At 57.7% G+C, this 115,343-nt stretch carries 99 protein-coding genes, 3 tRNA genes and 2 pseudogenes; 61 read left to right on the forward strand and 43 right to left on the reverse strand.

Translation table 11 applies throughout. From position 1 onward, the window contains the following. Positions 1-191: 191 nt before the first annotated feature. Complete coding sequence (gene adhE / locus G5171_RS11995) at positions 192-2,858, reverse strand: bifunctional acetaldehyde-CoA/alcohol dehydrogenase (protein ID WP_337072781.1); 2,667 nt, start codon at positions 2,856-2,858, stop codon at positions 192-194. Positions 2,859-3,698: 840 nt separating this feature from the next. Here adhE and G5171_RS12000 point away from each other — a divergent pair. From G5171_RS12000 to G5171_RS12030, 7 genes are all read left to right on the forward strand, one after another. Next, positions 3,699-4,334: a YchE family NAAT transporter gene (locus G5171_RS12000; RefSeq protein ID WP_005337678.1), complete on the forward strand. Its 636-nt coding sequence runs from the start codon at positions 3,699-3,701 to the stop codon at positions 4,332-4,334. Between the two features lie 279 nt (positions 4,335-4,613). Further along, positions 4,614-6,233 carry an ABC transporter substrate-binding protein gene (locus tag G5171_RS12005; RefSeq protein WP_421260229.1) on the forward strand — a complete coding sequence of 540 codons (1,620 nt, stop codon included), beginning with the start codon at positions 4,614-4,616 and terminating at the stop codon, positions 6,231-6,233. A gap of 98 nt (positions 6,234-6,331) precedes the next feature. After that, positions 6,332-7,252, forward strand: coding sequence for an oligopeptide ABC transporter permease OppB (oppB, locus tag G5171_RS12010; RefSeq protein WP_069555437.1), 921 nt, complete (start codon positions 6,332-6,334; stop codon positions 7,250-7,252). Positions 7,253-7,266: 14 nt separating this feature from the next. Beyond that, positions 7,267-8,178: an oligopeptide ABC transporter permease OppC gene (gene oppC, locus G5171_RS12015; RefSeq protein ID WP_005337670.1), complete on the forward strand. Its 912-nt coding sequence runs from the start codon at positions 7,267-7,269 to the stop codon at positions 8,176-8,178. A gap of 54 nt (positions 8,179-8,232) precedes the next feature. Next, positions 8,233-9,213, forward strand: coding sequence for an ABC transporter ATP-binding protein (locus tag G5171_RS12020; protein ID WP_005337668.1), 981 nt, complete (start codon positions 8,233-8,235; stop codon positions 9,211-9,213). Beyond that, positions 9,214-10,209, forward strand: coding sequence for a murein tripeptide/oligopeptide ABC transporter ATP binding protein OppF (gene oppF, locus G5171_RS12025; protein ID WP_005337666.1), 996 nt, complete (start codon positions 9,214-9,216; stop codon positions 10,207-10,209). A 302-nt stretch (positions 10,210-10,511) separates the two neighbouring features. Further along, positions 10,512-11,456: a TerC family protein gene (locus G5171_RS12030; protein WP_421260230.1), complete on the forward strand. Its 945-nt coding sequence runs from the start codon at positions 10,512-10,514 to the stop codon at positions 11,454-11,456. Between the two features lie 64 nt (positions 11,457-11,520). Here the strand turns inward: G5171_RS12030 and alr are convergent, their stop codons facing one another. Next, on the reverse strand, positions 11,521-12,747 hold the full coding sequence (gene alr / locus G5171_RS12035; RefSeq protein WP_103422279.1) for an alanine racemase: 1,227 nt from the start codon (positions 12,745-12,747) through the stop codon (positions 11,521-11,523). 173 nt (positions 12,748-12,920) lie between these two features. Here alr and G5171_RS12040 point away from each other — a divergent pair, with 173 nt between their 5' ends. Then, on the forward strand, positions 12,921-13,370 hold the full coding sequence (locus G5171_RS12040; RefSeq protein ID WP_421231252.1) for a methyltransferase family protein: 450 nt from the start codon (positions 12,921-12,923) through the stop codon (positions 13,368-13,370). Positions 13,371-13,447: 77 nt separating this feature from the next. On the opposite strand, the gene tapW is transcribed toward G5171_RS12040, so the two are convergent. Together tapW and G5171_RS12050 are read right to left on the reverse strand one after the other, a co-directional pair. Beyond that, positions 13,448-14,587 carry a type IVa pilus ATPase TapW gene (tapW, locus tag G5171_RS12045; RefSeq protein WP_421260231.1) on the reverse strand — a complete coding sequence of 380 codons (1,140 nt, stop codon included), beginning with the start codon at positions 14,585-14,587 and terminating at the stop codon, positions 13,448-13,450. Positions 14,588-14,645: 58 nt separating this feature from the next. Beyond that, positions 14,646-15,002: a DMT family protein gene (locus G5171_RS12050; RefSeq protein ID WP_005337656.1), complete on the reverse strand. Its 357-nt coding sequence runs from the start codon at positions 15,000-15,002 to the stop codon at positions 14,646-14,648. Positions 15,003-15,114: 112 nt separating this feature from the next. Between G5171_RS12050 and G5171_RS12055 the strand changes: the two genes are divergently transcribed. The 3 genes from G5171_RS12055 (at position 15,115) to G5171_RS12065 (ending at position 17,801) form a co-directional block, all read left to right on the forward strand. Further along, positions 15,115-15,846 carry a substrate-binding periplasmic protein gene (locus G5171_RS12055; RefSeq protein ID WP_021230624.1) on the forward strand — a complete coding sequence of 244 codons (732 nt, stop codon included), beginning with the start codon at positions 15,115-15,117 and terminating at the stop codon, positions 15,844-15,846. A 96-nt stretch (positions 15,847-15,942) separates the two neighbouring features. Beyond that, positions 15,943-16,950 (forward strand): vitamin B12 ABC transporter permease BtuC, encoded by a 1,008-nt coding sequence (gene btuC, locus G5171_RS12060; protein ID WP_421260232.1) that lies wholly within the window; start codon positions 15,943-15,945, stop codon positions 16,948-16,950. Positions 16,951-17,003: 53 nt separating this feature from the next. Continuing rightward, positions 17,004-17,801 (forward strand): ATP-binding cassette domain-containing protein, encoded by a 798-nt coding sequence (locus G5171_RS12065; RefSeq protein WP_421260291.1) that lies wholly within the window; start codon positions 17,004-17,006, stop codon positions 17,799-17,801. Between the two features lie 116 nt (positions 17,802-17,917). On the opposite strand, the gene G5171_RS12070 is transcribed toward G5171_RS12065, so the two are convergent. Beyond that, a complete protein-coding gene (locus G5171_RS12070; RefSeq protein WP_204477408.1) occupies positions 17,918-18,979 on the reverse strand; it encodes a 3-deoxy-7-phosphoheptulonate synthase in 1,062 nt (353 codons plus the stop codon). A gap of 144 nt (positions 18,980-19,123) precedes the next feature. On the opposite strand from G5171_RS12070, the gene G5171_RS12075 reads away from it, so the two are divergent. Continuing rightward, positions 19,124-19,504: a diacylglycerol kinase gene (locus G5171_RS12075; RefSeq protein WP_005337641.1), complete on the forward strand. Its 381-nt coding sequence runs from the start codon at positions 19,124-19,126 to the stop codon at positions 19,502-19,504. Positions 19,505-19,585: 81 nt separating this feature from the next. On the opposite strand, the gene serA is transcribed toward G5171_RS12075, so the two are convergent. The 4 genes from serA to G5171_RS12095 all read right to left on the reverse strand — a co-directional run bounded on the left by serA (position 19,586) and on the right by G5171_RS12095 (position 24,101). Next, on the reverse strand, positions 19,586-20,818 hold the full coding sequence (gene serA, locus G5171_RS12080) for a phosphoglycerate dehydrogenase (RefSeq protein WP_005337639.1): 1,233 nt from the start codon (positions 20,816-20,818) through the stop codon (positions 19,586-19,588). Positions 20,819-21,142: 324 nt separating this feature from the next. Beyond that, the gene (rpiA, locus tag G5171_RS12085) at positions 21,143-21,796 is read right to left on the reverse strand and encodes a ribose-5-phosphate isomerase RpiA (RefSeq protein ID WP_005353106.1); all 654 of its coding nucleotides are present in this window, start codon (positions 21,794-21,796) and stop codon (positions 21,143-21,145) included. A gap of 161 nt (positions 21,797-21,957) precedes the next feature. After that, a complete protein-coding gene (locus tag G5171_RS12090) occupies positions 21,958-22,554 on the reverse strand; it encodes a 5-formyltetrahydrofolate cyclo-ligase (protein WP_421260233.1) in 597 nt (198 codons plus the stop codon). Positions 22,555-22,766: 212 nt separating this feature from the next. Further along, positions 22,767-24,101, reverse strand: coding sequence for a Na+/H+ antiporter NhaC family protein (locus G5171_RS12095; RefSeq protein ID WP_042083870.1), 1,335 nt, complete (start codon positions 24,099-24,101; stop codon positions 22,767-22,769). Positions 24,102-24,434: 333 nt separating this feature from the next. On the opposite strand from G5171_RS12095, the gene dapB reads away from it, so the two are divergent. Beyond that, on the forward strand, positions 24,435-25,247 hold the full coding sequence (dapB, locus tag G5171_RS12100) for a 4-hydroxy-tetrahydrodipicolinate reductase (protein WP_005347132.1): 813 nt from the start codon (positions 24,435-24,437) through the stop codon (positions 25,245-25,247). 357 nt (positions 25,248-25,604) lie between these two features. Here dapB and G5171_RS12105 read toward each other — a convergent pair whose 3' ends face one another. Next, positions 25,605-25,847: a hypothetical protein gene (locus G5171_RS12105; protein WP_421243882.1), complete on the reverse strand. Its 243-nt coding sequence runs from the start codon at positions 25,845-25,847 to the stop codon at positions 25,605-25,607. Positions 25,848-25,914: 67 nt separating this feature from the next. On the opposite strand from G5171_RS12105, the gene carA reads away from it, so the two are divergent. Next, positions 25,915-27,051: a glutamine-hydrolyzing carbamoyl-phosphate synthase small subunit gene (gene carA, locus G5171_RS12110; RefSeq protein WP_216978446.1), complete on the forward strand. Its 1,137-nt coding sequence runs from the start codon at positions 25,915-25,917 to the stop codon at positions 27,049-27,051. Between the two features lie 20 nt (positions 27,052-27,071). Further along, on the forward strand, positions 27,072-30,296 hold the full coding sequence (gene carB / locus G5171_RS12115; protein WP_421250390.1) for a carbamoyl-phosphate synthase large subunit: 3,225 nt from the start codon (positions 27,072-27,074) through the stop codon (positions 30,294-30,296). Positions 30,297-30,420: 124 nt separating this feature from the next. Here the strand turns inward: carB and G5171_RS12120 are convergent, their stop codons facing one another. Then, a complete protein-coding gene (locus G5171_RS12120; protein WP_421260292.1) occupies positions 30,421-31,455 on the reverse strand; it encodes a sterol desaturase family protein in 1,035 nt (344 codons plus the stop codon). Positions 31,456-31,712: 257 nt separating this feature from the next. Between G5171_RS12120 and G5171_RS12125 the strand changes: the two genes are divergently transcribed. Then, positions 31,713-32,894: a DUF1615 domain-containing protein gene (locus G5171_RS12125; protein WP_421250389.1), complete on the forward strand. Its 1,182-nt coding sequence runs from the start codon at positions 31,713-31,715 to the stop codon at positions 32,892-32,894. Positions 32,895-32,957: 63 nt separating this feature from the next. On the opposite strand, the gene G5171_RS12130 is transcribed toward G5171_RS12125, so the two are convergent. Next, positions 32,958-33,800 carry an NERD domain-containing protein gene (locus G5171_RS12130; RefSeq protein ID WP_421250388.1) on the reverse strand — a complete coding sequence of 281 codons (843 nt, stop codon included), beginning with the start codon at positions 33,798-33,800 and terminating at the stop codon, positions 32,958-32,960. A gap of 23 nt (positions 33,801-33,823) precedes the next feature. Then, complete coding sequence (locus tag G5171_RS12135) at positions 33,824-34,531, reverse strand: phospholipase D family protein (protein ID WP_421260234.1); 708 nt, start codon at positions 34,529-34,531, stop codon at positions 33,824-33,826. 481 nt (positions 34,532-35,012) lie between these two features. Here G5171_RS12135 and katG point away from each other — a divergent pair, with 481 nt between their 5' ends. Further along, positions 35,013-37,199 (forward strand): catalase/peroxidase HPI, encoded by a 2,187-nt coding sequence (gene katG / locus G5171_RS12140; protein ID WP_421250387.1) that lies wholly within the window; start codon positions 35,013-35,015, stop codon positions 37,197-37,199. 106 nt (positions 37,200-37,305) lie between these two features. Here the strand turns inward: katG and G5171_RS12145 are convergent, their stop codons facing one another. Then, positions 37,306-38,223, reverse strand: a complete 918-nt coding sequence (locus tag G5171_RS12145; RefSeq protein WP_421171955.1) for an autotransporter domain-containing protein — start codon at positions 38,221-38,223, stop codon at positions 37,306-37,308. 291 nt (positions 38,224-38,514) lie between these two features. Here G5171_RS12145 and G5171_RS12150 point away from each other — a divergent pair, with 291 nt between their 5' ends. After that, positions 38,515-40,488, forward strand: a complete 1,974-nt coding sequence (locus G5171_RS12150) for a methyl-accepting chemotaxis protein (protein ID WP_421250386.1) — start codon at positions 38,515-38,517, stop codon at positions 40,486-40,488. Between the two features lie 68 nt (positions 40,489-40,556). Continuing rightward, positions 40,557-41,432, forward strand: coding sequence for a flagellar protein MotY (locus G5171_RS12155; RefSeq protein WP_005337611.1), 876 nt, complete (start codon positions 40,557-40,559; stop codon positions 41,430-41,432). Between the two features lie 84 nt (positions 41,433-41,516). On the opposite strand, the gene gloA is transcribed toward G5171_RS12155, so the two are convergent. The 9 genes from gloA to G5171_RS12200 form a co-directional block, all read right to left on the reverse strand. Next, positions 41,517-41,930 carry a lactoylglutathione lyase gene (gene gloA, locus G5171_RS12160; protein WP_005337610.1) on the reverse strand — a complete coding sequence of 138 codons (414 nt, stop codon included), beginning with the start codon at positions 41,928-41,930 and terminating at the stop codon, positions 41,517-41,519. A gap of 171 nt (positions 41,931-42,101) precedes the next feature. After that, positions 42,102-42,743 carry an endonuclease III gene (nth, locus tag G5171_RS12165; RefSeq protein WP_421260235.1) on the reverse strand — a complete coding sequence of 214 codons (642 nt, stop codon included), beginning with the start codon at positions 42,741-42,743 and terminating at the stop codon, positions 42,102-42,104. Positions 42,744-42,756: 13 nt separating this feature from the next. After that, positions 42,757-43,518 carry an electron transport complex subunit E gene (locus G5171_RS12170; protein WP_005350792.1) on the reverse strand — a complete coding sequence of 254 codons (762 nt, stop codon included), beginning with the start codon at positions 43,516-43,518 and terminating at the stop codon, positions 42,757-42,759. A gap of 15 nt (positions 43,519-43,533) precedes the next feature. Further along, the gene (rsxG, locus tag G5171_RS12175; RefSeq protein ID WP_005359614.1) at positions 43,534-44,166 is read right to left on the reverse strand and encodes an electron transport complex subunit RsxG; all 633 of its coding nucleotides are present in this window, start codon (positions 44,164-44,166) and stop codon (positions 43,534-43,536) included. A gap of 43 nt (positions 44,167-44,209) precedes the next feature. After that, positions 44,210-45,262, reverse strand: coding sequence for an electron transport complex subunit RsxD (gene rsxD / locus G5171_RS12180; protein WP_005337606.1), 1,053 nt, complete (start codon positions 45,260-45,262; stop codon positions 44,210-44,212). A gap of 11 nt (positions 45,263-45,273) precedes the next feature. Next, a complete protein-coding gene (rsxC, locus tag G5171_RS12185; protein WP_421260236.1) occupies positions 45,274-48,168 on the reverse strand; it encodes an electron transport complex subunit RsxC in 2,895 nt (964 codons plus the stop codon). A gap of 14 nt (positions 48,169-48,182) precedes the next feature. Continuing rightward, the gene (gene rsxB, locus G5171_RS12190; RefSeq protein WP_139493998.1) at positions 48,183-48,761 is read right to left on the reverse strand and encodes an electron transport complex subunit RsxB; all 579 of its coding nucleotides are present in this window, start codon (positions 48,759-48,761) and stop codon (positions 48,183-48,185) included. Between the two features lie 2 nt (positions 48,762-48,763). Continuing rightward, positions 48,764-49,345, reverse strand: a complete 582-nt coding sequence (gene rsxA, locus G5171_RS12195) for an electron transport complex subunit RsxA (protein WP_005337600.1) — start codon at positions 49,343-49,345, stop codon at positions 48,764-48,766. Positions 49,346-49,526: 181 nt separating this feature from the next. Then, positions 49,527-52,670, reverse strand: a complete 3,144-nt coding sequence (locus G5171_RS12200; protein WP_421260293.1) for a DUF3427 domain-containing protein — start codon at positions 52,668-52,670, stop codon at positions 49,527-49,529. Between the two features lie 214 nt (positions 52,671-52,884). Between G5171_RS12200 and G5171_RS12205 the strand changes: the two genes are divergently transcribed. Continuing rightward, positions 52,885-53,148 carry a hypothetical protein gene (locus G5171_RS12205; RefSeq protein WP_042056561.1) on the forward strand — a complete coding sequence of 88 codons (264 nt, stop codon included), beginning with the start codon at positions 52,885-52,887 and terminating at the stop codon, positions 53,146-53,148. A gap of 204 nt (positions 53,149-53,352) precedes the next feature. After that, positions 53,353-53,721 carry a VOC family protein gene (locus G5171_RS12210; RefSeq protein ID WP_127005825.1) on the forward strand — a complete coding sequence of 123 codons (369 nt, stop codon included), beginning with the start codon at positions 53,353-53,355 and terminating at the stop codon, positions 53,719-53,721. Between the two features lie 123 nt (positions 53,722-53,844). Here G5171_RS12210 and G5171_RS12215 read toward each other — a convergent pair whose 3' ends face one another. Further along, the gene (locus G5171_RS12215) at positions 53,845-55,425 is read right to left on the reverse strand and encodes an alpha/beta hydrolase (protein WP_421260237.1); all 1,581 of its coding nucleotides are present in this window, start codon (positions 55,423-55,425) and stop codon (positions 53,845-53,847) included. Positions 55,426-55,609: 184 nt separating this feature from the next. Further along, on the reverse strand, positions 55,610-56,956 hold the full coding sequence (gdhA, locus tag G5171_RS12220; RefSeq protein WP_421250380.1) for an NADP-specific glutamate dehydrogenase: 1,347 nt from the start codon (positions 56,954-56,956) through the stop codon (positions 55,610-55,612). Positions 56,957-57,528: 572 nt separating this feature from the next. Here gdhA and rluF point away from each other — a divergent pair. Then, complete coding sequence (gene rluF, locus G5171_RS12225) at positions 57,529-58,545, forward strand: 23S rRNA pseudouridine(2604) synthase RluF (protein ID WP_421250379.1); 1,017 nt, start codon at positions 57,529-57,531, stop codon at positions 58,543-58,545. Between the two features lie 67 nt (positions 58,546-58,612). On the opposite strand, the gene G5171_RS12230 is transcribed toward rluF, so the two are convergent. Both G5171_RS12230 and G5171_RS12235 read right to left on the reverse strand, forming a co-directional pair. Beyond that, positions 58,613-59,887, reverse strand: coding sequence for a cyanate transporter (locus G5171_RS12230; RefSeq protein WP_421260238.1), 1,275 nt, complete (start codon positions 59,885-59,887; stop codon positions 58,613-58,615). Further along, positions 59,880-60,410, reverse strand: a complete 531-nt coding sequence (locus tag G5171_RS12235; RefSeq protein ID WP_421260239.1) for a nucleoside deaminase — start codon at positions 60,408-60,410, stop codon at positions 59,880-59,882. Before G5171_RS12235 ends, G5171_RS12230 begins: the two co-directional genes overlap by 8 nt. 109 nt (positions 60,411-60,519) lie before the next feature. Between G5171_RS12235 and G5171_RS12240 the strand changes: the two genes are divergently transcribed. After that, positions 60,520-61,362: a LysR family transcriptional regulator gene (locus G5171_RS12240; RefSeq protein WP_421250376.1), complete on the forward strand. Its 843-nt coding sequence runs from the start codon at positions 60,520-60,522 to the stop codon at positions 61,360-61,362. A 47-nt stretch (positions 61,363-61,409) separates the two neighbouring features. Here the strand turns inward: G5171_RS12240 and rsmS are convergent, their stop codons facing one another. The 3 genes from rsmS to G5171_RS12255 all read right to left on the reverse strand — a co-directional run bounded on the left by rsmS (position 61,410) and on the right by G5171_RS12255 (position 62,453). Then, positions 61,410-61,565 carry a pleiotropic regulatory protein RsmS gene (gene rsmS, locus G5171_RS12245; RefSeq protein WP_076493688.1) on the reverse strand — a complete coding sequence of 52 codons (156 nt, stop codon included), beginning with the start codon at positions 61,563-61,565 and terminating at the stop codon, positions 61,410-61,412. A 94-nt stretch (positions 61,566-61,659) separates the two neighbouring features. Next, positions 61,660-62,130: an acyl-CoA thioesterase gene (locus tag G5171_RS12250; protein ID WP_227342392.1), complete on the reverse strand. Its 471-nt coding sequence runs from the start codon at positions 62,128-62,130 to the stop codon at positions 61,660-61,662. A gap of 20 nt (positions 62,131-62,150) precedes the next feature. After that, positions 62,151-62,453: a hypothetical protein gene (locus tag G5171_RS12255; RefSeq protein WP_227342393.1), complete on the reverse strand. Its 303-nt coding sequence runs from the start codon at positions 62,451-62,453 to the stop codon at positions 62,151-62,153. Positions 62,454-62,594: 141 nt separating this feature from the next. On the opposite strand from G5171_RS12255, the gene G5171_RS12260 reads away from it, so the two are divergent. The 4 genes from G5171_RS12260 to metC all read left to right on the forward strand — a co-directional run bounded on the left by G5171_RS12260 (position 62,595) and on the right by metC (position 66,839). Next, positions 62,595-63,233, forward strand: coding sequence for a tellurite resistance TerB family protein (locus tag G5171_RS12260; RefSeq protein WP_139690650.1), 639 nt, complete (start codon positions 62,595-62,597; stop codon positions 63,231-63,233). Between the two features lie 154 nt (positions 63,234-63,387). Next, positions 63,388-63,846, forward strand: coding sequence for a GNAT family N-acetyltransferase (locus G5171_RS12265; RefSeq protein WP_421250375.1), 459 nt, complete (start codon positions 63,388-63,390; stop codon positions 63,844-63,846). A gap of 494 nt (positions 63,847-64,340) precedes the next feature. Continuing rightward, positions 64,341-65,582 carry a dicarboxylate/amino acid:cation symporter gene (locus G5171_RS12270; protein ID WP_421260240.1) on the forward strand — a complete coding sequence of 414 codons (1,242 nt, stop codon included), beginning with the start codon at positions 64,341-64,343 and terminating at the stop codon, positions 65,580-65,582. A gap of 57 nt (positions 65,583-65,639) precedes the next feature. Continuing rightward, on the forward strand, positions 65,640-66,839 hold the full coding sequence (gene metC / locus G5171_RS12275) for a cystathionine beta-lyase (RefSeq protein ID WP_421250373.1): 1,200 nt from the start codon (positions 65,640-65,642) through the stop codon (positions 66,837-66,839). 109 nt (positions 66,840-66,948) lie between these two features. Here the strand turns inward: metC and G5171_RS12280 are convergent, their stop codons facing one another. Continuing rightward, on the reverse strand, positions 66,949-67,884 hold the full coding sequence (locus G5171_RS12280; protein WP_421250372.1) for a LysR family transcriptional regulator: 936 nt from the start codon (positions 67,882-67,884) through the stop codon (positions 66,949-66,951). Positions 67,885-68,411: 527 nt separating this feature from the next. Between G5171_RS12280 and G5171_RS12285 the strand changes: the two are divergent. Next, a pseudogene (locus G5171_RS12285) lies at positions 68,412-69,329 on the forward strand (IS5 family transposase). A 77-nt stretch (positions 69,330-69,406) separates the two neighbouring features. After that, positions 69,407-69,493, forward strand: a pseudogene (locus tag G5171_RS12290) (GNAT family N-acetyltransferase); the annotation flags it as partial. A gap of 93 nt (positions 69,494-69,586) precedes the next feature. Here the strand turns inward: G5171_RS12290 and G5171_RS12295 are convergent. Continuing rightward, positions 69,587-71,002, reverse strand: coding sequence for a PLP-dependent aminotransferase family protein (locus G5171_RS12295; RefSeq protein ID WP_421250371.1), 1,416 nt, complete (start codon positions 71,000-71,002; stop codon positions 69,587-69,589). Between the two features lie 122 nt (positions 71,003-71,124). On the opposite strand from G5171_RS12295, the gene G5171_RS12300 reads away from it, so the two are divergent. The 8 genes from G5171_RS12300 (at position 71,125) to G5171_RS12335 (ending at position 77,601) form a co-directional block, all read left to right on the forward strand. After that, on the forward strand, positions 71,125-72,696 hold the full coding sequence (locus G5171_RS12300; RefSeq protein ID WP_421171885.1) for a cytochrome ubiquinol oxidase subunit I: 1,572 nt from the start codon (positions 71,125-71,127) through the stop codon (positions 72,694-72,696). After that, positions 72,696-73,835, forward strand: coding sequence for a cytochrome d ubiquinol oxidase subunit II (cydB, locus tag G5171_RS12305; RefSeq protein WP_421250370.1), 1,140 nt, complete (start codon positions 72,696-72,698; stop codon positions 73,833-73,835). Before G5171_RS12300 ends, cydB begins: the two co-directional genes overlap by 1 nt. 16 nt (positions 73,836-73,851) lie before the next feature. Continuing rightward, complete coding sequence (cydX, locus tag G5171_RS12310; RefSeq protein ID WP_005337572.1) at positions 73,852-73,962, forward strand: cytochrome bd-I oxidase subunit CydX; 111 nt, start codon at positions 73,852-73,854, stop codon at positions 73,960-73,962. Between the two features lie 120 nt (positions 73,963-74,082). Then, positions 74,083-75,042 (forward strand): MBL fold metallo-hydrolase, encoded by a 960-nt coding sequence (locus tag G5171_RS12315; RefSeq protein WP_421250369.1) that lies wholly within the window; start codon positions 74,083-74,085, stop codon positions 75,040-75,042. Then, positions 75,035-75,364 (forward strand): hypothetical protein, encoded by a 330-nt coding sequence (locus G5171_RS12320; protein ID WP_128815724.1) that lies wholly within the window; start codon positions 75,035-75,037, stop codon positions 75,362-75,364. The genes G5171_RS12315 and G5171_RS12320 overlap by 8 nt, the downstream gene beginning before the upstream one ends. After that, on the forward strand, positions 75,352-76,209 hold the full coding sequence (locus tag G5171_RS12325) for a DUF692 domain-containing protein (protein WP_421260241.1): 858 nt from the start codon (positions 75,352-75,354) through the stop codon (positions 76,207-76,209). Before G5171_RS12320 ends, G5171_RS12325 begins: the two co-directional genes overlap by 13 nt. Beyond that, a complete protein-coding gene (locus G5171_RS12330; RefSeq protein WP_421260242.1) occupies positions 76,202-76,996 on the forward strand; it encodes a putative DNA-binding domain-containing protein in 795 nt (264 codons plus the stop codon). The genes G5171_RS12325 and G5171_RS12330 overlap by 8 nt, the downstream gene beginning before the upstream one ends. After that, a complete protein-coding gene (locus G5171_RS12335; protein WP_421260243.1) occupies positions 76,993-77,601 on the forward strand; it encodes a DoxX family protein in 609 nt (202 codons plus the stop codon). The genes G5171_RS12330 and G5171_RS12335 overlap by 4 nt, the downstream gene beginning before the upstream one ends. Positions 77,602-77,701: 100 nt before the next feature. Here G5171_RS12335 and G5171_RS12340 read toward each other — a convergent pair whose 3' ends face one another. Both G5171_RS12340 and G5171_RS12345 read right to left on the reverse strand, forming a co-directional pair. Beyond that, positions 77,702-78,373 carry an NAD(P)H-dependent oxidoreductase gene (locus G5171_RS12340; RefSeq protein ID WP_005359664.1) on the reverse strand — a complete coding sequence of 224 codons (672 nt, stop codon included), beginning with the start codon at positions 78,371-78,373 and terminating at the stop codon, positions 77,702-77,704. 155 nt (positions 78,374-78,528) lie between these two features. Beyond that, positions 78,529-79,707 (reverse strand): MFS transporter, encoded by a 1,179-nt coding sequence (locus G5171_RS12345; RefSeq protein WP_202005913.1) that lies wholly within the window; start codon positions 79,705-79,707, stop codon positions 78,529-78,531. Positions 79,708-79,933: 226 nt separating this feature from the next. On the opposite strand from G5171_RS12345, the gene G5171_RS12350 reads away from it, so the two are divergent. After that, positions 79,934-81,904 (forward strand): TonB-dependent receptor domain-containing protein, encoded by a 1,971-nt coding sequence (locus G5171_RS12350; protein WP_421250364.1) that lies wholly within the window; start codon positions 79,934-79,936, stop codon positions 81,902-81,904. Beyond that, on the forward strand, positions 81,894-83,402 hold the full coding sequence (locus G5171_RS12355; RefSeq protein WP_421250363.1) for an AbgT family transporter: 1,509 nt from the start codon (positions 81,894-81,896) through the stop codon (positions 83,400-83,402). Before G5171_RS12350 ends, G5171_RS12355 begins: the two co-directional genes overlap by 11 nt. Before the next feature lie 113 nt (positions 83,403-83,515). On the opposite strand, the gene G5171_RS12360 is transcribed toward G5171_RS12355, so the two are convergent. Continuing rightward, on the reverse strand, positions 83,516-83,899 hold the full coding sequence (locus G5171_RS12360) for a DUF6404 family protein (protein ID WP_421250362.1): 384 nt from the start codon (positions 83,897-83,899) through the stop codon (positions 83,516-83,518). 193 nt (positions 83,900-84,092) lie between these two features. On the opposite strand from G5171_RS12360, the gene G5171_RS12365 reads away from it, so the two are divergent. Then, entirely contained in the window at positions 84,093-84,995 is a 903-nt protein-coding gene (locus G5171_RS12365) for a LysR substrate-binding domain-containing protein (protein ID WP_421250361.1), read from the forward strand. Positions 84,996-85,166: 171 nt separating this feature from the next. Here G5171_RS12365 and G5171_RS12370 read toward each other — a convergent pair whose 3' ends face one another. From G5171_RS12370 to G5171_RS12385, 4 genes are all read right to left on the reverse strand, one after another. Further along, the gene (locus G5171_RS12370) at positions 85,167-85,400 is read right to left on the reverse strand and encodes a hypothetical protein (RefSeq protein WP_421250360.1); all 234 of its coding nucleotides are present in this window, start codon (positions 85,398-85,400) and stop codon (positions 85,167-85,169) included. A gap of 193 nt (positions 85,401-85,593) precedes the next feature. Beyond that, positions 85,594-87,570 (reverse strand): methyl-accepting chemotaxis protein, encoded by a 1,977-nt coding sequence (locus G5171_RS12375; RefSeq protein ID WP_421250359.1) that lies wholly within the window; start codon positions 87,568-87,570, stop codon positions 85,594-85,596. A 225-nt stretch (positions 87,571-87,795) separates the two neighbouring features. Then, the gene (gene glpK, locus G5171_RS12380; protein ID WP_005337546.1) at positions 87,796-89,298 is read right to left on the reverse strand and encodes a glycerol kinase GlpK; all 1,503 of its coding nucleotides are present in this window, start codon (positions 89,296-89,298) and stop codon (positions 87,796-87,798) included. Between the two features lie 54 nt (positions 89,299-89,352). Continuing rightward, complete coding sequence (locus G5171_RS12385) at positions 89,353-90,201, reverse strand: MIP/aquaporin family protein (RefSeq protein WP_005350866.1); 849 nt, start codon at positions 90,199-90,201, stop codon at positions 89,353-89,355. A gap of 491 nt (positions 90,202-90,692) precedes the next feature. On the opposite strand from G5171_RS12385, the gene glpT reads away from it, so the two are divergent. The 9 genes from glpT to G5171_RS12430 all read left to right on the forward strand — a co-directional run bounded on the left by glpT (position 90,693) and on the right by G5171_RS12430 (position 100,602). Then, complete coding sequence (gene glpT / locus G5171_RS12390; protein WP_005337540.1) at positions 90,693-92,051, forward strand: glycerol-3-phosphate transporter; 1,359 nt, start codon at positions 90,693-90,695, stop codon at positions 92,049-92,051. Positions 92,052-92,153: 102 nt separating this feature from the next. Continuing rightward, the gene (locus tag G5171_RS12395) at positions 92,154-92,912 is read left to right on the forward strand and encodes a DeoR/GlpR family transcriptional regulator (protein WP_005337538.1); all 759 of its coding nucleotides are present in this window, start codon (positions 92,154-92,156) and stop codon (positions 92,910-92,912) included. Positions 92,913-93,229: 317 nt separating this feature from the next. Further along, the gene (gene glpD, locus G5171_RS12400; RefSeq protein WP_421260244.1) at positions 93,230-94,717 is read left to right on the forward strand and encodes a glycerol-3-phosphate dehydrogenase; all 1,488 of its coding nucleotides are present in this window, start codon (positions 93,230-93,232) and stop codon (positions 94,715-94,717) included. Positions 94,718-94,821: 104 nt separating this feature from the next. Beyond that, complete coding sequence (gene glpQ, locus G5171_RS12405) at positions 94,822-95,910, forward strand: glycerophosphodiester phosphodiesterase (protein WP_005337531.1); 1,089 nt, start codon at positions 94,822-94,824, stop codon at positions 95,908-95,910. Positions 95,911-96,128: 218 nt separating this feature from the next. Next, positions 96,129-96,611: a serine protease inhibitor ecotin gene (gene eco / locus G5171_RS12410; protein WP_005337529.1), complete on the forward strand. Its 483-nt coding sequence runs from the start codon at positions 96,129-96,131 to the stop codon at positions 96,609-96,611. A 298-nt stretch (positions 96,612-96,909) separates the two neighbouring features. Next, complete coding sequence (locus tag G5171_RS12415; protein ID WP_005350885.1) at positions 96,910-97,281, forward strand: DUF413 domain-containing protein; 372 nt, start codon at positions 96,910-96,912, stop codon at positions 97,279-97,281. After that, on the forward strand, positions 97,281-98,153 hold the full coding sequence (gene hdfR, locus G5171_RS12420) for an HTH-type transcriptional regulator HdfR (protein WP_040067774.1): 873 nt from the start codon (positions 97,281-97,283) through the stop codon (positions 98,151-98,153). Before G5171_RS12415 ends, hdfR begins: the two co-directional genes overlap by 1 nt. Positions 98,154-98,324: 171 nt before the next feature. Beyond that, positions 98,325-99,266: a hypothetical protein gene (locus G5171_RS12425; protein WP_421260245.1), complete on the forward strand. Its 942-nt coding sequence runs from the start codon at positions 98,325-98,327 to the stop codon at positions 99,264-99,266. A gap of 145 nt (positions 99,267-99,411) precedes the next feature. Continuing rightward, on the forward strand, positions 99,412-100,602 hold the full coding sequence (locus G5171_RS12430) for an amino acid aminotransferase (RefSeq protein ID WP_182937729.1): 1,191 nt from the start codon (positions 99,412-99,414) through the stop codon (positions 100,600-100,602). 126 nt (positions 100,603-100,728) lie between these two features. On the opposite strand, the gene G5171_RS12435 is transcribed toward G5171_RS12430, so the two are convergent. Next, positions 100,729-101,232 (reverse strand): DUF2062 domain-containing protein, encoded by a 504-nt coding sequence (locus G5171_RS12435; RefSeq protein WP_335819671.1) that lies wholly within the window; start codon positions 101,230-101,232, stop codon positions 100,729-100,731. Continuing rightward, a complete protein-coding gene (locus G5171_RS12440) occupies positions 101,226-101,744 on the reverse strand; it encodes a DUF2062 domain-containing protein (RefSeq protein ID WP_005350890.1) in 519 nt (172 codons plus the stop codon). The genes G5171_RS12435 and G5171_RS12440 overlap by 7 nt, the downstream gene beginning before the upstream one ends. 27 nt (positions 101,745-101,771) lie before the next feature. Between G5171_RS12440 and G5171_RS12445 the strand changes: the two genes are divergently transcribed. The 11 genes from G5171_RS12445 to G5171_RS12495 all read left to right on the forward strand — a co-directional run bounded on the left by G5171_RS12445 (position 101,772) and on the right by G5171_RS12495 (position 111,978). Next, positions 101,772-103,973, forward strand: a complete 2,202-nt coding sequence (locus G5171_RS12445; RefSeq protein WP_421250358.1) for a DNA internalization-related competence protein ComEC/Rec2 — start codon at positions 101,772-101,774, stop codon at positions 103,971-103,973. Between the two features lie 104 nt (positions 103,974-104,077). After that, positions 104,078-105,841 (forward strand): lipid A ABC transporter ATP-binding protein/permease MsbA, encoded by a 1,764-nt coding sequence (gene msbA, locus G5171_RS12450; protein WP_075115539.1) that lies wholly within the window; start codon positions 104,078-104,080, stop codon positions 105,839-105,841. After that, positions 105,841-106,836, forward strand: a complete 996-nt coding sequence (lpxK, locus tag G5171_RS12455) for a tetraacyldisaccharide 4'-kinase (protein ID WP_421250356.1) — start codon at positions 105,841-105,843, stop codon at positions 106,834-106,836. Before msbA ends, lpxK begins: the two co-directional genes overlap by 1 nt. Positions 106,837-106,957: 121 nt before the next feature. Continuing rightward, entirely contained in the window at positions 106,958-107,146 is a 189-nt protein-coding gene (locus G5171_RS12460; protein ID WP_005347033.1) for a Trm112 family protein, read from the forward strand. Then, entirely contained in the window at positions 107,143-107,892 is a 750-nt protein-coding gene (gene kdsB, locus G5171_RS12465; RefSeq protein ID WP_201906360.1) for a 3-deoxy-manno-octulosonate cytidylyltransferase, read from the forward strand. Before G5171_RS12460 ends, kdsB begins: the two co-directional genes overlap by 4 nt. A 212-nt stretch (positions 107,893-108,104) precedes the next feature. Beyond that, positions 108,105-108,749 carry a UvrY/SirA/GacA family response regulator transcription factor gene (gene uvrY / locus G5171_RS12470; protein ID WP_005337448.1) on the forward strand — a complete coding sequence of 215 codons (645 nt, stop codon included), beginning with the start codon at positions 108,105-108,107 and terminating at the stop codon, positions 108,747-108,749. A 127-nt stretch (positions 108,750-108,876) separates the two neighbouring features. Further along, positions 108,877-110,730 carry an excinuclease ABC subunit UvrC gene (uvrC, locus tag G5171_RS12475; protein ID WP_421260246.1) on the forward strand — a complete coding sequence of 618 codons (1,854 nt, stop codon included), beginning with the start codon at positions 108,877-108,879 and terminating at the stop codon, positions 110,728-110,730. Between the two features lie 199 nt (positions 110,731-110,929). Further along, positions 110,930-111,484 (forward strand): CDP-diacylglycerol--glycerol-3-phosphate 3-phosphatidyltransferase, encoded by a 555-nt coding sequence (gene pgsA, locus G5171_RS12480; RefSeq protein WP_041234310.1) that lies wholly within the window; start codon positions 110,930-110,932, stop codon positions 111,482-111,484. 181 nt (positions 111,485-111,665) lie between these two features. After that, positions 111,666-111,741, forward strand: a tRNA-Gly gene (locus G5171_RS12485). 35 nt (positions 111,742-111,776) lie between these two features. Continuing rightward, a tRNA-Cys gene (locus G5171_RS12490) sits at positions 111,777-111,850 on the forward strand. 41 nt (positions 111,851-111,891) lie between these two features. Continuing rightward, a tRNA-Leu gene (locus G5171_RS12495) sits at positions 111,892-111,978 on the forward strand. Between the two features lie 719 nt (positions 111,979-112,697). Here G5171_RS12495 and G5171_RS12500 read toward each other — a convergent pair. Beyond that, positions 112,698-113,108 carry a hypothetical protein gene (locus tag G5171_RS12500; protein WP_421260247.1) on the reverse strand — a complete coding sequence of 137 codons (411 nt, stop codon included), beginning with the start codon at positions 113,106-113,108 and terminating at the stop codon, positions 112,698-112,700. Positions 113,109-113,539: 431 nt separating this feature from the next. Continuing rightward, positions 113,540-114,601, reverse strand: coding sequence for a type VI secretion system PAAR protein (locus G5171_RS12505; RefSeq protein WP_421260248.1), 1,062 nt, complete (start codon positions 114,599-114,601; stop codon positions 113,540-113,542). 193 nt (positions 114,602-114,794) lie between these two features. Between G5171_RS12505 and G5171_RS12510 the strand changes: the two genes are divergently transcribed. Next, positions 114,795-115,337, forward strand: a complete 543-nt coding sequence (locus tag G5171_RS12510) for a hypothetical protein (protein ID WP_421260249.1) — start codon at positions 114,795-114,797, stop codon at positions 115,335-115,337. The last annotated feature ends 6 nt before the right edge of the window (positions 115,338-115,343 follow it).

Genomic DNA, 115,343 nt, shown 5'->3' on the forward strand with positions numbered 1-115,343 from the left:
TTGGTTGGTTGGTTGGTTGGTTGGTTGGTTGGTTGGTTGGTTGGTTGGTTGGTTGGTTGGTTGGTTGGTTGGTTGGTCCGGAAGATAGGTGCTGCACTAGCGCAATCGGTTGGAGAGAGGAGAGCAGTGAATAAGTGGCAGATAAAAAAAAGCCCGCGCACTGCGCGGGCTTGTTATTTCAGGACTGATTATCAGGCCTTGGATTTCTTCTTGCCTTCAACCTTGGCTTCAACCGGGGCAGCAGTTACCGGAACGGCTTCGGTGAACGGACGACCGTAGTAGGAGTCCAGCAGAACCTGCTTCAGCTCGCTGATCAGCGGGTAGCGCGGGTTGGCGCCGGTGCACTGGTCATCGAAAGCTTCGATAGCCAGCTGGTCAACCTTGGCCAGGAAGTCAGCTTCAGTCACGCCAGCTTCGCGGATAGAGGCCGGGATACCCAGGGTCGCCTTCAGCTCGTCCAGCCAGGTCAGCAGCTTCTCGATCTTGGCGGCGGTGCGGTCACCGGCAGCAGTCAGACCCAGGTGGTCAGCGACTTCGGCGTAACGACGACGAGCCTGCGGACGGTCGTACTGGGAGAACGCAGTCTGCTTGGTCGGGTTGTCGTTCGCGTTGTAGCGGATGACGTTGCTGATCAGCAGGGCGTTAGCCAGACCGTGCGGAATGTGGAACTCGGCACCCAGTTTGTGAGCCATGGAGTGGCACACACCCAGGAAGGCGTTGGCGAACGCGATACCGGCGATAGTGGCAGCATTGTGCACCTTCTCGCGAGCGATCGGGTCGTTGGCACCGTTCTGGTAGCTGGACGGCAGATACTCTTTCAGCATTTTCAGGGCTTGCAGCGCCTGGCCGTCGGAGTACTCGTTAGCCAGTACGGAAACATAGGCTTCCATGGCGTGAGTCACGGCATCGATACCACCGAATGCACACAGGGACTTCGGCATACCCATGACCAGGTTGGCATCAACGATGGCCATGTTCGGGGTCAGCTCGTAGTCAGCCAGCGGATACTTCTGACCAGACACTTCATCGGTTACTACCGCAAACGGAGTGACTTCAGAGCCGGTACCGGAAGTGGTGGTGATACAGACCAGTTCGGCCTTCACGCCCATTTTCGGGAACTTGTAGATACGCTTGCGGATGTCCATGAAGCGCATGGCCAGATCTTCGAACGCAGTGTTCGGGTGCTCGTACATTACCCACATGATCTTGGCCGCATCCATCGGTGAACCACCGCCCAGCGCCAGGATAACGTCCGGTTTGAAGGAGTTGGCCATCTCGGCACCCTTGCGAACCACAGCCAGGGTCGGGTCAGCTTCTACTTCGTAGAACACTTCCACTTCCATATTCTGTGCTTTCAGCAGGCTGACCAGTTCATCGGCGTAGCCGTTGTTGAACAGGAAGCGGTCAGTTACGACCATGGCACGCTTTTTACCTTCCAGGTCGCTCAGAGCGATCGGCAGGGAACCACGACGGAAGTAGATGGATTTCGGAAGTTTGTGCCACAGCATGTTTTCTGCCCGTTTTGCGACTGTCTTCTTGTTGATCAGGTGCTTCGGACCCACGTTTTCGGAGATGGAGTTACCGCTCCAGGAGCCGCAACCCAGGGTCAGGGACGGAGCCATTGCGAAGTTGTACAGGTCACCGATACCGCCTTGGGTAGACGGAGTGTTGATCAGGATACGCGCGGTCTTCATCTTGTCGCCGAAGTACTTGATGCGGTCAGCGTTGCGGTCCTGGTCGGTGTACAGACCTGAGGTGTGGCCGATGCCACCGATGTTGACCATGTCACAGGCCATATCAACGGCGTTTTCGAAGCTGCTTGCACGGAACATACCGAGCAGCGGGGACAATTTCTCGTGAGCAAACTCATCTTCTGCACACAGCTTGACGCCTTCACCGATCAGGATCTTGGTATCAGCCGGTACAGTCACGCCTGCCATCTCGGCAATCTTGGTGGCTGGCTGGCCAACAATGTTGGCGTTCAGGGCACCGTTGATCAGGATGACTTTACGTACCTTGTCAGCATCTTCTTTGGAGAGCACGTGGCCCTTGTGGGATGCAAAGCGCTCTTTAACCTGGTCGTAGATGGCATCAACAACGATGACCGCCTGCTCGGAAGCACAGACCACGCCGTTATCGAAAGTCTTGGACATCAGGATGGAGGCAACGGCACGCTTCACGTCGGCAGTTTCGTCGATAACGATAGGTACGTTACCGGCACCCACACCGATAGCAGGCTTACCGGAGGAGTAGGCTGCTTTCACCATGCCCGGGCCACCGGTGGCCAGGATCAGGTTGATGTCTTCGTGCTTCATCAGGGCGTTGGAGAGCTCAACAGACGGTTGGTCGATCCAGCCGATGATGTCTTTCGGCGCACCGGCGGCAACAGCTGCATCCAGTACCAGCTTGGCAGCGGTATTGGTGGAGTTCTTGGCGCGGGGGTGCGGGGAGAAGATGATGGCGTTGCGGGTCTTGAGCGCGATCATGGATTTGAAGATCGCAGTGGAGGTCGGGTTGGTGGTCGGAACGATACCACAGATGATACCTACCGGCTCGGCGATGGTGATGGTACCCATCTGATCATCTTCGCTCAGAATGCCGCAGGTTTTCTCGTCTTTGTACTTGTTGTAGATGTATTCGGAGGCGAAGTGGTTCTTGATAACCTTGTCTTCGATGATACCCATACCGGATTCTTCCACGGCCATCTGGGCCAGGGGGATACGGGCGTTGTTGGCGGCCAGGGCGGCGGCACGGAAGATCTTGTCTACCTGCTCTTGAGAGAAGCTGGCGAATTCACGCTGTGCTTCCTTAACGCGGGCGACCAGTGCATCCAGTTCAGCCAAATTGGTTACTGCCATGTTTATCTCCTGATTATTTGAAAACTGTTTAGTAAGACGTTGGCAATGCCCGGCAATTATAGTCGCCCTGTCAAGACGGTATGGTTGCAACACGGTTTTTACATGCCTTACTAAATCGCTTTCTGAGTCGATTATAGAGCGGGGCCGACTCAGAAAAACTTGATCTGGATCATGTGTAACAAAAGAACAAAAGAAATTTTCTTTCACAATCCTTGTTTGACCGATGTTATCGAAATGTACACCAAAGGGAAAGGTAAGAGGCCTGTTAATGCAGGGCAATAAACCACATTTATCAAGCGGTTAATTATTCATCTTCATCTGGTTGCAGCACCAATTTGGCGCTATTAGTTAGTAAATATGAGTAGATAGGTTTCAAAATCATCGGCAAACGCGCTTTATTTCTGCATTTGTTGCGAGAATGATTGTTGTTTTAATCCATGACTAATCCGCTTTATTCCCCGAGGACGCCATTTCTGCCCGCTTTCCCGGTTTTTGCATTGTGGCTCTCTTGCCGAGTCAGTGAAGTGATGCATAGCCTGAAATAGTGGAAAGGCAAAGCTTGGATTCTCTCGAGTCGCTTGGTCATTCGGTCAGTCACCGTCGGACTCTCTGGTCATGATTAAGTAGACTTGCACTCACTTTTCTAACGCGTGTCGGGCGGTAGAAAGGGCTTTTGGCATCGGTTTATGCCAGTTAGCGTGGATGCATTAGATGAACTAACTAAAAAACCCTCAAAATGGTGAGATTATTTGATTGGTGCCCGCTCTGGCTATGATGTAAATTTACGCACGAAATTAATGGACTGGCCCGCTGGGCCCGAAACTCTATTGGAAGGCGCCTATGGCAGCAATTGACGTCTCGTTGTATCTGAAGTTTTTTGTCGGTTTGTTCGCAATTATCAACCCGCTTGGTCTGCTGCCAGTCTTTGTCAGCCTGACCAGCCACCATACCCAGGCCGAGCGGATGAAAACCAACACCACCGCCAATATCGCGGTGATGGTGATCTTGCTGGTCTCCATGTATATGGGGCAACTGATCCTCGATGGGTTTGGTATTTCGCTGGCGTCGTTCCGGATCGCCGGTGGGTCGCTGATTACCCTGATTGCCTGGTCAATGCTGCAGGGCAAGCTGGGCGAGGTGAAGCACAACAAACAGGAGAAGGGTGAACTGGCGGTGCGCGAGTCTATCGCCGTGGTTCCGCTGGCACTTCCATTGATGGCAGGCCCCGGTGCCATTTCCTCGGTGATTGTCTATGCCAGCCAGAGCCACTGGCAGCAACTGCTTGGCATGTCAGTGGTTGTCGTGGTCTTCTCCTTCTGCTCCTGGCTTATCTTCCGCGCCGCACCGCTGCTGTTCAAGATCATGGGTAACACCGGTATCAACGTGGTGACCCGTATCATGGGCCTTATCATGATGTCGCTGGGTATCGAGATCATGGTGGCCGGTATCAAGGGCGTTTTCCCCAGTCTGATGTGAGCCAGCTCCACTTTATGAAAGCCGGTCCTCGTGACCGGCTTTTTATTGGTTGCTTTTTACCCTGTCTTTTCTAGAATCGGTCGTTTGTGTGAAAAATGAGCGAGTTGCTGGTGTTTTAATACTGAAAAAACGCACATTAGCTGATTTTTTAACCAGGAAATGACAGTTACCCTAACAATATCTGTTGCATTATCAGAATTGGCAGGGAATTATGCTGGGAGCGGGTTTTATCACCGTCACTTTAAAAAACGCATGGAATGTTCTTGTTGGAGTAGGGAAATGACTCATAAAAAAACAATGATTAACACATTGCTGGTGGCTGCACTGTTTGGTGGCGTCAATGTGGCTCAGGCTGCCGATGTCCCGGCGGGAACCAAGCTGGCGGATGTCCAGCAGTTGGTAAAAGGCAACGGTTCCGAGCCTGCGACCTTGGACCCACAGAAAGTTGAAGGAACGCCTGAGTCTGCAATTTTGCGCGACCTGTTTGAAGGTCTCGTGACATCCGGTTCGAAAGGGGAAGTTGTTCCTGGTGTCGCAGAGTCTTGGGAAACCAAGGATAACAAGCACTACGTCTTCCACCTGCGCAAAGATGCCAAGTGGTCCAACGGTGAACCGGTCACCGCACATGACTTTGTATATGCTTTCCAACGTGCAGTTGACCCCAAGACAGCTTCTCCATACTCCTGGTACCTGGAGATGCCAACTATTGCCAATGCTACAGAGATCATTGCTGGCAAGAAGCCGGCTGATACGCTGGGTGTGAAGGCGACCGACGACTACACCTTCGAAGTTCAGCTCGAGAAGGCCATCCCTTATTTCGTAACCATGCTCTCTCATACCACCACTTATCCGGTACCGAAGAAGGTGATCGAGAAGTATGGTGAAAAATGGACCCAGCCGGGCAATATGGTAGGTAATGGTGCCTACGTATTGAAGGAGTGGGTTGTTAATGAGCGAATTGGTTTGGAGCGTAATAAAAACTATTGGAATGATGCGAAAACGGTGATCAACAAGGTTACCTATCTTCCGATCCAGTCCACCAACGCGGAGCTAAATCGCTTTTTAGCTGGTGAGATCGACATGACATGGAATGTGCCGATCGAACGCTTTAAGCAGTTGAAGAAAGATTATCCCGCGGATCTGAAGGTTGAAGGTCTGGTTTCTACTTATTACTACCAGTTCAACATCAAGAAAAAGCCGTTTGATGACGTGCGAGTGCGAACTGCTCTCTCTTATGCGGTCAATCGTGACGTGATTGCAGATAAAGTCATGGGACAAGGGCAAAAACCCGCATATGGGTTGACGCCTGACTATGTTGATGGTTTTAAACCGGTTGCTCCGGAGTGGTCAAAAATGACCCAGGCTGAACGTGACGCCAAGGCCAAGGCGCTGCTTGAAGAGGCAGGTTTCGATGCCAGCAAGCCGCTGAAGTTCGAGCTGCTCTACAACACCGATGACAACCACAAGAAAGTAGCTGTGGCCGTTGCCTCCATGTGGAAAAAACTGGGTGCAGAGGTCAGCTTGGTGAACCAGGAGTGGAAAACTTACCTCGAAACCAAGAAGCAGGGACAGTTTGACGTGGGTCGTGCCGGCTGGAGCGCCGACTACAATGAAGCCTCATCCATGCTGGATCTGATGCAGACCACTCACGGCAACAACGATGGCAAGTACTCCAATCCGGTGTTTGACAAGTTGATGACCGATTCTCGTGATCAGGTTGATGCGGACGCTCGCAACAAGCTCTATGTCCAGGCGGAAGAGATCCTGGCCAAGGACATGCCGATCATCCCGATATACCAATATGTTCAACCTCGGATGGTCAAAGCTTATGTTGGGGGTTACCCAAGCAACCCGCTGGATAACCTCTACAGCAAAGATATGTACATCATTGCTCACTGATTTAAAGCAACAAGTCGCATAACAAGCAGGGCCCGCCAGACGGCGGGCCTTTATTACAACCGCGACCCTTTGGAAGCAGTACAGGACAGGAAATGTCTATGTTGAAATTCATTTTTAAACGGCTATTGGAAGCGATCCCGACTCTGCTGGTCTTGATCACCGTCTCTTTCTTCATGATGCGTTTCGCTCCGGGTAACCCCTTTACCAGCGAACGTTCACTCCCTCCCGAAGTAATGGCCAACATCGAAGCCAAATACGGCCTCGACAAGCCGATCGGCATGCAATATCTCACTTACCTGGGCAACCTGGTACAGGGTGATTTGGGGCCCTCTTTCAAATACAAGGATTTCACCGTCAATGATTTGGTGAGTCAGGCGTTGCCTGTCTCCGCCAAGATCGGGACCACGGCCTTCTTCTTCGCCGTGTTGCTGGGGGTCACCTTCGGCACCATAGCGGCACTGAAACAGAACACCATTATCGACTATCTGCTGATGTCGTCGGCCATGGCCGGGGTGGTGATCCCGGGCTTTGTGCTGGCGCCCTTGCTGGTGCTGTTTTTCAGTATTCATCTGGGCTGGTTCCCTGCCGGTGGCTGGCAAGGTGGTGGCATCCAGTTTATGGTGCTGCCTGTGTTCGGCATGATGATGTACTACATCTCCGCTATCTCGCGGATCATGCGGGGCAGCATGATCGAGACCATGAACTCCAACTTTATCCGTACCGCCCGTGCCAAGGGCTTGCCGCTGCGCCACATCATCCTGAAACACGCGCTGCGTCCGGCCATGCTGCCGGTGGTCTCCTATCTGGGCCCGGCCTTTGTCGGCATCATCACAGGTTCCGTGGTGATCGAGACCATCTTCGGCCTGCCGGGGATCGGTCAGCTGTTCGTCAACGGTGCCCTTAACCGTGATTACTCCATGGTGCTCGGTCTGACCATTCTGGTCGGCGCCCTTACCATCACCTTTAACGCTGTGGTCGATATTCTCTACGCCTTTATCGATCCCAAGATCCGTTACTAATTCGGGAGTTCATCATGGTTGTTTCAACTGAAAAACGGGATGCCGTCGAGGCGTTCGCGCAAAAAGTGGAAGTGGTGGAGGGGCGCTCTCTGTGGAAGGATGCCCGTCGCCGTTTCCTGCGCAACAAGGCTGCCCTGACCAGCCTGATCATTCTGACCATCATCGGTCTGGCGGTCATCTTTGGCCCCCATTTGTCCCAATACACCTTTGACGATCCGGACTGGGGCGCCATGCAGTCGCCGCCGGATATGGAAGCGGGTCACTACTTCGGAACCGACAGTCTGGGGCGCGATCTGTTCGTGCGCACCCTGCTGGGTGGCCGTATCTCCCTGATGGTCGGCATCATGGGCGCCATGGTGGCGGTCATCATCGGCACCCTTTATGGCGCGGCATCCGGCTTTATCGGTGGTCGGGTCGACAGCCTGATGATGCGGGTACTGGAGATCCTCAACGCTTTCCCGTTCATGTTCTTTGTCATCATGCTGGTCACCTTCTTTGGCCGCAATCTGGCACTCATCTTTATCGCCATCGGGGCGGTGAGCTGGCTCGACATGGCGCGTATCGTGCGGGGCCAGACTCTCAGCCTCAAGAGCAAGGAGTTTATCGAGGCGGCTCACGTCTGTGGCGTCTCCAAGTGGAAGATCATCACCCGTCACATCGTACCGAACGTACTCGGTATCGTGGCCGTTTACGCCACCTTGCTGGTGCCGGGCATGATCATGTTTGAATCCTTCCTGAGTTTCCTGGGCCTTGGGGTTCAGGAACCGATGACCAGCTGGGGTGCCCTGCTGGATGAAGGCTCCAAGTCGATGGAAGTGGCCATCTGGCAACTGCTGTTCCCCGCCTGCTTTATGGTGGTGACCCTGTTTTGCTTCAACTTCCTCGGGGATGGTCTGCGTGACGCCCTCGATCCGAAAGATCGTTAATCGAGCATCGGATCGACAGGAAAGCATCACGAAAGATCGATAAGGAGTTTTTATATGAAGTTACTGGATGTGAAAGATCTGCGGGTCGAGTTCAAGACCCCGGACGGCAATGTGGTGGCGGTCAACGACCTCAACTTTTCTCTCTCTGCGGGTGAAACCCTGGGGATCGTCGGCGAGTCCGGCTCCGGCAAATCCCAGACGGCCTTTGCCATCATGGGGCTGCTGGCCAAAAACGGCATTATTACCGGTTCCGCCAAGTTTCAGGGTGAGGAGATCCTCAACCTGCCGGAGTCCAAGCTCAACAAGATCCGCTCCGAGAAGATCGCCATGATCTTCCAGGACCCAATGACCTCGCTCAACCCCTACATGAAGGTGCAGGATCAGCTGATGGAAGTGCTGATGCTGCACAAAGGGGTGAGCAAGGCGGAAGCGTTCGAAGAGTCGGTACGGATGCTTGATGCGGTGAAGATCCCCGAAGCACGCAAGCGGATGGGGATGTATCCCCACGAGTTTTCCGGCGGCATGCGCCAGCGGGTGATGATCGCCATGGCGCTGCTCTGCCGGCCGCAACTGCTGATCGCCGACGAACCGACTACCGCACTCGACGTGACCGTACAGGCCCAGATCATGACTCTGATGAACGAGCTCAAGCGCGAGTTCAACACCGCCATCATCATGATCACCCATGACCTTGGCGTGGTCGCCGGTATCTGCAACAAGGTGCTGGTGATGTATGCCGGTCGTACCATGGAGTACGGCAAGGTAGACGATATCTTCTATCGCCCGAGCCACCCCTACACCGAAGGCCTGCTGCGCGCCATTCCCCGCCTCGATACCGAAGGGGAAGTGCTGCCCACCATCCCGGGCAATCCGCCCAACTTGCTGCGTCTGCCCACCGGTTGCCCCTTCCAGGAGCGTTGCCACCGGGTCAGCGAGATTTGCGGCCAGCAGTCACCGATCCTGACCCCGTTCAACGATGGTCGGGAGCGTGCTTGCCACTGGGTTTCGGATGCCATGAACAAGGGGGCCAACTAAATGGGTGCCGACAAAAAATTGCTGTTGGAAGTGTCTGATCTCAAGGTCCACTTCAGTATCAAGAGTGGCAAGGCGTGGCCCTGGGCCAAACCGTCCGATCTCAAGGCGGTCGATGGCGTGACCTTGCGTCTCTATGAGGGTGAAACCCTCGGTGTGGTGGGGGAGTCCGGTTGCGGCAAATCGACCTTTGCCCGCGCCATCATCGGTCTGGTACCGGCCACCGATGGCAAGGTGGTGTGGCTGGGTGACGATCTCACCAAGCTCGATCAGAATGCCCTGCGCGAGAAGCGTAAAGAGATCCAGATGATCTTCCAGGACCCGCTGGCTTCTCTGAACCCGCGCATGACCATCGGCGACATCATCGCCGAGCCGCTCATCACCTTCTATCCCAACCTGCCACGGGAAGAGGTGAAAGAGAAGGTGCGCGCCATGATGAGCAAGGTGGGGTTGTTGCCCAACCTGGTCAACCGCTATCCGCACGAGTTCTCCGGTGGCCAGTGCCAGCGGATCGGGATTGCCCGGGCGCTGATCCTCGAGCCCAAGATGATCATCTGCGACGAGCCGGTGTCGGCGCTCGACGTCTCCATTCAGGCGCAGGTGGTTAACCTGCTCAAATCCCTGCAAAAGGAGATGGGGCTGTCGCTTATCTTCATCGCCCACGACCTGTCGGTGGTCAAGCATATCTCCGATCGGGTGCTGGTGATGTATCTGGGCAACGCCGTTGAGCTGGGGACTCGCAAGGAGATCTTCGCCAACCCGTTGCACCCCTATACCAAGGCGCTGATGTCAGCGGTGCCGATCCCGGACCCTGAGCTGGAGCGCAACAAGGTGATCCAGATCCTGGAGGGCGACTTGCCCTCACCGATGAACCCGCCGTCCGGTTGCGTGTTCCGCACCCGCTGCCCGGTGGCTGGCCCCGAGTGCGCCAAGACCCGTCCTGTGCTTGAGGGGAACTTTGATCACGCGGTCTCCTGCCTCAAGGTCGACCCGCTCTGATGGGGATGTGTTGAACCTGTTTGCGGGGCTCCTTGATGGGGCCCCGATTTATTTCTGGCGGTAGTGAAGATGCCTCTTGGCGTTATCTTTTACCGCTGCTACTATCCGCGCAACAAGGGGAGTAACTTCTCGCCGGTTTGTCGTCATTACGGTGCACCCATTTCCTGCAGTGCACCCGGCAGCCGGGCAGTCGATGCAAATCAGCTGTAAGTGAGACCTTGCCGAGAGGCAAGGTGTATCTGCTCCAAACGCAAACCCACGCCTCTCGGTCGTGGGTTTTGTCGTTTTTGGGAGAAGTGAACATGGGTGAATGGTGGATGTGGACCGGTTTCTTCAGCATAGTGCTGGTCCTGTTATGGATAGACATACGCTTTGTCGGTGGCGGCAAGTCACACAAGGTATCTCTCAAAGAGGCGGGCGTCTGGTCCCTCATATGGATCAGTGTTGCCCTGCTCTTCAACCTGGCTATCTGGCTCTGGCTGGATCACAGCGCGGGCCGTGAAATCGCCAACCAGAAGGGGTTGGAGTTCCTCACCGGCTACCTCATCGAGAAAGCGCTGGCAGTGGACAACGTCTTCGTCTGGCTGATGCTGTTCGGCTACTTTGCCATTCCGGCCGAGCTACAGCGCCGGGTGCTGCTCTACGGGGTACTGGGTGCCATCGTGATGCGTGCCGGTATGGTGTTCGCGGGCAGCTGGCTCATCGAGCAGTTCCACTGGATCCTCTACCTGTTCGGCGCTTTCTTGCTGCTGACCGGTGCCAAAATGCTGTGGGCGGCCGACAAGGAGCCGGATCTCGCCAATAACCCGCTGCTGGGCTGGATGCGCCGTCGCTTCAAGGTGACCGAGACGCTGGAGGGGGAGAAGTTTTTCGTCTGGCGTGACGGTGTGCGCTATGCCACCCCGCTGCTGCTCATTCTGGTGCTGGTGGAGGTGAGCGATCTCATCTTCGCGGTGGACAGTATCCCGGCCATCTTCGCGGTGACCACGGATCCCTTCATCGTGCTGACCTCCAACATCTTCGCCATCATGGGTCTGCGTGCCATGTACTTCCTGCTGGCGGGTGTGGCTGATCGCTTCGCCCTGCTCAAATACGGTCTGGCGCTGATCCTGATGTTTATCGGGGTCAAGATGCTGCTGCTGGATATCTTCAAGATCCCGACCGGCATAGCACTGTGCGTAGTCGCGTTGATCCTGCTGGCATCCATGGGGCTGAGTCTGTTTGTGACCCGTAAAAAGGCCGCTTAAACGCAACATTATTTAATACCAAACAACAAGGGCTCCCGCGGGAGCCCTTTTTCATATCGCGTGATCAGCGTTTGATCTTTTTGGGGTTGGTGTAGCCCCAGATGGTGTACATGTCCGCCAGCAGGGCGCCGTTGTACTCCTCCAGATCCGCCTGTTTCACTTCGGCGTCACCCTGACGGCCAAACAGCACCACCTCGTCACCGGGTTTCACACCCTTCAGGTCGGTCACGTCCACCATGATGGTGTTCATGGAGGTCTTGCCGACCACCGGTACCTTCTGACCCTGGATCAGCACATAGGCTTTGTTGCTGAGGGCGCGGCGATAGCCATCGGAGTAGCCCAGCGGCAGGTTGGCGAGCCAGGAGTCACGCTTGAGAGTAAAGGTGCGGTCATAACCGACGGTGTTGCCCGCGGCATAGTGGTTGACCGAGGCGACCTGGGTCTTGAATGCCATCACCCGCTTGTACTCGGTGTGGGAGGGGATGGAGTCACCGTAGAGCAGGCCGCCCGGGCGCACCATGTCGAAGTAGGCGTCCGGCACGGCCAGGGTGGCGAAGGAGTTGGCGGCGTGGATGGTGATCTTGCTGCGATCCAGCTTGCCCGCTTCCAGTAGCCACTGGGAGTCCAGTTTGAACTGGGCCAGCCCCATCTTGACGTCCTCTTTCTCCTCAACCGGGAAGTGGGTCATGATGCCGACCGGGGTGATCCCCTTTAGCTTGAGCATGGCCAGCGCATCCTGCTTGGCATCGGCCAGACGCAGGTCGATGCCGTTGCGGCTCATGCCGGCGGAGTTGAGCGCGATATGCACCGGAATGGTGGTGTGGTGGCGCTGGGCGATATCGGCGATACCCTGGGCACTGACCAGACTGCCGATCAGCTCCTCCATCTTGTAGGGCAGGGCCTGCTCTACTTCATCCGGGGTGGCAGCACGCACCCGCATCAGACGGCCGGTAAAGCCCTTCTCGCGGGCGACGCGCGCCTCTTCGTTGCTGGCGATGCCGATGCAGGGGATATTGGCCTTGACCACGGAGGGGACCAGCAGGTCGATGCCATGACCATAAGCGTCGGCCTTCATGATGGCGCAGATCTGCGGGCCTTTGTCACCGAGACGATCCTTGAGGGTCTGGATATTGTGTTCAAAGGCGCCCAGATCCACTTCCAACCAGGCGTTGCTGGCGGTTTGCTCCTGGCCGTTTCGATGATCCGTCGCAAGGGGCAGATAGGGAGCCGCAACGGCTTGGCCCGCGAGCAGGCCGAAGATCAGGGTAGCCAGCAGAGTTTTCTTGTGCATGGTGATTCCTTTTTGTTGTTCGCGTTGGATAGTTTGGACGGGGTCGGCCACATTGGTGGTGGTTTAACCACAACTTGTTGTTATTATTATGATCTTTGTCACTCTCAACAGGTGCTGACTGGTTGGGAGTCTACCGCAACACGGGTTCGGCCGACACTCGTCAGGGGAAGAAAATGGTCAATCTTGAGTTACGTTTTCCACCACCGCTGATCTTCCTGCTCTGTGCAGGGGCCATGTGGTGGCTAAGAGGGGAGAGCCAGCCCGGTATCTGGGCAATGACGCTGATGGCTGTGCTGGTCGTGGCGGGGGCCATCATGGGCTTTGGGGCCCTGCAACGGTTTCGTCACCACCAGACCACGGTCAGCCCCACCAAACCGCAGCACACCAGCCGTCTGGTGACCTGTGGCGTCTATCGTGTCAGCCGCAATCCCATGTATCTGGGCTTGCTCTGCTGGCTGGCCGCCTGGGGCTGTTATCTCGGCGGGATGTGGGTCTGGGTTGGGCCAATCGTGCTGGTGGCCTGGTTAACTCGCTTTCAGATCATGCCGGAGGAGCGGCTGCTAAGCGCCCGCTTTGGTGACGAGTATGTGGCGTATTGCCAGCGCGTTCGCCGTTGGTGTTAAGTGGTCTGGAAGACACTTTGCGAAAGTGTGAGAGGGAGATAATGCCCCCGTGCCTGTTGAGGCACGGGAGGGAGCGATCAGAAGAGATCGTCCTTTTCATCCTTTGTTGGCTCCAGACTCCAGCCGGTGGCATCACTGCTGCTGGCTATCTGTCCCTTCTCCTTCCACAGCTTGATCTTGAGGCGCAGGTTGTTGGCCGAATCGGCGTTCTTCACCGCCTCTTCTTCCTCAATTACCCCTTCCACCACCAGATCAAACAGGGCACTGTCGAAGGTGACCATGCCGAGGGCTTTGGACTTTTCCATCACCTCTTTGAGGCCGCCAAATTCGCCGCGCTTGATCATGTCGCGGATGGTGTGGGTGCCGAGCATGATCTCCACTGCGGCCCGGCGGCCGCCATCGGTGGTTTTCACTAGACGCTGGGAGACAAAGGCCTTGAGGTTGTTGCCCAGATCGTTGAGCAGTTGTGGACGGCGCTCCTCGGGGAAGAAGTTGATGATTCGATCCAGCGCCTGGTTGGCGTTGTTGGCGTGCAGGGTGGAGATGGCAAGGTGGCCGGTTTCGGAGAAGGCCAGCGCATGCTCCATGGTCTCGCGATCGCGGATCTCGCCGATAAGAATGACGTCCGGCGCCTGACGCAGGGTGTTTTTCAGCGCAGCGTGGAAGCTGCGGGTGTCCACGCCCACTTCCCGCTGATTGATGATGCTCTTGCGGTGACGATGAACGAACTCCACCGGATCCTCGATGGTGATGATGTGGCCGCCGCTGTTGCGGTTGCGATGGTCGATAAGCGCTGCCAGCGAGGTAGATTTACCCGAGCCGGTACCGCCGACAAACAGCACCAGACCGCGTTTCTCCATGATGGTGTCGAGCAGCACAGGCGGGAGTTTGAGATCTTCAAAGCGGGGGATTTCGGTCTTGATGTTGCGGGCCACCAGAGAGACTTCGTTGCGCTGCTTGAAGATGTTGACCCGAAAGCGGCCGATCTGGGGCAGGGAGATGGCGAGGTTCATCTCCAGATCCTTCTCGAACTGCTGCTTCTGCTCGCCATCCATGATCTCGGCGGCGATCCGCGCCACTTCACCCGGCTCCAGCGGCGTTTCGTTGAGGGGGCGCAGGCCGCCGTTAAATTTGGCGCAGGGGGGCGCGCCGGTCGACAGATAGAGGTCTGAGCCATCCTGCTTGGCCAGGATCTGTAACATGTCTCGCAATTCCATTTTTTTGCCTCGTCGATCAATGAGATGCCATGAGCGGGATGATATTGAGTGTACAGCCTCAGGCGCCGGTCAGTTTCTCGCGAAAGACAAAAAAGACCGCACCGAGAATGCAGAGCCCTGCCCAGAGATAGTCCCATTTCAGATCTTCTTTGAGATAGAAGATAGAGAAGGGGACGAATACGGTGAGTGTGATCACTTCTTGCAGGATTTTAAGTTGGCCCACGCTCATCACCGTATGGCCGATGCGGTTGGCGGGCACTTGCAGCAGGTATTCGAACAGGGCGATACCCCAGCTCACCAGGGCGGCAATGATCCAGGGTTTATGGTTCATGCTCTTGAGGTGAGCGTACCAGGCGAAGGTCATAAAGACGTTGCTGCAGAGCAGCAGACCGATACTGGTGAAAATCGGGTTCATAGGGTTCTCCTTGAAAATCCGGCGCATTTTATCCCTGAACCACGGGTTTTCATACGTGGTGCGGGAGGGTATTTTTAACCAACAGGATAAGCCGTGCGAGGTATGCGACGGGATGGGCAAGTTATGCGGGATTGTGTTGTTACTGTTATTTGCCATGCCGGTGCGTGCGGCCCCGACGCTGACGGTGGCCACCGATCTGTGGCCGCCATTTCGCATCCTGCAAGCGGATGGCCGGTTGCAGGGGCTCGACATGGACATCCTGCGCCGGTTGCAACAGGCGAGCGGCATTGAGTTGCAGGTACGACGGATGCCGTGGGGCAGGGCGCTCAAGCAGATGCAGACCGGTCAGGTCGATCTGATGATTGGCCTCGCCTATACCGCCGAGCGGGCGCAGTTTATCGACTATCTGCAGCCTGCCTACTACCAGTGCTGGCCCGCGTTTTATGGTCAGCCGGTCAATGTGGCCCGGATCCACCAATACCGCGATCTGCAGGGGGTGAAGGTGGGCTATGTGCTCAACTCCGCCTACTTTGAGCCCTTCAACAGTGACAGCCGCCTCGACAAGCACGGAGTACCCACCGAAGATCAGCTGCTGCGCATGGTGCAGCGCGGTCACCTGCCGCTGATGATTGGCACCGACTGTCAGGTGGACTATGCCCTGAGTCAGGGAAATGCCAGCCGGATAGGCAAGGCGGACTACCGTCCCGCCACGCCGGTGACCCTCTATCTGGGGATGAGCAAGCACTCACCTCACCAGTCGCTGCGCCAGCCCTTGCTGGTGGCGCTGCAAAATCTGGTGGCCAGCGGCGAGATAAGCGTGATGGCCAAGCGTTACCAGCCTTGACCTTGGGTGGCAAGCCACTGTTATCATGCCCTTTTCCTGCTTCTCCCCGGCGCTGTGACAGGGCTGGGGGGAAGCCTTGTTATTCGGGGATCATCCTTGTACCTCTCCCTTATCGCCCGCCAGCAGCGCTGGCAGCGGCGCTGGCTCTGTGGCCTGACGCTGCTGACCCTGCTGCTGTTTCTCTTCTCCCTCGTCTGGGGCGAGTTTGTGCTGCAGCCCTGGCAGCCCCTTGGCGATCTCGAACAGCGCATCTTGCTGGAGCTGCGCCTGCCGCGCGCCTTGCTGGCCCTCTTGGCTGGCGCCGCGCTTGCTTGTGGTGGCGCCGTATTGCAGGTGATGCTGCACAATCCGGTGGCGGAGCCCGGGCTGCTTGGTGTCTCAAGCGGGGCAGGACTGGCTGCCATGGTAGCGATGGCGGTAGCCAAATCCCTCGGTGTCTATCTGCCAGGCTGGGGGCTGTCACTGGCGGCCTTCGGTGGCGCCCTGCTGGTGACCATGCTGCTCATTCGGCTGGCTCGCCGGGCGCGTCTCGGCCATGCCCGCTTGCTACTGTTTGGGGTGGCTATCGGTATTCTCACCAATGCCGCCATGACCTGGCTGATGTACTTTGCCGACGACGGCTCCTTGCGTGAATTCATGTTCTGGATGATGGGCAGCCTCTCTTACGGCAGCCAGCAGTTTGCCTGGTGGTGGCTGGTGCTGCCGCTCACCCTGGGCTGGCTCTGCTGGCAGGGCAAGGCGCTGCAACAGTTGCTGCTGGGGGAGACCCAGGCCCGCCTGATGGGGATGGATGTCGACAGGATGCGAGTACGGCTGGTGCTGGCGGTCTGTCTGCTGACCGGGGTGGCGGTATCCCTGTGCGGGGTGATCGGTTTTGTCGGGCTGGTGGTGCCCCATCTGCTGCGGCTCTGTGGCGGTAGCGATCAGCGTTTCCTGCTGCCTGCGTCGGCGCTCGGTGGCGGGGCCCTGCTGCTGGCAGCCGATCTGGTTGCTCGATCCACCCTGAGCGCGGGGGAGTTGCCTATCGGGGTCATCACCGCCTCGGTGGGGGCGCCGCTCTTTATCTATCTGCTATTGAGGCAAACTGCTGATGGTTCTGCATGATTTGGTCGGGGCGCGCAGTCACCTTATTTACCCGTTGTTGAGGCAAGATGCCGATGTCGCCCGCTGATCACATGCCGGTTTCTTCTGGTGCTACTGCGCCGCTGCTGGAGTCGCGCGAGCTCGCCATTGCCGGACGGCTCTCTCCCCTCAATATCCGTTGGCATGGCGGCCAGTTGGTGGCGCTGCTTGGCCCCAATGGCAGTGGCAAGTCGACCCTGCTCGGGGCGCTGGCGGGGATTTTACCCGCCGATGGCACAGTGCTGCTGGGGGGGGAAGTGCTTACTGACCTGAGTTGGCCCGAGCTTGCCAAGCAGCGTGCCATGCTACCCCAGCGTCAGCCCCAGCTGTTTCATATTCCGGTGTTTCAGGTGTTGAGCCTGGGGTTCGATGAGGCGGTTGCGCCCGCCAGACAGAATGAGGCGATAAACGCACTGTGCGAGGCATTGGAGCTGGAAGCCTTGCTGGCTCGTGACTTCAGCCGGTTGTCGGGGGGCGAGCAGCAGCGGGTGCTGATTGCCCGCACCCTGCTGCAGGTGTGGCCGAGCCTCAATCCGACCGGCAAGGTGCTGCTGCTGGACGAGCCGCTGGCGGGGCTCGACCTGCATCATCAGCTGGCGCTATTACGGCTGCTGAAAAAGCTGGCCGGGCAGGGATTGCTGGTGGTACTTGCCATCCACGATATCAATCTGGCTATCGACTGGGCCGACCGCATTCTCTGCCTGCAAGGGGGCGCTGTGGTGCGCGAAGGGGGTGTCGAGCTGGTGGATGAGGCACTGCTGGCGCAGGTATTCCAGATCAGCACCGATCGCATCGAAGCGGCAGGCCGGGTGTGGTTTATGCCCAGTTTATAAGTAGGGTGTATAGGAAAGAGCGCGCATGTAGGGTCGATTAGCGAAGCGTAATCGGCCGATAGCAAGAAGAAGGGGCCAGTATCAAAAATACCGGCCCCTTTGGTTTTATTCGCAGTTCAAGCCTGTTTGCTCAGGCGCACCTGCGCCGCCTCTGCCAGCATCGCCAGCAGGGTTTCGGTATCGTTCCACGATAGACAAGCATCTGTGATGCTCTGGCCAAAGGTGGCGGCGCAGCCGTTCTCCACATCCTGACGCCCTTCCACCAGGAAGCTTTCTGCCATGATGCCGGCGATGCCGGTACGGCCGCGGCGCAGCTGATCGCAGATATCTTGCGCCACCAGCAGTTGACGACGGTGATCCTTCATGCTGTTGCCGTGGCTGAAATCGACTACCAGACGCTCCGGCAGGCCCACATCGGCCAGCGCTTCACACGCTTCATCGACACTGGCGGTGTCGTAGTTGGGGCGGTGGCCACCGCGCAGGATCACATGACCAAAGGGGTTACCGGCGGTGCGGTAGATGGTCATCTTGCCGTCCTTGTCCGGCGAATAGAAGATGTGGCTGTGACGGGCGGCGCGCACCGCATCGATGGCGATGCGGGTATTGCCGTCGGTGCCGTTCTTGAAGCCGACCGGGCAGGATAGGGCCGAAGCCATCTCGCGGTGTACCTGGGATTCGGTGGTACGTGCGCCGATGGCGCCCCAGGTGATGAGGTCGGCAATATACTGGCCGGTCACCATATCGAGGAACTCGGTGGCGGTGGGCATGCCGATCTCGTTGATGTCGACCAGCAGTTTGCGTGCCAGTTTCAGCCCTTCGTTGACATCGAAACTGCCATCGAGGCGCGGATCGTTGATGAGCCCTTTCCAGCCGACGATGGTGCGCGGCTTCTCGAAGTAGGTGCGCATCACGATGCAGAGGCTCTCTTTATACTGCTCGCGCAGAGCATTGAGACGCAGGGCATACTCGCGAGCAGCAGCGGGATCATGGATGGAACAGGGGCCGACGATGACCAGCAGGCGCTGATCGTCTCCAGCCAGAATGGCTTCCACTTCGCGACGGGCATCCAGCAGATTCTGGGCAATGGTATCGGTGATCGGAAACGCGTGTGCGAGCTCGCTCGGAGTGATCAGTGACTCCAGGCGACGGGTGCGCAATTCATCTGTGTGAATGGACATACAACTCAAGTCTCGAGTGGGTGGTGTCAGCCGCAAGGGGCGAAAAAGCAAAGAGATAAAATAAAGCAAAAGTCCCCTGATTGAAACCTTGGGGGGCTCTGATAGGATGTGAGGCCAAAATCGATTCCAAATGAGGTAGATAGCGTGGCAAAGCCAGGGGCAACCGGGGTCACCCGCATCATCAACGCAACCGGTTACAGCATGAAGGGGCTCAAGTCAGCCTGGATTAACGAGGCGGCGTTTCGGCAGGAGCTGATGCTGATCCTGCTGCTGATGCCGCTGGCCTTCTGGCTGGGGGATTCTCTCAACCAGATCCTGCTGCTTATCGTCATCAGCTGGCTGGTGGTGATCGTCGAGATCCTCAACTCCGCCATTGAAGCTGTAGTAGACAGGGTTGGCTCCGAGCATCACGAGCTCTCCGGTCGTGCCAAGGATCTGGGCTCCGCCGCCGTCTTTATTGCGCTGGCCCTGAACGCTCTGGTATGGGGCGCGCTGGTAGGCCGCAATCTGTTGGGGTGGTGGTAAGCCACCATGCTGTTTTGAGGTTCTGCTTCATAAAAAAGCCCGTCATCACGACGGGCTTTTTGCTGCGCAGATAAGGGTCTATCAGTGGAGGATGCGGGCGCGGATGGTGCCGTTGATCTCCTTGAGCTTGGCGAGCGCCTTCTCGCTGTGCTCGGTCTCCACGTCGATCACCACGTAACCGATATGGCTGCTGGTCTGCAGGTATTGACCGGCGATGTTGATCCCCTCTTCGGCGAAGATCTGGTTGATCTGGTTCATCACACCCGGCTGGTTGCGGTGAATGTGCAGCAGGCGGCTGGAGCCCTTGTGGCCCGGCAGCGACACTTCCGGGAAGTTGACGGCGGAGAGGGTGGAGCCGTTGTCGGAGTATTTGACCAGCTTGTTGGCCACTTCCAGCCCGATGTTCTCCTGCGCTTCATGGGTGGTGCCACCGATGTGCGGGGTCAGGATGACGTTTTCAAGCCCACGCAGCGGGCTTTGGAACTCTTCGTCATTGGACTTGGGCTCGACCGGGAAGACGTCGATGGCAGCGCCGGCGATATGCCCGCTCTTGATGACGTCAGCCAGCGCATCGATATCCACCACTGTACCGCGGGCGGCGTTGATGAAGATGGCGCCCGGTTTCATCATCCGCAGCTGCTCGGCACCGATCATGTTCTTGGTGGAGGCGGTCTCCGGCACATGCAGGCTGATGACGTCAGACATATTGAGCAGCTCGACCATGCTTGGCACCTGAATGGCGTTACCCAGCGAGAGCTTGTTCTCGATATCGTAGTAATAAACCTTCATGCCGATGCTCTCGGCGATGATGCCAAGCTGGGTACCGATGTGGCCGTAGCCGATGATGCCGAGCTTCTTGCCGCGCGCTTCCACCGAGCGGTTGGCCAGTTTTTCCCACACGCCGCGATGGCACTTGGCGTTTTTCTCGGGGATGCCGCGCAGCAGCAGCAGGATCTCGCCCAGTACCAGCTCGGCGACCGAGCGGGTGTTGGAGAAGGGGGCGTTGAAGACCGGAATACCGCGGATCTGGGCCGCTTCCAGCTCGACCTGGTTGGTACCGATGCAGAAGCAGCCGATGGCGACCAGCTTGTTGGCGGCGTCGAGGACTTTCTCGGTGATCTGGGTGCGGGAGCGCAGCCCGATGAAATGGACGTCGCGGATCTGCTCGATCAGCTCCTCTTCGGAGAGCGAGGTCTTGAGATACTCCACACTGGTGTAACCTGCGGCACGAAAGGTCTCTACGGTGTTGGGATGAACCCCCTCCAGCAGCAGAACCTTGATTTTATCCTTGTCCAACGAAAACTTGGCAGTCATGACGATCCCTCTGTATGTGCAAACGTAAGTGCAGATTTGGTGTGCGAAGAAAACCGTAAAGTAGCAAAAACGTTTGGGAGAGGGAATATTTGTGACGAAAGTCAAATTCTTTGAAGTTATCAACGAATGTTGTAAACACCCGCATGCAACTTGTTGAGGGATAAATAAAAACGGCGCCATCAGGCGCCGTCATTTATTCACAGTGCAATGTTTGGGTCATATCCCATCCCGGGGCTCAATCAACGCCGCTGTTGCGTCAGGGCTGGCACAATGGCGTTGGCGGGCGAGGGAGGATGCCGCTGCACTGTGTTACCGGTGTCGGGATTACTGGGTAATCACGCCGTCCGGCGTACCGATCAGGACAACATCGGCGCCGCGGGCGGCGAACAGGCCGTTGGTGACCACGCCAACGATGGCGTTCAGTCGTACTTCCAGCGCCTTGGCGTCGGTAATGGCCATGCCTTTCACATCCAGAATGTGGTTGCCGTTGTCGGTGACCACGCCTTCACGCCACACCGGGTTGCCACCCAGTTTGCGAATTTCGCGGGCCACGTATTCGCGGGCCATCGGGATCACTTCCACCGGCAGCGGGAACTGGCCCAGCACGTCGACGGTCTTGGTGTTGTCGATGATGCAGATGAACTTGTCAGCGACGGCGGCAACGATCTTCTCGCGGGTCAGGGCTGCGCCACCGCCCTTGATCATGTCGCGGGTTGCGTTGATCTCGTCGGCGCCATCCACATAGACGGAGAGGGCGTCGATCTCGTTGAGATCATATACGGTGATGCCGAAGCCCTTGAGGCGCTCGGTAGAGGCCACGGAGCTGGATACCGCCCCCTTGATCTCGTCCTTCATGGTCGCCAGCGCGTCGATAAAGTGGTTGACGGTAGAGCCGGTGCCCACCCCGACGATGGTGCCGGGAACCACATACTTGAGCGCAGCCCAACCGGCCGCCTTCTTCATTTCATCTTGAGTCATGATCGTTCCTTAAGAAAAAAGCGGGCGCATTATATCCAACCCGGTACCCCGTCGCGACCTTGTTGCTCACGTTCCGGGGCAAAAAGAGGGACTTTGTAAATCGTTTGCCTGTTTATTCTGCGTTTGCGCGCACAAAGCAGGGGCTGCCTGCCAAAAACAGCCTATTCAAAGCGCCAGCAGTGGCTTGGGGTGATGATCTGGGGCAGCGGCACATCCCACTCCTCTTGCGGGACCGCATCCACCTGCTGGCAGTCGTGGGCAATGCCGAGCGGCTTGGGCCCCAGCTTGTGCTCATGCCAGATGGCGAGAGTGCGATCGTAGTAGCCGCCCCCCATGCCAAGACGATTACCCTGAGCATCGAAGGCGACCAGCGGGGTGCAGATAAGATCGAGCGTGCTGTGGGGCACCACCTGCAGGATATCCAGCTCCGGCTCTTCGATGCCGTAGCGGTTGCGTACCATGGGGCTGGTGGCGGTATAGCGCAAAAAGAGCAAGTGACCCGGGGTAAAGGGGTGGAGCACCGGCAGGTAAACCTCTTTGTGCTGGGCCCACAGCCAATGGATGGTGGGCAAGGGGTTGATCTCCCCGTCATTGGCCAGATAGAGGGCAATGCGTTTGGCGGCGAGGATCTCGGGGTGTTGCTTGAACTGGGCCAGCAGCTGTTGGGCCGCCAATTGCTGCTCGACCGGACTCAGATTTTTGCGGCGTTGACGAACCAGTTGGCGCAGGGATTGACGTTCGGGTTGGGACTCATGCATGGGGAACCTCTGGTATAGCTGCGCATCGATGGCTTGAATGCGCTCTACCTTAGCACATTCACTCTTGACGTTAAGGGGGACAGGGGAACTCCCGCCCCGGACGGCTGATGCCCGGGACGGTGGGGTAAATGCTGGCGGATCCGATAGTGAGTCAACAAGGGCCAGGGTGTGGCCCCTGTTGACGGCATGTCGGCGCGTCAGCCTCTGGTCTGTTACTTGTCAGCCTTGCCGCGCATCTGGTGCTTCACGAACACGGCAATCAGTGCCGCTACCGCGAGTGCCATCGGGTAGAAACTCATGCTCACTACCGCCAGCGGTGACAGGGCGAAGATGGATCCCAGCAGCAGCGCCTGTGCGCCCCAGGGGATCAGACCCTGTACCACGCAGGAGAAAATATCGAGCATGGAGGCTGCGCGGCGCGGGGTGACACCGTGGTGTTCGGCCAGATCCCGGGCCACCTTGCTCGCAACGATAATGGCGACGGTATTGTTGGCAGTGCAGAGGTTGGTGAGGCTCACCACCCCGGCGATGCCGAGCTCGGCCGCTTTCTCGTTCTGTTCACCATTGTGCTCGCGAGTGAAACGGGCAATCAGGGCGCTGATGCGCTCGCTGATCCAGGCCAGACCACCCTGACGCTCCATCAGGGCGCCGAGGCCGCCGATCAGCATGGAGAGCAGGAAGATCTCCTGCATGCCGGTAAAGCCCTGATAGATATCCTTGCTGAACTGACCGATGGCGTAGCCGTTGATCATGCCCACCGCTCCGGCGGCCAGAATACCGATCCCCAGCACCACAAACACATTCACCCCGGCGAGCGCCAGCCCCAGGATCAGCAGATAAGGCATCACCTTGAACAGCTCGATGGCGCTACCGCTGGCAGGGGATTCACCCACTGAGCCCAGGGTCAGATAGAGCAGGATCACCGCGATGGCGGCAGGGGCCGCAATCTTGAAGTTCTCGCGGAACTTGTCCTTCATCTCGCACCCCTGACTGCGGGTGGCCGCGATGGTGGTGTCGGAGATGATGGAGAGGTTATCGCCAAACATGGCGCCGGAGAGAATGGTGCCTGCCATCAGTACCGGATCGATACCGGCCGCCTGCGCCACGCCCAGCGCGACCGGCGCCACGGCACCTATGGTGCCCATGGAGGTGCCCATGGCGGTAGCAATAAAGGCAGAGATGAGGAACAGCCCGGGCAACAGCGCCCAGCCGGGAATGAGGGAGAGACCTAGCGCCACGGTGGCATCAACCCCGCCGGTGGCCTTGGCCACGCTGGCAAAGGCGCCCGCCAGCAGATAGATAAGGCACATCGCCATGATATTGCTGTGGCCGACCCCCTTGAAGAAGGTCTCCAGATTGCTGTTGAAGCTCTCTTTGCCAAGCAGCAGGGCGAGCATCACCGCTGGCAAGGCAGCAACCGGAGCGGGCAGCTGATAGAAGGCGAATTCGACCCCCTGCAGGGTCAGCCAGGTACCGGTACCGATAAAGAGTGCGAGAAAAACCAGAAGTGGCAGCAAGGCCCTGGCACTGGGTTGAGTCTGGATCATGTGTTCCTCTGGAATTGAACAATGACCTCCTGTCATGAACTGCTTTGTGCCTGTATCGGATAGGGATAGGGGAAAAACAGGGCGGGCATCCTGCCGCATTGGGGTGCCCACAGTAGTGAGTCAATCCCTTAAGGTCAAGATAGACGTCCAGATGGATAGGTGTTTTTATCTTTCGATTTTGTCACTCTGACTAAATCCGTTAAATGTTCGGATTAAATTAAATATTTCGTTTATTTGTCGGTTGTCTCTGCTGGCTCACTGTGGGCTTTTCAAAGCTGGCACAGGCTGGTAAAACGGTCTCTTTCCATAATTAAAAGAGATGAGAGGGTGGAGATGGACAATCCGATCCGTGTGGCCGTGATGGGCTGTAATGGTCGTATGGGCAAGGTGCTGCTGGAGGCCATCACCAACACCGATGGCGTGGTGGTCGGGGCTGCGCTGGAGCGGCCGGGCTCGGCGGTGATCGGTCTTGATGCCGGTGAGCTCAATGGGCTGGGCCATCTGGGCGTGGCCATCAGCGACAGTCTGGACAAGGTGCGCGATGAGTTTGACCTCATCATCGACTTTACCCGCCCCGAGGTGACGCTGGCCAATCTGGCCTTTGCGCTGGCCCACCACAAGCAGATGGTGATCGGCACCACCGGTTTTGACGATGCAGGCAAGGCCGCCCTGAAAGAGGCAGGCAAGCAGATCGGTATCGTGTTCGCCTCCAACTACTCGGTCGGGGTCAACCTGGTCTTCAAGCTGTTGGAGCAGGCCGCCAAGGTGATGGGGGATTACACCGACATCGAGATCATCGAGGGCCACCATCGCCACAAGGTGGATGCGCCATCCGGTACTGCGCTCTCCATGGGGGAGGTGGTCGCCAAAACCCTGGGCCGGGATCTCAAGGAGTGCGCCGTCTATGGCCGCGAGGGGATCACTGGCGAGCGGGATCGCAACACTATCGGCTTTGCCACTATTCGTGCCGGCGATCTGGTGGGGGAGCATACCGTCATGTTTGCCGATATCGGCGAGCGGGTGGAGATCAGCCACAAGGCCTCCAGCCGCCTGACCTTCGCCAACGGTGCTGTGCGCGCGGGCAAGTGGCTTGGTCAGCAGGGTGCCGGTCTTTATGACATGCAGGACGTGCTCAATCTCAAGTGATGTCTCTGTGCTGCACTTTCGTACTACAGCTGACAGCAAAAACCCCGGCTTGCCGGGGTTTTTGCTGTCAGTCAGCCAGAGTTTGTGTAAAAAGGCTCGCTTCCTTCAATTTTTATCTGAATGCCTTATAAATCACATTATTGCTTTATCCACCATATTTTCCCTTCCTGAATGTCATCACCAGGTAACAGATTTGAGCATCTTTATGGCGGATTAAGCCATTTTTTTACACGACAAAGAAGAGACTAAAAATTCAAACAAGGAAAAACGTTTTCCATTTTTTATGTTCACTCTTGTCATCATAAAAGCGTCAAATCTGTCATTAATGTTTTTTATGTAAAAATAAACAACATTGTTTTAATTGGTTTTTTTGTTCATTTTTGTTGCTATTGCTGGCTTGGCGGCATCTTTTGTTGGTGGTTTTTCCTTTTCTTTCGCTGGAGGGGGTTGCAAAGCAGTTGAGTGCATAGATAATGGGTAATGTTGCTTTTTTATTGAATTTAGATGCATTTCATCTGAGAAAAGACGTTGAAATGCCACTTTTTTTAAGTAGAATGCGCCCAATTTGCCAGAAATCTGCCGGGTTCGAGTCCTGTCCAAGACCGGAACCGAGCCCGCAACACCCAGGTAAATTGCTGAATTTAAAGCTAAATAACTGGAGGTTGTCTTGAATCACACTGCATTGCTAGTGCTGGAAGATGGAACTGTGTTCAAAGGCGTGTCGATAGGCGCCGAGGGATGTTCCGTTGGTGAAGTGGTTTTCAATACGTCGATGACGGGCTATCAGGAAATCCTCACCGATCCCTCTTATTCACGTCAGATAGTCACCCTCACTTACCCCCATATAGGCAACACCGGCACCAACAGCGAAGATGAAGAGTCCAGTCAGATCCATGCTCAGGGATTGATCATCCGGGACCTTCCGATACTTGCCTCCAATTTCCGCAATCAGCAATCCCTCTCCGAATACCTCAAGTCTCACAACATCGTTGGCATCGCCGACATCGACACCCGTAAACTGACCCGCATCCTGCGCGAGAAAGGCGCTCAGGCTGGCTGCATTCTGGCCGGCAAGCAAGTCGATGAAGCCTATGCCCTCGAACAGGCCCGCGCCTTCCCAGGTTTGAAGGGAATGGATCTGGCCAAAGAGGTGACGGTTGGTGAGGCGTACAACTGGACCGAAGGCAGCTGGCAGCTTGGCAAGGGGCATGTCACCCCGGATGCTGACCAGCTGAAATATCACGTTGTGGCCTATGACTTTGGCGTCAAGCGCAACATCCTGCGGATGCTGGTTGACCGTGGCTGCCGCCTGACCGTGGTACCGGCCAAGACCCCGGCCGCCGAGGTACTGGCGATGAACCCGGATGGCATCTTCCTCTCCAACGGCCCCGGCGACCCCGAGCCGTGCGACTACGCCATCGACGCCATCAAGGCTTTCCTTAATACCAACACGCCGGTGTTCGGCATCTGTCTGGGTCACCAGCTGCTGGGTCTGGCCTCCGGCGCCAAGACCGTCAAGATGAAGTTCGGCCACCACGGTGCCAACCACCCGGTCAAGAGCCTCGACGACAACACCGTGATGATCACCGCTCAGAACCACGGCTTTGCAGTGGACGAAAACACCCTGCCGGATTGCCTGCGCGCCACCCACGTCTCCCTGTTCGATGGGTCACTGCAGGGCATCCATCGCACCGACCGACCGGCCTTCAGCTTCCAGGGTCACCCCGAGGCGAGCCCAGGCCCGCACGATTGTGCCGGTCTCTTTGACCACTTTATTGAATTGATTAAGCAGTATCGCGCCTAAGGAAAAGAGGAAAGAGTTTCATGCCAAAACGTAACGACCTTCAGAGCATCCTGATCCTCGGCGCCGGCCCCATCGTCATCGGCCAGGCCTGCGAATTTGACTACTCCGGCGCCCAGGCGTGCAAAGCCCTGCGCGAGGAGGGTTACCGCGTCATTCTGGTCAACTCCAACCCGGCCACCATCATGACCGACCCGGAGATGGCGGACGCCACCTACATCGAGCCCATCACCTGGGAAGTGGTGCGCGAAATCATCAAGAAAGAGCGCCCGGACGCCATCCTGCCCACCATGGGCGGCCAGACTGCGCTTAACTGCGCACTGGCGCTGGAGAAGCATGGCGTGCTGGCCGAGTTCGGTGTCGAGATGATCGGTGCCACCGCCGACGCCATCGACAAGGCCGAAGACCGCTCCCGTTTTGACAAGGCGATGCGCAGCATTGGCCTCGAGTGCCCGCGTGCCGGCATCGCCCACAACATGGAAGAGGCGTGGGGCGTGCAGCAGATGGTCGGCTTCCCTTGCATCATCCGTCCCTCCTTCACCATGGGCGGCTCAGGTGGCGGCATCGCCTACAACACCGAAGAGTTCGTCGAGATCTGCGAGCGCGGTCTGGACTTGTCGCCGACCAAAGAGCTGCTCATCGACGAGTCGCTGATTGGCTGGAAAGAGTACGAGATGGAGGTGGTGCGGGATCGCAACGACAACTGCATCATCGTCTGCGCCATCGAAAACTTCGACCCCATGGGTATCCACACCGGTGACTCCATCACGGTCGCGCCAGCCCAGACGCTGACCGACAAGGAGTACCAGCTGATGCGCAACGCCTCCATGGCGGTGCTGCGCGAAATCGGCGTCGAGACCGGCGGCTCCAACGTCCAGTTCGGTATCAACCCGAAAGATGGCCGCATGGTCATCATCGAGATGAACCCGCGGGTGTCGCGCTCCTCGGCGCTGGCCTCCAAGGCGACCGGTTTCCCCATCGCCAAGATCGCCGCCAAACTCGCCATCGGTTACACCCTGGACGAGTTGATGAACGACATCACCGGCGGCCGTACTCCGGCCTCCTTCGAGCCGGCCATCGACTACGTGGTTACCAAAGTGCCGCGCTTCAACTTCGAGAAGTTCGCCGGTGCCAACGACCGTCTGACCACCCAGATGAAGTCGGTCGGCGAAGTGATGGCCATCGGCCGCAACTTCCAGGAGTCCCTGCACAAGGCCCTGCGCAGCCTCGAGACCGGCAAAACCGGCTTCGACCCCATGGTTGACCTCAATGCCCCGGACTCCCTGACCCGCATCCGTCACGAGCTGCAGGATGCCGGTAGCGACCGTATCTTCTACATCGCCGATGCGTTCCGCGCCGGCCTCTCCATGGATGGCATCTTCAAGCTGACCAAGATTGACCCCTGGTTCCTGGTACAGATTGAAGACCTGGTGAAGCTGGAAGAAGAGGTGAAAGAGCGCGGCATGGCCGGTCTCGATGCTGACTTCCTGCGAGCCTTGAAGCGCAAAGGCTTTGCCGATGCCCGTCTGGCCAAGATCCTCGGTGTGGCCGAAGGGGAAGTGCGCAAACTGCGTGCCCGCCACAACATCTTCCCGGTCTACAAGCGGGTCGATACCTGCGCCGCCGAGTTCGCTACCAACACCGCCTACATGTACTCCAGCTATGACGAGGAGTGCGAAGCGGCCCCGAGCAACCGCGACAAGATCATGATCATCGGCGGCGGCCCGAACCGTATCGGTCAGGGTATCGAGTTTGACTACTGCTGCGTGCACGCGGCGCTGGCCCTGCGCGAAGACGGTTACGAGACCATCATGGTCAACTGCAACCCGGAGACCGTCTCCACCGATTACGACACTTCCGACCGTCTCTACTTCGAACCGGTCACCCTGGAAGATGTGCTGGAAATCGTGCGCATCGAAAAACCCAAGGGCGTTATCGTCCAGTACGGCGGCCAGACCCCGCTGAAACTGGCCCGTGCACTGGAAGCCAACGGTGTGCCGATTATCGGTACCAGCCCGGATGCCATCGACCGCGCCGAAGACCGCGAGCGCTTCCAGTCTGCCGTCGAGCGCCTTGGCCTCAAGCAGCCGGAAAACGGCACCGTCACCGCGCTGGAGCAGGCCGTGTTGCTGGCCGAGCGGATCACCTATCCGCTGGTGGTGCGCCCCTCCTACGTGCTGGGTGGCCGCGCCATGGAAATCGTCTATGACGAGCAGGATCTGCGTCGCTACTTCGCCGAGGCGGTGAGCGTCTCCAACGAATCGCCGGTACTGCTGGACCGCTTCCTGGACGATGCGACCGAGCTGGACGTGGATGCCATCTGCGACGGCACCGACGTGGTCATCGGCGGCATCATGGAGCACATCGAGCAGGCCGGTATCCACTCCGGTGACTCCGGTTGCTCCCTGCCTCCTTACACCTTGTCCAAGAAGATTCAGGACGAGATCCGCGAGCAGGTGCGCAAGCTGGCGCTGGAGCTCGGCGTTATCGGCCTGATGAACGTGCAGTTCGCGGTCAAGGGCGATGACATCTACCTCATCGAGGTGAACCCGCGTGCCGCCCGTACCGTGCCGTTCGTCTCCAAGGCGACCGGTGCCCCGCTGGCCAAGATTGCCGCTCGTGTGATGGCCGGCCAGTCGCTGCAAGAACAGGGCTTTACCAAAGAGATCATCCCGCCCTACTACTCGGTGAAAGAGGTGGTGCTGCCGTTCGCCAAGTTCCCGGGGGTTGACCCGTTGCTGGGGCCAGAAATGCGCTCTACCGGTGAGGTGATGGGGGTAGGCAGCAGCTTCGCCGAGGCCTATGCCAAGGCGCAGCTGGGGGCCAACCACGCTGTACCGAAAGAGGGGCGTGCCCTCTTGTCGGTGCGTCACAGCGACAAGGCGCAGGTGGTCGATTTGGCTGCCAAGCTGCTGGAGCTGGGCTACGAGCTGGATGCCACTCACGGTACCGCAGTCGCACTGGGTGAGGCGAGCATCAACCCGCGCCTGGTCAACAAGGTGCATGAAGGTCGCCCGCACATTCTCGACCGTATCAAGAATGGCGAGTACACCTACATCGTCAACACCGCCGAAGGGCGGGTGGCGATCCAGGACTCCAAGCAACTGCGTCGCGCCGCCTTGCAGAACAAGGTGGCGTATACCACCACCATGAACGAGGCATTCGCGACCTGCATGGCCATCAGCGTTGATGCCACTGCCAGCGTCAACTCGGTGCAGGAGCTGCACGAGCGGGTGAACAACCGCTAACGCTCTGCAAGCGAGCCATGCTCGCATCGCATAGATGACAAGCCCCCGCCAGCAATGGCGGGGGCTTTTTTATGACGACGGGTTGGGGGCTGCGAGGAGCGGACTTATGGGGCGCAGAGCGTAACTACCTTAAATCAGGCTGTGGCTTGCGGCTGCGTGGACGGGGCAGGGCATGCCACAGCTTGCGGGCCGTGACCAGAAAGGGGCGCAGGATCAGCGCGCTCAGGCGGCTGTAGCGCACATTGTCTTTCGGGCCGACCCCGAAGGTGAGTGGCTCTGGCTGGTGGTTGGTGACGTAAAGAGTGCCGAACCACCAGTCCCACAGTGACAGATTGATACCGAAGTTGTGGTTGAAGTGGCGGGGATCCCGGCTGTGGTGGATCTGGTGTTGGGCCGGGCTGTTGAAGATATGCTCCAGCCGAGGGCCAAACGACAGCCAGATATGGCTATGGCGCAAATTGGCGGCCAGCGAGTTGAAGATCAGCACCAGATAGCCCACCCCAAACAGGGTGTAGGGGCGCACGGAGCCGCCGCACAGCCAGTAGAAAGCACCGGAGTAGAGGGCGAGCGCGCTCCCCTTGAGCAGGATTTCAGAGAGCTTTTCCACCAGATGAATGCGGCTGGCAGTCGGTGGCACCAGCACGGTGGCGCTGTGGTGCACCTTGTGAAACTCCCACAGCCAGCGGCTGTGAAAGAGACGGTGCAGCCAGTAGTGGACGAAATCGCTGACCAGAAATACCCCGAGACCATAAAGCATCATCAGCCAGCTCGCCTCGGCCAGACGGGGACGCGCCCCCCACAGACGGTTAAGCGCGGAGGTAATATCCGTTGCCTGCAAAAGCCAGGGGTTAAGCAGGGTCAGGAGCGGCACGATCAGGGCCACATGGAGCAGGGCGCGCACCAGATAGTACTGATAATCGAGCAGGGCAGAGGGATGCAGCCAGAGGGCCCGGCCGCCGAGAAAACCGGCGAAACTGCCCGCTGCCGGGCCTTGCTGGCGCCGGCGCACACGGTAGAGGAGGTAGGCAATGAGGCCGGATATCAGCAGAAAGGGGAGCCCAAGCCGCCCGTTGAAGTCAAACAGTCCGGTCAGGCAGTGCCAGATCGGAGTGAGCAGCCACTGCTGCACGTAAGCAAAGAGATGGGTGAGCGTATCCATAGGGTCCATACCGTGAGCATCCTGGCGGCGGCATTCTAAATGTAAACAACTCTCGATAAAAGCCCATGCCTGTTGTCGGGTCATTCCTGTTATCTGGTCATATATGGGGGCGCTCCTGTTGCGGCAACCCCTGTCTGGTCAGGGAGAGGGGCGAGGCGATGGGACTTTAGCCTTGTGGATCAATTCTCTACAATGAGCCATCATGTGTGCGCCCGCCGCCGGGCGGGTTTGCCTCCAGCCTCAGTACCGGATATTCGATGACGCTCTCTCTCTTCTCTGTTTCCCCTGCCATGCGCACGCTGGCGCTGCTGATCCCCTTGCTGCTGGCCGGTTGTGCCAGCGATCCCGCTTCTGTCCCGGCGCCTGGCGACACAACGGGCGCGACAGTGCCCGCCAAAAAGGCGACCCCGCCAGCCATGCAGCCGCGCAAGCCGACGGACATGAAGAGCCGCATCGTGAGGTTTCTGCCCCGCCATGTAGTTGACAAGCAGGGGTGGGCCAACGATGTGGTGACGGCACTCACTACCCAGGGGGTGACAGTCAATGACCACAACGTCTGTACCGTGCTGGCGGTAGCGGAACAGGAGGCGACCTATCAGGCCGACCCCGTGGTGCCGGGCCTTGGCAAGATCGCCTGGAAGGAGATCAACTCGCGGGCGGCCAAGCTGCTGATCCCCGAGTTTATGGTGCGGGCCGCGCTCTCCATCAACTCGCCCACTGGCAAGAGCTACGCCGAGCGGATCGACAAGTTGCGTACCGAGCGGGAGATGAGTGAAATCTTCGAAGACATGATCAGCATGCTGCCGATGGGCAAGACGCTGTTTGGCAACCTCAACCCGGTGCATACTGGTGGCCCGATGCAGGTGAGCATCGCCTTTGCCGAGGCCAACGCCCGTGGCTACCCCTATCCAATCAAGGATTCCATCCGCCACGAAGTCTTTACCCGTCGCGGCGGCATCTGGTTTGGCACCAAACATATCTTCGGTTATCCCGTCGACTACCCGGATACCCTCTACCGCTTTGCCGATTTCAACGCCGGCTGGTACGCCAGTCGCAATGCCGCCTTTCAGGCCGCCGTCAGCCGCTTGAGCGGTACCACGTTGGCTCTAGATGGCGATCTGATCCGTTATGACTCCGACCTGCCGGGCAAGACGGAACTCGCGGTCTATACCATCGCCAGCCGGATCAACATGAGTCAGCAGGCGATCCATCAGAGCCTCAAACTTGGCGATACCGCCGAATTTGGCCAGAGCGACCTCTATCATCGCGTGTTTACGCTGGCAGACCAGAAAGCGGGCAAGCGGTTGCCCCGCGCCATCCTGCCGGGCATTCAGCTGAAAAGCCCCAAGATCACCCGCAACCTCACCACAGCCTGGTTTGCCAAGCGGGTGGATGACAGGGAGCAGCGCTGCGTGCGGCAGATGGCGACCATTCGCTAAGAAACACAACAAGGGCGGCCAATTGGCCGCCCTTGTTGTTTCCGATGTTTAGCGATCATCAGCTTACCGCGTGATGATCTGCCGGCATTTCGGGTAAGCGCTGCATCCCCAGAACTGTTCCCCCTTGTTGCTGCCACGGTGTGCTGTGCGCAGCACCATGGCACAACCACATTTTGTGCAGCACTGCTGGGCGTGACTCGTGTCATGAAGGATGGGGAGATCCTCTTTTAGCATGCTGACGTGATTGCTTGGAGAAGAGGGAATAGCAGGTTGGTTGTGACGCGCCTTTAGCTGCGCCACATGCTGCTTATGGGTCTGCCAATTGGCGGCCAGTCGTTCCCGCTGGATGGTTTCGATCACCCGGGTGACCTCGGCAGGGGTCAACACTGGCGTGCTCTTGCCCTTGATATAGCGAATAAGTCCGCGATTCATCACGTTATCCGGCATCGGGGTTTTAAAGGTGCAGTCGCCAATAAAGTAGATGATCGAGTGGAGCTGATGATCCGCTAGCCCCAGCAGGGATTTGAGCGTCATCAGGTGTAGATAGTTTTGGCGCAATGGATTTTGAAAGCTGTGCCTGCGGCGAAAGAGCTGCTGTGTCCAGCTCTTGTGGGCCGGATTGCCAAATATCCACCCCTTGATGTTTTTGGTCTCGATGACAAACAGTCCGAAGCGCGAAACGAGCACATGGTCGATCTGGGTGCTCCCCTCAAGGGTCGGCAGGGTCACGTTCTTGAGCAGATGGTACTCCCGCTGGTCGAGAAACAGCCGGATACCGAGATTGATAAATGCCTCCCCGATCATCCCCTTGAACCAGGGCGTTTTGATCAGGGCGGCAATCAGCAGAAGGGGCAGCAGATACCAGAGCTGGCCCAGCAGAACCGCAATCACAGGTGTGAAGTCCATTTCACATTTATCCAGTCAATGGATTAGAAGGGGTTCATCATCTCTGGCCAGAGGAAATAGGGGCCAAATTTGGGGCTCATTCTAAATTCACCGCCTTCATCTTTACCCTTGGCTGTCAGGTAATGCTTGCTGTCGCGCAGTTCAAGCAAGCCGTGAGTCACCATTTTTTCCAACAACTCATTGGTTTTGATCCCCCACTTTTGCGCCAGTTTGGATGAGGTTAGTTTTTCAGTGACAGATTCACCTTCGCTGGCGGAAGGTTGTTGGGGGTCAGCTTCATTAACCACCCGCTCCAGGGATATGCGGATTTCGTCGCTAACCCGGATAATCCGTTGGGCCTCGTCGTAGGCATCACGGTAAAGATCGTGATCCTCCGAGCGCTGGATCAATACCCCCATTTCGTTGTTATTGACCTGACTGAATTCGTAGAGATTCAAGCTGGTGATAATGCACATCTCCTCATTGAGATAGCACTTGGCGTGGAGGTTTTTACAAAAGCTGGTGCGGATATAGGTGAGCTCCTTGAGCCAGCTGATCTCTTCCGGTTGTAGCTCACTCTTGCCATAGACAATTCGTACATCGATCTTGAGCCGATTCTTGTCGGTCAGCAGCTCTTTGATCCTGTCGTTGAGTTTGAGGAAAGGGCTTATCAGGATCAGCCGCTCTTTGGCATCCTTGATAAGTTCTTCAAGAAAGTAGTTGGTTGCACTGGTATTCAAAAACTTGGCCATGGCAAAAATCTCTATCCCTGTTGCATCGTGATGACGTAAAGGTCGGGTGGCTTGTTGAATGTCTGTGAAGGCATGCTGGGTGAGAGCCTTTCCCGCCGAACGTTCGTTGATTAAGTGGCGTCCACTGCTTATTGAATGTGGGGGTGACCACGGGGTAAGAGAGTTCCGAATTACTCCGTTTTTGTCAATTTCGTCGTGTCATATCTGTGACCATTTCCCCAAGCCTGTCAGATGGTTTGCCTGTCTTTCGTGCTTCATGTAAAGGGCGACATGATGGTTAAGAAACACATCAGGTTGGTTTTTGCTCTCGAGCTATGCTCTATAGCTCCCTTTTTCTCCAGACACGAGATAGTTCAATCGTAAAACCAGATTGAATTGAACTTTTTTATTCGGTTTTTTAAGTGGGTGGTGGGGGGTAGGCTAGTCTCAACTGCGAAGCGAAGGGTTTCGCCGTCATTATGAGCACAATGAGGATCTGAAGATGGACAAACACGCTAGCGGGGCCGGTCAGTGCCCCTTTGCCCACGGTGCCAATACCTCTGCCAGCCAGGAGCATCAAGTCTGGTGGCCCAATGCCCTCAACCTCGACATCCTGCATCAGCATGACCGCAAGACCAATCCGATGGATGAGACTTTCGATTATGCCGACGCCTTCAACAGCCTCGATTACGATGCCCTCAAGGCCGATCTGCATGCCCTGATGACCGATAGCCAGCCCTGGTGGCCGGCCGACTGGGGCCACTACGGCGGCCTGATGATCCGCATGGCCTGGCACTCCGCCGGCAGCTATCGCGCAACCGACGGCCGCGGCGGCGCCAACACCGGCAACCAGCGCTTCGCTCCCCTCAACAGCTGGCCAGACAACGGCAACCTCGACAAGGCCCGCCGTCTGCTGTGGCCGATCAAACAGAAGTACGGCAACAAGATCTCCTGGGCTGACCTGATGATCCTGGCGGGCAACGTTGCCTATGAATCCATGGGGCTCAAGACCTTCGGCTTTGCCGGTGGCCGCGAGGACATCTGGCATCCGGAAAAAGATGTCTACTGGGGCTCCGAGAAGGAGTGGCTGGCGCCGAGCGGTAGCGAAGGGAGCCGTTACAGTGGCGAACGGGATCTGGAGAACCCGCTGGCAGCGGTGATGATGGGGCTGATTTACGTCAACCCGGAAGGGGTGGATGGCAACCCGGATCCCCTGAAAACCGCCCACGACATGCGCGTCACCTTTGCCCGCATGGGGATGAATGACGAAGAGACAGTGGCGCTCACCGCCGGTGGTCACACCGTTGGCAAGGCTCACGGCAATGGCAGCGCAGCCAAACTGGGGCCAGCCCCCGAAGGGGCTGATGTGCACGAGCAGGGGCTGGGCTGGATCAACCACGAGAGCCGCGGCATCGGCCGTGACACTGTGACCAGCGGTCTTGAAGGGGCCTGGACCAGCAACCCGACCCGCTGGGACAACGGCTACTTCAAGATGCTGCTGGGCCACGACTGGTGGCTCAAGAAGAGCCCGGCCGGTGCCTGGCAGTGGGAGCCCGTCGCCATCAAGGAGGAAGATCGCCCGGTGGACGTGGAAGACCCCTCTATCCGCTGCAACCCCATCATGACCGATGCGGACATGGCGCTGCGCTTTGACCCCGTATACCGGGAGATCTCCGAGCGCTTCGCCGCGGATCAAGCGCTCTTCTCCGACGCCTTTGCCCGCGCCTGGTTCAAGCTGACCCACCGCGACATGGGGCCGCGCAGCCGCTATCTGGGGCCAGAAGTGCCGGGCGAAGTCATGGTGTGGCAGGATCCGGTTCCGGCGGTGGATTACCAGCTCTCCGATAAGGAGGTGAGCGAGCTCAAGGCCAAACTGCTGGGCTGCGGCGTGGCGCCGTCAGATCTGATTGCAACCGCGTGGGACAGTGCTCGTACCTTCCGCGGCTCCGATTATCGCGGCGGTGCCAACGGTGCCCGCATTCGCCTCGCGCCAATGAAAGCGTGGGAAGGCAACGAACCGGCTCGCCTCGAGAAGGTGCTCAACGCCCTGATCGCCCTGCAGGCCACCCTGAGCAAGCCGGTCAGCATCGCCGACCTGATTGTGCTGGGCGGTAGCGCAGCGGTGGAGCAGGCGGCCAAGCTGGCCGGCGTTGATATCGTCGTCCCCTTTGCGCCGGGTCGCGGCGATGCCAGCGCCGAGCAGACCGATGCCGAGTCGTTCGCCTTCCTCGAGCCGGTTCACGATGGTTTCCGCAACTGGCAGAAGGGGCACTACAAGGTGCAGCCGGAGGAGATGCTGCTCGACCGTGCCCAGCTGCTGGGGCTCACCGCCCGCGAGATGACGGTGCTGGTCGGCGGGTTGCGGGTGCTTGGCACCAACCACGGCGGCTCGGCCCACGGCGTCTTTACCGACCGGGTCGGGGTGCTCAGCAACGACTTCTTCGTCAACCTGACCGACATGGCTTATAGCTGGCAGCCGACTGGCCGCAACAGCTACCAGATCGTGGATCGCCAGAGCGGTGCGGTGAAGTGGACCGCTACCCGGGTTGATCTGGTGTTTGGCTCCAACTCGGTGCTGCGCGCCTACGCCGAGGTCTATGCCCAGCAAGATGGCAAGGAGAAGTTCGTCCGAGACTTCGTCAAGGCCTGGGTCAAGGTGATGAACAACGACCGTTTCGATCTGAAATAAGTCGCTTCAACCTGCATGAGAACGCCAGCCGCAAGGCTGGCGTTTTTTATGGTGGCGGTGATAGCTGCATGGTGCAACTCGGTGGATGCTCCTCTGGCAGCCCGGGTTAGAAGCTCATGGCCAGCCCGATGGAATAACCGCAGGTGTTGTGGCTGAACATGTAGCGGGCAACCAGCCGGGTACGGGTGACAATGATGTCGTACTTGCTGCTGTCCAGCTCCAGACCGGCGCCGATGGAGTTGAGGGAGTCAAAGCCAAGCAACCCCCGTTGCTCCCCCAGATATGCGGTATGGGCCCCCTCCAGTACATAGCGCACCGGCCTGTCGAGCAGGGTCCAGTGGAACAGCGGGGCGCGGCGGCGCAGATAGAGGCCGAGGTTCTCCGCCTCGGCGTGACCACGGACGCTGGTCGAGGTGCCGCCAAAGCTCTGCAGGTGCTGATAGGAGTAGCGCAGTTCGGCATCTATGTCCTGGGCCGGTGAAAAGAGTTCGTAATCGAGCATCAGCGAGCCACCCAGCCCGTACATATTGAGCTGACCCCCATCGAGAAAGTCCAGCGAGTAGCCCTTGGTACGATCAAGCAGCCAGTTGCCGATCCGCAGGTCGCTGGCCATGGTACCGAGCGAGACGTTGGCTATGGGGCGCAGCACCCAGTGGCCGCCACGCGGATCTTTGTGAAGGGTGACATCCCAGCCGATCCCGCCCGAAGCGGTCAGGCTATTCCACTTGGTCGGTATGGTGCGACTCTCGGTACCATTGCTTATCACAAACTGGGGGTCGTAGCGGCTGTAGCCCAGCGCCCCCTCCAGATAGATGGGCACGGCTTCGCTCAGGGTTGCGCCGCCTCCCAGTTGTCCCATGTTGAGCGCCGAAGATTGGCCAGTACTGCTGCCGATATCCAGGTTGCTGGCCGTGATGTCCGGTACCACGCTGAAAGTCATCAGCGAGATCACCGCATTGGCCCGTTTTTGCGCCCAGTCCTCCTCCTGATCATCAAGGTTGTTACTGGCCGCGAGTGACGCCATGGGCAGGATCGCCGCGAAGAGGGCGCAACCCAGACGGTACAGCAGGCAGAGCGGGTGTTTCATGGCTGGATACCCTAAACAAGCGACCTCCTGTCGCCCCAATCTACTGTAGCGAGTTTCTCTCTGGCTGTCTCGACCTGACCATTGGGTTGGGCTATGGGTGGTGGCGTGGCCATCTGCAGAAAATGGTTGATGCAGCTCATGGTTCTGGCCAATGGCAGATGTCGTCAGCGGCATAAGCGAGCAGGCTGGATATACTCAACGCGTTGATAAAAATGACAGGAGTGCGGGATGAACAGACTCGGATTGGCCGGCAAGATGTTGCTGGCAATTTGCCTGCCGTTATTGGCGCTGCTGTTTTTCGCCAGCCACTACGCATACGACAGATATCGGGTGACCCATGAGATGGCGCAAGCTCTACAGCAGCTGACAGTGGTCGAACGCAGCGCCCAGCTGGTGCACGAGCTGCAAAAGGAGCGTGGCATGTCGGCTGGGTTTATTGGCTCTGAAGGGCGTAAATTTGCCGATGCCTTGCCACGTCAACGGCAACAGGTTGATGAAGCCATTAGTCGCTTTCAGGGGTTGGAGAGGGGGAGCGTCCACGAGCAGGCGGATCTGGGTTTGAGCGAGTTGACGGGGATCCGCGATCAGGTGGACAAACTGGCCATAGAGGCTCCCCATCAGGTCGCTTTTTATAGCCAGTTGATTGCTTCTCTGCTCAAGGTGGTGGATGAGATTAGCCTGCGTAGCCAGGATGCCGCTATTGCCTTGCAGACCAATGCCTACGCCGCATTTTTGCAAAACAAGGAGCGTATGGGGATGGAGCGGGCGACCCTCAGCAATGTTTTTGCCAAAGGGAGTTTCACCCCGGCTACCTTGCAGCAATTTATGTCCCTGCTCTCTGCCCAGCAGAGTTATCTGGAACGTTTTCGCGCTGCGGCAAGTCCGGCGCAGCAACGACTGCTTGAGCAAATAGAGAAGAGCCCTGTCATTGCAGAGGTCGCGAAATATGAGCAGCTAGCTCTGGACAAGATGACCGAGGGGGGCTTTGATGTCGATCCGGAGCGATGGTTTGCCGTGAGCACCGAGAAGATCGACCTGCTCAAACAGGGTGAGGATCAGCTCTATCAGCAGCTGTTCGAACGGGTTGAGCAGATGGAGAGCGAGAGTCAGCGCAACTTCTGGTGGGGCTCAATGGTGGTTCTGTGCTGTCTTTTGTTGACCTCTCTTATCAGTTGGAAGGTGCTGCGGGATGTGCATCTGGGCTTCGTCGCTCTGCATCGCACCTTTTCACGGCTCGTCAATGACAATGATCTGACGGTGAGGGTCAACTGGAAATCGGGTGACGAGCTGGGGGCATTGGCGCGGGATCTCAATCGCTTCCTGCAGCATCTGGAAGGCTTGTTGCTGGAGGTGCGCCGCTCCTGTGAGATATTGACCCGTAGTGCCAGCAACTCCAGCGAGGTGATTGCCGAAGTGAATGAAGGTGTGGTGCGTGGCGTTGGTCAGGTTGAACTGGTTGCCACCGCCGCAACTGAAATGGCTTCGACGGTGGCCGAAATTGCTCGCAATGCGACCCAGACCTCGCTGGCGACCCAGCAGGCCATTGGACGTGCCCGGCAGGGGGACAAGGAGGTGGATCAGACTATCGCCGCCATCGAGCAGGTGGCCGGCACCCTCGACGAGACCCGGCTGTTGGTCAACAACCTGCATCAGGATACCGAGTCCGCCGTCGAGGCACTCAACCTCATCAAGCAGATCTCTGATCGTACCAATCTGTTGGCCCTCAATGCTGCCATTGAGGCCGCCCGTGCCGGTGAGTCTGGGCGCGGCTTTGCCGTGGTCGCCGATGAGGTACGTTCACTGGCTGCCCGTACCCAGCAGGTGGCAGATGATATCGAACAGATGCTCTCCCGTTTGCGGGCGGGGGCCCGTCAGGCGGTGGTGGCCATGCAGTCGGGCAGCGAGCAGGCGGGTCTCAGTGTCAGTGAAGCGCAGCGGGCGGGTCACGAGCTGACCGACATCGTCAATGAGGTGCGCAAGGTGAGTGACATGACTGCGCAGGTAGCTACCGCAACCGAGCAGCAGCGCTACGTAACGGACGATATCCAGCACAACGTAATGACCATCCGCGAAGTGTACGAGGCCCATCGCCAGCACTCGGTCACCCTGCAGCAGAATAGTGTCGAACTGGATCAGTTGGCTCGGGAGTTGGCTGGACGCATTGCCAGCTTCAAGTTGCTGGAGAGAGCCTCTCCACACTGATCCATTTGAGCTAAAGCTTGTCCCTCCCTGGCCGATACCCCTTGTGAGATCGTGTGGAGGGCAAGCAATTGAACGCTTGGGTGTTGGGGTTGGTCAGCATATCCGTGAGTATGCAGTTACAGGCTGGGGTTACCGAATTTGGTGCCGGTCTGGATCAATCCGTCTGGCGTTTGACCTCCGATACCCAGATTGAGTGTCGCCTCGAGCATCCTATTCCCAACTGGGGAACGGGGGCGTTTGTCAGCCGTGCCGGGCGCAAGATCAACCTCGACTTCGAGCTCAAGGGCAAGCGGCCACAGGCCCAGACCCAGACGGTGAGCCTTGGCATCATGCCGCCGGTATGGCGCCCGGGAATAGCCGGGCGAGAAGTGAGTCAACTGCGTTTCTATCAGCAGTTCGATGGGCTGGTGGAGGGGCAGACGGCCTGGACCATGCTCGACGAGCTGGAGGGGGGGCGGATGCCCACTTTCCAGTATCGGGACTGGTATCGCCAGAACCGCGCGGTGCGAGTGTCCCTCTCGTCGGTTAACTTTCGGGTTAAATATCAGGCCTTTATAGATTGTCTGAGTGGGCTCTTGCCCTACAGCTTTAACGATATCGCCTTTAGCGTGCTCACCTACGACAAAAACAGCGATCAGCTCTCCATCCCCTCCAAGCGGCGGCTGGCGATGATCAGCGAGTTTATCAAGGCGGACAAGAGCATCGATGTGGTGGTAATTGACGCCTACAGCGACAGCTATGGCGGCCGTTGGCCGAACCTGAAACTCTCCGAGAAGCGGGCCGATGCCATCAAGAAGGTGTTTGTCGATCTGGGGATCGATCCCGGCAAGATCTCGGTGGAGGGGCATGGCGAGAAGCAGCACGTCGCCTCCAACGAAACCGAACAGGGGCGTGCCAAGAACCGGCGGGTGGTGATCAGCATGGGGCGCAATGGCGAGATCTAGTGCTGTCCCCGGCAAAGAGGCATAAAAAAGAGCGCAGATGCGCTCTTTTTTGATCCTGCCATTCGGCAGCGGGATTAGGGCAGCTTAGAAGCTGTCACCGAGGCCAGTACCGGCATCTTTCTTGGCAATCAGTTCAATCTTGTAACCGTCCGGATCTTCGACGAAGGCGATGACGGTGGTGCCGCCCTTGACCGGGCCCGGCTCACGAGTGATCTTGGCACCGGCGGCGCGCAGTGCTTCGCAGGTGGCATAGATGTCGTCCGCTTCCAGCGCGATGTGGCCGTAGGCGGAGCCCAGTTCGTACTCGCTCACCCCCCAGTTGTAGGTCAGCTCGATCACCGCTTCATCCTTCTCGTCACCGTAGCCGACGAAGGCCAGGGTGTACTTGTACTCGCTGTTCTCGCTCTTGCGCAGCAGCTTCATGCCGAGGACGCGGGTGTAGAAGTCGATGGAGCGTTGCAGATCGCCGACACGCAGCATGGTATGCAGAATTCTCATTGCTCAGTTCTCCGGGTTGGTGATGTGTACTGCTTTCAATCTCGGTTGCGAGGCTATCAGCTTTCTGGATAGACCTTCTCTTTGTATTCGCAGAGGTCCTCGATGATACAGGAACCACTGCAGCGGATGTTTGCGAGCGAGACAGGTAGGACGGTTGTGGCGCCCAGTCATTCAGCTCTCTGGATAGACCTTCTCTTTGTATTCGCACAAGTCCTCGATGATACAAGAACCACAACGGGGCTTGCGAGCCAGACAGGTGTAACGCCCGTGCAGGATGAGCCAGTGGTGGACATCCAGCTTGAACTCGGCGGGCACTACCTTGAGCAGCTTCTCCTCCACCTGAACCACGTTCTTGCCTACCGCAAAGCCGGTGCGGTTCGATACCCGGAAGATATGGGTATCGACGGCGATGGTGGGCCAGCCAAAGGCGGTGTTGAGTACCACGTTAGCGGTCTTGCGGCCGACACCCGGCAGGGCTTCCAGCGCTTCGCGATTCTCCGGCACCTCGCCGCCGTGGCGCTCCAGCAAGATGGCGCAGGTCTTGATGACGTTCTCGGCCTTGGTGTTGAACAGGCCAATGGTCTTGATGTACTCCTTGAGCCCATCCACCCCGAGCTCCAGCATTGCCTGCGGGGTGTTGGCCACCGGATAGAGCTTGTCGGTCGCCTTGTTGACGCTGACATCGGTCGCCTGCGCCGAGAGCAGCACGGCGATCAACAGCTCGAACGGCGAGTTGAAGTTGAGCTCTGTGGTGGGGTGGGGGTTGTTTGCCCGCAGCCGCTCGAGGATCTCTCTGCGTTTCTGGTTGTTCATGCCTTGCGTCCGATCATAGCTCGGTCGCCCGGACGCGGGCCGGGGCAACGTTGCAGTGGGCTACGGTAGCGGCCTGTTTGCGATCACGCCAGTCATTGATGGCGTTCTTGGCGGCGATCAGCAGCCCCAGCCCGATAAAGCCGCCCGGCGGCAAAATCGCCAGCAGCAGGCTGGCATCGGCGTGGAACAGCTCGATGCGCAGGGATTTGGCCCACTCGCCCAGCAACAGCTCGGCACCATCAAACAGGGTGCCCATGCCGATGATCTCGCGCATGCCGCCCAGTACCAGCAGCACCAGAGTAAAGCCAAGGCCCATCATCAGGCCGTCGAGGGCCGCCAGCAGCGGCGGGTTCTTGGAGGCATAGGCCTCGGCGCGGCCGATGATGACGCAGTTGGTGACGATGAGGGCGATAAAGATGCCGAGCGCCTGATAGAGGCCATAGGTGTAGGCGTTCATCAGCAGCTGCACACTGGTCACCAGCGAGGCGATGATCATCACATAGACCGGGATGCGAATATCCTTCGGCACCCAGTTGCGCACCAGCGAGACGGCGAGGTTGGAGCAGACCAGCACCGCCATGGTGGCAAGGCCTAGCCCCAGCGCATTGGTAAAGGTGGAGGAGACGGCGAGGGTCGGGCAGAGCCCCAGCACCTGCACCAGCGAGGGGTTGTTCTTCCACAGCCCCTGACTCATCAGCTCCTTGAGCTCGCCTTTGCGGCTTTCCAGCTCGGCAATCGGGGTTGCGCCCGTTTCAATCTGTTCCATCTGGTTCATGATGGCTCGACTCCGTTAGTTCGCCGCCGGACAAGCCGGGGCGTTGCTGAGCAGTTCGGGTTGCTCCTGCTGCAGTTTAAGCAGGTTCTTCACCGCCTTGACCACGGCTCGCGGGGTGATGGTGGCGCCGGTAAAGGCATCGAACTCGCCGCCATCCTTCTTCACCGCCCACTGGGGTTCGTTGTCATGGGTCAGGAATTTTCCGGCAAAGCTGTTGATCCAGTCCGATTTCTTCAGCTCGATCTTGTCACCGAGGCCCGGGGTCTCGTTGTGAGCGAGCACACGCACGGCGGTGATGGTGCCCTTGGCATCAAAGCCCGCCACGATGCGGATCGCCCCGCTGTAGCCATCCGGCGCGATCGCCTCCAGCGCATAGCCGGTTACCACGCCATTCTTGCTGGCGGTATAGAGGGCCTGCGGCTGATCGCTGCCGAGATACTTCCTGCTGGTGACTTGCTTGCAGCTGGCCACCAGATCGTTGTCATAGCTCCCCTCCGGCAGCAATACCGAGAGGGTCTGCTGCTTCTCCAGCTGCTGCTGGTGGGCGATTTTATCCTTGGTCAGCTCGTTGGTCAGTACCACCAGCGCGGTACAGCCCAGCGCAAACATCGCCAGAATAAGGCCGTTCTTGCGCATGCTCTTTAACATGTCCGGGCTCCGTCAGCTGTGATGGGGGAAAAGGGCAGAAACATCATTGGCGACGAGCTCCATACACTTTCGGGCGAGTCAGGCTGTCAATAAACGGCACACAAAGGTTGGCCAGCAACACGGCAAAGGCGAAGGCATCCGGATAGCCGCCAAAGCGGCGAATGATGTAGACCAGCACCCCGATCAGCACGCCATAGACCAGTCGGCCGCGTGGGGTGGTGCAGGCGCTGACCGGATCGGTGGCGATAAAGAAGGCCCCCAGCATAGTCGCGCCGCTAAAAAGATGGAACATGGGCGTGGCAGTCGCATCCGGGCTCACCAGATAGCCGATGGTGGAGGCCGCCAGCAGGGCACCGAGAATGGCGGTGGGAATGCGCCAGTTGATCACCTTCTGTTGCAGCAGGAACAGGCCGCCCAGCAGATAGCCGAGGTTGACCCAGCTCCAGCCGATTCCGCCCCAACCCTCAAACAGCGGGCCGCTCAGGATCTCGCCGGTGGTGAGCCCCTGAGTCAGGCCGGTTTTCAGGGTATCGAGGGGAGTTGCCATGGTGAGACCATCCACCCCCTGCTTGAGCTGGGCCATGCTGTAGCCGTCGAGGCTAAAGCCGGTGAAGATCACCGACGCCGCATCCCCAAAGCCGAGGCTGTAGGCGCGCACGCTCTCCGGCGGCAGCCAGCTGGTCATCTGCACCGGGAAGGAGACCAGCAGCAGCACATAGGCGACCATGGCCGGGTTGAACAGGTTCTGACCCAGTCCGCCGTAAAGGTGTTTGGCGACAATGATGGCAAAGGCCGTGCCCACCACCAGCATCCACCACGGCAGCAGTGGCGGCAGGGAGAGACCGATCAGCACGGCGGTGAGCGCCGCACTGCCATCCATCAGGGCAGGCTTGATGGCGCGGCCACGGAGCTTGAGCACCAGCGCCTCGCACAGCAGCGCAGTGACCAGCGCCAGCAGGATCTGGATAAAGGAGCCCCAGCCGAAGAACCAGGTCTGGGCCAGCAAGCCCGGCACGCAGGCCAGGATCACCAGCAGCATCAGGGTTCGGGTCTGTTTGCGGTTATGGGCAAACGGCGCAGTCGCAATATTGAACATGAGTCTGTCGATTACCTTGTGGTTGTTCGGTCGGCTGACGGGGCATCTTCAGCGGCGGTCTCTGCGGCTCTGGCTGCCTCGGCCGCCAGCTTCTTCGCCTTGGCGCGGGCCACCGCGGCTGCAATGGCCGCTTTTTTCGGATCAACCGGGGCATCAGCTGCAGGAGCGTTCGCTTCAGGCACGGCAGTGACGGCAAGTGGTTGCTCACTGCTGGCTGCATCGCTTTGCATCGGCTCGGCCGGTGCGCGCTCACCCTCAGTTCCGGCACTCTCTACCTGAGTAGAGGCACTTTCTACCTCAGCACCGGCATTTTCTACCTCAGCACTGGTACTTGCGCTCTGCTGGGCCAGTTTTTTTGCCTTGGCCCGGGCGATGGCTGCGGCGATAGCGGCCTTCTTGGGATCGACCGCTTCACTTGCAGCCGTATCGCTGTGGCTGGTGGTTACTTCGCTCTTGGCTACCGCCACGTCGCGGGTCTGTGCGCTGGCAGCTGGCTCACTCTTCGCATCCTCAACACCGGCACTTTCGCCCTGCTGGGCCAGCTTTTTGGCCTTGGCGCGGGCAATGGCAGCTGCGATAGCCGCCTTCTTGGGATCGACCGCTTCGCTGGCCGCAGATGGTGCATCGCTTTGGGTTGCAGCGAATTCGCTGGTGCCTGCGTTTGCAGTCAGTTCGCCCTCTGCGCTGTCACCCTGCTGGGCCGCCTTCTTGGCCTTGGCCCGGGCGATGGCAGCAGCGATAGCAGCTTTCTTGGGATCAACCGCTTCGCTGACAGCAGATGGCGCATCGCTTTGGGTTGCAGCGGGCTCGCTGGTGCCAGCATTTGCGGTCAGATCGCCCTCAGCGCTGTCGCCCTGCTGGGCCGCCTTTTTGGCCTTGGCCCGGGCAATCGCGGCAGCAATTGCAGCTTTCTTGGGATCGACAGGGGCATCATTTTGCGTGTTGACCTCGGCTGCCGTGCCGTTGGCTGCGCTTACCGCTTCACCATTCGCCTCGGCCTTTTTGGCCTTGGCACGGGCAATGGCGGCGGCAATTGCTGCTTTTTTCGGATCAACCTCTGCTTTTTGCTGATCAGCATCTACCGCAGGCGCAGCAACGGCTTCGGCAGTCACAGGCTCGGCGCTATCGCCAGCCTGAGCGGCTTTCTTGGCCTTGGCGCGCGCCAGTGCGGCGGCGATGGCCGCTTTCTTGGGATCGCTGGCGAGGTCAACCGCCTCGGCGGGTTGCGCCGCAGCGGCTGTTTCGCTGTTTGCGCTCTTGGCCAGCTTGGCGGCGCGGCGCGCCTCCGCTTCCCGTTTGCGGGCTTCGCGAGCGGCAATCACGGCGCTGTTGTCAGGCAAGCCCTCGGCGGTGGCGGCAATGGCTGTGATGGGCGCATCCTGCTTGGCCTTGATACGGGCCAGTGCGGCGGCTACCGGATCTTCCCCGCCTGTGGCCGTCATGGTCTGACGGCGCTGGGCGGCGGCTTCGGCGTGGCGCGCTTCGCGGGCTGCTTTCTCCCGCTCGAAACGGGCCTGCTTGGCTTCGAAACGCTGCTTGGCGCGTTCGGCTTTTTCGGCCTCGGCGCGGGCTTCGCGAATGTCGTCTTTGGCGATCTTGTAGTACTGCACCAGCGGGATCTCGCTGGGGCAGACCCAGGCGCAGGCGCCGCACTCAATGCAGTCCATCAGGTTGAGCTTCTCGGCCTTGTCATACTCTTTGGCCCGGCTGTACCAGTAGAGCTCTTGCGGCAGCAGGGTGGCCGGGCAGGCATCGGCGCAGGCGCTGCAACGGATGCACGGCTGCTCCGGGCCGGGGGCGGGCAGCTCGGCCTGCGTCGGCGCGAGCAGGCAGTTGGTGGCCTTGACCACAGGCACCATGGCGTGGGGCAGGGTAAAGCCCATCATGGGGCCACCCATGATCACCCGCTGCTCCGCTTCCGGTTGCAGTTCGAAACGCTGCAACAGCCAGCGCACCGGCGTACCCAGGCGCACCCAGGCGTTGCCGGGCTTTTTGAAGCTGTCGCCGGTGAGGGTGACGATCCGCTCGATCAGCGGCTCGCCGTCGATGATGGCGCGCTTGATGGCAAACACGGTGGCAACGTTGAGCACCATGATGCCGATATCGACCGCGCGGCCCCCCTTGGGTACCTGACGGCCGGTCAGCAGCTCGATGGTTTGCTTGGCACCGCCCGAGGGGTACTTGGTCGGCACCGTCTTGACCAGCACATCTTCATCGGTGGCGTGACGGGTCAGTTGCTCGATCGCCTCGGGCTTGTTGTCTTCCACCCCGATCAGGGTGAGTTTCGGTTTGAGCAGGTGCTTGAGCACCCGGATGCCATCCATGATCTCGTCGGCATACTGCTGCATCAACCGATCGTCGGTGGTGATATAGGGTTCGCACTCCAGCCCGTTGACGATCAGGATCTCGGTGAGCTGGCCGCGGCCATCGAGCTTGCTGTGGGTCGGGAACACGGCGCCGCCAAGGCCCGCTACCCCCGCCTGCTGGATGCGCTCGAGCAGCTCGCCCCGCTCCAGATTCCAGTAATCGGCTTTGCCATTGCGCTCGCCCCACTCATCCTCCCCATCGGGGGTGAGAATGACACAGAGATCGCCGAGCCCGGAGGGGTGGGCAACCGTGTGGTTGCCAATCTCGGTGATGGTGCCGGAGGTGGAGGCATGGACAGGGACGACCCGCCCCTTGGCATAACGGGTCAGCGGCTGCCCTTTTTTGACCTTGTCGCCCACCTGCACCAGCAGATCGCCGGCGGGGCCTGCGTGCTGGCGCAGCGGAATGATGAGGCGCGGCGGCAGACCGGCGTCCACCACCGGGCTCTGGCTTGATTGCAGCTTGTTGTCGGCGGGGTGAATGCCACCGTGAAAGTCCCAGAGCGTGCCGGCTTTGATACGTTCGAGTAAGGAATGCATGGTTGCTCCGCTGTTTATTCCACTATCTTGACCGGAATCTTGCCCGGAACATGCACGTTATTGAGATCCCACTTCCAGTTATCGACCGTGGTGGGCACCGGGATCATCTCGATGCAGTCGGTCGGGCAGGGATCAACACAGAGATCGCAACCGGTGCACTCGTTGGCAATCACGGTATGCATCGCCTTGGTAGCGCCGACAATGGCATCCACCGGACAGGCCTGAATGCACTTGGTGCAGCCGATGCACTGATCTTCGTGGATAAAGGCGACCTTCTTGACCGGCACTGCGGCCTCGTCACTGCCCCCCAGTGGCTGGGGCTCAACCCCCATCAGGTCGGCAATTTTGCGCATGGTGGCCTCGCCACCGGGTACGCACTTGTTGATCTGATCGCCGCCCGCGAGCGCCTCGGCGTAGGGTTTGCAGCCGGGATAGCCGCACTGGCCACACTGGGTCTGGGGCAGCAGGGCATCGAGCTGATCGACGATGGGGTCTGCTTCCACATGAAACTTGACGGCGGCAAAGCCCAGGATAATCCCGAACGCCAGCGCCAGCAGGGTGAGCACCAGAATGGCAAAGAGAATATGGATCATGGTTATATCTTGATAAGGCCGGTAAAGCCCATAAAGGCCAGCGACATCAGACCGGCGGTGATCATGGCAATCGACACCCCGCGAAACGGCGCGGGCACATCGGCGGCGACCAGACGCTCGCGCATGGCGGCGAACAGGATCAACACCAGCGAGAAGCCGGTGGCGGCGCCAAAGCCGTAGATCACGCTCTGGATAAAGTCGTGTCGCTCATTGATGCTGAGCAGCGCCACCCCGAGCACCGCGCAGTTGGTGGTGATGAGGGGCAGGAAGATCCCCAGCAGGCGATAGAGGGTCGGGCTGCTCTTGCGCACCACCATCTCGGTAAACTGCACCACCACGGCGATCACCAGAATAAAGGCGAGGGTGCGCAGATAGGCGATATCCAGTGGCAGCAGGATATAGTGCTCCACCAGATAGGAGCTGGCACTGGCGAGGGTCATCACGAAGGTGGTCGCCAGCCCCATGCCGATGGCGGTTTCCAGCTTGCCGGAGACCCCCATAAAGGGGCAGAGGCCGAGGAATTTCACCAGCACGAAGTTGTTAACCAGCACGGTGCCGATCAATAAAAGCAGGTACTCAGTCATCAATTACCGTCACTGAAAGTCGGGTTATCGGGGTTTGAAGGCGGGCGGTATTATCTGACGTTAGGGCCAGTTAAACAACCGCAAGGCCGCATGGTTATTATGCAACTGGATAATTTAGCCGGGGTTTTGGGCGAGAATCCGGTGGGTTTTGCGTCATCTTCCCACCGAGTGAGAAGCCTTACTAACCAACAGCCAGTTTGGCGGCCTCTTTCCACATAAATGGCGGCATCGGAGTAGTGAGACGCCATTTAATGTTCATCGGTTGACTGCCGCTGTGGGATACGTACTCCACCTCACCAAAGTTCACAAAGCCAAGGGTGCGGCCAAATTCATCTTTGCTCTGCTCACGAACGAACAGAAACAAGCGCTTACCCTCTGCCCTGTGGTTTATGTAACTCAGCCCCTTACCCCGTTCTGGGCGAGCGCTGTTTTGGCTCTGCCAATGAAACAGCGACTCGTTGATGGCGTAGTCGTGATAACGGGTAGTGGGGGAGAAGTGCTGTTCCGTTTTGTTCAAGGTCACGAACAGCAACTCGATATTTTGCTCTGCGATGACATAGACCCCTTCGCGAGCCGTGGGTTGCTGCGTGAAAGTGGTCGCGCCAAAGCCAACCAGCACCTGCTCTCTGGCATAACGGGCATGCAGTTGCAGTGGATTACCGGGAAGGTTTGGCATGGCGCTTTGTTCGTGTTGCACCCGGTTGATCAGCATGGGCAACAGATCTGCCAGCTCGGCCCTTAATTCAGGTTGATTGAGTTGTTTCAGACTGTGCGCCAAGGAGCTAAAGCCTGCATTGGGGCCGCTCTGTTGCCAGAAGTCGTAGTGGCACATCAGGGCCATGCGTGCATCGTGCTTGGCCGTTAAGGTAAATGCGTCTGCCACCAAGGTTTGTAAGAAGTTCAAGTAATGGAGCGCATCGCAGCCCAATAGCCGGGTTTTGATGGCCCGGGTGTAGAGAGTCGACAACTTCTCATCGCTCATTTCAGAAATGGTATGGTTGCGGGCCTGTTTGACCAAGGTGCTCCAATTGCCGCGCTTGTAGATCTCCTCAAGGCTGATGTGAGGGTAGAACTTCAAAAAGTTCGCCAGCGTCAGTGGTAAATCACAATCCAATGAGAAACGGCGGATCAGGCCCATGAGGCGTGAGGTATTGAGGGTCGCCTTTTTGATATTGCTCAGAATTAACTCTTGGGTCTGTTTTGAGAGTTCGATGCGGCAGCCCAAGGGGGCGTGAGGGAAGCCCTGTTTGATCTCGTGGCTGATCGCTTTATTAGTTTTACCCACCAGTGCCCGGAATTTCTGGGCAAAGTCATACTCAGCACGGGCATTGCCAACAAAGTCCAACACGGTGCAGCACTCTTTATCGCTCGCCAGCCGCAGGCCGCGCCCTAATTGCTGCAAGAAGATGGTGAGGCTTTCCGTTGGTCGTAAAAACAGCAAGGTATCGACTTCCGGGATATCAACCCCTTCGTTGAAGATGTCCACCACGCAGAGAATATTGATAACCCCAATGCGCAAATCTTGTTGTTTACTATGCCGCTCGTCTCGATTATCGCTGGTGAGGATGTCAGCCTTGATGCCCTTCAATAAAAATGCCTTGCACATAAAGTCGGCATGTTCACGGCTCACACAAAATGCCAGCGCTTTGATCTTGGTAATATCGGTGACGATCTCATTGAGGCTCTGGACTATTTTCTGTACCCGCTGCTGATTGTGGGTATAGATATTGGTGAGTTCAGTGATGTCATAACGGCCATTTTTCCAAGCCACTTGGCGCAAGTCAGTATCATCATCAATACCAAAATATTGGAACGGACAGAGATGGCGACGATTAATGGCCTCTGGCAAGCGGATCTCTGCTGCGATGACACCACAAAAATCAGCGAGAATATCACCGCCATCATGGCGCTCTGGCGTTGCGGTTAATCCCAACAGAATGTGAGGTTCAAAGGCAGCGAGCAAACCACGATAACTGGCCGCAGCAATATGATGAACCTCATCAATGACGATGTAATCGAAATAGTCTGGGCTAAGGCGCAACGTATCCAGCTGGTTATTTAAGGATTGCACCGAGGCAAATAGTTGACGGTAGTGGGTTGGCACGGTGCCGCCGACCAAGAGTTCGCCAAAATTGGATTGCTTGAGCACTCCGCGGTACGAGGCTAATGCTTGGCGCAAGATCTCCTCTTTGTGGGCGACAAACAGAAACTTGGCATCGGGTTTGGTTTTCAAAAAACGCGCAAAATCAAAGGCGGATATCAGGGTTTTCCCTGTACCGGTAGCCGCTACCACCAAGTTACGAAAGCGCTGATGTAAAGCGCGTTCCATCGCCAATTGTTCAAGGATCTCCAGTTGATGGGGAAACGGCGTGATATCAAAGAAATAGGCAGGGCTATTTTTGTCCCCATCCCCACGGGCCTCTTGCAGCGCATGCTGCAATTTTGTACGGCTTTCGAGCTTGCCATCAAACAGCTCAAAATCATCGGATTCCCAATAGGTTTCAAAGGTACTCAGGGATTTCTCGATAATATGCGGGATCTCTTGCGAGGTGATTTTTAGGTTCCACTCCAAGCCGCTGGTGAGGGCAGAGTGAGAGAGATTGGAGGAGCCTATATAGCCGGTATGAAAGCCGGTATTCCGGCAAAAGAGATAGCTCTTGGCATGCAACCGCTCGCGCTGGGTGTTATAGCTGAGTTTGACTTCGGTATTTGGGAGACTAGCTAAAAATTCAACTGCCTTGGCATCGGTCGCCCCCATATAAGAGGTAGTAATTACTTTTAATTGGCGGCCGCTGCGAGTGAACTCTTCCAGCTCATGACGGAAAATACGGATACCTGCCCATTTGATGAATGAGACCAGCCAGCAGATGCTATCTGCCGATAATATTTCCCGTTTAATCTCAGACTCCATCGACAAACCCGCATTGCTACCGCAGAACAGCTCACTTTGCGTTAGACCGGTCAGAGGGAAAATATCCTCGGCATATTGCTTTAAATTGGCGGAGATGGGGTTATCCAATTGGTAGAGCGCTGTCAGAATTTTTCCCTGACTATCGATGAGGTTCTCGCCAATAAAGTCTGGGTCTTGGGTGCGATCCTTTAGCCAAAGCAATAACTGGTTAGCCAGCTCAATCTGCCGTTGCAGCTGATCTTCACCAGTTACCGAACCCACCGCATATTCCAAAACCCGACTCAGAAATCTGGATAACCAAACTGCCGCTTCGGCAGGTTCAAGCTGGCGTTCCCCTACGTAAAAGCGCTCGCGGTCGAGTCGAGATGTCAGCAGTTGAGTAATGAGCTGTTCATAAATACCGCATTGTTGCATCACGCACGAGCCTCGAACATTGTCTATAGAAGAAAGAGATAATATCATTTTTTTCATCTAAATCAGCATGTTATTATCGGTGGCATATTTGGTTATGGAGCCCGTATTATTAATTTTTTCACGTGGCTCACAGATTCAAGATGTGGCAGCATTTTTTTCTTACCCCATGCTGGGCTTTATTACTGCCACTATCTGCAGTGACTGAGGAGTACAGATGTTCAAGAAACCGGTAGCGGTTGAACTGGAGGCCATCAATCAGGAAGGTGAGATACAGGTGGTGCGTGACAGCGGTCTGACCGTTCAAGGCTACAGCGTTTACTTGCGAGTCGAAGAGAGCAACGGCTGTGCCTTGGCAACCTGTGTGGCAGACTACGACACCATCGGCCCTGCCTACGAACTGGCGGAGCGGTTGAGTCAGGCGCTGGCCATCCCGCTCATTGTGATGACTCCAGAAGCATTAATGCCAGTGAAGAGTTAGCCAAACGCGACAACAGCAGCCATTGCAACGCCCAACTGAACACCCCTTAAAAATTACATCATCATTTGCGCTCTCTTTGCGCGCCACGGCACACATGGGTTCCCCCTTGCCGGGTAAGATGGGGTTGCCCGCCGTGGCGACGACAGTCGGATGCTTGCGGGTATATGCCGGTCACATCAGCCAGATCACCACCAGGAGGTAACAATGATCAGCCATATCGACCATCTGGTATTGACGGTCAGTGATATCGAACGGGCCGTGGCGTTTTACAGTTCGGTGCTCAATATGGAGGCCATCACCTTCGGTGCGGGGCGCCGGGCGGTAGGGTTTGGCAACCAGAAGATCAATCTGCAACTGCTGGGGCAGGAGCCGCGCAACCGGGCGCAGGTGGGGTCGGGAGATGTCTGCCTTATCACCCGCTGGCCGCTGGAGCAGGTGATGGCCCAGCTTGCCTGTCACGGGGTGGAGATTGTCGAGGGGCCGGTGACCAAAAGCGGGGCTTGCGGGCCTATAGAATCTGTCTATTTCCTCGATCCAGACCAAAACCTGATTGAGGTCAGCCGTTATCCCTGAGTCCACCAAGCTATCACTCCCATCGCCATCAGCAACAGAAAGGGGCCGTCAATTGACGGCCCCTTTCTTGTATCGCTATCGCGCCAAGCACGTCGGCCGCTTGGCCGATGTGGCAGAGACGCCCTAGAAAGGCGCGCTGCTCTCGTCGCTCTCCTGTAAAAACTGCTCCACTTCTGCCTGATAGGCCGCATCAAGTTGACTGCTGCTGGCAGGGTTTACGGCCGCAGGCCGGGCGACGGGAAGGGCGGTGAGGGTCTCCATCACCCGCTGCTGCAGATAGGGGTAGAAGGGGTTGGAGGAGGTGCGGGTGAGGGCGCCGGGGTTGACGATCAGCACGCCGCGCTCGCCACGCAGGGCCAGACCGCCGAGATTGATGCCGTATTGCTCCCGCTGCTCCGGGCGCGCCGCCATGCCATAGAGGGGATCGTCCATCGGGAAGGGGAGCGCCACATGGGAGAGGGAGTAGGTCTCCTTGGGATAATCGATACCCAGCGGGCGGGCCTGCTCAGACTGATCTGTGCTGGCCAGCGTTCTGGCCTGCGTCGCGGGGGAGGTGGGCTCGATATTGCCCACCACGGTGAGGCGATAGTGCCCGGGGGCGTTTGGCAGCAAGCGGTGCAGCGCCAGCTCGGAGGCCGAGTTCATCAGCGGGCCAAACAGGGTGCTGCGGTTGATATCAAACAGCACCAGTTCGCTGCCGTTGGCCGGCAGGTAGTGGTAGAGATCTGCAATGATGGAGCGGGTGCTGACGGTGTAGTCCATCACCGACTGGAAGGTGAGTGCGGGGGGAAATGCCGCCAGCTCGCCACTGGCGGCCAGCTGGCGCACCTGCTGCTGGATGGCGTGGGTCAGGCGGTAGGACTGGCGCGCCCCGTTGACCGGAAACGAGTTGTACTTGAACGGGTTGAACTCCGGCATGGTGTCGAGCCAGGCGGCGTTGGCAAAGGCGGGCAGCATGGCAGGCACGGCCTTGAGCCCGGCGAAGCGGGCAAAGCGGGTCACCCCGATCATCGGAGAGATCAGTACCAGCCGATCCGGTTTTGCCAGTGCGCCGCTCGGGTCGGCCAGTGCATCGAGCGCATATTTCACCGCCAGCGCGCCGCCGTTGGAAAAGCCCACCAGATGCAGCGGCCGCTTGCCCGGCGCCAGCAATCTGGCCTCCCGCACCGCCAGTCGGGTGGCGGCCAGCCAGGTCTCCCAATCCACATCCACGAGGCCAGCGGGCACAGTGCCGTGGCCGGGGAGCCTCAGCCCCAGCGCGATAAAGCCCTGCTGCTGATAGCGTCTGGCCAGATGGCGCAGGCTGTAGGGGGAGTCGGTCAGGCCGTGCAGCAGCACCGCTACCCCTTTGACTTCCCCCTCGGGGCGCAGCAGGTAGGAGCGGTTCCAGTTCTGCTGAAAGCGGGCGGGATTGATGGGGGCGTCCTGATAGTAGCGATTGCTGGCCAGTTGCTGCACCGGCGGTGTCTTGGCGACTACCTCGGTGGCCACCAGCTCGAACAGCTCTGCTTCGCGGGCCAGATAGGCTTGCCAGTCGCTGCGATCGAGCTCATCGGCACTGAGTTCGGGGGGCACCACTGTGTGCCACAGCTGCAGCGGCGCTGCCTGCCAGGCGAAGTAGGCGATCACCGCCCATGCGGTCAGCAACAGCAGCAACAGGGTCAGCAGAGCACGGCGAACAAGGCGGCGAGTGTGAGCCAGCATGGTGCAATCCTTGGCGATAGGGGCGGGGTGAGTCAGGCACAGAAAAAGTGCTGAAAATTGGCTTAAAGCCTAATAGAAACAAAATGATAAGTACAGGCAGCGAGCCGTTTACCCTTTGAAACAGAGGGCAGCCTTGGGGCTGCCCTCTTTCATATGATGATCAGTCGGTACGGTGGCCAGGGCGTCAGCAGACCCCTTGCGCCAGCATGGCGTCGGCCACCTTGACGAAACCGGCAATGTTGGCGCCGCTTTCGTAGTTCACATGGCCTTGCTCGTCCTGGCCATAGCGCACGCAGGTGGCGTGGATGCTGGTCATGATCCCCTTGAGACGAGCGTCTACCTCCTCCCGGTTCCAGCAGAGACGCTGGGCGTTCTGGCTCATCTCGAGGCCCGAGGTGGCGACCCCGCCGGCGTTGGCGGCCTTGCCCGGGGCGAACAGCACCCTTGCTTCGTGGAAAAGGCGGATGGCGGTGGCGCTGGAAGGCATGTTGGCCCCCTCGGCGACCAACTGCACGCCGTTTGCGATCAGGACGGCGGCGTCCGATGCATCCAGCTCATTCTGGGTGGCGCAAGGCAGGGCGATGTCGGTCGCCAGATGCCAGGGGGTGCGGCCGCTGAAGAATTCCAGCCCCATCTCGTGGGCATAATCTGCCACCCGCTTGCGCTGCTCGTTCTTGAGTTCCATCAATCGGGCCAGCTTTTCGGGAGTGAAGCCCGCCGGATCGTAGACGGTGCCGCCGGAGTCGGAGGCGGTGATGACCCGTGCGCCGAGGGACATCGCCTTCTCGATGGCGTACTGGGCCACGTTGCCCGAGCCTGACACCGAGACCCGCATGCCATCCAGCGACTGACCGCGCTGTGCCAGCATGGCCTCGACGAAATAGAGCAGGCCGTAGCCAGTGGCTTCAGGACGGATCAGGCTGCCGCCAAAGGAGAGCCCCTTGCCGGTGAAAACGCACTCGGCGCTGTTGGTGAGCTTCTTCATCATGCCTGTCATGTAGCTCACTTCGCGTGCTCCCACCCCGATGTCGCCGGCCGGTACATCGGTGTTGGCACCGAGGTGGCGATGCAGCTCCAGCATCAGCGCCTGGCAAAAGCGCATCACCTCTCCTTCGCTCTTGCCCTTGGGATCAAAATCGCTGCCCCCCTTGCCGCCGCCCATGGGCAAGGTGGTGAGGGCGTTCTTGAAGGTCTGCTCGAAGGCGAGGAACTTGAGCACCGAGGTATTCACCGATGGGTGAAAGCGCATCCCCCCCTTGAAGGGACCGATGGCGGAGCTATGTTGTACCCGGTAGCCCCGGTTCACCTGCACCAGCCCTCGATCATCCACCCAGCTTACCCGAAACTGGATCAGCCGCTCTGGCTCCACCAGCCGCTCCAGCAGACCGTGTCGCAGGTAGCGCGGGTGGCGCTCAACATAGGGCCAAATGGATGCGATCACCTCGCTCACGGCCTGAATGAACTCCGGTTGGTGCGGATTGCGGCTGGTGACCTGGGCCATAAAATCCGCTTGGGAGAGGGAATGACTCATCTGTAACTCCTGTAGTGAAGGGTAAACATGGCCTCTTGCCAGAGAAAAGTGCATGCCCCGAGCTCCGGATATAGAGACAGAAAAAGGGGATAAATGCAGGCAAAATTCGTTATTTGATGCGTTCAGAAAAGATTGTTCTGTTACTTGCCGAAAACCATGTAAAAGTGTGATGTGAGGGCAAGATAATTCGTGATGGCGATTATCTTTTTATGCTTATTTTTTAGATAAATAGCAAGAAATTATCTTGTGTATTCAGTGTCAGAAAGTACGTATTGCATAGAAGATGAATAATTTCAGGCTCTGAGCTGTTGCGCCGGCAGGCTTGACATGGTGGGAACGATGGCGGTTTGTGACGTGGGGGGGGACAAGACTGCTGACTCCGTCGATGGTGGTGGACAAAGAAGTATCCGGCGAACGGCGCCCGGCGATGTGCTAATGTAGCGCCCTGATATTCCAACCAGATTGTGCTGTGTTTTTGATACGGAGCTTTATGCAGATCCCACCGACCCTCCATCGGCAGATGTGGCCGACCCGTTTTACCCTCTCTTTTATCGCAAATGAACAGGTGACCCATGCTGGCTAACGAATCCATGCGCCTGAACAAATACATCAGCGAGAGCGGTATCTGTTCGCGCCGCGAGGCCGACAGCTTTATCGAGCAGGGCCACGTCTTTATCAACGGCAAGCGCGCCGGGATTGGCGATCAGGTGCAGGTTGGTGATCTGGTCAAGGTGAACGGTCAGGTGATCGAGCCGCGCGAGGCGGACAGTCTGGTGCTAATCGCCCTCAACAAGCCGGTGGGCATCGTCAGTACCACGGAGGCGGGCGAGAAGGACAACATCGTCGATTTCGTCAACCACAGCACCCGGGTCTTCCCCATCGGGCGGCTCGACAAGGATTCGCAGGGTCTGATCTTCCTTACCAACCACGGCGATCTGGTAAACAAGATCCTGCGGGCAGGCAACGATCACGAGAAAGAGTATCTGGTGACCGTCGACAAGCCGGTGACCGACGAGTTTGTGCGCGGCATGGCGGCCGGGGTGCCGATCCTCGGTACTGTCACCAAGAAGTGCAAGGTGAAGAAAGAGGCGCCGTTCGTCTTTCGCATCACCCTGGTGCAGGGGCTTAACCGCCAGATCCGCCGCATGTGCGAGCACTTCGGTTTTGAAGTGACCAAGCTGGAGCGCATTCGCATCATGAACGTCAGCCTCAAGGGGCTGCCGGTGGGCGAGTGGCGCGATCTGACCGACGACGAGCTGATCGATCTGTTCAAGCTGATTGAGGACTCCTCCTCCGAGGTGAAACCGGCCAAATGCGACAAACCGAAGGCGGCCAAGGCTCCTGCGGCGCAAACCGCCAAGCCGGCCCAAGGCAAGAAGCCGCGCCGCGATGATGATCACGAGATTGGCGGGCGCCCCAATGTGCCGGGCCCGGAAGCTTTCGAGAAGAAGCTGCCGGTGGGCAAGGGTGGCGCGGGCAAAGGTGCTGCCAACAGGGGCGGTGCTGGCAAAGGGGCTCCCAAGGGAGGCAAACCGGCCGCTGGCAAGCCGCGCACCGCTAACACAGGGCGGCAGAAGAAGGGGCGCTGAGTTGCCCCTCTGAGTGGCGTCAGCCGACCTTGTCATCCCCAACACTGTTATCCCCAACACACCGGCCTTAGGCCGGTGTGTTGCTTTGGGCCGCAGAGTCGGTTGGGAGGGGCGCTGAAAGGGTCGGTTCGCTGGCGGCCGGTAGCCGCATGACGCGAGGGTAGTGGCGCGGGTCGAGGCGCAGCACCAGCAGGCTCATCAGCAGCAAGCCTCCCAGTTGCCACTGCCAGGCGGCCGCAAAATCGCCCACATAGTGATAGAGCCGTGCCGCCACCCAGGGGCCGGTGGCCGCCAGCATAAAGCCGAATCCCTGCATCAGGGCGCTCAGGGTGCCCGCGCGGCGCGGGTCGGGCAGGTGATCGAGCGCAATCACCATGATCAGCGAAAAGCTGCCGCCAAGACCGGCACCGCACAGCATACACCAGAGAATGGGGGCACTGGCTGGCGCCAGCCAGAGGCCGCCGAATCCCGCCAGCTGCATGGCGATGGCAAGGCCCATCCAGGGTCGTCGATCCAGACTGCGCGCCGCCAGCAGCGGCAAGCCGAGACCGCTGGCGGTCTGCGCCAGTGCCAGCCAGGCGACCAGCCCGCCAGCCTGTGCAGCGTTCCAGCCCTGCGCCATATAGGCGGGGGCCAGCCAGGCCACCACGATGCCGTAGCCGCTGTTAATGATGCCAAAGCAGACGATCAGCAACCAGCTGCGGGGCAGGGTGATCAGCCGTTGCTCGCCGTGGGGAATGGCGACCGCTGCGGTGTTTGGCAGACGCACTTTCCACCCTAGCCAGACGAGGGCCAGCAGCACCGGCAGGCTCCAGAGCGCCAGTGCCCGCGACCAGTCGAGGCTGACTGCAAGCCTTGGGGTGAGACTGGCCCCCAATGCCCCGCCCCCCATCATGCAGGCAGAGAAGATCCCCATCACCAGCGGCACCTTGTGGGCGAAGGCCTGCTTGATCAGTGCCGGCAGCACCCCCTGCACCAGTGCCGACCCCAATCCACACAGCGCCGCGCTGGCGATCAGCAAGGCACCGCTTTGGGCATCGAAGCGCATAGCGCTGCCAACGCCGAGCAGCAACAGGGCCAGCCCCAGCAGTTGGCACGCACTGGCGCGCCGACGCAGGCTGGGAGTGAGCAGCACGCCAATCCCGATGAGCCAGAGCGGCAGCAGGGTAAGCCAGGCGAGGGTGTCCATCCCCAGCGACAGGGCGCGGCCAATCTCGCCGCTCAGCGGGCCGATGGCGGTAAGAAAGGGGCGCAGATTCAGGCCAGTCAGGATCACCAGCACCAGCAGGGCAAACTGCTGGCGGCGCGCTTCTGCCGGGCGTTCGAAAGTCCCTTTACTCATGATCAGGCGCTGCTTGTGTGGCTTGTTGTAACTGGGAGCCGTAGAGATCCGCCGCCGTCATGGTGACGGCCAGTTTGACCAGCGGCAGAGGTGGCGGTGCCAGCGGCAGTCCCAGCGTTTGATAGGCGGCAGTGCTGTCAAAGCCGAACGGGGCCGCATCGGCGTTATCAAAGGCGTAATAGACGGCGGCTATACCGTTCATCACCAGCGTGCCGAGGCACATGGGGCAGGGGTGACCGCTGGCATAGACGATGCTGCCCGCGAGCGGCGCGCTCTGGCTTGCCTTGCGCAGCGCCTCCAGCTCGGCGTGACGGGTGGGATCGCCATCCAGATGAATGCCGTTGACCGCGCTCGCCACCAGCTGGTCATCGCGCACCAGCAGGGCGGCGAAGGGGCGACCGCCCTGCCGGTGATTTGCTCTGGCCAGTTGCACCGCCTGCTCCAGCCATTGTCGGTGAGTCTGGAGTGAGGTTGATGGGGTGAGCGAGCGAAGAGGGGTAGACGCTACAAGAGGCTGTGACATGATGAAAAACCCTGATTTGACAGAACAAATGCCAGCCTAGCGGCGAAAAAAGTCATTTGGAAATTAAATGATAGAATGAGTTTCAGTGGTTTTGTAAATGGAGTGCCCCATGCTGGATCCCCTGTTGCTGCGCAGTTTTGTCGCCATTATCGACACCGGCAGTTTTACCCGCGCCGGTGAACGGGTTCATCTGACCCAATCCACCATCAGCCAGCAGATCCGCCGCCTTGAGCAGCAGCTCGGCTGCCCGCTGCTCGATCGCGCTGGCCGAAGGGTGGTGGCGACGGCGGAGGGGGAAAAATTGCTGGGGCTGGCCCGCCGCATTCTGGCGCTGCTGGCGCAGGCCGAAGAACAAGTGACGGAAGGGAGCGTGGCGCTCAGCCTCGGGGTGCCGGAGGATTTCGCCGCCGGTGCCATCACCCCGGTACTGGCCGCCTTTGCCCGCGATTACCCCGAGGTGCGGCTGGAGGTGGAGAGCGGCCTGAGCCACGAGATCTGGCAGCGCTTCGAGGCGGGAGAGCTGGATCTGGCGCTGGTCAAACAGACGCGGGGGCAGGGTTCGCCCCTTGCCAGCTGGCGCGAGCCGCTGGTGTGGGTCGACAGCCGCGACTGGCCCGCCCGGGAACGGGATCCGCTGCCGCTGGTGGTGTTCCCGAGCGAAGGGCTCTATCGGCGCCAGATGACCGAGGCGCTCGATGGTCTGGGGCGGCGTTGGCGTATCGCCTATGTCAGCGCCAGCCTCGCCAGTTTGCAGGGGGCGGTGAGCGCGGGGATCGGGGTGAGCTTGCTGCCCAAACGGCTGATGCCCGCCGATCAGCTGGCCCTGACCCAGTGGCCCAAGGTGGCGCCGGTGGAGCTGGCGCTCCATGCCGGAGGACGTGGGAGCGAGCCGCTCACCCGCTTGAGTGCGGCCCTAATCGCCCTCTGTGACGAGGTGATGGGGCCGCAGTGAGTGGCTATGTGGTGAAAAACTGAAGTCGGAAAGATAAAACGGGGGGATCAGTGATCCTTCCCCTCCGCCAGCTTGCGCTCGTAGTCATTTTTTACGATGGTCAGCGCCGCCAGCACCAGCTCGGGGGCCAGCTCATTGGTTTCCAGCAGTTCAATCAGATCCACCGCGAGTTTCACCTCGGGCGGGGCAGTTTCCAGTGACATGGGCAGGGTTCCGGTTGCGGGAAGAGGGGGGATTATACAGGGGCGCCGTCGTTGGCCGAAAGCGCCCGCTCTGTCGGGTTGTGAGGCACCAAGGTCAGAGGTGCTGGCGCATCTCCTTGTCGATCTCCTCGCGCAGGGCGATCAGCTTTTTGGCGTACTGCTGCAACTGCAGATCGCTCTCGCTCACCGGCTGCCACTGGGGCACCGGGGTCGGTTTGCCCTGCTCATCCATCGCCACAAAGATGATGATGCAGTGGGTGGTCTTGTGGCGCTCGGTGTCGGTGGGGTGGCGGCTGTAGACATCCACCGCCAGATGCATGCTGGTGGTGCCGGTGTGGATCACCTGAGCTTGCACCTCCACCAGCTGGCCAATCTGGATGGGGCGCAAAAAGCGGATCCCCCCTACATAGACGGTCACCGCATAGCCGCCACACCAGCCAGCGGCGCAGGCATAGCCCGCCTGATCGATCCACTTCATCACCATGCCGCCATGCACCTTGCCGCCGAAGTTGACGTCAGAGGGTTCGGCCAAAAATTGCAGGGTCAGTTCACGGGGGGGGATCATGCTCTCTCCTTGGTTCGGGGTCATTGACGGTAGCTCTTGCGGTAGGCGTCAGCCTGTTGGCAGGGGGGCAGGTTGTTGAGGTCGGGCCGCTTGTTGCCCTCGCGCTGACCGAAGCTGGTGAACTCCTGCTGACACTTGTCGGCCTTGCCGCCCTCCTTGATGCAGGCGTCGATCCGCTGTTGCTTGCCCTGCTCGACCAGTTGCTGCTGAGCTTGCTGGCAGGCGGCATCCAGCTTGGCCTGCTGGGCTGAGCGATCCAGCTCGCTGGCGGCACTGGCAGTGCCGCACAACAGCAGAACCACGAAAGGGGTGATGATGCGCATCCTGATGCTCCTTGTTGACCTGTTTCAGGTATACCGCGAATGGCGGCAGGATGCACAGGGGACGGCGCAATAATGGGGCCCATTCACTCTTGGTTCATCAGTCTGGCGCCAGCATGGGCCGAACAATAGCGAGGTGCCACGATGAAACAGATGCTGGAACAGTTGTTGGGGGCTGGCAAAGGCTGGCTCAACGAAGGCGGCGACAAGCGCAAGGGGCAGATGCAGGGAGCGCTGGCCGGTGGCGCGCTCGGTCTGCTGCTGGGCAATAAAAAAGTGCGCAAATATGGCGGCAAGGCCGCTGCCGTGGGCGGCGCGGCGGCCCTTGGCGGGCTGGCCTACAAGCTCTATCAGGATTGGCAGGCCCAGCAGGCGGCACCCGCCCAGCCTACCCATCCCGTCAGTACCCTGGAAGGCAATGCGCTGGATGCCCGCGCGGCACTCTTGGTGCGTGCCATGGTGGCGGCAGCCCGGGCCGATGGCCATATCGACGGCGCCGAGCGCCAGAAAATTCAGGAGTACCTGACCGAACAGGGTCAGAGCGATGTGGCCCGCTGGATTGACGCCGAGCTGGCCCGTCCCCTCGATCCCCATGCGCTGGCGCGGGAAGTGACCGACATGGAGCTGGCCACCGAGGTCTATCTCGCCTCCCTGCTCGCCATCGAGGTGGATCACTTTATGGAGCGAGGCTATCTCGACGAACTGGCGCGCGCCCTCAAGCTCGATGACAACCTCAAGGGGAGCATCGAGCGGCAGGTGGCCCAGCTTAACGCCCCCGCTTGATATCCCTCATCGCCATGGATTGCCGATAACGCCCCGCTCAAGGGGCGTTGTTGTTTCTGCTGCCCGCCAAAAGATACGGATGAGCCTATTTGGATTGTGGGGCACAGCCCCTAAGATGGCGCAGGACCATCACCATTTTTGCAAGGAGCAACCGTTGGAGATACGCAAGGCAAGCGAACTGGATATCGACGCCATTGTCGAGCTGAACCGGCAGATTGGAGAGCTCCACCATCAGCACTATCCCGAGGTGTTCTGCCCGCCGTCACCAGAGGAGCGGGCATTTTTGCTCGATGCCATTGCCGCCGAAGGGCGTCTGTTCTGCGTTGCCGAGCAGGATGGCAGGGTGGTGGGCTTTTTGACGGCGCGGATAGACATCAATGAGAGCGTGCCTTTTCTCACCCGTGCGCCGATCTGCCGCATTGGCTCGGTGGTGGTGGATGAGCAGCACCGCTCCCGCGGGATTGGCAAGGCGCTGATCGCCCATTGCGATGAGTGGGCCAAGGCCCGTGATGCTCAGCAAATCCGGCTGGAGGTGATGGCCTTCAACGAGCGTGCCAAAGCCCTCTACGAGGCGCTGGGGTTCAAGGTGCAGTCACAGATCATGGCGAAATAGGCGCTGAGCAGAGGTCATCTGTTTGTATGATTTCTAAGTAGCTTATTGGTGTTGTGATTGGCTTATCGAAATTGTTGATATGTCACTTAGCGTTTCGTACCACGATGATGCCCCGTGATAGAGTGCTCAAGTTCCGCTGACTAAACAGCGGGCGAGCACTTCAATCAGGAAGCATAAGATAACGCACTTGTTGCTGTTAAGTTAATTTGGTGGAGCTGAAAAACCTGTGATGCGAACCATTCATTTACACATTAACTATCAGCAATGCCACCTTGGCAACTGTTTCCTTTATGTCATCAGTGATGTGATTAAATGGTATCAATCTGACATTACATTATTCAGTGAGAAATGTAATGATACATCACGTAATCAGTTTACTCATGACTAGCTGACATAATAAAAGCGGATAGTGGATGTATCAGTTTCTTATAAAATACAAGTCTTGATATCGTGACCTGCGTCTCATATTCATTAAAATGTGAAGGGGTTTTGACATGTGGAAATATTTTGAGCCCTACAAGGCATCAATTGTTCTTTTAATATCTTTAGCTATTGGCGGTGTGCTCGGAGTATACATCCCTGAAACCGCATTAAAGCTGCAACCTATAGGGAAAATATTTCTTAATTTATTGTTCATGATCATTGTTCCGTTAGTGAGCGTCAGCGTGATGTCATCTATTGCGGGAATGTCGGATCTGAAAAAATTAGGTAAGATATTAACCGTGATCTTTTTTGTTTCAATTATCATGGCATTAATTCCTGCTGCCGGTGTAGTTGGGCTAGCAACACTGTTTGATCCAGCCCAAGGTGTGACGATAACATTGGCTGATAAATTCAACTCAGGCAGTGGCGAAATGGATTTTGTCAACATGGTCACAACTAATGATTTTGTTGGCCTCTTGTCTAAATCAAATATCTTGGCTCTCATCATCATGTCGGTCATTGCGGGGATTGCGATTGGTCAATCTGGTGAACAAGGCAAAAATATTGCAGAATCCCTAAATGGCTTGAATATAGTCATAATGAAGATTGTATCTATCATCATGACAGGCGCTCCAATTGGCTTGGGTTGTTATTTCGCTGCGACGATGGCTAGCCAAGATTCGCAATTGCTGGTGACGTTTGCTCGTGCCATTATGATGTTTTTTGCTGCGACACTGATATATTTTGTTTTTGGTTCAAGTATATATTCATGGCTGGGTGGTGGTATGCCAGCGGTGAGAGCTTTTTGGAAAAATGCAGTTGAACCCTCTGCGACTGCATTAGGTACTTGTTCCTCTCTAGGAGCATTGCCGGTGAATATTCGTGCCGCAAAAGCGATGGGGATCAATGAAGAGATAGTAGACATTTCCTTGCCACTGTTAGTCAATCTAAACAAAGGTGGCGTGGCAATGATTGCAGCATTGAAAATTGTGTTTATTTTCTCTGTATTAGGTATGGACTTTACAGCGGAAATCTTCTTTTTGACAATGTTAATTTCTGTATTGTCGGCGATTATTGTTGGTGGTGTTCCTGGGGGAGCATTTTTAGGAGAAATATTTATTGTGACAACATTGGGCTTGCCTCTAGAAGCCATTCCGATGTTGGTTGTTCTTGGCACACTAACCGATGCCCCAGCGACCCTGATAAACGTGATTCATGATTTACCTGCTGCGCAGATTGTTGAGCGTTTCACAAAAAAATTGAATCCTCATGAAAGTTTAACGGTTGAGCAAAACTTGGCATGCTCTGAGTAATATATGGTTAATAATGCGATAAAAATCAGTTGTATTGTATAAAATAGGACTAATTCAATGACATCCAAAAAATATGAAACAGCATTCATTACAGCTGGGCGTGAACTAAAATATACACAGGGCTCAGTTAATCCTGTCATTCAGCGAGCATCTTCACTGGTATTCAAAACGGTGAAAGATAAAAAATTTGCAACTGAAAACAGGGCAAAAGGAGAGTTGTTTTATGGGCGCCGCGGCACGCTAACCCACTTTTCATTTCAGCAGGCAATGATTGATCTGGAAGGGGGGGCGGGATGCTCGCTCTACCCTTGTGGGGCCGCAGCAGTAACCAACGCAATATTGGCATTTGTGGCACAAGGTGACCATATCCTCATGACCGGGGCGGCCTATGAACCTACGCAGGATTTTTGTACCAAAGTCTTGTCACGTTTAGGAGTAGAAACGACATTTTATGATCCTTTGATTGGCTCAGGTATTTCCAGTCTGGTTAAGCCAAACACCAAGGTGCTATTTCTTGAGTCACCAAGCTCCGTTACGATGGAAGTTCAAGATGTCCCAGGTATGGTAAAAGCGGCTCGCGCCATTAATCCAAACATTGTAATTATGATGGATAATACTTGGGCTGCAGGTGTTCTCTTTAAGGCATTGGATTACGGTATAGATATTTCAATTCAAGCAGGAACAAAATATATTGTTGGTCACTCCGATGCCATGTTAGGAACCGCAGTAGCAAATGAGCGCTGCTGGGATCAATTACGTGAAAACTCGTACCTGATGGGACAAATGCTGGATGCAGATACTGCTTATGTTGCCAGCCGTGGCCTAAGAACGTTAGGATTGCGTTTGAAGCAACATGAAGAAAACAGCATTCGTATTGCGAAATGGTTATCTGAACGAACAGAGGTTGAGCAAGTTAACCATCCGGCTCTGCCATCTTGCCCAGGACATGAGTTTTACAATCGAGATTTTAACGGTTCCTGTGGGCTTTTCTCTTTTATATTGAAAGAGCATTTGAGTGCAGAGCAGATAGCTATTTATCTTGATAACTTCAAACACTTTAGCATGGCGTATTCATGGGGTGGGTTTGAGTCTTTGATTTTGGCGAATCAACCAGAAGAGTTAAATCAAATAAGACCGGCCGGAAAAGTGACGTTTGCAGGAACTCTGGTTCGTGTACATATTGGTTTAGAGTCTGTAGATGATTTGATTGAGGATTTGGAAGCGGGCTTTAAGCGTTTGGCTGAATTTAGAGTTTAAATCTCAATAGCAATGTTATTTGGGATGTATAATTCTGAAGATAAATAGTTAGTGATTTTTACTATCTCAAAGGGCTTGCCATATTGTGGTAAGCCCTTAAAAATTTTATTTACTCGGGCTTGTCTGTCATCCACTGGTCCCATATAGGAAGTGGTTGTAGCGTTTCGAACATAAAATCGATAAATGAACGTACCTTTGGATTGGTATATCGGCAAGGAAAGTACAAGGCATATAATCCATGGGTATTGTGAATCAGTTCATCGTCTAGAGTAAGCGGAATTATATCACCTTGGCGTATATGGTCACCTAATAGATAGGTTGGAAGATATGCAATACCTTGATGTTGCAACACTGCTTTTAATAAGACCAGACTACTATTGGCTTGTATCGGCACTTTGATTTTAAGTGATTGTTGAAGACCATCACCATCCACATTTTTCATCACAGGGGTTAATCCTGGATAAATCAAACATTGATGGTTTTCTAATTGTGAAATTGAAGTTGGTTTGCCATTGCATTTTAAATATTCAGGACTGGCGCAGTATGCCCAATTGATTGAGGCTAATTTTCGTAAAGAATAGTTCTGTGGTGGGTTGGATGTAACTCTCAAAGCAATATCAAAGTTACACTCATTTAAATTGACAAAATTATCGTTCAGATCGATGTATAAATTTACATCTGGATACTTTTTTTGATATTGGTCAATGAGTGATATTAACTGGGTATAGCCAAAAGCCATTGAGCACGTTATTCTCAACTCACCCTGAGGGTGGTTATAAAATCCCGCAGTGGTATTGAGTGATTCATCTATATCCAAGAGCAACTGGGTCGCCCGTTCATAGAGATATTGACCCGCATCGGTGAGCGTCAAGCTTCTGGTGGTTCGCTTCAGTAACGTCGTGCCCAGTTGTGACTCTAAATTTGATAACCCTTTACTGATAGCTGATGGCGATACATTTAGTTGAATACCAGCCTCTTTAAAACCACCACACTCGACAATTTTAACCAAAATTTCCAATTGTTTTAGTGATGCTAAGTTACTCATAGTTTCCTTAAATCCACAGTGTCAGTGCTCGTAGCCGTAGAGTCAAAATTGAATGCCTTGTCCCGGGTAGGTACGAAATCAACCGATTGATGGCCAACAAGTTGGGTGGAGACTGGTTTTACCGCATCATTCCAGAGTTTGTTGGAAATCCGGAGTGAGTCCGCGCCCATTCTGGGTTTGGATTCATCATCTTGAAGATTTGAATAGACCGATACTCTATCGGGGCTGTTTTGTTTGAACGCGGTTGTATCTATCGGATTGGTGACAATGACTACTACTGGTTTTGCATGTGCTGGTGAGGGGTGATAATACGCGATTTAACCCCCCGGCTGGCAGTCGCAAGATCACAAAACAGCTAATTTATAATCAAATTTCAGCTTGGTTATGTGCAGTGGTGTCACGTCCCTCTTGGAGGGTGGTTTGCCTTAAAGCAAGGCCCGGCGTTGTTTCCCAAATCGATACAGCTTGAATGGAACTAACTGAGGACTTGGTGATCTGATCACCACCATCCTCTTCAAGTCTGCATCATAGGCACATCGCTTCACCCCATCACCAACTGGCCTCAATACAACAAGTCTTTGATTAACCGAGGTTCACTCACCTTCTGGGTTGATGTCGAGGCCATGTGCAACTGGTTTCACCACGACCATCATGGACAACGGGGACGCAGCCAGCTCAACACCGACCAGACCATCTGCACATTCCTGATGCTCAAGGGGATTTTCAGCCTCACGCTTCGCGCAACTCAGGGGCTACTCGACTCCCTGTTCGAGTTGATGAACGTACCGCTTTGTGCCCCCGATTACAGTTGTGTCAGCAAGCGGGCCCGCACGGTGACGGTGGCTTATCGACAGCCCCCAAAAGGACGTATTACCGATTTGGTTATCGACTAAACCGGGCTGAAGGTGTTTGGTGAAGGCGAGTGGAAGGTCAGAAAACACGGCGCCGAAAAGCGCCGAGTCTGGCGCAAGTTGCATTTGGCGGTAGACCCGGCAACCCACGATGTCGTGGCAGCAGAAGTGTCATTGGAGAATGTCCATGATGCCGAAGTGTTGCCGACCTTACTCAATCCACTGCGGCGCAAGCTGGAGCGTGTTTATGCGGATGGCGCCTACGACAGCAAAGCCAGCCATCAGCTGATAGCAGGTAAAGGGGCGACAGCCTGTATCCCGCCTCGCAAGAACGCGGGGTTATGGAAAAAGGGACACGCAAGAAATGAGGCCGTGCTGGTAATGCGTAAGGAAGGGCTGGCGCACTGGAAGAAGATATCGGGATACCACCGTCGCTCGCTGGCAGAGACGGCGATGTATCGGTTCAAGCAGTTGTTGGCGGGGAAAATCAGTCTGCGTAACTACAACGGCCAAGTGGGAGAGGTCATGGCATACGTATGTGCGATGAACAAACTGAATGCCCTTGGCCTACCTGTCAGAAAGCCCCGAGTGTAGCGCTCACCCGGGGCTGGGAACGTCATGACTTGCTGGCTGATTTGGGAAACAACGCAGCAAGGCCCCATTCTGATGAACTGGAGGTGATAGCCTTCAACGAGCGCGCCAAAGCCCTCTACGAGGCGCTGGGTTTCAAGGTGCAGTCGCAGATCATGGCCAGATGAGCTGTTTGTTATGGCGAGTAACGCCGCGTCACTCCCCAACCACAAAGGCCCGTTACGGGCCTTTGTTCGTTTCGTCAGCGGCTCTTTGCCTTGTTACTTTTCACTGAGCTGTGCGGCAATCAGCGCGGCCAGTCGGGTGAGGGCCTGCTCCAGCTGCTCGCTCCAGGGATGGGAGCTGTTGAGGCGCAGGCAGTGGTTGTGTTGTCCCTGACTGGAAAAGAGCGCGCCGGGGGCTACTGAAAAACCACTGCCCAGAGCCTTGGCGTGCAGGGCGCGGCTGTCGAAATGGGCAGGCAGCGCCAGCCAGAGAAAGTAGCCGCCATCGGGGGAGGAGATCCGCACCTCGTCCGGCAACAGCCGTTGCAGGGCCGCCCGCATCTGCTGCTGGCGCTGGGCCAGGGTGTGGCGCAGACGGCGAAAGTGGGCATCGACCCCGCCCTGACGCAGTATCTCGGCCAGCGCCAGCTGGCTCGGCACATTGGTGGAGAGGGTGGACATCAGCTGCAGCCGCTGGATCCGCTCGGCATGGGGCCCCGCCACCACCCAGCCGACCCGAAAGCCCGGCGCCAGACACTTGGAGAAGGAGCTGCAGAGCAGGCTGTCACCGCGCTGATCCCAGTGCTTGATGGGCTTGGGGCGCTCGCGACCGAAGTAGACCTCGGCATAAACGTCATCCTCCACCAGCGGCACCTTGTGGGCGCTGAGCAGCGCCATCAGCCCCCGTTTGTGCGCATCCGGCATGGTGTGGCCCAGCGGGTGCTGCACATTGCCCATCAGCCAGCACGCTTTGATCGGCATCTGGCTGAGGGCATCTTCCAATAGCGCCAGATCGATACCTACCCCCGGGATCACCGGGATCTCCACCGCCTTGAGTTTCAGCCGCTCGATGGCCTGCAGGGCGCCATAGAAGGTGGGGGACTCTACCACCACCCAGTCACCGGGCTCGGTCAGCACCTGCAGGCTGAGGGAGAGCGCCTCCATGGCGCCGGTGGTGATGATGATCTCCTGCGGATTGACCGCCACCCCGTCGCTGGCATAGCGCTGGGCGATGGCGCGGCGCAGCGCCTCGTTGCCGGGGGGCAGGTCGGCCACCGTGCTGAAGGGGTCGAGTTTGCGCATGCAGCTGGCCAGCGCCCGCCCGAGCTGGGGATGGGGGAACAGGGTCGGATCGGCCACCGACATGCCAAGGGGCACCAGCGCCCGCGATTTGCTCGCCTGCAACACCTCGAACACCAGATCGTTGATATCCACCGAGCCGCTGTAGTGGGTCTGGCTCGGGGTGTGGCGCGCCACCTCTGGCGAGGCAGCCTTGACGTAGTAACCGGACTGGGGACGGGCGAGGATCCGCCCCTGACTCTCCAGCAACTGATAGGCCTGCAGCACCGTCATCGGGCTCAGGTTGTGGGTCTTGCAGCTCTGGCGAATGGAGGGGATGCGCTCCCCCGGTTGCCAGATGCCGTCATCGATCTCGCGGCTCAGGCGTTCGGCCAGTTGTTGGTAAAGAGGCATGATCCGGATCAACTGTTATAGGTGCTATTCACTATAACTGCATCTGTTATAGGTGTCATGACCCGTGGTGTACTTGTCCTGCATGAAACGTGCAAGGCAAATACAACAAAAGAGAGTGACGCATGATCAATCCGGATGACGTGGTCAGCCTGTCGCGCCTGCAATTTGGCGCCACGGCCCTGTTCCACTTCCTGTTTGTCCCCCTCACCCTGGGGCTGTCCTGGATCCTGGTGATCGCCGAGTCGGCCTATGTGATGACCGGCAAGGTGATCTATCAGGACATCACCCGCTTCTGGGGCAAACTGTTTGGCATCAACTTCGTCATGGGGGTCACCACGGGGATCACCATGGAGTTCCAGTTCGGCACCAACTGGGCCTATTACTCCCACTACGTGGGGGACATCTTCGGTACCCCGCTGGCCATCGAGGGGCTGATGGCCTTCTTCCTCGAATCAACCCTGGTGGGGCTCTTCTTCTTCGGCTGGGACAAGCTCTCCCGCGGCAAGCACCTGCTGGTGACCATGCTGGTGGCGCTCGGCTCCAACCTCTCGGCACTCTGGATCCTGATCGGCAATGGCTGGATGCAAAACCCGGTGGGGGCCGAGTTCAACCTGTTGACCCAGCGCATGGAGCTGGTGGATATCGCCGCCGTGCTGTTTAACCCGGTGGCGCAGGTGAAGTTCGTTCACACCGTTGCGGCGGGCTATGTGGCCGCCTCCATGTTCGTGATGGGGGTGAGCAGCTGGTATCTGCTGCGCAAGACGGAAGTGCAGTTTGCCCTACGCTCATTCGCCATCGCCTCCGGCTTCGGGTTGGCGGCCATCCTCTCGGTCATAGTGCTCGGGGATGAGTCGGGCTATCGCACCGGCGAGGTGCAGAAGGTCAAGCTCGCCGCCATCGAGGCGGAGTGGGAGACCGAGCCAGCGCCAGCCTCCTTTACCCTGTTCGGCTTCCCGGATCAGCAGGCGGAAACCACCCATGCCGCCATCAAGATCCCGTATCTGATGGGGATCATCGCCACCCGCTCCATCGACGAGGCGGTGACCGGCCTCAAGGATATCAAGGTGCAGAACGAGGCGCGCATTCGCAGCGGCATGGTGGCGGCAGAGGCCCTCGACCAGATCCGGCGGGGCGATGACACCCCGGCCAACCGCGCTCGCTTCGAGCAGCATGGCAAGGATCTCGGCTACGGCATGCTGCTCACCCCCTATGCCAGCAATATCGCCAAGGCCGGTGAGGCAGAGATTGCCAAAGCGGTCGATGACTCCATCCCGCCGGTGGCGCCGCTGTTCTGGGGCTTTCGGGTGATGGTGGGGCTTGGCGTCACCATGCTGGGGCTGATGGTGGTGAGCTTTGTTCAGCTCTGCCGCAACCGGCTGCAAGACTCGCCACGGCTGCTCAAGACCCTGCTCTGGAGCATTCCGCTGCCCTGGATTGCCATCGAGGCGGGCTGGCTGGTGGCCGAGCTTGGCCGTCAACCCTGGACCATCAGCGACGTGCTGCCGGTCTCGGCCTCGGTCTCTTTGCTTCAGCCGGGCCAACTCTGGTTCAGCCTCATCGCCATCTGTTCCATCTACACCCTGTTGCTGGTGGTGGAGCTGTTCCTGTTGCGCCATGTGATCCGCAAGGGGCCCGCCATTCTCCATACCGGCCGCTACAGCGGTGAACAACCCGAACTTGCGAGGATCGCCTGATGGATTACGCAACCCTGAAACTCATCTGGTGGGCGCTGGTGCTCTTCATGATGGTCGGTTTTATCGTGATGGATGGCTTCGATCTCGGCATCGCCATGCTGCTGCCGGTGGTGTCGAAAGATGACGACGACCGCCGTCTGGTGATCAACAGCGTGGGGCCGGTGTGGGAGGGCAATCAGGTGTGGCTGATTGCCGGTGCCGGTGCCTTGTTCGCCGCCTGGCCACTGGTTTATGCCGCCGCCTTCTCGGGGCTCTACATCCCCATGGTGGTGCTGCTGCTTGGGCTCTTTCTGCGTCCGGTCGGCTTTGACTATCGCAGCAAGCTGGCCGATCCGGTGTGGCGCCGCTGGTGGGATCGGGCGCTGGTGGCCGGCGGCCTGATACCGGCGCTCATCCTCGGTGCGGCTATCGGTCTGGTGATGGAGGGGCTGCCGTTTCGCTTCGACACGGCGCTGCGTCTGCACTATGGCGCGTTCGACTTCCACTGGGGCTGGCTGCTCTCGGTGCTGGCCACTGCCATCAGCCTGTTGCTGCTGCACGGCGCCGGTTTTCTACAAGCCAAGGTGACCGGCACCCCTGCGCTACGCGCACGGGGGATCGCCATCCTGCTGGCCCCGCTGGTGAGCCTCTGCTATCTGCTGGCCGGCTGGCATCTGGTGGATCTGCAAGGGTTTCAGCTGACCGGTGTCGGCACACAACCCTTTGACCCGAATGCCGCCATCAGCCCGCTGATGAAGGGGGTGATCCCCCACGCCGGAGGCTGGCTGCGCAACTACTTTGACTATCCGCTGCTGTGGCTGGTGCCGATCATCGGGGCGCTGGCGCCGCTGGTGAGCGGGATGGCCTCCTGGCTGGAGCGGGGCCGGATTGCGCTGCTGGCCAGCGCTATTGCCTGCGCCGCCATGCTCTGCTCGGTAGCCATCGCCCTGTTCCCCTTCGTGCTGCCCTCATCCCTCGATGCGGTCAGCAGCCTGACCCTGTGGGACAGCACCTCCAGCTACAAGACCCTGGCCATCATGTTCGGCCTCGTGCTGGTGCTGATGCCGGTCAACCTGGGCTACTCCGGCTGGGTCTATCGAGTGGTGCGCGGCAAGCTCGACCTTGCCCGCATCAAGCGCGACAGCCATCAACTCTACTGACCTCAAGGGATCTGCTATGTGGTACTTCACCTGGATTTTGGGCCTCGGATTCGCCCTGCTGCTGGGCCTGTGCAACCTGCTCTGGCTGGAAGCGCGCTGGCAGGCGGACGAACGGGACGGCAACTGACGGCGGGGGCTTGCGCCCCGCCACGGCCGGTGGTTGGCGTTCATACGTCGCCATCGGCCCCTCTCTCCCCCTCTTTAAACGACACACTTTCAACCGACAACCAACCGACAGGTAATTGTGATGAAACAGAGATTGAAAGCGGTGGCGCTGGCCATCGGGTGCGCGCTCACCGTCGCCCCGGCCTGTGCCGAACCGGTACAACTGACGCCACTGGATAAAGCCTTCACCCTGCAGGTGCTCGGCAGTGGTGGCCCCATCTCCGACGATCTGCGTGCCTCCTCCAGCGAGGTGATCTGGTGGAAGGGGAAATCCCGCATCCTGATCGATGCCGGTGGCGGCGTCTACCTGCGCTTCGGCCAGGCGGGGGCCAAGCTCGAAGAGGTCGATTTTATCGGCATCACCCACTTTCACACCGATCATGTGACCGACCTGCCTGCCCTGCTCAAGGGGGCCTACTTCTTCAAGCGCAGCGATCCGCTGGATCTGGCGGGGCCAGAGGCAGGCTCGGCCTTTCCCAGCATGAGCGGCTACTTTGATGCCCTCTTCAACAAGGACAAGGGCGCTTATGCCTACCTGAGCGGCTTCAAGGATGGCACCGATGGCCTCTTCCCCATCACCTTGCACGATGTGCCCTACCAGAGCCCGCAGCCCCATACCGTCTATCAGCAGGATGGGCTGACCATCACTGCACTCGGCATCCCTCACGGTGACGTGCCCTGTCTGGCCTATCGCATCGAGAGCGCCGAGGGGAGCATCGTTATCTCGGCGGATCAGAACGGCAGCAACCCGGCCTTTGTGCCGTTTGCCAAGGGGGCCGACATTCTGGTGATGCCGCTCGCCATCCACGAAGGGGCCGACCCTGTCTCCGCCTCGCTCCATGCCAAGCCATCTGTGGTGGCCAAAATTGCCGCCGAGGTGAACCCCAAGCTGCTGGTGCTCAACCACTGGATGGGGGTTGGCCTCAATCACAAGAAAGAGGCGATGGCCATCGTCAAGCAGCAGTTCCACGGCCAGATCGTGGCCGCCCGTGATCTCTCCAGTTACCCCGTTTCAGCAGTCAAGGAGTCCGCTCATGAGTAACTCAAGCAGCAACAAAACCACCGGCAAACTGACCCTCTCCATCGCCATGACCAGCCTGATTGCCCTGACCCCGGGACTTGCGCTGGCGGCCACCCCGAGCGATGCGCCGGTCAAGGCCGCCCCCAGCGAACAGCACGGCGGCAAGTGTGCGGCGGGCAAGTGCGGCACCGAGAAGCGCTTTGAAAAGCAAACCCTCGACAGTGATCCGCAGGGTCGACTGGTGCGCGCTCGCGATGGCAAGTGTGGCGTGGCGGGCGAGGGGATTGATGGCGACAGAGCCAGCAAGAGCAGCAAGATGACGGAGGGGGTATGCGGCCAATAAGCTCCCGCAGTCGGGGGATCGGGCTGCGCCAGGAGCATCTGGATGCGCTCTGCTCCGGCCCCGTCCGCCCCGGCATCGACTTTCTCGAGCTGGCGCCGGAGAACTGGATGGCCATCGGCGGCGCCAAGCGGGCGCAGCTGCATCAGCTGGCCGAGCGTTACCCGCTGGTGGCCCACGGCCTCAGCCTCTCTCTCGGCGATTGCCAGCCCCTCAATCGCACCCTGCTCAGCCAGATCCGCACCTTTCTGGACGAGTTTGGCATCGAGATCTATAGCGAGCATTTGAGCTTTTCCCGCGACCAACAGGGTTATCTCTACGAGCTATTACCGGTGCCGCGTCAGTGGGAGAACATCCCCTATCTGGCAGAGCGGATCGCGCAGGTGCAGGAGGCGCTGGCCCGCCCGCTGGTGCTGGAAAATATCTCCTACTACCACGGCTATGACCACGAGATGCCGGAGGAGGATTTTCTCGCCGAGCTGGTGGCACGCAGCGGCTGCGAGCTGCTGCTCGATATCAACAACGTCTTTGTGAACAGCCGCAACCACGGTTACTGCCCCAAGCGGATGATCGCCGGGCTGCCGGGCAGTGCGATCCGCTATTTCCATATCGCCGGTCATCTGGAAGAGGCGGACGGCACTTTATTGGATACCCATGGCAAACCGGTGTGCGAGGAGGTGGTGGCGCTGGCCCGTTATACGGTGCAGACCCACGGCCTGCGCCCCCTGCTGCTGGAGCGGGATCACCATCTGCCACCGCTGGCAGAGCTGGAGGCCGAGCTGGCGCGGGTGCACGGCACCTGTTGCGAGGCGATCGACAGTCAGGTGCAGGAGGTGCGCTATGGATAGACGGTTAGCTCTGATCAGCGCGCCCAAAACGGCCCCGCAGCGGATGCAGCAGCAGACCGCCTGGCTGGCGAGCCGGGTGCGGCTGCCGCAGGATGGCATCGCCAGCCACTATGCCCGCAGCGTGCGCGCCAATGTGGAGTCGGTGCTGGAGAGTGCCTTTCCGCTCACCCACGCTCACTGGGCGCCGGTGGACAGAGGGCAGCTGGTGGAGGGCTTTGTTATCCAGCACAGCGCCGAGGCCCCCGAGTTTCACCATATCGCCACCGAGTTTGTCCGCTATGTGCAGCATCGCCACAGTGAGGGCTCTCTCAACTGGCCCAGGCAGCGGCTGGCGCTGCTGGAGTACGAGTGGGCCTGCCTCTGTGTCGAGATTGACCAAGGGGTAGTGCCGCAAGTGTTGCCGTGGAATGAGGTAACGGCGGAGAGTTCGTTTGTGCTCAATCCCACCCTGCAACTGCTTGAACTCCCCTTTGCCATTCGTCGCAGCGGCGTGGTGCCGACCCGGCAGGGCAGCCACTTCTATGGCCTGTTTCGCAGCCCGGATCATCAGGTGGTGACCCAGTGCTTGCGCGAGTGGGATGTGGCGCTGATCCAGTTGCTGCAACAGCAACCGGGGATCACCCAAGCCACGTTCCTGCAACAGGTGCAACAGGTTCGCAGTGATTTTGATCTGAGCGAGTGGGCTCGCCATTTTCACCGGCTGGGTCTGCTGACCTTGTCCGTTGGCGAGCGCCAGCCCGGCGCCCCCTTGCCCCCATTTAGCAAACACCAAGGAGAATTCCCATGAACAACACCCTGATCCAGTGGTACGAGCGGGCGGTAGCCCAGTGCAAGCAGCTCGATTTTCTGGCCCTGCTGTCCATTCGTCTCTATCTCATTCCGGTCATCTATGTGGGGGCCCACTCCAAGGTGATGGGCTTTGCCGGCACGGTCGCCTGGTTTGGTGCGCCAGTCTCGGAAGGGGGGCTCAACCTGCCGTTCCCGACCCTGCTCGCCTTTCTGGCGGCGGGCACCGAGGTGCTGGGCTGCATCTGCATTGCCCTTGGCCTCTTTACCCGCATCATGGCCATTCCCACCATCTTCCTGATGAGCGTGGCGAGCGCCATGGTGCACTGGAAGCACGGCTGGGATGCCATCGCCACCGGCAGCATGGAGGCTACTGTGCGCCTCAACGGCTTTATCGAGTGGCTGGCCGCCAACTTCCCCGGTCGCTACAACTACATCACCGAGCTCGGGGATCCCGTGATGCTCAACAACGGGATGGAGTTTGCCGCCACCTACTTCGTGATGCTGCTGGTGCTGCTGGTTTACGGCGGGGGCCGCTACGTCAGCCTCGACTACTGGCTCAAGCGGGCGGTGACCGGCAAAGCCGGCGTGCAACAGGCGGCATAATGCTTGCCCACGGATAACAAAAACCATCACGACAGAGCGTGAAAAACAGCGAGCGGCCGGGGGCCGCTCGCTGTTTTTGTGCTTTGGGGGGCGTCAGCTGCTACTGGTAGCGGCCGACCGCGATGGGGGACTCCTGCTCAATCTGACCAAGGCGCTCGGCCCACTGGGCGAGCCAGGCTTCCCGCTCTTCTTGCGAGACCCGCACCGGGGCATAACAGATATGGGGGCGCAGCACATCGAAGCCGACAAATTGCAGGATCCCGCGCTGGATGGGGCGCAGCACCCCGTCGATATCGCCGTTGAAGCCGTCGGGCAGATAGGTCTCGGCAGGGCCGCCGGTGGTGAGGCTCAGCAACGCCCGCTTGCCGCGAAACTTGCCGCTCTCGTAGATATGACCCTGACCGTAGACCCGCCCCATGGCAAAGACTCTATCCACCCACCCCTTGAGGATGGCGGGCAGGCCAAACCACCAGAGCGGGAACTGGAAGATCAGCAGATCGGCCGCCTCCAGCTTTTGCATCTCCTGCTCCAGCTGCGGGGCGAAGCTGCCCTGCTCGGTGGCAGCCAGCTCTTCGAGTTGCAGCTTGAGAAAATCGGGATCGCTGGCGGCGGTGAAGTTGCGTCGATCCGAGACGGGATCAAAGCCCATGGCATAGAGATCGCTGGTCATCACTGTGTGACCCGCCTGCTCCAACGCCCTGATGGCGTGGCAGAAGAGGGCACCGTTGAAACTTTTGGGTTCGGGATGGGCATAGACGATAAGCACCTTCATAACAGACTCCGTGGCAAATGATGCGAGGGTGACAGGCTTGGTTAATGAAACCGTTGCTGAAATAGTTGCCGGGTTGATGCTGTGTCACAGCATAGAAGCCTGCCGCGCCGCTTGCAGCAGGCGCCACGCCCTTGCGTGACGCCTGCTGGCGCAGCTTATGCCTGACAGGCGGCGAGCCGGAGGGCTTCGCGTCGCTCGCTGACATGGGTCAGTCCGTAGGCCAGCAGCACGATAAGGGCGCCGATCCAGGGGGTGTGCATCAGGCCGAGGTGTTCCACCACAAAACCACCGACCACAGATCCCAACGCAATGCCGACGTTGAAGGCGGCAATATTGAGGCCCGATGCCACATCCACCGCCTTGGGGGTGTGCAGCTCGGCCTGCTTCACCACCAGCACCTGCAGACCCGGCACGTTGCCGAAGGCAAAGGCGCCCCACACCAGCACGGTGAGCACGGCCAGCACCGGATGGGGGGCGGTGAAGGTGAGGGCCAGCAGCACCAGCGCCAGACCGGCAAACAGCAGTTTCAGTGCGGGCAATGGGCCCATCTTGTCGGCCAGTTTGCCACCCCAGATATTGCCGACGGCAACTGATACCCCGTAGACCAGCAGGATCAGGCTCACCGCACCGGCGCTAAAGCCGCTCACCTGCTGCAGGATGGGGGCGAGGAAGGTGAACGCCGTGAAGGCGCCGCCGTAACCGAGGGCGGTTTTGGCGTAGACCAGCAGCAGCGGCTTTTTGGTCAGTACCGAGAGCTGCTCGCGGATGGTCGAGGCTGCCCCCTTGGGCAGGTTGCCTGGGATCAGCAGCAGGCTGCCCACCATGGCGACGAGGCCGAGCAGGCTTACCACCAGAAAGGTTTCACGCCAGCCAAAGACCTGACCAATCCAGGTGCCGAGCGGTACGCCGGTTACCAGCGCCACGGTGAGGCCGCTGAACATGATGGCGATGGCGCTTGCCGCCTTCTCTTTGGCCACAAGACCCGTGGCGATGGTGCTGCCCACCGAGAAGAAGACCCCGTGCGCCAATCCGGTGAGGATGCGGGCCACAATCAGGCTCTCGTAACCGGGGGCCTGCCAGGCCAGCAGGTTGCCGGCGGTAAAGAGTGCCATCAGCCCTACCAGCAGCCACTTGCGCGGCACCTTGCCGGTGAGCGCCGTGAGCACGGGGGCGCCGATGGCCACCCCAAGGGCATAGAGGCTGACCAGCAGGCCCGCCGAGGGGAGCGAGACATTGAGCTGCTGGGCTATGGTGGGGATAAGCCCCACGATCACAAATTCGGTGGTGCCGATCGCAAAGGCACTCAGGGTAAGGGCAAATAACGCCAGTGGCATAACAACTCCTTGGTTAGGGGCTCCCGACGGGAGAATGGCGCCAGTATGCCGATGGGTTTTGTTGGCAAAAATGATGACAACATCAAATTACTTTTGCCAAATCAGCAGCAATGATAAGGCGTATCAGGCGGCAGGAACGGTTGAGAAAAGGACACCGGTAATCCGGGATAGAGGAAGTAACGACTAATAGGCTGATTTGGGTCATAAAGCCGTTTTTTAATCACCCATGAATATCAGTAATGAAAAACAATGCAAAATGATAATAATTTCCATTATAATGCGCAATTTATCGTATAATAAATCACTTAAAATGAATATAAATAATCTAAAAGTCCGAACGCCTTACATATTGAGTGCACTGATACTTCCTGCACATGTTGCAATTGCCGAGAATATTGCTGATGAAACCATGGTGGTAACAGCAACCGCTGGAAAGGAAAAAAATCTTCTTGAAGCCCCTGCAACCATGACCTTGATCGATGGTCAGGAGCAGAGTAAATATCAAATGACGGGGGATGTCGGTGATCTTTTGGTCGATGCTCCGGGCGTCAATATATCAACCCAGGCTAATGGTTCCCGTAGCATTCGCATTCGTGGCCTGAGCAATGATTACACGCAAGTGTTGTTGAATGGTCGCCGTTCTTATACCAAAGAAGCGCTTTGGCGTGGCAGTGACAGTGCATTAAGCCTTACCCCTACAGTAGCCGTTGATAGAGTCGAAGTTATTCGTGGCCCGATGTCTACCCTTTACGGTGCCGATACCATGGGGGGCGTTGTGAATGTGATAACGCGCAAACACAATGGTGCTGCTGAAGGGGCAATGAGTGTTGAAGGGCAATACAACCAGGGTGATCGAGGTGGTAATGGCCAGGTTTATGGATTGTATTACTCCATGCCTGTCAACGATGCATTGAGTTATACCGTATATGGCAACTATCTGGATATCGCCGAGTCATTTTATGCTGACTACCCTGATGCGACCAAGCGTCGCGGGCAAGAAAACTACAACTTGGTAAATACTTTCGATCTTGCTATTAATGACCAGCATTCATTATCGCTTGATATTCAGCTATCCAATGAAGAGCAGTTGGGTACTGCGATGTTCAACAATCGGTATTATGAACAGCAACGCCGTCTGCAAAGCTACACGCTAGGATATGGCTACCAATCCTCACGACTGAACGTCGATGCCAATCTCTATTACAGTGACTTTGATGTCCAGTATGATCTCCTCACATCAAATAGTACTGAGCATAATTATGGTGGTGATGCCAAAGCCATATTATCGTTCAATCAATATGACATTACGTTTGGCACTGAAACCCGCAATGCCAAAGTAGACAATATTAGTTTTAAGGGGGGCTCCGCAGACAGAAAGAGTTCTGCAGCTTACGTTGAATCCAATCATGCATTGACTGACGCAACTACCTTGACCCTGGGTGGGCGATATGATCATGATTCATTGTTTGGCAGCGAGTTTACCTACCGTGGCTATCTCACCCAAGGGGTAGCTGAGAACTGGAGTATGAAAGCTGGTGTGGGGACGGCATTTAAAGCACCCAGCCTGGCTCAAATATCCCCATATTATTCAGCTCCTGGCTGTGGCGGTCGCTGTAATATTTATGGTAACTCGGCCCTGAAAGCAGAAACTGGCACATTCAGTGAATTGGGGATGTATTATACCAATGGTACTACGTTAGCCAGCGCAACAGTATTCTATAATCAGGTTGATGACATTATTCAACAAGCAAAGAAAAAAAATGGTGACTACACCTTCGTCAATATAGACAAGGCAACTCTGAAAGGCTTGGAACTGTCTGCTACGCATCAATGGGAATATATTGGTCTGGATGCTTCATATACATATCTTGATGCAAAAGATGATTATTCCGGAGACAGACTGGTTGGTACGTCAGAGCATGAAGCTTCGCTCAAGGCGACATGGTATGCTAACTATGCATTAAATATTTTCACTCGGTTGCATTATCGTAGTGAAGTGCGTGGCGAGCTTGGCAATAATGATGTGTCTGATCCATATACCACCCTGGATCTTGGCATGAGTTACGACCTTGCCAATGGAGTGGCACTGAAGATGGGGGTTAACAACCTGATGAATAAAGATGTGTCCAGCCCGGATACGTACACTGAGGTCATTCAGGGAAGAACTTATTATACCGGCATTAATTATGAATTCTAAAACCATGAAAAGGTCTGTTTTTGATAGTATTGAGCGATGGGGAAATCGACTTCCCCATCCGGTGTTCTTGTTCATTTGGCTATCTTTGATAGTCATGGTCGTCTCTTTTATTGCTGCCAAAGCACAACTCTCTTACACCCTGCCTGGCGAGAACACTCAGTACGTTCATAATATGCTGTCATTGGCCGGTATTCGAGAATGGCTTGGTGGCAGTGTTAAAGAGTTTATTAACTTCCCTCCTTTGGGCATAGTCATTATAGCGACGATAGGTATCGGGCTTGCTGACTCTTCCGGATTGATTAGCTACTCGGTGCAACGGTTAGTAAATAAAACTGGAAAATGGCAACTGACCATCAGCATTATAGCTCTGGGGATAGTTTCGAATGTGGTTGGCGCAGTTGGTTATATTGTTTTGATACCTCTGGCGTGCCGTGCCTATCAGGCTGCGGGTCGCTCACCCTTGGTCGGACTTGCAACGGCTTTTGCCGGTGTCGCGGGAGGGACGCATGCAACTATATTCATTACAACCTATGATGTGGTGATTGCTGGTATCACTACATCGGCAGCCCAGCTCATCGATCCTGAATACAGTGTTAGCCCATTGGCGAATTACTTTTTTATGAGTGCCAGTGTCCTTCTATTAGTCGCAGTGGGGTCTTTTATTTCTATCATGGTAGTAGAAAAACGGCAGCATCGGCTAATTGATAATGATGCTACTGATAGTCATCTAATTAGCCATGATATTCCCTGCAATAAGAAAAATGACAGGGCCATGCTGGCTTCTGGTAGCGTATTTCTTTCTGCGATCATCTTCTTTGTTTTATCGGCGGCAGTGCCGGGGAATTGGCTGGCACCCAATGAAGGGCAGCAACTCGCTCGCAGCGAGATCATTAGTGGTCTACCAATAGTTATTTCTATTACTTTTGGCTTGAGTGGTTTAACTTACGGTTATCTATCTGGTAGTTTTCGGGGTGAGCAAGATCTCATCAAGGCATGCCAAAAGAGTTTAAGTCAGCTAGGATTATTTTTGCTGATTATTTTTGTGGCATCCCAGCTGATATATATATTCAAGTTAAGCCAACTTTCAGGCGTGTTGGCCATGTCGATGAGTAACATGGTTGCAGATCTGTCATTGCATCCTGCATTCATTTTGCTACTGGTTGTTATTCTCTGTGCGTTCCTCAATCTCTTTATGGGTTCACCTGTTGTCCAGTGGAGCCTTATGGCGCCAGTGCTTATACCATCACTGTTCTATGTAGATATACCTTTGGAGGTGACCCAAGCTGCATTCAGAATCGGTGACTCGGTAACCAATATCATTAGTCCACTGTTTGGCTACTTGGGGCTTATATTGGCGACGGCGCAAGACTATGACAAAAATGCCAAGTTAGGCACATTAATGTCATTAATGTTGCCGTTTAGCATGGCGTTCTTGTTTGCATGGACGGCCCTCTTGCTGTTCTGGGTATATGTATTGCAGTGGCCCATGGGGATGTAGCAGGAGATTGTCATGCCCCTCATTCCAATGAGGGGCTCTTTTCAACCTGATTTCTGACGGGCAAAGGCAATATGTGCCCAGAACTCCTGCTTCATAACAATGCCAACGGATTATCAATCCGGTTGCTTTGTGATATCTGTTGCCGAGGATGGCAATCTTTCCCAAGGGGTCAGTTTAAGCTGCCTGGAGCGTAGCCTGAAGAGACTCGCCATGATGATGCCTGTTAATCCGGCAAACAGGGCTGTCTGGCGTAGGGCAAATAGTGGGTCTATCTCTAAGGGTTGCCAGCTGAAAAACCACAACAGAATGCTCCAGATCAGGCCAAGGCCGATGCCAAATACCAGAAAGTTGGTAAGCCTGCCCTCGTACTGAGGCGGTTTGACAGACCAACCCAGTTGGCGCAACAACCAGAACAAGGGGGGATTGTAGTTGGAATGCCATACCCCTTTGTTTGCCAGCTCCTGATGGGCGGCGGCCAGCCGCTCTTCAAATGTCATGTTATTCATCCTTGTGAAATAAATAGTGCCATACGGTGCCTTTTGGGCTGCATTGTACAGATAAATCACGAGCATGATGTGGGCTCGCGGTCACGTTCTTTCTCTGTAGAAAAAGCACAGGCCTCACCACACGCTTGCTAATCCATAGCAGCTGCGCCTATAAAGGCCCATTACTCTTGTCCGGATAACAGTAATGAAGACCCATTCTGATGAACTGACCCTGTTTGTGGCGGTGGTGGAGGCGGGCAGTTTTCGCCAGGCGGCGGAGAACCTCGGCATGGACAACTCGGTGGTGAGCCGTGGCATCAAGCGGCTGGAGGAGAAACTCTCAACCGTGTTGCTCAATCGCACCACCCGCCGGGTCAGCCTGACCGAGGAGGGGAGCTGGTTCTATAAGCGGGCGGTGAAGATCCTGACCGAGATGAGCGAGGCGGAGGGGCATCTGCTGATGCGCCGGGAACAACCCGAAGGGGTGTTGAGAGTCGATGCGGCCACCCCCTTTATCCTGCACCGGCTGGTGCCGATCATCGGCGAGTTTCGCCGCCGCTACCCCGCCATCGAGCTACAGCTGCACAGCTCGGAGGGCTTTATCAATCTGATGGAGCGGAGGGTGGACATGGCCATCCGCATCGGCGAGTTGACCGACTCCTCCCTGCGTGCGCTGCCCCTTGGTCGTTCGCGGTTGCGGCTGCTGGCCTCTCCTGCTTACTTGAGCGAGCGCGGCACCCCGCGCCAACCGGCGGATCTGCTGAGCGGTCATGAGCTGCTTGGCTTTTTGCATCCCGATCACCTCAACCATTGGCCGCTGCTCAGTGCCGAGCAGGGGGATCGCTTTGCCATCACCCCCACTCTGCGTGCCAGCAGCGGCGAAACCTTGCGTCAGCTGGCGCTGGCGGGGCAGGGGATTGTCTGTCTGTCGGATTTCATGACCGGGCCGGATCGGGCGAGCGGCGCGCTGGTGGAGGTGCTTGCCCGCAGCAACAGCGGCGCCTCGCGCCCCATCAACGCGGTCTTCTACTCCGATGCCCAGCGGGATATCCGACTGCGGGTCTGGCTCGATTTTCTCAAAGAGCAGCTGGGCAGCCATACCCTGTAGTGCAGGTTGGTTTGTGCGGTTTGTTTGAACGGTTCGTCGCTGCGGTTTGCTTGGCGAAGAACAAGTCGCGCCTTCGTTGCGGCCAATCAGCATCAGCCAGGCGGCAGATAAACAGACAGCCGAGTTGAGGGTCGGCCGCCTGTTCGGGAAGGTGTGTGAGGTGAAGCGCAGTTACCGTGGCAGCTTGCCCCATACACGGCTGAGCAGAGCGCCGCCGAGCACCGGCGGAATGGCCAGCAGCAGGGTCCACTGCCAGGAGAGGCCGCCGACGGTGGCGGCCAGTACGATGCAGGTGAGCACCACCAGCTGGGCCACCATCATCAGGAAGGTGCCTTCGCGGGGGGTCAGTGTCTCTTTTTGAGTGGCGACGTGAGCTACGGGCGCTTGATTGGTGGTCGGTTTCATGGCGATATCCCTCTGTTGAGTCTGATATCACTAAGCAATGGCCGTTCCACATTTTTTTATGTTATTTATCAGTGATTTGTACTGTTTCTCGTCATTCCCGTTTCGAGAGCGCAGGCAAAATGATTTGCAAAATGAAAACGCCACCCTGAGGTGGCGTCTTGGTTATTGAGAGGGAGAGAGGGACGCTGCGGGTCTAGCCAATCCGGTATTGGCGGATCTGCTCGTCGATGGCTTTGGCCAGTTCGAACAGTTCGCGGCTGGCAGCATTGCTCTCCTGCGCGTGTTCCCGCTGGTGTTCGGCCACCATGGCCAGCTCGTCGAGCGCGGTTCTGGCTTGCCCCATCTGTTGATTCTGCGCCTGCGCCAGCGCGCTGATCTCGTTGATCTCGAGGGCGGTCTGGTTGATCTGGCTGGTGGCCTCAACCAGCACCTCTCTGGCCTGATTCATCCGGTTGTATCCCTCTTCGCTCAGGTTGCGGGAGTCTGCCATCGAGCTGCTGGCCTGCCGGGTTCCCTCCTGCAGGCGCAAGATAAGATCCTGCACATCCTTGGTGGCGGTCTGGGTACGCACCGCCAGCTGGCGTACCTCGTCGGCCACCACCGCAAAGCCCCGTCCCATATCCCCTGCCCGAGCCGCTTCGATAGCCGCATTGAGGGCGAGCAGGTTGGTCTGGTTCGAGACATCGCGGATGAGGTTCATGATCTGGGTGATGTTGTTGCTGTCTTTCACCACCTCATCGAGCAGGGCCGAGGAGCTGCCGATGCTGCTGCGCAAGCTGTCGAGTTGCGCGGCGCTCTGGGTCACATCCTGCTCGATGCTGAGCATATGGTTGGCGATGCGTTGGGTCACGTCGTTGACCCCTTCAGAGCGGCTGGCGATCTGCTCGGCGTTGTCACCGATGGTGGTGACCACAGTGGTCAGCTCCTGAATGCTCTGGGCCTGCTGGCACGCTTCTCCTGCCAGTGCCTGGGCCTGCTGCATGGATTGGGACGACTGGGCGGAGAGGGCGCTGCCTGACTGCTGGAAGCGGGAGAAGCTCTGGTTCAGGCTCTGGATCAGCCGATTGAAGCTTTGGGCCATCAGCCCCAGCTCCGACTCGTCAGAGAAGTCGAGGCGGGTCGCCAGATCCCGATCGGCGGTGATGTGGTGCATGCCATCGGCAGCCTGACGAATGGGGCGACTGATGGAGTGAGCCAGCCAGGCGGAGGCCAGCATGGCGATCCCGCCGATGGCGAGCGACACCATGATGATCAGCTGGCGGGATTCCTGCAGTCCCTCTTCCAGCTCGGCGCTGTTGATCTCGCCAATCAGCAGCCGGTTGAGGGTGGGGATGTAACGCACCGCGATGAGGTAGGTTTGTCCCTCCAGCGTTAGCGCCTCTACGGCCACCTGTTCCCGGGCATTGGGAATAAGCCGCTTGACGGTATCGAGGAAGGATTGCTGGTGGTGGGCGGCCCCCTCCACCTCCTGCTCGGGGTGGATCTCGATATTGCCCTCCATGTCCGCCAGATAGACCTGACCGCTCTTGCCGATCCGGTAGCCGCTGATGAGCTTGCTCAGGGCACTCATGTCAATGGAGGTGCCTGCCACCGCCAGAGTCTTGCCCTCGTGGGTGACGGCGGTGTTGATATAGAGGGAGGCTCGCTTGTCAAAATCCGAGATGTCGAGGTTCAGCTCATAGGGTTTGCTGCGTTTGAGAAAGCCGAAAAACCACCCATCTTTCGGGTCTGATTCGCTAAGCGATTTCTGGGCGGTGGGGCCGCCGCTGAAGTTGATCAGGGTGTTGCTCTGGCGGGGGGCGATAAAGACGTTGCCGCCGATCCGCCGTTGCAGATCCTGAAAGTAGCGCTCCATGGCGGGCCACTCTTGCTCTGGCATGCCAGCGGTCAGCCAGTCGATGACAAAACGGTTGCTGGCCAGCGCCTGCGCTTCGGTCAGGTGCTGGATAAGCTGCGCTGTGAGCTGGTTGGCAATGCGATCCACGCTGCTTGGCAGCTCGTAGCGCTCGACCCGCTGCTGGGCCTGACTGTGGGATATCTGCTCGAGGATCAAGGTGATGCAGCTGATGGCGATGGCCATCAGTATCGCCACGCCAGCGAGGATCCGGGTGCGGATCCCGAGCCCTGACCAGAGTGAGTGCAGTGTAAAACGGTGTATCGCCCTCTCCATATCGCTCTCCTCATAAATAAGGTCGCATATGCGACCCAGATGATGATTATAGATAGAGAACTCAATTGCGTTGTGACGGATGGTAACAACAGAGGGCGGCAGAAAAACAGGAGGGAGCAATGAGCGGGGAAGGGGGCAGAAACCGGCAAGGGAAAGCAAAAAAGAGAGGCCGACATTGCGGTCGGCCTCTTTGGTGTTTATCTCAACGGAATGTCGGGTGCCTGATCAATCCTCTTCAGCCCAACGGCGTGAACGCTCAACCGCTTTTTGCCAGCCGCTGTAACGTTTGGCGCGATCGTCTCTGTCCATCTGCGGGATGAACTCGCGGTCCACGCTGAACTTGTCTTCCAGCTCGTCCGAGCTCTTCCAGAAGCCGACTGCCAGACCAGCCAGGAAGGCGGCGCCCATGGCGGTAGTCTCGATGCGGGTCGGACGTACCACCGGGGTGTGCATCATGTCAGCCTGGAACTGCATCAGGAAGTCGTTGGCTACGGCGCCGCCGTCTACTTTCAGCGCTGCCAGCTTGATGCCGGAGTCCTGCTGCATCGCATCCAGCACATCGCGGCTCTGATAGGCGATGGATTCCAGCGCGGCACGGATGATGTGGTTGCGGTTGGCGCCACGGGTCAGGCCGACCATGGTGCCGCGAGCATACGGATCCCAGTAGGGGGCGCCCAGACCGACGAAGGCCGGTACCAGATAGACGCCGTTGGTATCGCCAACCTTGGAAGCGAAGTAGTCAGTATCGCGGGCATCGTGAATGATCTTCAGCTCGTCACGCAGCCACTGGATGGTGGCGCCGCCCATGAATACTGCCCCTTCCAGCGCGTAGTTCACTTCCCCTTTCGGGCCGATGGCGACGGTAGTCAGCAGGCCGTTGCTGGAGCGAACCGGCTCGGTGCCGGTGTTCATCAGCATGAAGCAACCGGTGCCGTAGGTGTTCTTGGCCATCCCTTTTTCAAAGCAGAGCTGGCCAAACAGGGCAGACTGCTGGTCACCGGCAATACCGGCGATGGGGATGCGGGAGCCGCCGCCACGGGTGGTGTAGCCGTACACTTCGGAAGAGGGTTTCACTTCCGGCAACATGGACATGGGGATGCCCAGCTCGTCCAGCATCTTCTCGTCCCACTTCAGCTCGCGGATGTTGTAGAGCATGGTACGGGAGGCGTTGGTCGGGTCGGTGACGTGCACTTCGCCATTGGTCATTTTCCAGACCAGCCAGGTGTCGATGGTGCCGAACAGCAGCTCGCCGTTCATTGCCTTCTCGCGGGCACCTTCCACGTTGTCGAGGATCCACTTCACCTTGGTACCGGAGAAGTAGGCATCCAGCACCAGACCGGTGTTTTCACGGACGTACTCTTCCAGACCGCGTGCTTTCAGCTCTTCGCAGATGGCTGCGGTGCGGCGGCACTGCCAGACGATGGCGTTGTAGATGGGTTTGCCGGTGGCCTTTTCCCAGACAACGGTGGTTTCACGCTGGTTGGTGATACCGATGGCGGCGATCTCTTCGCTGCGAAGGCCGGTCTTGGCCAGCACTTCGGTAAAGACGGAGGATTGGGTCGCCCAGATCTCCATCGGGTCGTGCTCTACCCAACCCGCTTTCGGGTAGTGCTGGGTGAATTCGCGCTGGGAGGTACCGACAATGTTGGCATCCTGATCAAACACGATGGCGCGGGAAGAGGTGGTTCCCTGGTCCAGAGCGACGACATATTTCTTTTCAGCAGACATGATGTTCTCCACGTTTCTATTTTCCACGTTTTTATACGTTGGAGGGGGCCGCTCTTATGCGGCAGCCTCTTCTTTGGCGGTTTGGGTAGCTTGCTCGGTGGTGACGACACGGTTGCCCGGGACGCAGGGAGCCAGCACTTTGACATAGAGGGCAGTACCAATCTGGGCGCCAACGATGGGGCCAAGGATCGGAACCCAGAAGTAGGGGTTGTCACGGCCACCGGTCAGGGCAACATCACCCCAGCCAGCAAAGAACGCGAACAGTTTCGGACCAAAGTCACGGGCCGGGTTCATGGCAAAACCGGTTAACGGGCCAAGGGAGGCGCCGATCACCGCGATCAGGATACCGATCAGCAGGGCGGCGGCGAAACCTTTGGGAGCGCCGTTGTTGTTGTCACCCAGCGCCATGATGCCCAGCATCAGTACGGCGGTGATCACCAGCTCGACGGCAAAAGCTTGCATGTTGGTCAGCAGGGCATTGGGGTAGGTAGAGAAGATCCCGGCAGTACCGAGGCTTTCGACGCTGCCGCGCACCACGTTATGGGTCACTTCCCACTGGGTGAAAAGGTTACCATAAAGGAAGTAGACAAGGGCCGCGAAGCAGAAGGCACCGGCCATCTGGGCGATGATGTAGGGCACCACCTTGCGCTTGTCGAAACCGCAGAAGGTCATCAGCGCCAGGGTTACAGCCGGGTTCAGGTGGGCACCTGAAATACCGCCGGTCACATAGATGGCGATGGCCACACCCAGACCCCAGGTAATGGAGATTTCCCACTGCCCGAAGTTGGCGCCTGCCAGCACCAGTGCCGCCACACATCCGACGCCGAAAAATATCAGCAGGCCGGTTCCGATAAACTCGGCGATGCACTCGCCAAGCAGGGTATTGGGTCTTTGTATGCTCATAACGTTGTTCCTTAATATCCACCCGTAGAGGCTTGATGTTCTGTTTTATCTTTTTTGTGTCTATCCGTTGCTGCCGAAAACGTTTCCCTGTTGTTTTTGTGTCTTGCGCAAACGATGTGCTCGTTTTCGCTCGTTATCGGTCGTGAGAGAAAATAACCCTTCCCGTTAATTTCACCATCCCCCCGCCATGGGAAATGTGGACAAGATCCCACTCATTGCTAAGAAAATGTGACGTAAAGCAACTCAATTGCTAGTAAATACCACTTATTGGGTAAGCCCTATCCCTTGCTGCACAAGGGATAGGGCTTGCTGAGTAATTGCTCATTTGGAGCTTTTTTTTGTAATAAAACTGCAATATTTGAGTATGCATCACAGATTAAATGAGCGTATATGAGCACAATTGGCTCGCTTGCGAATCGGTGGACTCACATGATTCGTCGGAATGGTCAGGGCATCCTCAACCGCCCATAACAACAATAAGGAAGCAGAACATGCTTAGTCTCTTCAGGCCTGCGGCGCACATCGACAGGCTCCCGGCTGACAAGGTCGACCCCTTCTACAAACGCATGCGTTGGCAGGTGTTTTTCGGGATCTTCTTCGGTTACGCCGGCTACTATCTGGTACGGAAAAACTTCAGTCTGGCGATGCCCTATCTGATCGAGCAGGGCTTCTCCCGTGGTGATCTCGGTTTCGCGCTCTCCGGGGTCTCCATCGCTTACGGTTTGTCCAAGTTCCTGATGGGGAACGTCTCTGACCGTTCCAACGCCCGTTACTTCCTCTCCGCCGGTCTGCTGCTCTCGGCTGCCATCATGTTCATGATGGGTACCATGCACTGGGCCACCTCCAGCATTGCCATCATGTTTGTGCTGTTGTTCCTGAACGGTTGGGCACAGGGCATGGGCTGGCCGCCCTGCGGTCGCACCATGGTGCACTGGTGGTCACAGAAAGAGCGCGGTGAAGTGGTTGCGGTCTGGAACGTGGCGCACAACGTGGGCGGCGGCATGATTGGCCCGCTGTTTATCCTCGGGATGGGCTGGTTCAACGACTGGCGCAGTGCCTTCTATGTGCCTGCGGCAGCGGCGGCCGCCATCGCGGTGATCGCCTTCTTCGTGATGCGTGATACCCCGCAATCGGTCGGTCTGCCTCCTATCGAGGAGTACAAGAACGACTATCCGAAGGATTACAACGAGAGCCACGAGCAGGAGTTCTCCGCCAAGGAGATCTTCGTCAAGTACGTGCTGCACAACAAACTGCTGTGGTACATCGCGATCGCCAACGCTTTCGTTTACCTCATTCGTTACGGTGTGCTGGACTGGGCGCCAACCTACCTGAAAGAGGCCAAGCACTTCACCGTCGACAACTCCTCCTGGGCTTACTTCCTCTACGAGTGGGCCGGTATTCCTGGCACCCTGCTGTGTGGCTGGATCTCTGACAAGATGTTCCAGGGCCGCCGTGCACCGGCCGGTATCCTGTTCATGGTGCTGGTGACCCTGGCTGTGCTGGTTTACTGGTTCAACCCGGCCGGCAACCCGACCATCGACATGATGGCGCTGGTGGCTATCGGCTTCCTGATCTACGGCCCTGTCATGCTGATCGGCCTCTATGCTCTTGAGCTGGCACCGAAGAAAGCTGCTGGTACTGCGGCAGGTTTCACCGGTCTGTTCGGTTATCTGGGCGGCGCCGTGGCAGCCAACGCCATGCTGGGTTATACCGTTGACCATTTCGGTTGGGATGGCGGCTTCATGGTGCTGACTGTCTCCTGCGTGCTCTCCATCATCCTGCTGGCGATGACCCTCAAGCATGAGAACATTGCCGTTGCGGCCAAGAAAGCGGCTGCCCATAAGGCATAAAACGTGATCCTCAGCTTATTGATCCCAAAGGGGATCAGGTAAACTGCCAAAAGGCCCCGCATCTGCCGGGGCCTTTTTTTGTCTCATCATCGGAGTGCAAGCGTGAAGCAAACCCAACGACATCTGGAGATCCTGGACGTCCTGACGCGGCAGGGATTTGTCTCGACCGACGATCTGGTGACCCACTTTGACGTCAGCCCCCAGACCATTCGCCGGGATCTGAACGATCTCGCCGAACAGAACAAGATCCGGCGCCATCATGGCGGTGCCTCCCTGCATTCGAGTACCGTCAATACCGCCTACAGCGCCCGTAAAGTGATGCAACTCAAGGAGAAAGAGCGCATCGCCCGCGAGGTCGCGGCCAATATTCCCGACGGCTCATCGCTCTTTATCGACATAGGCACCACCACCGAAGCCATTGCCCGCGCTCTGCTCGATCACCGCGAGCTGCGCATCGTCACCAACAACCTCAACGTGGCCAGCATTCTGACGGCCAAGGATGACTTCACCGTCATCATCGCCGGTGGCGAGATCCGCAACCGCGATGGCGGCATCGTGGGGGAGGCGACCCGCGACTTTATCGGTCAGTTTCGCATGGACTATGGCGTCATCGGGATTTCGGGGATCGACAACGACGGCTCCCTGCTCGATTTCGACTATCACGAGGTGAAGATTGCCCAGGCCATCATCGCTCACTCCCGTCAGGTGTTCCTGGCCGCCGACCACACCAAGTTCGGTCGCAATGCCATGGTCAATCTGGGCAATCTCAGCCAGATCCACGCCCTCTTTACCGATCAGGAGCCACCGGAAAAGCTAGCGCGATTGATGGCGCAACACCAGATCGCCTGCCACATCTGCTGACGGCGAAACACGCCAAGGCTGTGCCGGTCGCCCGTCAGGGCGGCCTCCTTTCTTTTTTTGTCTCCCATTCCAGCACTCATCTCACCCCTTTATAGGTATTGCCAAAACCACTATTCAATCTGGTTTTTTTGGCTATTAACTCACCGATGTTGGCCCGACGCCATTTGCTCAGCTGACCTGTCCTCTTTGCCACCTCTGGCGGGCTGTGGCGATCACACTTTCACCATAAAATGTTCGTTTGTTGTATTTTCATGTTCTAAAATGAGCGAAATCAAACATTGCTGTTATAGCAATCATAAAAATGAAAGTAGGTGAACATGAGCGAACATTATGATCTGGTCGTCGTCGGTGGCGGCATCAACGGGGTCGGCATCGCAGCCGATGCGGCAGGACGGGGTCTGAAGGTTGCCCTGTTTGAGGCGCAAGATCTCGCCTCTGCCACCTCGTCCAACTCCAGCAAGCTGATCCACGGCGGTTTGCGCTATCTCGAGCATTACGAATTCCGGCTGGTGAAAGAGGCATTGGCGGAGCGGGAGGTGCTGCTCGGTATGGCGCCTCACATCGCCCGTCCCATGCGTTTTCGCCTGCCGCACCGCCCGCACCTGCGTCCGGCCTGGATGATCCGCGCCGGTCTGTTCCTCTATGACAATCTGGCCAAGCGCGACAAGCTCAAGGGGAGCTGTGGCGTGCGCTTCCTGCCGCAAGATGGCTTGACCGCGGGGATCAACAAGGGGTTTGAATACTCGGATGCCTGGGTCGATGACGCCCGGTTGGTGGTGCTCAACGCCATGATGGCCCGTGACAAGGGGGCCGACGTGCAGACCCGCACCCGTTGCATCAAGGCGGTGCGCGGTTCCAAACACTGGACGCTCACTCTGGAGCGGGAAGGGGGCGAGCAGTTCACCGTCACCTGCCGTGGTCTGGTCAATGCGGCGGGCCCCTGGGTCAAGACCTTCTATGACGAGAGCCTGCACGAGAAATCCCCCCGCGGCATTCGCCTTATTAAAGGCAGCCACATGATAGTGCCGCGCATCCATGAGCGCGAAGAGGCCTATATTCTGCAAAACGAAGACAACCGTATCGTCTTCGTCATCCCGTATCAGCAGGACTACTCCCTCATCGGCACCACGGATGTGGAACATCACGGCAGCCCGCGGGAAGCGAAGATCAGCGATGCCGAGATCAATTACCTGTGCAAGGTGGTCAACGCCCACTTCACTCGCCAAATTGCGCCGCAAGATGTGATCTGGACTTACGCCGGGGTGCGTCCGCTCTGTGACGACGAGTCAGACTCGCCGCAGGCGGTGACCCGCGACTACACTCTCGAGCTCTCTGGCGAATCGGATGGTGCGCCGCTGCTCTCGGTATTTGGCGGCAAGCTCACCACCTATCGCAAGCTGGCGCAGGCTGCCTGCAACAAGCTCAAGCCCTGGTTCAGCCAGATGGGGGATGACTGGACGGCGACCAGCCGTCTGCCGGGTGGCGAGTTTGACTGCTCGGTTCGCGAGCTGGCCCGCGCCTTTGCGCTGGAGTTTGACTGGCTCGATGATCGCAGCGCCCTGCGCATTGCCGAGGCCTATGGCGCCCATGCCCGTCTCTGGCTGAAAGAGGATCGCGGCATTCACTTCGGTGGCGGTCTCTACGAGTCGGAAGTGCGCTATCTCATCGAGCGGGAGTGGGCCTGTTCACTGGATGATATCCTCTGGCGCCGCAGCAAGCTGGGGCTGCGCCTGAACGACTCAGAGCAGCAGATGCTGCAGATCTGGCTCGACCAATACCATCAGGCTCTGCGCAAGGCGAGCTGATGTGTGACGGTGGGCAGTACGCTGCTGCCCACCGCTTTTCACCGTAAATATGCAACAAACCTCTGATAGAACAATTACCTACACAATAATAAAGAGCATCACATATGAAAAAACTCGCCGTTTCCCTCATCGCCTTGAGCCTTGGGGCATCCCTCTCATTACCCGTGTTGGCTGCCGATGAAGGCAAGGTGGTGATCGCCCACCGTGGCGCTTCCGGCTACCTGCCCGAGCATACTTTAGAGTCCAAGGCGCTGGCCTATGGCATGGGGGCCGACTATCTGGAGCAGGATCTGGTGATGACCAAGGATGACCAGCTGGTGGTGATGCACGATCACTTCCTCGATGGCATCACCGATGTGGCAGCGCGCTTCCCTGGTCGTGCCCGTCCGGACGGTCGTTACTATGTAGTGGATTTCACCCTGGATGAGGTGCGTTCCCTGCGTATGACCGAGCCATTCCAGCTGGTGGATGGCAAGCAGGTGCCGGTCTATCCGGCCCGCTTCCCGCTCTGGAAGTCAGACTTCAAGATCCACACCTTCCAGGAGGAGATCGAGATGATCCAGGGGCTCAACAAGAGCACCGGCAAGAACATCGGGATCTATCCGGAGATCAAAGCGCCCTGGCTGTTCCGTCACGAAGGCAAGGATATCTCCAAAGCAGTGCTGAAGGTGCTCAAGGAGTACGGCTACACCGGGAAGGACGACAAGGTCTATCTGCAGTGCTTCGATGCCGATGAACTCAAGCGCATCAACAGCGAACTGATGCCCGCCATGGGTATGGATCTGAAACTGGTGCAGCTGATGGCCGAGACCGACTGGAACGAGACCATGGTTTACGATGCCAAGGGCAAGGCGACCCCCTACAACTATGACTGGATGTTCAAGCCGGGGGCGATGAAAACCATCGCCAGCTATGCCGAAGGGATTGGCCCGTGGAAGCCGATGATCGTCACCGAACCGGGCACTTTGGGCAAACCGGTCTTCACCGGCATGGTAAAAGAAGCCCACGCTGCGGGCCTGAAAGTTCACCCCTATACCTTCCGTCAGGATGAGGGGCAGATCCCGGCCTATGCCAAGGACTTCACCGATCTCCTTAACATCTTCCTCTATCAGGCCGATGTGGACGGGGTGTTCAGTGACTTCCCCGACAAGGCGGTGGCCGTCATCAAGGCCCATCAAGAGGCGGCCAAATAGCACTCTGGCGCCATTTGAATGCAAAGCGAGGCCAATTGGCCTCGCTTTTTGTTTCAGGTTCCCGCAACGGGAGTGTGCGCCCTGTCAGAAAATAGCCAGATCACGTCATGGTGTGCCGGATCTGCATCATTTTACGCAGTTTTTACGTAGCAGATCGCTGGCATGAAATCGGCAGAGCGGTTAGTCTAGCGGCGTTGAACCAACCCCATGAGGTACAGATGAAAACCGTATTGCGTTTTAGCCTGCTGGGCGCCTTGTTGCTGGGTGGCCATGCCTTCGCCGCCGAGCCGAAAAAATTTGATATCAGCATGTTCCCAGCCGCTGACGTGAATCAGGAACGTGTGGTGATCCGCCTGCCTGAAGTCGAGAAAGAAGCCGACATGATGGTCGAGCTGCAGGTCGGCAAAAAGATGATGGTTGATTGCAACGTACCGCGTTTTGCTGGCAACCTGGAACAGCACAGCGTCAAAGGCTGGGGCTACAACTACCTGAAACTGGGCAAGGTCTCCGACCCCATCAGCACCCTGATGATGTGCCCGGATAACCAGCAGAAAGAGACCTTCGTCCAGATCTACGGTCAGGGCTTCTTTGTGAACTACAACTCAAAACTGCCGTTCGTGATCTACGTGCCGCAGGAGTATGAAGTGCGCTACCGTCTGTGGCGTGCCGACAACCTGGCCCAACCGGCCATGATTGAGTAAGCATGTTTGAACCAAAGGTTCAGCTGGTTCACCTGATGTGATAAATAAAGCGCCGTATGGCGCTTTATTTTTGCCTGCACAGTCCAGAAAGTGACGTGCAAATTGGCTGCACGTTTACATAAGTTTATTATTTATCAACGTTTTTTGTGTGTTATGCCACAAAATCGGCGTCAGCTATGGGGCAAAGTGACTTCGATAAAAGATATTTATTAACATAGTGAGAAAATTGATTTTGCACTCGGCGATGGCCTGATGATACTTGCCCGCAAAGGTCAAACTAACCAGAAAAAAGAGCACTATGAGCTTCGAATCAGACAAGCGTTTCAACGACTTCAAACATTTTCCCCGTGGCCTGCGTCGCAGTGGCGAATTCACTGTGGCCGAAGCGGACAGTCTGGAAAAGTATGGTACCGCCATGCTGGCACTCTACCAGGGCAACCTTGCACCCCGTGATGATGTCGAGTCAGCCTTCGTCGAGCAGGTCAAATCCGGCGAAGCCGGTGCCAACCCCCATGCCAAGGTGTGGTTCAAATACCTCAAGGTGATCGGTCCCAAGCGCGTTCATCGCCTCTGCACTGTCGTGGGCGGCGCCAGCGAAGAGAGCAGCGGTGGCGGCAGCTTTGATGTCGGTGGTGGCAGCGGCGGTGGCAGTGACGAGTCCATCGATTAATGGATACCGAGCTGCTTCGGACCTTTATCGAGGTGAGCAAGACCCGGCATTTTGGCCGGGCTGCTGAAAATCTCTACCTGACCCAGTCGGCGGTGAGTTTCCGGATCCGCCAGCTAGAGCAGCAACTGGGTGTCAGTCTGTTTGCCCGTCATCGCAACAACATCCGCCTGACCGCCTCCGGTGAGCGTCTGCTGCCCTACGCAGACGCCATCTTGCACACCCTTGGCCGTGCCAAGCAGGATGTGGCGCTCTCACCTGGATTCAGCCAGCAGTTGGCCATCGGCGCGCCCGCGGTGTTTTGGGAGCTCGATTTCAACGACTGGCTCAACCACATCTATGCGCTGGCGCCCGGTTTGGCGGTACGGCTGGAAACAGCCTCCCGCGAGCACCTATGCCGCCAGTTGCTGGAGCGCTCCCTCGATCTGGCCCTGCTCTCCGAGCCCACCAAGATCGACGAGATTGCCCTGCATCCCATCGGTGAGCTGGTGTTCGAGCTGGTGAGCCGGGATCCGGCCGCCAATGCCGACAACCTGATGCAGATGCCGCACATCCACCTCGACTGGGGCACCAGCTTCGAGCCGCAACCCAGCCGCTTGCAGAGCCTGCAAAAGACCCCGGTGCTGCACTCCAGCTCCGCCAGCATGGCGTTGCAGTTTGTGCTGGCCAACGGTGGCGCTGCCTACCTGCCACGGCGGATGGTCAGCCCCTTCCTCGAGAAGGGCACGCTCCATCTGGTGGAGGGGGGGCAGCCGCTGAGCCGTCCGCTCTATCTCGCCTATCTGGAGAAATCCGATCGCCGGGAGCTGATCGATCAGCTTCTGACCCTGCCACTGGGTTGGCACGACGCCGAACTGCGCCTCAACGTCGAATAACCGTCGAGTGTTATCCAAGAAAGAGCCCACCCCACGGTGGGCTCTTCTGTTTGGGGAAAATTGCAGGGAGCGAGGTCACGTAATTGGCGCGGGAGGCTTGGCGTCATCGGCCTGTAACGGTACCTTTTCAGGCTGTTTATCCGATTGAGCACTGACAGGGATGGATTGTAATTGATCGACTTTAGTCACCCCGAATGGCGGGCGCTGGCGCAGCAGTTGCTGAGTCACTCACCTGTGGTGATCCGTGGCCGCCAGTGGCAACCACTGGTAGGCCTGCTCAAGGATAACCAGCTGCTGCTCGCCCATGGCAGCCACAGCTATGAGCTCACCCCGGCCGGACGGCGCTATCTCACCCGCGAGCTGATGCTGGCCGAGATCGCCACCGCCCCCCCCGAGCCCGAGGAGTGGTTACATGCTCAGGGCTGGCAATTGGGGGAGCAGGTCAACGAGCGGGTGCTGGCGGCGCTCTATCGCAAGAGCGAGGTGAACTTCACCCCCAACGAGCAGATCGATTTCGAGGACAAGGGGATCCGGCTCTGTGCCGATCAGCTGTTGCGCTTGCGCGCAGCCCAGCCGTTCAGCCTCTTTTTCAGCGGCGGCACCCTGATCGACGTATCCCCCTGGTTGCAGGCGCTGGGGGAGGTGGCCCTACCCGAGCGCACCCTGGCGGGTCTTGGCAAGATCCTGTGGGGGGAGGGGAGTATCGAGCGGGTGATCACCACAGACAGCGTCGGCGCCTTTGCCGAGCTGCCTCTTGAACCCGGCACCTTGCTGGTGTGGGCCCCCCCATCGGCTCCTCTTGCCTTGCAGCAGGTGGTGGCCGCCTTGCCCCCCAATGTGCTGTGGAGTCATCTCACCGCCCTCGACCCTGCCGGGGTGGATCGGTTGCAGGCGCTGGCCCAGCGCTTGGGTCGTCCGGCCAGCTGGTGGCTGCCTCGTGATCTGGCCCCCATCCTCAGCGCATATGCCCAGCCTTTGACTGAGGCTCGGCACTGGGAGCCGAGCCGGATTCCCAAGTCATTGTTAGCAGTTTGTAGCGGTTTGGTTGAGTCCAATGGTGGCTTGTCGGCCGAGGTGTGCGCGCTGGCACCAGCGTGGCATGCCGTTGGTTGAAATTGGCCCGAAAGCGAGCCAAAAAGCGGTTTTCCCCCATTGAACGCGGTGATATAAAGAGTTGACGAAGCGCTCGCCAGATGAGCGCTTTTGTTTATCAAGCCGCTTTGCCACCCAACGAACTCAACGGAATACAGGGAATACCATGTTTGAAAAGGTTGTTGCCGCCCCAGCGGATCCGATCCTGGGCCTGACCGAAGCCTTCCGTGCTGACTCTCGCAGCCACAAGATCAATCTGGGCGTAGGGATCTACAAGGACGAGTCCGGTGCCACCCCCATTCTTCACTGCGTCAAGAAAGCCGAGCAGAAGCTGCTGACCGACGAGAAGACCAAGAACTACCTCGGTATTGAAGGCAATATCGAATATGGCCGTATCGTGCAGCAACTGCTGTTCGGGCAGCATTCTGCGCTGGTTGCCAGCGGTCGTGCCAAGACCGCCCAAGCGCCGGGCGGTACCGGTGCCCTGCGTATCGCGGCCGAATTTGTGGTGCGCAATGGTCTGGCCAAGACCATCTGGATCTCCGATCCCACTTGGGCCAACCACGTCAGCGTATTCCAGGCCGCGGGCCTGACCGTCAAGTGGTACAAGTACTACGACGCCGCCACCAAGGGGCTCGACTTTGCCGCCATGCAGGCTTCGCTGGCCGAAGTGCAGCCGGGTGAGCTGGTGCTGCTGCACGGTTGCTGCCACAACCCGACCGGTATCGATCCCACTGCAGAACAGTGGCGCGCGCTGGCCAAACAAAGTGCTGCCGCCGGCTGGTTGCCGCTGTTTGACTTCGCCTATCAGGGTTTTGCCCGTGGTATCGAAGAGGATGCCGAAGGCCTGCGTATCTTCGCCGAATGCCATGACGAGCTGCTGGTGGCGAGCTCTTTCTCCAAGAACTTCGGCCTCTACAACGAGCGGGTCGGTGCCTTCACGCTGGTCAGCGCAACCAAAGAGATCGCCGATGTGGCCTTCACTCAGGTCAAGACCGTGATCCGTGCCAACTACTCCAACCCGCCGTCACACGGCGCCGCTGTGGTCACAGCCGTGGTGAGCGATCCGGCTCTCTATGCCGAGTGGGTCGAAGAAGTGGCCGCCATGCGGGTGCGTATTCGCGAGATGCGCGAGCTGCTGGTAGAGAAGCTGGCTGCCCTCGGCGTGAGCCAGGATTTCAGCTTTATCCGCGAGCAGAACGGCATGTTCTCCTTCTCCGGTCTCTCCAAGGATCAGGTTGAACGCCTCAAGAGCGAATTTGCCATCTATATCGTCGGCTCCGGCCGGATCAGCGTAGCCGGTATTACCCGCGCCAATATCGATCCCCTGTGCGAGGCGATCGCCAAGGTGCTGTAATCGCATCGCCTGATGCTCTGGCACTATGCAGCACTATGCAGCACTATGCCATAAAAAAGCCCGTCACCTTGGTGACGGGCTTTTTTGATCGTCAACGGCTGATCGCCAAACAAGGCTAAGGGCGGCTCAGTGGTGGCGGGCACCTTGCCACAGTTTGCGCAGTTGCAGCAGCAGCGCGGTCAGGGCGCCGCCGCTCAGGGCGGTGAGCACCGCCAGCAGCAGGCTGCCGAGCAGGAACGGGGGCACCAGGGTCGCCGCTTCCTGCTCCAGCCAATGGAGGGTCCAGGTAAGGTGGAAGGGCTCCGGCGTCTGGTGCAGCACCAGACAGCCGGTGCGATAGGCGTAGAGATACATGAATGGCAGGGTCAGCGGATTGTTGAACCAGACTGCCAGCAGCGCCAGCGGCAGGTTGAGGCTGAATGCCAGCGCCAGACCGACTGCGATAAGCGAGTGCATCGGGATGGGGAACCAGCAGGCGAAGATCCCGGCTGCTACCGCGCCGCTCAGGGCGCGGGTTCCCCCTTGCCAGAGTGCTGGGGCAAGCAGTCGTTCACCAAACAGGGCAAACCACTTCTGCTGGCGCAGGGTATCGGGATCGAGCTTGAAGCGGGCAAACCAGCGACTCAGCATGGGCGGGCCATCTTGCGTTTTTGCCACTGGCGCACCGTGCTGATCCGCCAGAAGGTGCGGATCAGGGTGTAACCGATAAGAGAACTGAGCAGGGCCAGGATCAGCGAGCCCAGCAACAGCGGCGGTGCCACTGTGCCCAGTACCGAGACCAGCCACTCCCAGGTGAATTCAATCTCTATCTGCTGCGCTGAATGTCCCAGCAGCTGGCAACCCACCAGATAGGCGCCATAGAGCAGGGGCGGCATGGTAAAGGGGTTGGAGAGCCAGACCAGCGCCACCGAGAGCGGCAGATTGACCCGGCACAGGATGGCGCCTCCGGCGGCCAGCAGCATCTGGCAGGGGAGCGGCACCCAGGCCATGAAGAGGCCCACCGCAAAGGCCCCGGCGGCCGAGCGGCGGTTGAGGTGCCAGAGGTTGGCATCGAGCAGCAGTTTGCCGAACAGCCGCAGGTGCTTGTGTTCTTTCAGGGTTTGCTGATCGGGCATCCAGCGTTTAATGAGTCGTTTGGGCATATTGAAACCTTGCTAAATACTTGCTCCATGGATCTGCGTCTGTTGTCGTTTGCCCTGGGGGCAAGCTCCTCACTGTTCTGGCCATGGTTACCTTCACTCGCATGGGGGGGCCTGTTGCTGTCCCTGCTGATCCCCCTTGCATATTGTCGTGCCTGGCGGTGGCTGTTTCTCCTGCTCGGCATCCTCTGGATGCAGGCCAATCTTGCCTATCGGCTGGCCTGGCTGGAGCGGTTGGGCGATCAGACGAGCCACATGATAACCGCACAGCTGCAAAGTGCAGAGCCCGAGGGGGATAAATTTGTCCGGCTGTTGCTGCGGGTGAGCACCCTCGACGAGCAACCGGTGACACCTGAGCCCCTGATCCGGGTCAATGCCTACAAGGCATTACCCACCATGACAGTGGGCAGCCGGATCACCCTGGTGACCTCGTTGAAACCGGCTCACGGTCTGGCCAACGAGGCGGGGCTGGATGGGCGGCGTCTGCTGCTGGGCAAAGGGATCACCGCCACCGGCAATTTGCGCCGGGTGATCGACATTCAACAAGCACCTGTGGGGTGGCGCGAACGCTGGTTGGGCGCGGCGACCGAGAGTTGGCGTCCGCTTGACCATGCTCCCTTGCTGGCTGCGCTCACTTTTGGCGAGCAGAGCGGCATCACGGATGCCCAGTGGGAGCTGTTTCGTGGCAGTGGTTTGACCCATATCATCGCCATTTCAGGGCAACACATCGCGCTGGTGGCAGTGCTCGGGTGGTGGCTGGGCAGGCTGTTTGGTCTGCGCGGCGCCATCATCACCTCCCTGTTGTTTGCCGCCGTCTACAGCGCGTTGGCCGGGTTTGCGGTGGCGACCGAGCGGGCCCTGATCATGGTGCTGGTGTGGAGTGTGCTGCGCTGGAGCCGGCGGGAGTGGCCGGCCTGGCGCATCTGGCTGTGGGCCTTTGTGGTATTGACCCTCTGGGATCCCTTCGCCCTCTATTCGGCCGGCTTCTGGCTCTCGTTTCTGGCGGTGGCCATCTTGCTGCTGGTGGGATATGTCCACGACAAGCCGGGGCTCTGGCAGATCCAGCTCTGGCTGCTGCTCGGTCTGCTGCCGTTGCAACTGGCGTTGTTCGAGGGGATAGCGCCCCTTGCCATGGTGATCAACCTGTTGGCGGTGCCGCTCTTTTGTATCGCTATCATTCCGCTGGTCCTGATCGGTGTGCTGCTTGCGCCGCTTTCCACCTCGCTTGCCTATGTCCTGTTCTGGCTGGCGGATCTGGGGCTCGGGTGGGTGCTGACGATCCTGAACTGGCTAGCCGATCAACTGCAACTGTGGTGGCCACTGCCCGGCTGGTGGCTGCCGCTTTGCACCCTGCTGTTGCTGCTCTGGTTCGCCGCACAGTGGCGCCCGGCACGCTGGCTGTTGCTACCGGGTCTGTGTGCGCTGTTGCTCACGCTCTGGCCAACACCTGCCCGCTGGCAACTGCGGGTGCTGGATGTGGGGCAGGGGCTGGCGGTGCTGATCAGCAAGGGGGAGCGTGCCATCCTCTATGACACCGGCGATCGTTATCCCGGAGGCTACAACATGGCGGATGCGGTGATCCTACCCCAGCTGAGCCATCTGGGGATCCGGGTCATCGATCGCCTCATCATCAGCCACAAGGATCGGGACCATGCTGGCAATCGCAAGCGACTGCTCAGCGCCATGCCGGTGCGTCACGAGCTCTCCTCTTATCCCTTCAGTGAGGGAACGACGCTCTGCCAGCGTGGGCAACAGTGGCGCTGGCAGGGGCTCTCGTTTGCAGTGCTCTGGCCCGAGCGCCCCGGAGGCGGGCGCAATAACGATGGCTGCGTGGTGCGTATCAGCGATGGGCAGCGCAGCGTGCTGCTGAGCGCAGATATCGAGCGGCAAGCCGAGCAGCGGCTGGTGGCGCTGGAGGGAGAGGGGTTGGCCAGCACCTTGCTGGTGAGCCCCCATCATGGCAGTCGCACCTCCTCCACGCCCCCGTTTGTCACGGCGGTGGCGGCAAAGGATGTGATCCACAGCGCCGGCTTTATGAATCAGTGGGGCTTTCCCCGTCCCGATGTGGTGGCCCGCTATCGGGATGCCCGCCAGTGGATCACCGGTCAGCAAGGGGCGATGCTGGTCGAACCCACTGCAGCGGGCTTGAGCGTCACTGCCGAGCGAGATTCAGGCCCTTGGTACCGACGCAGTGGCGAGTGGTGGCGACCGCGAGTGTGGTTTGAGCAATAATCGGCCATTTCTGCCGTGGAGGAATGCGATATAGGTGGCGGCGCTTGGTGTAAGCCTGCGCTTTGGCTAGAATAGCCCGTCATTTCCATTACTAACGGCTATTCATGCAACAAGAAACCTCACAAGAGAGCTGGCCAGTATTCAAACGCCTGCTCGGTTATGTCCGTGATCGCAAGCTGGGCCTGGTCGGTGGCATCATAGGGATGCTGGGCTACGCCGCCGTGGATACCACCTTTGTCTACTCCATCAAGCCGCTGATCGATCAGGGCATCAATGGCAACGACAGCACCGTTCTGAAATGGATGCCCTTCTTCGTCCTCGGCATCGTGGCCCTGCGCGGTGTCGCCAACTTTCTCTCCAACTACTGCATGGCCTGGGTCGGCAACCACGTGGTGATGCGTCTGCAACAGCAGGTGTTCAATCACATGGTGGCAATGCCGATGAGCTTCTTCGACCGTCAGAACACCGGTCATCTGCTCTCCAAAGTGACCTATGACGCCAGTCAGGTCTCCTCGGCGGCGAGCACCACGCTGGTGACCCTAGTGCGGGAAGGGGCGACCGTGGTCGGGCTGCTCGGCCTGATGTTCTGGCACTCCTGGCAGCTGTCAGTGATTTTCCTGGTGGTTGGCCCGCTGGTGGGGGTCATCATCGGCCTTATCAGCCGTCGTTTCCGCCAGATCAGCCGTCACATTCAGCAGGCGGTGGGGGATATCACCACCTCCACCGAGCAGATGCTCAAAGGGCACAAAGAGGTGCTGATGTTTGGTGGCCAGAAGGTTGAAGAGAAACGCTTCTTCCAGGTCAGCAACAACATGCGCCAGCAGACCATGAAGATGGTCGCTGCCGATGCCATCGGCAGCCCGGTGGTGCAGATGGTTGCCTCCATCGCGCTGGCTGCCTTCCTCTATGTAGCTACCATCGACAGTGTGCGCAGCGAGCTGACTGCCGGTACGTTTACCGTCATGATCACCTCCATGATGATGCTGCTCAAGCCGCTGAAAAGCCTGACCGACGTCAATAACCAGTTCCAGCGGGCCATCACTGCCTGCCACAGCCTGTTTGGCCTGCTCGACACCGAGCCGGAGCAGGATACCGGCACCCGCACTCTGGAGCGTGCTCGCGGCGAGATCGAGTTTCGCAACGTCACCTTCACCTACCCGACCAAGGATACCCCGGCGCTGCACAACGTCAGCTTCAAGGTGGAGGCGGGTAAATCGGTGGCGCTGGTGGGCCGTTCCGGCTCTGGCAAGAGTACCATTGCCAGCCTGTTGACCCGCTTCTACGACATCGATCAGGGCGAGATCCTGCTGGACGGCATCAACATCCGCGAATACAAGTTGAGCGAGCTGCGCAAGCAGTACGCGCTGGTCTCCCAGCATGTCCACCTGTTCAATGACTCGGTGGCCAACAACATCGCCTACGCCGCAGAAGACAAATACAGCCGCGACCAGATCGTGCAGGCCGCCCGTATCGCTCACGCCGACGAGTTCGTCAGCAAGATGAGCAACGGGTATGACACTGTGGTTGGCGAGAACGGTGCATCCCTCTCCGGTGGTCAGCGCCAGCGTGTTGCCATCGCCCGCGCCCTGCTGCGCGATGCGCCGGTTCTGCTGCTGGATGAAGCCACCTCAGCTCTCGATACCGAGTCCGAGCGCCACATTCAGGCGGCCATTGACGAGCTTTGCAAGGCCCGTACCTCGCTGGTGATCGCCCACCGTCTCTCCACCATCGAGAAGGCGGATGAGATCCTGGTGATCGACGAAGGTCATATCGTCGAGCGCGGGAACCACGAAGCATTGATGGAGCAGCGCGGCACCTATGCCCAGCTGCGCGCTATTCAGTTTGGCAACGCGGGAAGCAAGGCCTGATGCTGGAACGGCTCTGGTATCGCAAAAGTGGCTGGCGCTGGTTGCTGGCCCCCTTTGCCTTGCTGTTTGCCATCATCAGCGGCACCCGCCGCTACGCCTATCGTCACGGCTGGTGCAAGGGGTATCGCTCCTCCTTGCCGGTCATTGTGGTGGGCAATATTTCGGTGGGGGGCAACGGCAAGACGCCGGTGGTGGTCTGGCTGGTGGAGCAGTTGCAAGCCCGCGGCTATCGCCCCGGGGTGGTGAGCCGTGGTTATGGTGGCAAGGCGCCCCATTACCCCTATCGGCTGGATAAGACCAGCACCACGGCGCAAGCAGGTGATGAGCCGGTGCTGATTGCCCGGCGCTGCCGCTGCCCCGTGGTGGTTGCCCCGAAACGGGCCGACGCGGTACGACTGCTGGAGCAGAGCGGTGAGGTGGATATCATCATCACCGACGACGGTCTGCAGCACTATGCGCTGGCCCGCGACATCGAGCTGGTGGTGGTGGATGGCGCTCGCCGTTTTGGCAACGCCTGCCTGCTGCCGATGGGGCCGCTGCGCGAGCCGGTCACTCGTCTCAAACGGGTGGACGCCATCATCTGCAACGGCGGTGAACCGGGCAAGGGGGAGTACCCCATGCAACTGATCGCCGACACCCCGCGCCGGGTGCGCGACGATGCACCGCTTGCCGCCCCCTTGTCGGGGCCGGTCGATGCGTTGGCGGGGATCGGTCATCCGCCCCGCTTCTTTGCCACCCTGGAAGGGCTCGGCTACCAGCTGGAGCAGCAGGCCGCCTACGGCGATCATCACCCCTTCGATCGGGATGAGTTGGTTGGGCGCTTTGCCAGCAAGCCGCTGCTGATGACCGAGAAGGATGCGGTCAAGTGCCGCCCGTTTGCCCTCGATAACTGGTGGTATCTACCGGTCAGCGCCGAGTTGCCCGCCTCCCTGCTCGACACCCTGCTGCACAAGCTGGGGGCGAAGGCAAAGGGCGCGGCCAGGGCGCAAGATTAATCTCTCTCGCCTCGGCGGGGGAGCTGGGGGTTGATATGCCCCGTATGGAATAGCTGGTTGCTCGACATCCATCGCTGGCGTGATGAAGCCGCCAGCGCGACATCGTTGAAGGAGTATCGTTTTGGCTTTGGACATCAAGTTGCTCGACATCATCGCCTGCCCGGTCTGCAAGGGTAAGCTGCATTACAACAAAGCAGTTCATGAGTTGGTCTGCCGCTTCGACAAGCTGGCCTATCCGCTGGAAGAGGGGATCCCGGTACTACTGGAGAACCGTGCCCGTCCTCTCAACAGCGATGAGCTGCCGTCATGAGTTTCGTCGTCGTCATTCCTGCCCGCTATGCGTCAACTCGTCTGCCGGGCAAGCCGCTGGCGGATATCCATGGCAAGCCCATGGTGCAGCATGTGGTGGAGAAAGCTCTGCAATCAGGTGCCGATCGGGTGATCGTTGCCACCGATGACGAGCGGGTGCAGCAGGCACTGCTGAGCACCGGCGTCGAGGTGTGCATGACCTCACCGGATCACCAGTCCGGCACCGAGCGTCTGGCAGAGGTGTGCCGTCACTACGGCTTCGCCGCCGATACCATCATCGTCAATGTGCAGGGGGATGAGCCGCTTATTCCGCCCGCCATCATTCGTCAGGTGGCGGACAATCTGGCCGCCGCCACGGCGCCGATGGCGACCTTGTCGGTGCCGATCAAGGATGCTGAAGAGGCGTTCAATCCCAATGCGGTCAAGGTGGTGACTGACAAGGATGGCTATGCCCTCTACTTCAGTCGCGCCAGCATCCCGTGGGATCGGGATCGCTTTGCCAAGAGCCATGAGCAGATTGGTGACCACTACCAGCGTCATATCGGTATCTATGCCTATCGCGCCGGCTTTATCCAGCGTTACGTAGACTGGGCACCGAGCGTGCTGGAGCAGGTCGAGGCACTGGAGCAACTGCGGGTGCTCTGGTACGGGGAGAAGATCCACGTCGCCCAGGCCCTTGAAGCGCCGCCGGTCGGGGTGGATACCCAGGCCGATCTGGAGAAGGTGCGGGCCTTTTTGGCCAAGTGATGGCCACAGCACTAACGTCATGAAAAACGGTGTCGCAAGGCACCGTTTTTTGTTTTGAAAATTTATATAATTATTTGATTTTAAACGCTAAACATGGGTTTTCTCAAACTTTTGGCGTGCATGGTTTGCCAAAGCGACGAGTTTGGTTATGATGCAAGACGCCCTGTTAACCCTAACCGGGCGGCTAAAACGAGATAAAACGGGGTGTTTGGGTGATAAATGTATTCCTGGTCGATGATCATGAGCTGGTGCGTACAGGGATAAGACGCATTCTTGAAGATGTGCGCGGGATCAAGGTGGTGGGTGAGGCACAGAGCGGCGAGACCGCAGTTACGTTCTGTCGCCAACACCATCCGGACGTGATCCTGATGGACATGAACATGCCGGGTATTGGTGGTCTGGAAGCGACCCGCAAAATTCTGCGGATCCGCCCCGATGTGCGCATCATAGTGCTGACCATTCATTCAGAAAATCCGTTCCCCACCAAGGTGATGCAGGCAGGCGCCGCCGGTTACCTGACCAAGGGGGCTGCTCCCGACGAGATGATCCAGGCGATCCGGTTGGTGCACTCCGGTCAGCGCTACATCTCCCCGGAGATTGCCCAGCAGATGGCCCTCAGCCAATTTGCCTCCGCTGACGAGAATCCCTTCAAGTCCCTCTCCGAGCGCGAGCTGCAGATCATGATGATGATCACCAAGGGGCAGAAGGTGACCGATATCTCCGAGCAGCTCAACCTGAGCCCGAAGACGGTCAACAGCTACCGCTATCGTCTGTTCAGCAAGCTGGGGATCAACGGTGACGTGGAACTGACCCATCTGGCCATTCGCTATGGCATGCTGGATGCCGATACCCTCTAATCGGCTGGCGTGTGGTCACAAAGGCGGCGCGTGCCGCCTTTTTGCTTTTCTGCCCCTTTGCTTTTCGGGCGGCGAGGGCAGTATGCTCTGCCCGTCAATTTTTGCCTTTGTGTGAGCCGAGTAGCTGATGACCTTCTCTCCCGAACCTCTCTTCGACAGCAAGGCGTTTCTGAGCGCCGTCACCCATCAGAGTGGCGTCTACCGCATGTATGACAGCGGTGGCACCGTGATCTATGTGGGCAAGGCCAAGGATCTGAAAAAGCGGCTCGCCTCCTACTTTCGCACCAACGTCGACAGCATCAAGACCCGCACCCTGGTGCGCCAGATCGCCGATATTCAGGTCACCGTCACCCACACCGAGACCGAGGCGCTGATCCTCGAGCACAATCTCATCAAGCAGTACCAGCCCCGTTACAACGTGCTGCTGAGGGACGACAAATCCTACCCCTGGATCATCATCACCGCGCACCAGCATCCGCGCATCGGCGTCCATCGCGGCGCCCGCAAGGTGAAGGGGGAGTACTTCGGCCCATACCCCTCTGGCGGTGCGGTGCGCGAGAGTTTGCATCTGATGCAGAAGATTTTTCCGGTGCGCCAGTGCGAGGATGCGGTCTATGCCAACCGCACCCGTCCCTGTCTGCTCTATCAGCTCAAGCGTTGCGCTGGCCCTTGCGTACCCGGGTTGGTGAGCGAGGCCGAATATGCCCAGCAGGTGGAGCTTGCCAAACTGTTTCTGGCGGGCAAGAACCAGCAAGTGATTGGCGAGCTGGTGGGCAAGATGGAGTCTGCCAGCGGCGAGCTGCGCTTTGAAGAGGCGGCCCGCTACCGGGATCAGATCCTGGCGCTGCGCCGGGTCACCGAACAGCAGTCGGTGAGCGGCAACGTACTGGACGAGCTGGATGTGGTGGGGGTCGCCTTCCAGCAAGGTGCTGCTTGCATCCACGTGCTCTTTATCCGTCAGGGCAAGGTGCTCGGCTCACGCAGCTACTTCCCGAAAGTGCCTGCTGATACCCAGCTCGATGAGGTGGTGCAATCCTTCCTGCTGCAGTTCTATCTGTCGGGGCAGGGGGGGCGGCAGATCCCGAGCGAGGTGCTGCTCGATGTGGCCCTTGAGGACGAGAGCGTCATCGCCGAGACTCTGAGCCAGACCGCAGGCTACAAGGTGCGGGTGGTGAGCCGTACCCGCGCCGAACGGGCCCGCTTTATCAAGCTCGCCTCCATCAACGCCGAGACGGCGCTGCGCTCGCGGCTGGCTCACAAGAGCACCATCACCGCCCGCTACGACCAGCTGGAAGAGCTGCTGGAGCTGGAGCGTCCCATCGCCCGCATGGAGTGTTTCGATATCTCCCACACCATGGGGGAGCGCACCGTGGCCTCTTGCGTGGTGTTCAACCGGGAGGGGCCGCTCTCATCGGAATATCGTCGTTTCAACATCGACGGTATCACTGGTGGTGATGACTACGCGGCCATGGAGCAGGCGCTGGAGCGCCGCTTTGGCAAGCAGCAGGAGCCGGACAAGGTGCCTGATGTGCTGTTTATTGACGGTGGCCTCGGTCAGTTGCGTCGCGCCGAAGAGATCCTGGCCCGTCAGCTGGAGTTTCTCGGCGGTAAATATCCGCTGCTGGTGGGGATTGCCAAGGGGGTCACCCGCAAGGCGGGGTTGGAAACTCTCATCATGGGGGAGAGCCACGAAGAGCTGCATTTGCCGGCAGATATGCCCGCTTTGCACCTTATTCAGCATATTCGCGATGAATCCCACCGTTTTGCCATTACCGGCCACCGTGCCAGACGGGCCAAGGCCCGCACCAGCAGCACGCTGGAGGATATTCCGGGGGTGGGGCCAAAGCGGCGGCAGGCGCTGCTCAAATATCTGGGCGGCCTGCAGGAGGTTAAAAAGGCGAGCGTGGATGAACTGGCCAAGGTACCCGGCATCAGTCAGGAGCTGGCCCAGACCATCCACGATGGCTTGCACAGCGCCTGAGCAGGGTTAGCAGCATGGCAAAATCGCTAACTCCTTGATGCACAAGAGCCGTGACGCGAGGGGGCCGTAAATGCCATAATGGCCCTCGGATTTTGAGAAGATTGATGGATTAAAAAGACCAAGACGGGCGCCAGTGCGGTTGCATCGCAAATCGGCTTTGGCGCACTATGTAGCGACGTACAAGAAGTGGCTGAAAATAATGACAAATATACCTAACCTGTTGACGTTTTTCCGGATTTTGCTCATTCCCGTCTTCGTCATCCTGTTCTATCTGCCTTATCAATGGTCCTATCTGGCTGCCGCCATCATCTTTATTCTGGCCGCTGCCACCGACTGGTTTGATGGCTATCTGGCTCGCAAGCTCAATCAGTCCACCGCCTTTGGCGCCTTCCTTGACCCGGTTGCCGACAAGATCATGGTCGCCGCCGCACTGGTGGTTATCGTCGAACACTACAACACCATCTGGGTGACCATCCCCGCCATGACCATGATTGGCCGCGAGATAATCATCTCCGCCCTGCGTGAGTGGATGGCCGAACTGGGCAAACGCTCCTCGGTGGCGGTGAGCTGGATTGGCAAGTGGAAGACCATGATCCAGATGGTGTCGCTCACCGGTCTGATTTGGCAATACAACGTCTGGATGGTGTGGCTCGCCTACGTGCTGCTCTATGTTGCCACCGTGCTCACCTTCTGGTCGATGTTCCAGTACATGAAGGCCGCTTGGGGCGATTTGACCCACCACGCCAACCTGTGAGTCACTTGCGCTGCAAGGTGAGGTTTCCGCTGATTTGAGGCAGGAAACGGCCAAAGGCGCTAAAACTGTTCAAAAAGGGCAAAAAATGCCCGAACGATCAGGGTATTAAACATTTCTGGTTGACTGGGCGAGGAACATCGCTAGAATGCGTCCTCGTAGTCAGGCAGTCAGCCAGACCAATGCGGGAATAGCTCAGTTGGTAGAGCACGACCTTGCCAAGGTCGGGGTCGCGAGTTCGAGTCTCGTTTCCCGCTCCAAATTCAGACAATAGAGAGCCAATTCTCTTTTGCATGGCGCGTTAGCAAAGCGGTTATGCAGCGGATTGCAAATCCGTTTAGTCCGGTTCGACTCCGGAACGTGCCTCCATATTGACAAGCCCGCCACGCGAGCTTGATACCGATTGCGGTGCCCGAGTGGTGAAATCGGTAGACACAAGGGATTTAAAATCCCTCGACGTTCGCGTCGTGCCGGTTCGATTCCGGCCTCGGGCACCATTGAAATCAAAGAGTTACGAAAGGCCACTAGAAATAGTGGCCTTTTTATTTGTGCCAAAGTGGCGACAAAGTGGCGACAGAAATTTCGGTGATCGATTTAGGCCGACTCTATAACCCTGCCGTGTAGTGGTTGCGGTCGTTAGAAAACCTATTTTCCGTGGGGATGGCAATCGGCTCACCAATGGCATAGAGCACCTTCAAAATTTCAGTTTTCAAAGAACCACTTCTGGTGCTTAACCCACTGAAACAAAAAGCCTTCGCGCTGTTTCCCTGTAGCAAACCGGATCCTTTCCTATAGGTCCGATCCCCACGAAAAATACGGCCATCCTAATTTATTCAATGACTTAGGCTTTCATTGGGGCTATTCACCCCGCCTTCAAACTGTAAAACCCTGCAAAAAAGATCCTTCTTTGCAGATCCTCAACGCTCTGCGGATCCTTTATCTGGCGCGGTCTGGGCATATGGTTTTGCGGTAATCCACTTTTGCAAAAAATTTTCCTGGTGAAGCCCGCAGGCGGGAGCGGATGAGCGCGGATTCCGTGGCGCAGACGCCGCCGTGGGCTTCTCTGCTGCGCTCTGGCTGCTGTGCTTGACTATGAGTCTCGCGTATGAGGTGCGCCTGCCATATGGTGCTCATACATGCGGCGCCTTTCCCTGGCCATGCTTTGGTGCTGTCAGGCAGAATGAAGGAGACCCCACATCGTGGGGCCTTCTGCGTTCTATCTATCTTTTAGTAATTGGCACTTATCAACTGATATGGCATAAACTTGGTAAGAATTCCAACGTGAAACCCGTTTTAGCTCCTGACACTCCACGTAAATTTCAGACTTGATACTTAATTTAATCTTGGTTCCAAAGGCTAAGATTGGTGCAATGACGAAGATGATAATCACAGCTCCTCGTTGAAAAATCTTATCTGGATTACCAGTTTTTGCTAATGACATTAACACATGAACAAACAATACAATGCCGATTAATGGTGCACAGTAAGATGCCCAAATATTGGCAATGCCACTAACTCTGAATGACTGCGTACCATTGGATAACGTTGCGTACAAATCCTCAGATATCTGTTCATATCCGAACCAGATAAGTGTAGTCGCAATAAAAACCCTTATGATATAAATCATTACGATGCCTTTATCTACGCATTACTTCTTTTCACTTTCTAGGGTCGTGCATATGTTGTTATTTATTGCGTACGTTTTGCTTGTGAAGCGAGAGGTGACCTTACTCAGTTCGTTGCATAGTACATAACTGTTTACTTTGTTAATAGTTAACTCTTTCAAAGATAATGAAATTGCAGGGGAGATGAGCATACAACTTATTAATATTCCCTTTTTTAGAAATGCTGCTAGCGATTTACCAGTGGTAATTTCAACAGAGCAATACAAAATTATTATTAGGCTGGAAGATAGACAGGAAAAAACGGCCCAGTAATTTAGTATTCCAGCTATCACATAGATTTCCCGATGCTCACCAAAAGCTTGCTGTAGCATGTCCCAACCGAAGAACGTACTCCCAGCTGCGATTGCACCAAAGAAAAGTATTCTAATATAATTCACTCAAGTACCTCTTTGATTTTCCCTGTTAGTGCTTTTGAATATCCATATTGGTTATCGAAATAATCTAGCGCTTGCCCACTAAGGAACGAAGAGGCAGCAAACACAAATCCAGTAGCCACAATTCCTGCAGTTGCTGGAACCATGACAACAGCAAGTGTCGCTACACCAAGACTGATGAGTCCTTTAGTAATATCACCTGCACTATTGCCAACAAAATCCGCCAAGGTAGCATCGTCATGCATGATAAAATCTACAGCATTGACAGCTGTTGCAAAAACAATCTCAACGCCAACATTAATTTTTGCGTATCTAACCGCACCTTTTACATCATTTATGCCAATTCCAGCTTGAACCACTTTAGGGTTACTTGCCTTCCATTTATTTCCTCTCATCAGTGTCTGTGCGTGGCGCCGATAGCCTTTAATGATGACATAATCAACGCCTTTTATATTTTTTGTATAAGCCGTTACTCCTAATCCCCCGAGTCCTCTTGCTGTTTCAACTGATGTTTTAATCCCATCATATAAACTATGATATGCGTTGACATCGCTGATTGTATTTTTCCCGCCAGTTTCATCGTAGAGATTTTTCAATAACTCTTTGGCTTCATCTAGAGTTAAAACAGCAAAGTCTTTCGGTGGTGATACATATACGACTTCCAGATGTTTTCCTTGAGCGAAGTCATATGGAGGCCAATAAGCATTCTGTGCTGGGATCTCTACCGGTTGTGCCGGTGGGGCCGATCTCGCGGAACGGGCTGCAGGTGCTTGGTCTCCGATGACGACGGTGCCTGAGCCGATGATTACTCCACCACAGTCAACGGCTCCGCCAGTGAGTGCGGCAGGCATTCCATTTATAAAAACAGTGGAAGAACCTGATGCGATCTTCCGAGGATGTGGTGGGTTATTTGGCTTGTCATGAGGAGCCAGCGGATCACCAACACGTGCAGCGGGAATCCCATCTATGAATACATCAGGAGAGCCAGCAGTAATGGCTGTTGGATGGAAGCCGTCATGATCTGTTCCAATATCCCCAACTTTTGCAGCACTTTTTGCCATCTGAATTCCTCATCGACACGAATAAAATCCACTCAACATAACATGGCTGCAAATGTCTCCCTAGACCGATGTGTCTGATTTTTGTCAGAATATGACATCTATCGTCGCTGATAAGTCTACAGGTAATAGGTTTGATTCAGTCTTGGTTAAAGGGCTGTGTTTTTAGACTGCAAGCGATTAAGGCGAAGTTCGAATGACGGTAAAGGTTTCATGGCAAATGCGGGCCAGTGGTTTGGTTGTGTTCCTCTTTGGGTGTGCGAGTCTCTGGATGGCCATGGTATTTGGCGCTGAATTCACTGCGCTATTAGCACAGACACCAGATGACCCATTCAGAATGAATGATTGGCGAGGATGGTTTGCAATCTTCATTGGCTTGCTTGCCGCTCCCTTCATGCTGTATGCGGGGGGAAAGCTGATGTTATCTAAGAATATCCCCGAGCCCAATCTATCCTCTAAAGCTGGCAAGCAGCGACTGGTGATTGTCATGTTGCTAGTCGTTCTCGCTGGTTTTTCCGGCTATCTGACAAAGAAAGTCAGTATGTCGAGCATTGAGCGGTTAGGCTGGGAGCAGTGCTATGTCAAACAGACTAGCTGGCGTTTTGGAAAAGAACTCTATTCTCAAAATTGTGCGGCCCATGGCCTAATGAAGCTGGATCAGGCTCTGGACAAACTGTCTTTTGAGGAGCTGAAAGATAAGCTAAATAGTGAAATGTTTGAGCAAAATAAAGGGCCTTAATGGCCC

It is taken from the genome of Aeromonas sp. 600774 (assembly GCF_049175075.1).
Classification (GTDB): Bacteria; Pseudomonadota; Gammaproteobacteria; order Enterobacterales; family Aeromonadaceae; genus Aeromonas; species Aeromonas veronii_A.

Excerpts from the sequence above, each read along its gene's own strand:
- G5171_RS12270 (WP_421260240.1), top strand. The coding sequence starts at position 64,341 with ATGTGGAAATATTTTGAGCCCTACAAGGCATCAATTGTTCTTTTAATA.
- G5171_RS12040 (WP_421231252.1), top strand. The coding sequence starts at position 12,921 with ATGGTCAATCTTGAGTTACGTTTTCCACCACCGCTGATCTTCCTGCTC.
- dapB (WP_005347132.1), top strand. The coding sequence starts at position 24,435 with ATGGACAATCCGATCCGTGTGGCCGTGATGGGCTGTAATGGTCGTATG.
- G5171_RS12065 (WP_421260291.1), top strand. The coding sequence starts at position 17,004 with ATGTCGCCCGCTGATCACATGCCGGTTTCTTCTGGTGCTACTGCGCCG.
- eco (WP_005337529.1), top strand. The coding sequence starts at position 96,129 with ATGAAAACCGTATTGCGTTTTAGCCTGCTGGGCGCCTTGTTGCTGGGT.
- cydX (WP_005337572.1), top strand. The coding sequence starts at position 73,852 with ATGTGGTACTTCACCTGGATTTTGGGCCTCGGATTCGCCCTGCTGCTG.
- kdsB (WP_201906360.1), top strand. The coding sequence starts at position 107,143 with ATGAGTTTCGTCGTCGTCATTCCTGCCCGCTATGCGTCAACTCGTCTG.
- G5171_RS12375 (WP_421250359.1), bottom strand. The coding sequence starts at position 87,570 with ATGGAGAGGGCGATACACCGTTTTACACTGCACTCACTCTGGTCAGGG.
- G5171_RS12280 (WP_421250372.1), bottom strand. The coding sequence starts at position 67,884 with ATGAGTAACTTAGCATCACTAAAACAATTGGAAATTTTGGTTAAAATT.
- gdhA (WP_421250380.1), bottom strand. The coding sequence starts at position 56,956 with ATGAGTCATTCCCTCTCCCAAGCGGATTTTATGGCCCAGGTCACCAGC.
- carB (WP_421250390.1), top strand. The coding sequence starts at position 27,072 with ATGCCAAAACGTAACGACCTTCAGAGCATCCTGATCCTCGGCGCCGGC.
- G5171_RS12205 (WP_042056561.1), top strand. The coding sequence starts at position 52,885 with ATGTTCAAGAAACCGGTAGCGGTTGAACTGGAGGCCATCAATCAGGAA.
- msbA (WP_075115539.1), top strand. The coding sequence starts at position 104,078 with ATGCAACAAGAAACCTCACAAGAGAGCTGGCCAGTATTCAAACGCCTG.
- G5171_RS12335 (WP_421260243.1), top strand. The coding sequence starts at position 76,993 with ATGAACAACACCCTGATCCAGTGGTACGAGCGGGCGGTAGCCCAGTGC.
- rluF (WP_421250379.1), top strand. The coding sequence starts at position 57,529 with ATGCTGGCTAACGAATCCATGCGCCTGAACAAATACATCAGCGAGAGC.
- G5171_RS12355 (WP_421250363.1), top strand. The coding sequence starts at position 81,894 with ATGAATTCTAAAACCATGAAAAGGTCTGTTTTTGATAGTATTGAGCGA.
- rpiA (WP_005353106.1), bottom strand. The coding sequence starts at position 21,796 with ATGACTCAAGATGAAATGAAGAAGGCGGCCGGTTGGGCTGCGCTCAAG.
- tapW (WP_421260231.1), bottom strand. The coding sequence starts at position 14,587 with ATGGAATTGCGAGACATGTTACAGATCCTGGCCAAGCAGGATGGCTCA.
- G5171_RS12510 (WP_421260249.1), top strand. The coding sequence starts at position 114,795 with ATGACGGTAAAGGTTTCATGGCAAATGCGGGCCAGTGGTTTGGTTGTG.
- G5171_RS12295 (WP_421250371.1), bottom strand. The coding sequence starts at position 71,002 with ATGCCTCTTTACCAACAACTGGCCGAACGCCTGAGCCGCGAGATCGAT.
- adhE (WP_337072781.1), bottom strand. The coding sequence starts at position 2,858 with ATGGCAGTAACCAATTTGGCTGAACTGGATGCACTGGTCGCCCGCGTT.
- G5171_RS12005 (WP_421260229.1), top strand. The coding sequence starts at position 4,614 with ATGACTCATAAAAAAACAATGATTAACACATTGCTGGTGGCTGCACTG.
- uvrC (WP_421260246.1), top strand. The coding sequence starts at position 108,877 with ATGACCTTCTCTCCCGAACCTCTCTTCGACAGCAAGGCGTTTCTGAGC.
- G5171_RS12415 (WP_005350885.1), top strand. The coding sequence starts at position 96,910 with ATGAGCTTCGAATCAGACAAGCGTTTCAACGACTTCAAACATTTTCCC.
- metC (WP_421250373.1), top strand. The coding sequence starts at position 65,640 with ATGACATCCAAAAAATATGAAACAGCATTCATTACAGCTGGGCGTGAA.
- G5171_RS12340 (WP_005359664.1), bottom strand. The coding sequence starts at position 78,373 with ATGAAGGTGCTTATCGTCTATGCCCATCCCGAACCCAAAAGTTTCAAC.
- glpD (WP_421260244.1), top strand. The coding sequence starts at position 93,230 with ATGAGCGAACATTATGATCTGGTCGTCGTCGGTGGCGGCATCAACGGG.
- oppF (WP_005337666.1), top strand. The coding sequence starts at position 9,214 with ATGGGTGCCGACAAAAAATTGCTGTTGGAAGTGTCTGATCTCAAGGTC.
- G5171_RS12360 (WP_421250362.1), bottom strand. The coding sequence starts at position 83,899 with ATGACATTTGAAGAGCGGCTGGCCGCCGCCCATCAGGAGCTGGCAAAC.
- glpQ (WP_005337531.1), top strand. The coding sequence starts at position 94,822 with ATGAAAAAACTCGCCGTTTCCCTCATCGCCTTGAGCCTTGGGGCATCC.
- G5171_RS12255 (WP_227342393.1), bottom strand. The coding sequence starts at position 62,453 with ATGCGCATCATCACCCCTTTCGTGGTTCTGCTGTTGTGCGGCACTGCC.
- serA (WP_005337639.1), bottom strand. The coding sequence starts at position 20,818 with ATGACTGCCAAGTTTTCGTTGGACAAGGATAAAATCAAGGTTCTGCTG.
- G5171_RS12300 (WP_421171885.1), top strand. The coding sequence starts at position 71,125 with ATGATCAATCCGGATGACGTGGTCAGCCTGTCGCGCCTGCAATTTGGC.
- G5171_RS12235 (WP_421260239.1), bottom strand. The coding sequence starts at position 60,410 with ATGTCACAGCCTCTTGTAGCGTCTACCCCTCTTCGCTCGCTCACCCCA.
- G5171_RS12215 (WP_421260237.1), bottom strand. The coding sequence starts at position 55,425 with ATGCTGGCTCACACTCGCCGCCTTGTTCGCCGTGCTCTGCTGACCCTG.
- G5171_RS12170 (WP_005350792.1), bottom strand. The coding sequence starts at position 43,518 with ATGAACCAGATGGAACAGATTGAAACGGGCGCAACCCCGATTGCCGAG.
- pgsA (WP_041234310.1), top strand. The coding sequence starts at position 110,930 with ATGACAAATATACCTAACCTGTTGACGTTTTTCCGGATTTTGCTCATT.
- G5171_RS12030 (WP_421260230.1), top strand. The coding sequence starts at position 10,512 with ATGGGTGAATGGTGGATGTGGACCGGTTTCTTCAGCATAGTGCTGGTC.
- G5171_RS12430 (WP_182937729.1), top strand. The coding sequence starts at position 99,412 with ATGTTTGAAAAGGTTGTTGCCGCCCCAGCGGATCCGATCCTGGGCCTG.
- G5171_RS12260 (WP_139690650.1), top strand. The coding sequence starts at position 62,595 with ATGAAACAGATGCTGGAACAGTTGTTGGGGGCTGGCAAAGGCTGGCTC.
- cydB (WP_421250370.1), top strand. The coding sequence starts at position 72,696 with ATGGATTACGCAACCCTGAAACTCATCTGGTGGGCGCTGGTGCTCTTC.
- G5171_RS12330 (WP_421260242.1), top strand. The coding sequence starts at position 76,202 with ATGGATAGACGGTTAGCTCTGATCAGCGCGCCCAAAACGGCCCCGCAG.
- G5171_RS12230 (WP_421260238.1), bottom strand. The coding sequence starts at position 59,887 with ATGAGTAAAGGGACTTTCGAACGCCCGGCAGAAGCGCGCCGCCAGCAG.
- G5171_RS12150 (WP_421250386.1), top strand. The coding sequence starts at position 38,515 with ATGAACAGACTCGGATTGGCCGGCAAGATGTTGCTGGCAATTTGCCTG.
- G5171_RS12125 (WP_421250389.1), top strand. The coding sequence starts at position 31,713 with ATGACGCTCTCTCTCTTCTCTGTTTCCCCTGCCATGCGCACGCTGGCG.
- G5171_RS12250 (WP_227342392.1), bottom strand. The coding sequence starts at position 62,130 with ATGATCCCCCCCCGTGAACTGACCCTGCAATTTTTGGCCGAACCCTCT.
- G5171_RS12440 (WP_005350890.1), bottom strand. The coding sequence starts at position 101,744 with ATGCCCAAACGACTCATTAAACGCTGGATGCCCGATCAGCAAACCCTG.
- G5171_RS12350 (WP_421250364.1), top strand. The coding sequence starts at position 79,934 with ATGAATATCAGTAATGAAAAACAATGCAAAATGATAATAATTTCCATT.
- G5171_RS12210 (WP_127005825.1), top strand. The coding sequence starts at position 53,353 with ATGATCAGCCATATCGACCATCTGGTATTGACGGTCAGTGATATCGAA.
- rsxA (WP_005337600.1), bottom strand. The coding sequence starts at position 49,345 with ATGACTGAGTACCTGCTTTTATTGATCGGCACCGTGCTGGTTAACAAC.
- lpxK (WP_421250356.1), top strand. The coding sequence starts at position 105,841 with ATGCTGGAACGGCTCTGGTATCGCAAAAGTGGCTGGCGCTGGTTGCTG.
- G5171_RS12315 (WP_421250369.1), top strand. The coding sequence starts at position 74,083 with ATGAAACAGAGATTGAAAGCGGTGGCGCTGGCCATCGGGTGCGCGCTC.
- alr (WP_103422279.1), bottom strand. The coding sequence starts at position 12,747 with ATGCACAAGAAAACTCTGCTGGCTACCCTGATCTTCGGCCTGCTCGCG.
- G5171_RS12055 (WP_021230624.1), top strand. The coding sequence starts at position 15,115 with ATGGGCAAGTTATGCGGGATTGTGTTGTTACTGTTATTTGCCATGCCG.
- G5171_RS12050 (WP_005337656.1), bottom strand. The coding sequence starts at position 15,002 with ATGAACCCGATTTTCACCAGTATCGGTCTGCTGCTCTGCAGCAACGTC.
- G5171_RS12370 (WP_421250360.1), bottom strand. The coding sequence starts at position 85,400 with ATGAAACCGACCACCAATCAAGCGCCCGTAGCTCACGTCGCCACTCAA.
- rsxB (WP_139493998.1), bottom strand. The coding sequence starts at position 48,761 with ATGATCCATATTCTCTTTGCCATTCTGGTGCTCACCCTGCTGGCGCTG.
- hdfR (WP_040067774.1), top strand. The coding sequence starts at position 97,281 with ATGGATACCGAGCTGCTTCGGACCTTTATCGAGGTGAGCAAGACCCGG.
- G5171_RS12000 (WP_005337678.1), top strand. The coding sequence starts at position 3,699 with ATGGCAGCAATTGACGTCTCGTTGTATCTGAAGTTTTTTGTCGGTTTG.
- G5171_RS12345 (WP_202005913.1), bottom strand. The coding sequence starts at position 79,707 with ATGCCACTGGCGTTATTTGCCCTTACCCTGAGTGCCTTTGCGATCGGC.
- G5171_RS12365 (WP_421250361.1), top strand. The coding sequence starts at position 84,093 with ATGAAGACCCATTCTGATGAACTGACCCTGTTTGTGGCGGTGGTGGAG.
- rsxD (WP_005337606.1), bottom strand. The coding sequence starts at position 45,262 with ATGTTCAATATTGCGACTGCGCCGTTTGCCCATAACCGCAAACAGACC.
- G5171_RS12020 (WP_005337668.1), top strand. The coding sequence starts at position 8,233 with ATGAAGTTACTGGATGTGAAAGATCTGCGGGTCGAGTTCAAGACCCCG.
- rsmS (WP_076493688.1), bottom strand. The coding sequence starts at position 61,565 with ATGTCACTGGAAACTGCCCCGCCCGAGGTGAAACTCGCGGTGGATCTG.
- gloA (WP_005337610.1), bottom strand. The coding sequence starts at position 41,930 with ATGAGAATTCTGCATACCATGCTGCGTGTCGGCGATCTGCAACGCTCC.
- G5171_RS12320 (WP_128815724.1), top strand. The coding sequence starts at position 75,035 with ATGAGTAACTCAAGCAGCAACAAAACCACCGGCAAACTGACCCTCTCC.
- G5171_RS12135 (WP_421260234.1), bottom strand. The coding sequence starts at position 34,531 with ATGGCCAAGTTTTTGAATACCAGTGCAACCAACTACTTTCTTGAAGAA.
- G5171_RS12145 (WP_421171955.1), bottom strand. The coding sequence starts at position 38,223 with ATGGCGTCACTCGCGGCCAGTAACAACCTTGATGATCAGGAGGAGGAC.
- G5171_RS12435 (WP_335819671.1), bottom strand. The coding sequence starts at position 101,232 with ATGCTGAGTCGCTGGTTTGCCCGCTTCAAGCTCGATCCCGATACCCTG.
- G5171_RS12200 (WP_421260293.1), bottom strand. The coding sequence starts at position 52,670 with ATGCAACAATGCGGTATTTATGAACAGCTCATTACTCAACTGCTGACA.
- G5171_RS12090 (WP_421260233.1), bottom strand. The coding sequence starts at position 22,554 with ATGCATGAGTCCCAACCCGAACGTCAATCCCTGCGCCAACTGGTTCGT.
- G5171_RS12240 (WP_421250376.1), top strand. The coding sequence starts at position 60,520 with ATGCTGGATCCCCTGTTGCTGCGCAGTTTTGTCGCCATTATCGACACC.
- oppB (WP_069555437.1), top strand. The coding sequence starts at position 6,332 with ATGTTGAAATTCATTTTTAAACGGCTATTGGAAGCGATCCCGACTCTG.
- glpK (WP_005337546.1), bottom strand. The coding sequence starts at position 89,298 with ATGTCTGCTGAAAAGAAATATGTCGTCGCTCTGGACCAGGGAACCACC.
- oppC (WP_005337670.1), top strand. The coding sequence starts at position 7,267 with ATGGTTGTTTCAACTGAAAAACGGGATGCCGTCGAGGCGTTCGCGCAA.
- G5171_RS12095 (WP_042083870.1), bottom strand. The coding sequence starts at position 24,101 with ATGATCCAGACTCAACCCAGTGCCAGGGCCTTGCTGCCACTTCTGGTT.
- G5171_RS12325 (WP_421260241.1), top strand. The coding sequence starts at position 75,352 with ATGCGGCCAATAAGCTCCCGCAGTCGGGGGATCGGGCTGCGCCAGGAG.
- rsxC (WP_421260236.1), bottom strand. The coding sequence starts at position 48,168 with ATGCATTCCTTACTCGAACGTATCAAAGCCGGCACGCTCTGGGACTTT.
- G5171_RS12120 (WP_421260292.1), bottom strand. The coding sequence starts at position 31,455 with ATGGATACGCTCACCCATCTCTTTGCTTACGTGCAGCAGTGGCTGCTC.
- G5171_RS12385 (WP_005350866.1), bottom strand. The coding sequence starts at position 90,201 with ATGAGCATACAAAGACCCAATACCCTGCTTGGCGAGTGCATCGCCGAG.
- G5171_RS12070 (WP_204477408.1), bottom strand. The coding sequence starts at position 18,979 with ATGTCCATTCACACAGATGAATTGCGCACCCGTCGCCTGGAGTCACTG.
- G5171_RS12130 (WP_421250388.1), bottom strand. The coding sequence starts at position 33,800 with ATGGACTTCACACCTGTGATTGCGGTTCTGCTGGGCCAGCTCTGGTAT.
- katG (WP_421250387.1), top strand. The coding sequence starts at position 35,013 with ATGGACAAACACGCTAGCGGGGCCGGTCAGTGCCCCTTTGCCCACGGT.
- nth (WP_421260235.1), bottom strand. The coding sequence starts at position 42,743 with ATGAACAACCAGAAACGCAGAGAGATCCTCGAGCGGCTGCGGGCAAAC.
- glpT (WP_005337540.1), top strand. The coding sequence starts at position 90,693 with ATGCTTAGTCTCTTCAGGCCTGCGGCGCACATCGACAGGCTCCCGGCT.
- rsxG (WP_005359614.1), bottom strand. The coding sequence starts at position 44,166 with ATGTTAAAGAGCATGCGCAAGAACGGCCTTATTCTGGCGATGTTTGCG.
- G5171_RS12505 (WP_421260248.1), bottom strand. The coding sequence starts at position 114,601 with ATGGCAAAAAGTGCTGCAAAAGTTGGGGATATTGGAACAGATCATGAC.
- G5171_RS12445 (WP_421250358.1), top strand. The coding sequence starts at position 101,772 with ATGGATCTGCGTCTGTTGTCGTTTGCCCTGGGGGCAAGCTCCTCACTG.
- G5171_RS12500 (WP_421260247.1), bottom strand. The coding sequence starts at position 113,108 with ATGATTTATATCATAAGGGTTTTTATTGCGACTACACTTATCTGGTTC.